Source organism: Leeuwenhoekiella sp. W20_SRS_FM14, from assembly GCF_052119605.1.
GTDB lineage: Bacteria > Bacteroidota > Bacteroidia > Flavobacteriales > Flavobacteriaceae > Leeuwenhoekiella.
The window spans coordinates 1-115,343 of sequence record NZ_JBGQOK010000004.1 but is presented as its reverse complement, the minus strand read 5'-3'; the positions used below and the strand labels follow the sequence as shown (position 1 = coordinate 115,343).

The window sequence follows — 115,343 nt, the reverse complement described above, 5'->3', positions numbered from 1 at the left end:
ATTTTTTTGAGATGAATTTATGATGTGTGGCTTCTGGCGAAAAAATATCTGATCCATCCCAAGTTTTATAATCTAAATTATATCCAGTGATAAAGCCTTTTGTGTAATCTCTAATCAGTTTGCCTGATCTTCCAATAGTCTGAATACCAAAATAATCTTCACTAACACCCTCTATACTTACCCTATAGGATTTCCAACCACATATTTTATTAAGCAAAAATAAGTCGTGGCACTTTGACGATATAATAAAATTAACTCCATCATTTAAAAATAAAAAGTCCATTAACTTTTTACCTTTCACTATTTTCATTGTTACTTCCTGGTTAATTTCAATCTTTCCAGAACTTATATCGAAAAAATTATAATTGTATTTTCCCTGCAACAACATAGCTCCATTTACTTGTTTATTTCTGAGGCTAAAAAACATTTTATATCAAATTAAACTGTTATTTACAACTCCACCCCTAAATTCTCCTTACTAAAATAGGCTTCCAATTCCTTAAGCGTTGCTTCAGAGGTTTTGATATCTTTAACCACACTTCCTTTTTCAAGAACAACAATACGCTCGCAAACTTCGGTTACGTGAATGAGGTCGTGACTAGAGACTAAAACGGTGATATCTGTATCTGCAGCCAGTTTTTTAATAATACCTTTCAGTCTAAATTGTGTAGTAGGGTCAAGGTTAGCAAAAGGTTCATCGAGGATGATTACATCTGGCGAACCTATCAAAGTTGCAACGATGCCTACTTTCTTTTGATTACCTTTAGAAAGATCGCGCAGATACTTGCGCTTGTTAAGGATCTCATCATTAAAAAAGTCGGCAAAACCAGCGAGTAATGCATCTACATCTGCTTTGTTTTGTCCACGCAATTCCCCAATAAAGTAGAAATATTCTTCCGCAGTTAAATAGCCTATTAGAAAACTTTCATCAATAAATGAAGCCGTGTGTGATTTCCAGGCTTCGCTTTCATTTACTTTACTTTCTCCATTTTGAATGTAGCCGGTAGTAGGTTGTATCAAATCAAGTAATGCGCTAAACAAGGTCGTTTTGCCGGCTCCGTTATTACCCACCAGGCCAAAAGCCTCTCCTTTAGGAATGCTGAGTTCGTCAATTTTTAATACGGTTACCCCGTTGTACGTTTTTGATAAATCGTGAATATGTATCATAATTCTAAAATTTCTTAGTTACTATAACATCACTCCCTTTGAGAGTAATTAAAAAAGATCTTAGTTTTTCTGCTTGTAAGCCGCTATGGTCTTGTATTTTTCGGCTTTATAAACCTCTTCTATTTTTCTAAACATATAATCTCTAAAAGCAAAACCGGCAAGACCGGCAAGTGCCACTAAAGCATAGCCAAAAACAGGTCCCAGTGTAAAATGACCTAGTGCATACAGCGCTATGGGAAGCAATAATTTTGGCATCGTAATTAATAATGTTTTTACGTTAAAAGACGAACTATCACCAAATGCTTTTTTAGTACTCGTTAAATCTATAGGCGTTTTTATATAAGCGCCTCCCAGTAAAACTACGTGACCGTTTACTCCCATATTAAAAATACCGCCCACGAGTATTGCTGCATACGCTTCCCAACCAAAATAGAGATAAAAAGCACCCAGTACAGTAGAAATTGCTGTAGCAATAACCACTAACATCCATTTTGACTTTAAATATTCCTGGTATTTTATATTCTGCGTCATCATTAAGGGATAATACGAACTATCCCAACTTGGTACAAACTGACCAAAACTGAACATAAACCCGCCGGAAACAAAAATTCCCGCAAAAATCTTCATAAAAGGGTTGTCATAACTCTCGATACCGCCAGAGAAAAACAACAGACCGTAGAACAGGAAAACAACACTCATAATTATCGTCATACGTGAGCGCTTGTTTCGCTTAATAAGTTTAATATCATTTTTAAGAAAAACTGCTGTTTTACCAAAACGGTCTAACCAGTCCAAATTTTCGGTAGAAGCTGCCTGTGCTTTTGTTGCCAAACCAGCATCTAGATATAAACGTTTTAGAAAATAATTATGGGCAAACCTATATAAGAGAAATGCCGAAAGTAGCGGGATAATAAATAACCACAAATACTCAAATAAACCTTGAAAAAAGATGCCGGTATAAGCAGTTATATCAAAAATCTCATAATACTGAAGCGCGCCAAAAGCAGCAATTACAGTTCCTAAACCCACAACGAGTGCAAGCGCATCATTGAGAAATACATTGATAAAATTATTTAAGTAAATCATCCCTAAAATTCCCAAATGCCAGGTAATCACGTGTAGCGGATCATACCCCTGTACCACTAAAACAATGCTAAAAGGAATAAAGAAAAATGCGTGAATTATATTAAAAAAGGAAAGCATGGTTTTACCCATCGCAAAATCTACAATCTTTGCCTTTTTAAAGGGAAGCAACAGCAGCGGTTTAATATTTACCACCGGCATTTTTTGTAGGAAATACTTGATCATGAGATCTACTACCACATAGTAAATCATAAAGCTATTGAGTGTTTCTAAAGGTTCAAAACCTGCCTTTTCTAATCCGAAATAAGCTCCTACACCCGCAAGTGTAAAGATCCCAATAAAATAAAGCGCACCCAACGCCATAAATATTTTCAGAATAATATTAGTCTGGAACGCTGCTGATCTAAAAAAGCTTTTCCATTCTAGATTTATAAAGTGTTTAATCATCACTATTCATTTTTTGGCTAGTAGTCATACCATTAGTGTGAAAATTATAAAAATGTTACGCCTCATAACCAACATGCTTTGTATTTTTGCCAAAATTTTTAAGCAATGAGCGATTTTCACGCACTTACTATACAAGATATTACTCGCGAAACAGCCCAGGCTGTTAGCATCACATTTGGAGTTCCAGATGCTTTAAAAAACGATTTTAGATTCAAAGCCGGGCAATATGTTACTTTAAAAACCAAAATTGACGGTAAAGAAGTACGCAGAGCCTACTCTTTGTGCTCTACACCACAAAGCGGTCTTCTTAAAATAGCTGTTAAAGAAGTTGAAGGCGGTACTTTTTCTGTACTTGCAAATAATAAATTAACCGTAGGCGAATCTCTAGAAGTACACCCTCCTGAAGGTAAATTTTTTGTTGAGCCTAACGGCGAAAACAGTAAAGACTATGCTGCTTTTGCTGCAGGAAGCGGAATCACCCCGGTGCTTTCTATCATTAAAACAGTTTTAGAAGAAGAGCCTAAAAGTAGATTTGTATTGCTTTATGGAAACAGGACTGTTGAAGAAACTATTTTTCACAAAGAGTTATTAGAATTACAGCTTCAATACCCGGAGCGTCTATTTATAGAATTTGTATACAGTCGCAAGCAAGAGACAGATTCCCACTTTGGCCGTATCGAAAAAGCTACCGTAAACTTTGTGCTGAAAAATAAGTTCAAATCTCATAATTTTGATCAGTACTTTTTATGTGGTCCTGAAGAAATGATTAAGGGAGTTAGTGCTGTTTTAGCTGAGAACAGTATTCCTGAAGACAAAATTAAGTTTGAATTATTTACAAGCTCCAGTGACGGTGAAGAGATTGCTGAAGCTCTAGACGGCATCACCCAACTTAAAATCGTAGTTGATGATGAAGAGTTTGAACTTACTATAAACCAGGACAAAGTAGTTCTTGACGCCGCATTAGAAAACGACATTGATGTACCTTACTCCTGTCAAGGAGGTATTTGCAGTAGTTGTATCGCACGAGTAACCGAGGGTACAGCTGTAATGCGTAAAAACCAGATTCTTACAGATGGTGAAGTGGCAGAAGGATTAATCTTAACCTGCCAGGCATTAGCTACTTCAGCAAACTTAACGGTAGATTACGATGATTTATAGATTCTAGATCTCTTAGAATAACTAAAAAGCCTCAAAGATTTTAAAATCTTTGAGGCTTTTTAGTTGATGATTAATTTTGAAAAATTAAATAAACCGCTTAATAATCTTCTTTAACGGTTCAATTGCTTTTGTATGCTCTATGGTTGGCCCAGCAACCCAGACAGTTTTATAGGTTGCCCCTGCAGCAGCTTTTGTCACCATATTCGTTCCTTTTAAGAAACGTAACATTTTTACATATTTCTTAAGCCATTTATTTTTATTGAGTAGACTCTCAATCCACGATTGCTCTGTACCTATTTCCTGCACGTAAGGCGTATTGATCACCGTACACGGCGTTCCGCTTATCTTTTGAGTCACGACTATATCTTTCTTGCCGTACATTACACAGGCCTCTTTATATTCATTAGAAACCCCGGCCTCTTCCGAAGCTATAAATGGGCTACCAATACTTACTCCTACTGCACCATAACTCAGTTTCTCATCGAGCTCTGCCTTATTACCCACGCCTCCTGCAGAAATTACAGGTATTTTTAATGCAGCATCTAACTCCTCTATTAATTGCTTAGGTGAAATGCTTCCTCTATGGCCGCCAGCTTCATTGTTTACCGCAATTACCGCGTCACAACCTAGACTTTCAACTTTTAAGGCCTGCTCAAGATTTACCACATCACAAAAAACGAGAATTCCTTTTTTATGAGATTCTTCTATAACCTGTTTTGGGTTACCCAAAGAAGTTATTATAAAATCAACACCCATCTCACAGCAAACTGCCAATTGATCTGGAAACTTAAGATTTGATTTGTTTACGATAAGATTAAAGCCAAAAGCGCCATTTTCTGTTTTTGAAGCTTTTAATTGTGTAATTGCTTCTCGTAATTCGGGTAGGGTACGGTAATTTAATGCCGGTATACAGCCTGCTATACCCGCTTGCATCGCTGCTGTTACCATCGCAACATTTGAGACTAAAAACATAGGAGCGATAATGATAGGGTGCTCAATAGCAAGCAACTGCTTTAGCGTTTTTTTCATAAGATTTTAGTCTAAAAGTGTATAAATGCGTTCTAAAACGTCACCTGGTAAAATGCTGTGCATGGCTTTATCGTATCCCTGAGGAACTTTATTACCATACACCGAGGTGGGTATTGCAGGAAATTGTTCCCGATCTGCGAGTAATTGATTTTCGGGCATTTGCCCGTAGGGAGCAAAACCTAAATGAGGATGGGTTACCCCCCAGATTGTGAGTGTAGGAACTCCAAAAAGTGCTGCTAAATGCCCATTACCGCTATCCATTGCAAGCATCGCATCTAAATGAGAGATTAGCGCCAATTCTTCAGCAAAGGTAAAACGACCGGCTATACTTACGTGGTTTTTATATTTTAATGCAAACGAATTTAGAAGCTGTTCTTCTTCTTTTCCACTGCCAAAAAGAATGATTTTATAAGGCTTTGTACTTAATTCAGACAAAACCTCATCAAGCAATTCTAAGGGATATTTTTTACCATCATGCGCAGCAAACGGTGCGATACCCAGCCATTTAAGAGGTTTGTTGCCTAATAAATCACGTATTTCTGGGTTTAAATTTTGTTTCGGTAAGAATTCAGAACCGTTTAGAACAACAGGATATCCTATTTTTTTGAAAACAGAAGCATAGCGCTCATGAGTCGTCTCAAGTGGCTCAAAATTTTTATTTGTAGGGCGCGTTAAGGCTTTTTTAGCTGTTCTGCCTTTATCTATCTGAGCTATATGATTTCCGCGGAAGCGAAAAAAAGATTTTAGCACGTTAGAACGTATGACGTTATGCAAATCTGCAATAGCTGTAAATCGTTCGGGATTGAGGTTTTTATAGAGCTTATACAGGCCTAAAGCTCCTTTATATGTATTCTTAACGTCTGCTTCAAAAAAATGAACTCGTTCTAAAGGCTTAAAAATGGGAGCAAAAAAAGGCTTTGACACCACTGTAATTTCCAGATTAGGATATGAGCGTGTCAAAGCGATTAGTACGGGAACCGTCATCGCCACATCACCCATCGCCGAGAAGCGGATGCATAATATATGTGGCGATTTAGTAGCCACTTAAATTGCTTTATTCTGATTACGCAATACCGGATTTAGCTCATCGTCGTTATACATTTTCATCTGTTTATAGACTTTCATGTATTTATCACCATTGCGAATATCTATGATAAGAGTATCTATTGCTGCACATAAATCTACACGTTGCTCTAATAAAATATCAAGCTTTTTCTGGCAGGCCGCTCTATGTTCGTCAGAAGCATCTTCGCGATTTGCTTCCTCTTCCATATGATAAATCTTAAGCGTAAGTATAGACAAGCGATCTATCGCCCACGCGGGACTTTCGGTATTAATGGTAGCACTGTCATTAGGCTCAATATCTTTATACTCTTTTAAAAAATAGCTGTCAATATATTCAACCATGTCTGTACGCTCCTGATTTGAAGAGTCTATTTGACGCTTTAGCTTTAAAGCAGCTACAGGATCTATTTGGGGGTCGCGTATGATATCTTCATAATGCCATTGTACGGTATCAATCCAGGCTTTACGATATAATAAATGCTCTAAAAAATCTACTTCTGTATCAAACGGATTTTTAAAAGGCTGATCAACATTGTTTTCTACGTGATAATCATCAACAGCGCGCTCAAATATGCGCTTTGCGGTATGTGTAATCATGTTATTTTATTTTTCTAATATGTGTAAATATTCGGTTGTTGTGGTTGCTTTATGATTACGGCTTTCTGTTTTATCTGCTTTAAAACGCTGGTATTCTTTAGTTACTAAATCATACCTTCCGTAGCGTTGCATAATAGATTTTACAGTCGCTGCAGGCATAAGACCCTCATTATTGTAACTTAAAAAAAGCGTTTTAAAGTTTGCCGATGCAATAAGGTTTTCAAATGTTTGAGCAACCTCAACCTTACTGCAAAATGCACTTTTTGAATAGGCGCGCAAACCTGTTTTTCCTTTAGGTACAAAGGTATCTTTTTTTGCAATAGTATTTAGCAAATGATAATTTGCACCATACTGCCTGGCGTTATAAGGCGGGTCTAAATACAGAATATCACCTTCAATCTTTTTAATTAAAGCGTTACTATCTTCATTAAAAACATCGTGATTTCCTGAAGTAATTTGAAATTCTGCCGGTTGCATCACCAGCGGTTTTTGAGCAGATTTTTTAATTTTTTTTAAATAAGCCCCGTAAACGGAAGCGGTATTCGCAACTTTATCTGCACTCTCCAGCAAGCTTGCCAGAAGGAAATAATAGAGGTCTTCTTCAATTTCTTTTTGAACATACCAGATTTCAATCTGATTTCTAATAGCATCAATTTTTTTACCGTTTTCTGCTGAAAAATAAAGACGGTTTGCTGCTCCAGAGGCACTATAGGTTTCAAAAATAAAACCTTTCTTAGGTTCTAAGGTATTTAAGCGGTTGATGTATTCTTCAGAATTTAAAGCCGTGTTGTTGCCTATGTAATTTCGGTTTAAAATATAACTGTAATATTCAAGATCATTTGCAATAACCCCTTTAACCAGAGGTTTAAACGTTCTGCCTACACTACCCGTCCCGGCAAAGAGATCGCAAAAAGTATGAGTCGACAAATCTTCTCCACAAACCGCTTTAATATTTGTGAGTAACCAGTCTGAAAGTTTATGTTTTGAGCCTATATAATTCATCGAATAGCCCAGATTATATCTGAGTAAGCAGGTTTAGTTTCGGTAATATGTGGTCTTTTTAAATTATCAGGATCAAAAGATGCAACATAATCTTCGATATGTGTTTTTAGCCAGCTTATTTCGGCTTTCAACTTATAATGATCCCCGTTTGTACTGTAAACAATAAGAAACAATCTGTTTTCTATATGGTAGCGTCTGCCGGTGCTTTGATTAAGATATAGCCACTTTATAAGTCTTTCCTGATGGGATTTTGCATAGTCTAAATTTCTACCAAAACCCTTTGGAAACTTAGACGTTTTTAAATCAAATTTGATGCCCTGTATACTAAAATCTACGAGCCTGTCTTTTTTGTTTTTTGCAGCATCTACACCCTCTAATTCAATAAATAATTGCTCTACAGCACAGGCGCTCCAGAAATTATACCAGCGGTTAACTGCATAATAAAAAAAGTGCTTTTTATTTAAATTATGGGTTTCTACGCTTTCTTTAATGCGTTCTAAAAGAACTTCAAACTCTTGAATCGTATAAATAAAATTACTGTATGTATCCCAGGTATTATTTTGCTTTCTAAACCAAATATCCCTGTAAGGCCAACGTTTTTTGAGCTCTTGCTCAAGTTTTACTAAATCTAACTGTGCCAAAACAATAAAAATATAGGAATGAGTAATGCAAGCCACAACAGCATTTCTTTAAACCAAAAACTCTTATGGTTTTCAATATAAGTAGCGCTAATAATTGCTAACGGGCCAAAGATAAAATACAATTCACTGCCATCACGTAAAGGCGCCAGAAAGAGAATAATTAACAGGGCTATCGCAGAACTAATAAGTATTATAAAGTAAGAAGATTTTAATTTTTGACGCGCATCAGAAATTTGAGATACGTAATAAATTCCACACCATAAATACAATGCTAAAAAGAAAGATGCCGGGAGCAACAACTTAATTGAGCTATATGCTGTAAAATCTAATGTGGGTAATTGCACATAATTTAAAGCAAATGCTAAAGCCCCATCTGTATACATTCCATAGGTTAATGCAATAATTAGAACTGCAAAAATGCCTGTAAAAGGAATTAACCAGTTTCTATAGTCAAGACGGCCGTAAAACAAGATTGCAAAATACAGCACTATTAAAAACAAGAAACTCCAGAAGAAAAATAAGGAAGCAATGGTAATCCAAAACGCAGCGTCAAATAATTTTTTATTAAAATCATTAGGCGATTTTAAGCTTATGATACGTCTTAAAGCAAGAAGTACAAATGCTCCCGAAAGTATGATGTTTGTATTAAAAAAAGTGGCAGGTACCGCAAATGTAAAGCATACAAAAAGGTAAACAATATAGGTGTTGCGCCTGCTAAGCGTATTGCGTTTAACCACAAAATTAAGAACACCCAAAGAAAATAAATAAACCAATAATATGAAAAATTGGTTTAGTATTGAGTAAGCAGTTAACCCGTTTGAATCTGACAACACATAGAAACTCGAAAAATAAAGAATCACTGCAATTACAATAATTGCAAAATTTATAGGTTTTGAAACGCTAAAAAAGCTTGTAAGCATCCTAGTTTTTTATATTTTTGCACCGCACAATAAGACATTGAACGTGCGACTTCGCTAATAACGATGTAAAAGTATACAATTATGGAATTGAAAGATTTATTTTACGGTATTCAAGATTTTTTTGTGAATGTTGCTTTAGCACCGTTAGATGCAATACGTGAGTTACAAGATAGCAGCTGGATTGCTGCAAATTTACTCAATTTTGTATTTATACTAATTGCTGCAACTGCATTTACTTATTGGACATTACAACTAAAAAAGTTTGATAAAGACGAGCATCACAATCTAAATAAATAAGCTCCTTTAATTATAGATTAAATAAAAAGCCTGCTACGAGCAGGCTTTTTGTTTGCTATACTAGAGATCAAAACCAATATCTGTTCTATAATTCATTTTATCAAATGAGATTTTCTTTATATTCTCATAAGAATTATCTAAGGCTTTTCTAAAATCCTCATGAAGCGAAGTTATTGCCATAACACGACCTCCTGCGGTAATGATTTCCCCATCTTTTAGTGATGTCCCCGCGTGAAATACAAGAGCATCTTCAATGGTTTCAGAACCTGTTAATTTCATCCCTTTTTTATAAGCCTCGGGATAACCGCCGCTAACAAGCATAACCGTTGCGGCAAACCTGGAATCTAAATCAAGCTCAACCTCATCTAGTTTCTGAGCCGCAACTTTTTCAAACATTGTGACCAGATCATTCTTAATACGTGGTAAAACAACCTCAGTTTCAGGATCGCCCATACGCACATTGTATTCAATTACTTTAGGCTCATCACCTACTTTAATTAAACCTATAAAAATAAATCCTTTGTACTCGATATCTTCTGTAGCTAGACCTGCAACCGTAGGTTTTACAATGCGGTGTTCTATCTTCTCCATTAGAGCAGCGTCTGCAAAAGGGACCGGTGATACAGCGCCCATTCCTCCTGTGTTTAACCCTTTATCTCCTTCACCTATGCGTTTGTAGTCTTTTGCAGTAGGTAAAGTGATGTAATTTTTACCATCTGTAAGTACAAAAACACTCAACTCTATACCGTCAAGAAATTCTTCGATAACTACTGTTTCACTTGCCGCACCAAACTTCTTATTGGTAAGCATGTCTTCTAATTCGGCTTTGGCTTCTTCAATATTCTGTAGAATTACAACTCCTTTTCCGGCAGCAAGGCCATCTGCTTTTAGCACATAGGGCGGCTTCAATTCTTCTAAAAATGACTTCCCGGCATCAAGACTTTCAACTGTAAAACTTTTATAAGCTGCTGTAGGAATGTTGTACATAGCCATAAATTCTTTAGCGCGTTCTTTACTTCCTTCTAATAAAGCTCCTCGCTTTGAGGGCCCTATGACAGCTATTTTTTCTAATGCTTTGTCATTTTTAAAAAAGTCATAAACCCCATTAACAAGCGGATCTTCTGGTCCCACGACAACCATTTCTATCTGTTCTGCTAAAACAAGTTTTTTAACAGCTTCAAAATCATTTACATTAAGGTCAACATTTGTCGCCAATTTTGCAGTTCCTGCATTTCCCGGGGCAACAAATAAGCGATCACATTTGGGACTTTGAGCAATTTTATAGGCGAAAGTATGTTCACGACCACCAGAACCTAGAATTAAAATATTCATCGTAGTTACTTGTAATTAGATTAAGCGTCAAAAATAAATGTTTGTAAATTGACCTACTAATTTTAGTCTTGTGAATTTAACAAACCTCAGTTTACGTTTTAATGGTTTTGATATCGCTTCCGCGAAAAGAAAACTTGAGGCTTTAAAACGCGAAGTTGCTACAGATAGTGCACAGTATTATATAAAAAGAAGATCTCAAATTTTAGAATTCCATTTAAAAAACAACTCCTTTTATAGAAACCTCGTAGCCGGAAACCCTACAGGCTGGGATTCGCTACCGGTATTAACAAAAGCAGATTTACAAAAACCCTTAGAAGAGCGTTTGTCTGAAGGTTTTTCTAAAAGAAATTCTCACGTACACAAGACCTCAGGATCTTCAGGAAATCCCTTTATTTTTGCAAAAGACAAATACTGCCACGCACTCACTTGGGCGTCTATTCAAAATCTATACTTACTTGCAGGAGTTAACCTCAACACCTCCTATGAGGCTCGGTTTTATGGTATTCCGCAAGGCGGAATGCCCTTTTATAAAGAGCGTTTAAAAGATGTTCTGAGCAACAGATATCGCTTTTCAATATTTGACGCTTCAGATCAAAATTTTGAGAAATTTATCAATAGGTTTAAGCATGTAAAATTTGGGCATTTAAATGGCTATACCAGCACTTTAGTGTTATTTGCGCACTATTTACGTTCTAAAAATCTCATTTTAAAACAAATTTGTCCCAGTTTAACACATTGTATTGTAACTGCAGAAATCCTACTCAAAGATGACAAATTACTTCTCGAACAGCAATTTGGCGTTCCTGTATTGAATGAATACGGCTCGTCTGAAACAGGAGTAATCGCCTTCGGAAAAGCAGAAAATCCTTTAAAAATTGATACTGCATTGCTCTATGTAGAGATTTTAGACGACCAAAATAAACCTGTTCCTAATGGTACGAGCGGTAAAATTGTGATCACTTCCCTGTTTAACAAGGCACATCCATTTATTCGGTATCAGATTGGAGATCTAGGCGTAATTAATCGAGATGAAGACAATAACACGATTCTTACCCATTTGGACGGAAGAATAGGAGATTTTGCCATTTTACCTAATGGAAAGAAAGTTCCTGCGCTGGCTTTTTATTATGTTACTAAGACCGTAATTGAAGATAGTGGCAACGTAAAAGAGTTTATCATAAACCAGAATAAGCCTAATAAATTCACCATAAAGTATGTAGCAGATATAGCTTTTAAAGAATTTCAACTTGCTAAAATTGAAAAAGCGCTAAAGACATATCTAAATCAGGAAATTGAATTTGATATTGTAAGGCAACCCTTTTTAGACCGAAGTAATCGAGGCAAATTGAGACAGTTTAAAAGAGATTTTTAAACTAAGACCTGTACTTTTTGTAGCCAAAATACGCCCAACATATCATATAATAAACCGATTTAATAAAAGAGATATTTTCTACTTTTCGATAGAAATCCCACTGGTGTTTTAGTAGATTTTTTTTATTCCGCGAAAGCGAATTCTCTCTAATTCTATATAGAGCCAAAGGCTTTTTAATACCAAAAGCATACTCTGTTTTTTTAAGGTACTGTAGCCACAATCCCATATCCTGACGCTTTTTAATGAGCGGCATATAGAGTTTTCCCAGCTTTTCTATATCTATAATGGCTGTAGAACAAATGATTGAATTACTCTTTAACACATCTGAATAAGATACTTTTTCAGGAACAATAAATGGGGATAAAATCGGTTTTAAATTCTCATCTACACGCAATGCTGAAGTAAATACGAAAGCTTTATTTCTGGCAATACAAGATTCTAAAAATAATGGGAGCCACACATCATCTGCATCTAAAAAAGCAAGGTATTTCCCTTTTGCATTTTCTATACCGAGGTTGCGTGCGTAAGCCGGTCCCCGGTTGTGATTATGTTTAAAATATTTTATCCGTGAGTCGAGCGTTTGGCACTCTTTTATAATTCGTTCTGTATGATCTGTAGAAGCATCGTTAATGAGTAACAACTCCCAGTCTGTTACCGTTTGATTTTGAACAGAGTTAATGGTGTCGAGAATATACTTTTGAGAATTAAAGCAGGGAGTAACTATAGAAACTAAGGGGTTTGCCTTTTTAATAGGCCTTATTGTCGCCATAAATCACTTTAATAAACGTTTTAGCGATAATACGTAGATCCATTAAAATAGACCAGTTTTCAACATAAAATATATCAAAACGCACTCTGTTTTTTATATCGCGCTTGGTTTCTATCTCTCCGCGGTAACCACTTACCTGAGCTAGGCCTGTAATACCGGGTTTTACCAGATGTCTAAGCATAAATTTATCTACCTGTGTTGCAAATGAATGCGTATGTGCAACCATATGCGGCCGCGGCCCCACCACAGACATGTCTCCCATTAAAACATTGTAAAATTGAGGCAACTCATCTAAACTTGTTTTACGTAAAAACCTACCTACTTTAGTTGTTCTAACATCGGTTTTACTTGCTTGGGTGGCATCTGCAGTCCCATTTACTTTCATAGATCTAAACTTAAAGCAGTAAAACTCATTACCACCTATCCCGTTACGTTTTTGTTTAAAGAATATAGGTCCTTTAGAATCACAAATAATGATAATTGCTATTAAAGGGGTTAACCATGATAATATACCTATAACCACAAATAGACTTACCGTAAGGTCAAGCAGGCGCTTTAAAAACAGATTAACAGGCGTATCTATAGGTAACGTACGAAGAGACAAAATGGGTGTTATGCCATAATACTGAAACTCCATTTTCTTTGTGAAAATTTTCTTGTTATCTGGTAAGAATTTTAAACTGATTAAATTATTGTCTGCAAAATGAATTAACGCTCTTATTTCTTTATTCTTAAGCTCTGCTATAGAGCAAAAAACCTGACTAATATTATTATTAAGAATGTACTCTTTTACAGAATCTATAGTTACATCAGGATCGAGTAAGTTGAAGTTTGCTATTAGTTGAAATCCGTATGCGGGATTATAATTAAAAAAGTTCTTTAATCGCTCTGTTTTAGGGTTGCATCCTATGATAATTACCCGTAACGTATCGCTACCCAGTTGTTGTCTAAATTTTTTTCGTACGTTAAAAATAGTAACTTTTAGGATGGCAATTATTCCCATACTCAAGCAGGCATATTCTAAAACTGCCCTTATAGAAATATTGATTTCGCTAAAAATTCCGAAGAAAGTAAAAGAGCAAAAAATTAAAAGGAAAAATTGTTTTCCAATAAGGGAAAGTATACGTACCAGTGGTGTAAATCTATAAACACTATAAAACCCGAAACTATACGTTGTTATCAACCAGCTAAAAAATGTATAAACCGAAAATAATAAATAGCTGTGCGAAGAGAAATCAAATAATTTCGCGAAACCAATTAAAATTAGAATATCTATACTTGCAATTAATGGTTGAAGTAGGTAATTATGTTTAGTGTCGTTTACAATCATAAAAAAACTAACGCTAACGAGGTTGTCAAAACTTGATAAAGTTAGTTAAAAGTAAATGAATGAAAACCAATAATACTCCTGTAAAATTGAATAATAACAAGTTATTAATGGTTAAAATTATACATGTGCTAATTTATTGTGTTTTCGTCAAGAAAAGTCTTTGCTATAAAATTGAAAAAAGTAGGTTTGAGGGCCCGTTTTTATGAATAAATTAAAGGTAGTTCATATCGTAGAGGCTTTAGGAGGTGGTGTTTATACCTATTTTATAAATCTAACCCATGTACTTGCTGCACATTCTAATATAGATCTCACCATAATCTACAGTGACAAAAGACAGGAAATAGACCCAAACAAAGTCGCTGAAGATTTTCACCCCAATACAACTCTGGTTAAAATACCCATGTTGAGAGAAATCTCTCCCAGGTATGATTTTATAGCCTTTAAACAATTACGATACGCATTAAAAAAGCTCAAACCCGATGTATTACATCTGCACTCTTCTAAGGCAGGAATTTTAGGAAGACTCGCATTTCTGGCCACTTATCGATTTAATACAAAACTCTATTATACACCACATGGGTATTCCTTTTTAAGAAAAGACATAAGCTCCTTTAAACGTTTTGTGTTTCTTACCATTGAGTTTTTAAGTCAGAAATTAACCGGAGGAACTATTATCGCCTGTGGGGATACAGAATTACATTATTCAAAAAAAATAGGTCCCTCGCTATTGGTTCGTAACGGAATAAATTTTGATTCTGCACCACAACAATTGCCACAAAGGTCTATTACCGTTAATAAAATAGGTATTCTTGGAAGAATCACCTATGCCCGAAACCCATCACTTTTTAACGATATTGCTTTACAAAATCCTAACCTCAATTTTATTTGGATTGGTGATGGTGAATTAAGAGCTCTCTTAACAGCTCCTAATATTGAAATTACAGGTTGGTTTAAAGATAGGTCTGAAGGTTTATGTGTTTTAGAGACTATAGATGTGTATTTGCAAACCTCTCTTTGGGAAGGTTTACCTATTGCACTTCTTGAAGCTGCTGCGCGTAAGCTACCCATAATTGCCACGGCGATTATTGGTAATAAAGACATCATCGCAAATGGAAAAAATGGTTTTCTTTTTAAAGATGCTTCTGAATTTTCTAATACTATAGCAAAACTAACAACCGCTCAAGATCGCGATCGTATAGGCAAAGCTAATTTTGAACGCTGTAAGCTACTATTTGATAGTTCGCGTAATTTTGCAAAGCTTATTTCAATTTATTTTGAGGATCATCCAAAGCATGTTTTGTGAATATACTTAGCCAAAGCGCGCTAAACACAATCCCATCAAAACGAATTAAAAAGTCATCTACAAAATTTGATGTAGCAAAAAGTATAAAGAAAAAAACACACAGTAGTTGCTTTGAAGTAAAGCCTATATAGGCGAATAATCCCACATAGATAAAGGCGATTAAAGCTCCTAAAACACCAAATTTTATCCAGAAATCTAGATATTGATTGTGTACCGGAAACTCATATTTAAACAGAAAATTTTGATGTGTTTCTTTAAAGTACTTAATAAGTTCTTTTTTGCCATCTGCAGCACCTACTCCTAAAACAGGATTTCTGGCCCCTAATTCTAAGCCTGATTTCCAGATACTCAGACGTGTTACTAAACCATTAAACGCCGTCTTTTCTGGGTTTTCAAGATCATCTAATTTTCCTACTTTATGAAGATTATTAAACGTGACACTTGTAAATTTTTCAATAGAATACGGGAACACTTTTACAAAGGCAATCGCAAGGGTAATAAATAATGCTAATCCCAAGACCAGTTTCTTATTTGCTTTAAATTCAGTAACACTTATTTTCTTATAAAACGTGATCAGCAAAATTCCTATAAAAGCATTTACAATAGCTAAACGGGTGTTTACATAGAATAGGATAATAATAGATGCCATAAAGATAATTACACGCCAGATTTGATACTTTTTTGAAACTTTGGTAAATCCTTCTTTTAAAAAATAAAAGTTAATCACAACGACAAAGGCTACATGTAAGTTAAGTGCGGGGGCATGCATATTTATTGAACTTGCAAACCTATACCCCATTTCCCAAAGGTCAACTCCGTTAAGATATTTTACCCATAATTCTGGAGAAATTACGGCAAACCGAATTAGACAAAAACTCAGGATTAAAGTGGTCAAAATAGCGTAGCAACGCACAATCAACGCTGAATTGAATCTGTGATTTTGAGTTAAAATAAAAAAAGGTAAAAGAAGCATACTTATGCGCTTTTCGGCATGTTTTAATCCTTCTTGCAAAAGCTCATTATTCCATAGAAAAATAAGGTCTAATAAAAATGGTGATGCTATTAAACCTATTAAAAGCAACCTCTTTTTGGTAAACTTGAGGTGTTTGTAAAAAAATAGGTTGTAGGCTACAAAAAGAATTAAAAGTAGGGTGGCTGGCAGTCTAAAAATGAGTGAAACCGCTAAAATAATAAGCCAGATATTGTAATTAAACCGGTATGTTCTTTCTGAAACAATCATAATACAAGGCAAAGTAAATTAGTGGCAATATCCCAATTTTATGTTTAACAGCAGAACCCAGATCGGGTTCAAAGACTCCCTGAACAATGAAGTAGGCAAAAACGAGGTAGAACGCCCAGATCTCATATTTATACCGGTTTCTATATCGAAGACAGTTTTTATATAAATAAAGCAGATATAGCATTAAAACAGTCTGCCATAAAACAAAAGCCAGTATCTGCGGTTTTAAAATATGTTTAAAGCCATTTAAAGGTACATTTACCGACACAAAACCATAAAAAACGCCCACTACCTCACCATACCAATTTTCTGTACTCACGGGCGATATAATTACTGAATTTGTAGCTTCTTCACCGGCACGTACTTCATTGAGTTCTTCGCGCGTACTTTGCGATAAATATTCTCCCTTCACAAAACCATAAGAGAGCGATAGGAAGATAACCAGAAGTAATCCTGAGAAAATACCCGCAAAAACCTTTCGTTTAAAGTTGACCAGGCTTGTACTATAAATCACTAATGCCACAACTGGAATTAAAATAAAATACGACCTAAACCAAATTCCAAATAAAATAATACCACAAAAAATAAGTAAGACCGTCGTAATTAATCTAAATCTTTTATTCTTCAGTAAAAAAGGAATAAAAGCAATAAAGAGAAAGGTGATAAACTCTTTTGAGGGCATTGATATAAAAAAGGCTAATAGCAATAAACAGACGTACACTAAAACGTTGCGAAGAGTGAAATTTGCAAACCTTGCAGGAATTCCTATGCGGTACAACACAACTAGTAACACAGGTAATTGAATTAATGCGACAACAGGAAATGGCATACGCCCCAGGCCAGTAGCTTCATAAAAAAGCATCGTAACAGGATAGCTTCGGAAAAATCCTTTCTCATTATAAAAATCTTCTGAAATAATAACGGCATCAAAAAAAAAGCGATCTGGCAGAATCCAATAAGAAATGATGCCAAGAGAAACTACACAAATGCTTAGAAGCAAATAAACAAAAGTTGATTTATGTAGTTTTTTACGCTGCATAATTAATGAATGAAGAGCACTATTTTGTCTTTTTTATAGACAATTAATATTGCACAAATATTCCATAAAACAACACTAAGAGCAGAAGCTATAGCCGCTCCTTTCATTCCCATTTTAGGAACCAATATATAATTAAGAAACACATTAAAAAGCACTGTAGCTATTAAAATGTATTGCAGCGTGACTTGTTTTTTAGTCATATTTAAATATACCGCTGTGATGCCGCAAAGAGTACTTAAAAAATGACCAATAATTAAAATTTGAAGCGACTCATTTGCTGCCGTGTACGATGCTCCAAACACATTGAGAATAAATTCTGAAAAACAAAATAAAACCACAGACAGTACCAGAGAAAAACCTGTTATAGCGCGTACACCATTTTTTAAAATTTGCTGCAGCTGCGTTTTATCGTTAACATACATATCTGCTATTTGAACCGCAAGAAAAGAGCTTATCGTACTTACAACTGTAGAAATTAGAAAAATAATTTTTACTGAGATTCCATAATATGCGAGTGTTTCAAAATCTGTATATATTTTAAGAAAAAGTACATCAACACTTATTAGCAAATAAAACCCCAGCGAACTCACAGCAATAGGTAGTGTTGATTTAAAAATTGTTTTAAAAGATACTTTAATGGGTACGCCTTTTTCGGTATTCAATTTTCGGTATATTTTAAAAATTTCTAAAGAAGAGATTAGGGCTAAAAGCACAAAACTTCCTAAGAATACCTCAACAACATAATTCTGATTTTTAAAAAATAGCAAGATTAAAAGACCTAACCCAAATGGAAGTTGTTTAAAAATACCGCGATATAATTCTGATTTTCCCTGAAGGGAGAAACCTCTGAAAAATTCGGTGTTTAAAAGTGTAATCGCATAAAAAAATAAACAGAAACTAACCTTAATGAGCAAATAGCCAGACGTGCTGTCATTAAAAACAACCTCATAAGCAGACTGCGGCACTAGGAGTGCTATAAACAAAATTAGTAACGATGCAACAAGCAGCATCTTTACCATTTTTAGATAAATACCAAATAATGCTCTAACCTGATCTTTTTTAGCAAATCTTCCCGAAAAAAATAAAATAGATTGATCTGTACCTAAAAGTACAAACCCGCCAATTAGAAATAATGAGGAGCGGGTAAACTCATAGGCTCCTACAGTTTTTGGATCATAATAATTAGTGAGAAAAAAGGTAATGCCAAACAGCAATAAAATACCGCAAATTCTTAGAAACATCACGCTAATAGCACCCTGCAAACTTGATGCTCGTTGAAGTTTATAAAATTGATTACTTAGTTTTTTAAACATAGGCTAAATGCAAAACACGTCTTATTTTTATTTCTGGTATTTTGAGCATTGCACAATTAGAAATAGACAATGATTTCAGAATGCTATAGGTCTGCTTTAAAACGCTTTTTAAACCTCAAGGTTGCGTGGTAAACTATGAAAAGAAGTATAAAGGCGAGCGGAAGTATAAACTTCAAATTGGTTTTCCAGGAATTTGTATTTAACCATTTTGAATACGAATGTACTTTGAAAACAGTCTTTAAATTTAAAAGCTGTTTTTTAATTTGAGCATTACGCCTTATCAATTCTAGTTTACTATTTAAAATCGAACTCAAATTTGAATCATCTGCAACAGCTATAACGGCAAGTGATTGGGTTCCGCTTTTTAAAGCCAGGTTTAAATTTACAAGTACACTATCTATTTGCTTTATCGTGTACTCGTTAGACTTCAATTCCTCTTTTAAATTCTGTGTTTCAGCCTTGAGTTTTGCCTGTAAATGCTCTTCCTTTTCGAGAAGACTCATAAACATTGCAGGATCTTCAAAATTTCCTGAAGCCGTTAATGTAATTCTATGCAGATTATAAACAGGTGTTAAAAGTGGTTTTTCAAAAAATGAAGATTCCGGAGTGTTGTTATCTAACAAATAAGCACTCAACTCATCATTAGATAATTGATTGTTTTCAAGCAAGTTTAGCACATCTTCAACGGGCTCAATAGTTACCTCAGCTAACCGTGTTTGCGGAAGAATAGTCTCAAATTCTGAAATTAAACTGGAGTCTGCACTTAAAATACCTCTGTTAAGTTGGTCAATTTTACTATATAAATACGTAGTACTTTCTACATTAGGACCTACAATAATTTCTGCAGTTTTTGACTGTTTAAAAAGTGTCGATATGCCGTAGCCCAGAGCAAAACCTAAGATGATTAGTCCAATTATAATTAGCGCATTTCTTAGCAGAAACCGCACAAAGCGATATAGATAAATAATTAGTTTTTTAAACTGCCTGCGAAGCCATTTAAAAGCGTCAAATAAATCTATATCCTGCGCGGTGTTTTCCATTAATCTTTAAAGATTTGCTCTAAGATTTGTTCGGTAATCAAGTAAGTAGGTTTTACTCCTGTTGTACCTAACCCTCCTGAAGCAAGCGTACTACCGGTTTCTAACGGATTATCTGATGCATAATAGGCATAACGCACTTTTACCTTATCACTTATGCTTCCGCGTAATTTAGCAGCCGCTTGTATCGCTTTTTGATAATGTGCCCCTTCCATCTCAAGCCCTATAACATTCCAAGTGCTTTCATAGAAAAAGCGTAGAATATCTCTATTTTGAAGTGAGGTACCTAATACTGAAATCATAGCTCCTTCAAAAACTGAAATCCCGTTACCCTCAAAGTGCTCTTTTTTGAGCTGATTATCAAACGGATAATTATCTGCAGTACCTTCAAAAAGATGGGCGCTAGGTATCATAATATCTCCTTTTCCGCCCTCAAGAATACCAGCTTTACCCATAATGGAAACTGACTTAACATCAAGATAGGTTAAGGTACCTTCCTTTTCATAAGGTTTTAAAAGCTCTTCCATCGTCTCATACGCCTGCTCACCAAACGCATAATCCATCACAATAATAACAGGCGCTTTGCCTTCTGGGTAGGAAGCTTTAGAACAAAAATTATTTTGATCAAGATCTAACTTTGCAGTATCAAATAGTTGAACATCTATATTCGTTCCACTTTGATCTGGCACTGAAATCATACCATTTTGAAGCGCTGTTTTTTCTACACGAGCTCTTAATTTACCGCTACCGGCATCACTTAAAGTCTCATAAATTTCTAGATTTTCCTTTTTTGCCATCTCTTTTGATAAAGCTACTGGCGCAAAAAGCGTGTTCATAACACTGTGCATGTTTGCACTTATAATGTGAATAGGCCTACTAAGAAGATCTCTGCTTTCTAATTCTTTTTTAATGGTATCTGCCCAGACTTCTCCGTGAATATGGTGTCCTAAACGCTCTCGTAAAACAGGTGAAAACGTCACGATACGTTTATCATGTTCTGAAATTTCTTCGATAGCCCGTTTACCTAGCCAATAGACCAAATTTAAAAAACGCTTCTCGTTTGTAGGTGCAGAAAATTTACCATAAATCACAGAAACTTCTTGAAAAGTTCTTCCTAAAATATTAGCCGTGTGTGTAAGTGCAATCTCACGCTCTTGCTGTGTTAATGGCTCTTCAGAAAGAACTGCTTTCTCAAGTTTGTTCCAGTCTCTGGTGGTATGCCCCTCTTCATTAATAACCACACGCTTCATTATTTTGTGTGATTCTACAAACAGAAAGGTTAAGTGCGTAAGAATATCATAAATTTCAGATCTACCACGCGTAATCTCAATATTCATCTGCTCCTCGTCTATACGGTAGCAATTACGACGTCTCTTAGGAGGAACGATAGGCTTAAAATGCGAATTTTTATAGCCTTCATCGCTTGTAAGGTTTATGTATCTGCACTCTTCTATTCCTTCGGGAAGACGGTCTATAACATAAAGTAAACCGTTAAGTTCTACTTTTTCTTCTGCAATGGTACCATATATTTCGGGGCGCAATATCAATAAAGCTTCTCGTAATGTATCTCCTGAAACACCCATAGGTTTATAAAAACCACGGTTAAAAAGGTGTCTCATTGTTATGTACATGCGCTCAATAGCTGCAGAGCTTTCCTGCGCACGTGTTCTGTTTTCTTGTTTTATTAAACTCATTAAATCAAATATACTTTTTTAAAAACCAAATTCATTTAGAGCATCTGCGATTTTACGATCATTAGCCAGTCTGGGAAGTTTGTTTTGACCTCCTAATTTGCCCTTAGATTTCATGTAGGTATTGAAACCTCCCTTAGGAACAACATTGATTTTTAATGTTTCTAATACTTTTCCTGTAATTAAATCTTTGTAATAACTATTTTGTTCTTGAAGTGCTAGATCAATTGCTTTAGCAAATGCCTTTACATCTTCAGGCTCCTTGTCAAACTCAATAAACCACTCGTGATAGGGTAAGCCCACTTCAGGATTTATTTGTGGCGCGACGGTAAATTCACTTACCTGAGCTTTAAATGAGGTTGCTGTGCTAGCTAAAGCTTCCTCAACCTCCTTTCCTATCACATGCTCCCCAAAGGCTGAAATAAAGTGCTTAATACGCCCTGAAACTATAACTCTATATGGTTTTGTAGATGTAAACATTACCGTATCTCCCACATTATAGCTCCAGAGACCTGCTGTTGTAGAAATTATCATCACATAATTTACGCCTGTTTTTACCTGACCTATAGTGAGTCTGTCGGGGTTTTCATCAAAAAATGACGTTGCCTCTATAAACTCATAAAAAATACCACTATCAAGTAATAGTAGCATTCCTTTCTCTTTTTGAGAATCCTGAAATGCAAAAAACCCTTCACTTGCAGGATACAGCTCAATACTGTCTACTCTTCTGCCTATTAAATTTTCAAACTTTTTACGATATGGCTCATAGTTTACACCACCATAAATAAACAAATTAAAGTTAGGAAACAGTTCTCCTACCTTCTTTCCGGTTTTTGCATTAAGTCGTTCAAAATACATTTGTACCCAAGACGGTATACCGCTTATAATACTCATGTCTTCTTTTATAGTCTCTTCAACAATAGCATCAACTTTTGTTTCCCAGTCGTCAATACAATTAGTTTCCCAGCTTGGCATTCTGTTTTTCTGAAGGTATCCGGGTACATAATGGGCGACAATACCTGATAATCTTCCGGTTTGAATACCGTTTTTCTCCTGAAGCTCAGGACTTCCCTGAAGAAAGATCATTTTTTTATCTACAAAACTTCGGTTTCCGGTCTCTGCTATATAATGTAAAATAGCATCTCTTGCCGCATTGGTATGCATAGGCATAGACTCTGCGGTAATTGGGATGTATTTCGCTCCTGAAGTAGTTCCAGATGTTTTTGCAAAATACTGTGGTTTACCGGGCCATAAAATATTAGGATTCCCGGCAACTACTTTATCTACATAAACTTTCAATTCTTCATAATCCCGCACCGGAACCTGCTTTGCATAGTCGCTGTAATTTTTAATACTTTCAAAATTATGATCCCTACCAAATTGAGTTTGAGAGGCCTTTTTAATTAAATATTTAAAAACCTTAAGTTGGGTAGCTTCTGGTTTAGCAGCCCATGCTTCGGTTTTTGAAACGATATGTTTTGCAAAAAGTTTTGCTCCAAAAGATTTTATAGACATTATTCGAATGCGATGTAATTAGTAGGATCTACGGGGTAACCATTATTCCAAAGTTCAAAATGTAAATGCGGACCAGTTGTGTATTCTCCTGTCGACCCGGCAATTGCAATAACTTCACCTGCTTTAACAAGATCTCCCTGATCTTTATTACGGGAAGCACAATGTTTATACACCGAAATCAAGTTATTTCCGTGATCGAGAATGAGAACATTTCCGGTTTCGGCTGTCCATTCAGAAAATATAACTGTAGCATCTGCCACGGCTTTTATGGGTTCGTTTTTAGGTACAACAACATCTACAGCATAATGCTTTCGATCTAAATTGTATTTTTCGGTAATGTTGCCTTTGACAGGTGGAAATAATGAAAAATTAACTTTTGTTGAAGCCGGTTCAAATAAATTATAGCGATCTTCATTAGCTACGCGCTCTCTTAAAATGCTATCTTCTTTAGAAATTTTAAAAGATAAACCTCCATTTTCACCAGGCTCTACAAGTAATAATGAGTCTTTATTAAAATTTACGCGATCGACATCGCCCGTAAGTACTTTTCTAATACTTGCGTAATATTGCTCATTTATAGCGAGTTGTCGCTTAAGAGAATCTGTCTCAAAAATTAATTCTGTAGCCTGTTTTTTGAGTCTTACAGAAGAATATCCCGGAATATATTCTCGTAACGGAGTATATGCGATTAGAAAGGTCGTTAACGCGATGAGTATAATGATCGAGAAGCCAACGACAATAAATACATTTAAACGGGTAAGCTTAAACGATACCCGTTCTTCAAAGGTGTCTTCGTTTAGAATTACCAGCCTGTATTTATGCAAAAGGCGTTTTCTAAACTTCTTTCTCTCTTTAGATTTAGCCATATATTTTTGTGCTTATGCAAATATAAAATTTAAAAGGCGTTTATCGCCTGCTAAAGTTTCTTAACGAAAGGTCTATTCTGATGAATTCTTTTTATATTTACGGTCTAAATTAGAATAATATGAATTTACTATCGATATTTTTAGGAATGGTTGGACCCTGGCAGATAGGTCTTATCGTCGTTGTGATACTTTTGCTTTTTGGAGGTAAAAAAATACCTGAAATGATGCGTGGTTTAGGAAGTGGTATTAAAGAATTTAAAGATGCTTCTAAAGATGATGACGCTCCTAGAAAATCTGACGAAACTATAGAAGAGAAGAAGTCTTAATTTTAGAAACTCTCTTTTATTAAAAAAGCCGCTTCAATTAATTGAAGCGGCTTTTTTTATGTTTGTAAATTAAACCTTAATCTACAAACTCTACAGAACGTAGAATAGATTCTAGTTCAAATATATTATCACGTTTGTTTGCAGAAGGTTTAAATACAAAACCTTCTAAAACCAGATAGCGGTTGTTTTCTTTATCATCTACTGTAAAGTTTACAAATGGTCCTGCCATAAAACGACCTTTTACCTCCCACATTCCCTTCATTTGATAAGCTGGTTTATCATCTATTGTAGTCTCGCTTAAATATGGTGCAAAGGCAGCTTCTGTAATAAAGCGCATACCCTCATTCACTACAATATTATCTCCTGCAATAGAATCTCTCATCGCTATTAATGAGCCTATTGTATTGCTATCTTTATCTATCAGATCGTAGGGTACCTCATAGATTGTTATATTCATATCTCCGTTAGGAATGTCTTTACGTATCCAAAAAAAGCCATCATCTGTTTTTGCATAGCGATACGCCGAAGGAAACTTCATAGATATTCCAAAAGCCTTTTTAATAGGATCATCTTCCTTGAGAGACAAACTTATACGGCGTATTTTTTCTTTAAACTCTGCCCCTTTGTATGTGTCAACAATTTTTGCACTGTCTTGTTTAATTAAATTAATTAGTGCTTCTTCTGTAGGACCTCTTAAAATTATACCGGTTTGTGGTCTTGCATATTCATCTGTAACAATTTCTAAGGATGGAGTATCTGCCTGTTCTACTTTTAAAAACGTACGTTGTTTGCGCATAAACCCAGAGAATGCTTCTAAAGGCATTTGATTTATTTCAAACATAGGTTCTACCTGTGGTAGTCCGTTTACAGGACCGGCTAATTTTTCTCTGATGCTTTCACCCACTGCGCCCGCCCACATATCATTAGGCATTACAATCGTTAGGTTATTAAGACCACCAGAAGAGGATGATAAAATTTTACCTTCAGGTTTATCATTACAGGCAATTAAGGCAAACAATACGAATGCTAAGAGTAGTTTTTGCATAATAAATTTTCTATTAAGGTTTAGTTGGCTATGACCAAAGTCATTCCCGGTTTTAATTTATTACCACTAATATCGTTCCACTTTTTCAAATTCTCTGGACTAACACCTGGAAATTTCTGAGCTATCTTCCACAAACTATCACCCTTGCGTACCACATACTTTTTAGAACTACTTCTACTAGAACTGCTTGATGCAGTTGAAGTAACGGCTTTAGTAGGGTGCAATGTGAGCCGCTGCCCAACGCGTAACGTGTTAGACCTCAAGTTATTCCATCGTTTTATTTCAGAAACACCCACCCCATATTTAGAAGCTATTTTACCCAGATAATCACCACTACGTACGCGATAGCTTACGCTGGTAGGGTTTTCTACATATTTAGGTAAGGTTGCTTCGTCGCGTTCTAATTCTTTTTTTGCAGTCGCATAAATTGCTTCTTCATTAGCAACAAAAGAACCTAAAGCTTCTACTGGTAGTCTCAAATAGTACTCTTCATCACTCACATAAGGAATAATATCTAGTTTATACGACGGGTTTAAGAATTGTACTTCATCAAATGATACACCTGTGTACGCAGCAACCTGCTGTAGCGACAAGGTCTGCTTAATCTTAACGGTGTCTGTGGTAAAGTAATTAATGTCTGGCTTAGCAGGATTGTAACCGTGTTCTTTTGCGTATTCAAATATGTACATGGTTGCAAGAAATGCTGGAACATATCCTGCGGTTTCACGTGGAAGATTGTGTCTGATATTCCAATAATTAGTGCTGCCTCCGCTGCGCCGTATAGCTTTACTTACATTACCGGGACCAGAATTATATGAAGCCAGAGCCAAATCCCAATCACCAAAAACATCATAAAGTTTTGAAAGATATTGCGCTGCAGCTTCAGTAGAAAGTATGGGATCCATACGCTCATCTACATATGAACTTATGTCAAGACCGTATAATTTGCCCGTGCTGTACATAAATTGCCACATCCCTGTAGCTCCTACCCGTGATTTTGCTCTGGGTCGTAATGCAGATTCTACAATTGCTAGATACTTTAATTCTAAAGGCATATTGTATTTATCAAAAGTCTCTTCAAAACCGGGAAAATAAAATTCTGAAAGTCCCATTAAACGTTCTAAAGTAGGCTTATGCCTCTTTAAATACGATTTGATAACATTTTCTAAAGAAGGGGTGTATTCTATATTAAAGGGTGTACGTGCATTTAAATCTGCCAGACGCTTTTTGAGTGTATCTGTAGAGAGTTCTGTATATACAACCTCACTATCGTAGTAACTCTCATCAATAATCGCTTCGATTGAATCGTACAGGGAACCTGCTGTGAGCTCTCTAAGCCATTTTCTGTCTACTTTAGCAGGATATTCCTGATCATTTAAGTTGTAGACTACCTTACCGCCTTTACGTTGCTTAAAAAGGAAGTTTTGCGACATCTCTTCCTGAAGCTGTTTTATTTCTAACGTGTCAACAACTGAAAGTGTATCTGATAAGATCTCGTCTTCTACAATTTCAGATTTTATAACTTTTTTCTGAGCAAATGAACCCCATGTGGTTATTAAAAAACAACCTATAATTAAACGTTTTCTCATATCTGTTTAGAACGATGCAAACGCTAAAGTCGTATATTTTAATCGAAATCGAAAATGCTCAGAAAAAAGTAAGTGCTATACTATTTTAGTCACGCATTGCTGCAATACCCGGAAGTTCTTTACCCTCAAGCATTTCTAGCATTGCACCACCTCCTGTTGAAACGTAAGATACTTTATTTTCAAAGCCAAATTGTTTTACAGCCGCAACACTATCACCACCTCCTACAAGAGAAAAAGCACCGTTTTTAGTTGCTTCTGCAATGGCATCTCCTAAAGCGATTGTTCCTTTTGCAAAAGGTTCCATTTCAAAAACGCCTAAAGGACCATTCCATAAAATAGTTTTGCTGTTAGCTACCACTTTAGCAAAGTTCTCGAGTGATTTTGGACCTGCATCAAGACCTTGCCAGCCGTCTGCGATTTCAAAAATGTTTTCAATTTGTGTGTTTGCAAATTCAGAAAAATCATCTGCTGCAATAACATCTACTGGTAAATGTACATTTACATTTTTCTCCTTTGCCTTTTTGAGTATTTCTAAAGCCAGTTCTTGCTTGTCGTCTTCACAAATAGAACTTCCTATATTACCTCCCTGAGCTTTAATAAAGGTATAAGCCATACCTCCACCTAAAATTAAATCGTCTACTTTATCAAGAACATTCTCAATAACGGTAATTTTTGAAGATACTTTTGCGCCACCTAGAATCGCTAAAACAGGACGCTCATTATCATTTAAAACTTTATCTATACTTTCAATTTCTTTAGCTAATAAGTAACCAAAGCATTTTTTTTCAGGAAAAAACTGAGCAATTATTGTTGTTGAAGCGTGTGCTCTATGTGCTGTGCCAAAAGCATCGTTAACATAAATATCACCAAGATTAGCTAATTTTTGAGCAAAATCAACATCTCCCTTTTCTTCTTCCGCGTGGTATCTTAGGTTTTCTAAAAGTAAAATTTCACCGGGCTCTAACTTTGCAGCCGCAGCTTCAGCAGTTTCACCTACACAGTTTTCTACAAATTTTACCTGTACACCTATAATTTCTGTAACAGCATCTGCAATGTGTTTTAATGAAAATTCTGGTTCATTATTTTTAGGTCTTCCCAAATGAGACATTAAAATTGCAGCTCCTCCATCTTCTAAAACTTTTAAAATTGTAGGTTTTGCAGCTTCAATACGAGTAGCATCAGTTACCTTATAATTTTCATCTAAAGGAACATTAAAATCTACGCGTATTAGCGCTTTTTTGTTTTCAAAATTAAAATCGTCGATGGTTTTCATGAATAGTTATTATTTACAGATTCAGTAATTAATTAGGTTGTATTTATTATAAGCAAACCTATAGTTAGCGGCAGCTTTAGCCAACAAATATAACAGATAAGGCACAAAATATACGTTACATTTCTGTTATATTTGGCGCATGTTATTTCAGAAAATATTAGGTCAAGAATTTATTAAGAAACACCTAACTACTAGTGTAGATGGTAAGCGTATTGCTCACGCTCAATTATTTGTGGGCAGCAGTGGTAGTGGTGTTCTTCCCTGTGCAATTGCCTATGCACAGTATTTAATTTGTAACAATAGTGAAGGAGAGAACACGGGCGGTAATGTTTCCTGTAATTTAAAATTTGATCATTTAGCACATCCAGATTTACATTTTGCGTATCCTGTAGCAACGACAGATGCTATTAAAAATCATCCTGTATCAGACAATTTTGCTAAAGAGTGGAGGTCTTTTGTAGACTCCAATCCCTACGGAAGCTTATATGACTGGCATCAACATATAGGAATTGAGAAAAAACAAGGTAAAATTGGAGTAGATGAAGCCCAGGATATCGTTAGAAAATTATCTCTGAAATCCTATGAAGGGGGTTATAAAGTTATGATTATCTGGATGGCCGATAAAATGAATAATGCGGCATCAAACAAATTGCTTAAATTAATTGAAGAACCTCCACAAAAAACTGTATTTCTTCTTATTGCTGAAAATGAAGACCACATAATTGACACCATAAAATCAAGGTGTCAGGTTCTTAATTTTCCTCCATTAGCGGCAGAATCATTAGAAAATGCCCTCATTACTTCGCATAACTGCAATGCTGCTGAGGCTAAAAAACTTGCAATAAAGGCACACGGAGATTACAATCTTGCTTTACATCTGCTGGAGAATAATGGTGATGAAGAAGAATTTGAAACGTGGTTTGTATCGTGGGTACGTACTGCTTTTAAAGCCAGGGGAAATAAAAAAGCAATCTTAGATCTTATCTCCTGGAGTGAACAAATTGCCGGTACAGGACGGGAAACCCAAAAAAACTTTCTTACTTACTGTGAAGATTTTTTTAGGCAAGCCATGCTTTTAAATTATGGCGCTAGAGAACTTGTTTATTTACAACCGCAAACAAAATTTGAACTCGCAAAATTTGCGCCTTTTATACATGGCAATAATATCAGTTATATTATCGAAGAGCTGCAAACGGCTTCCTATCACATAGAACGTAATGGTAATGCAAAAATCGTACTTACCGATTTATCTATAAAGCTTACGCGCTTACTACACACTAAAGCATAAAAAAAGCAGCCTGTTGGCTGCTTTTTTTTATCTTTTGAAATCTTTATTCTTCAGTTTCTGCTTCTGGAGCAGTCGTAGCTGCCGGTGTAGCAGTTGTACCCGGAGTATATTCTTTATTTAATGCCTCTAATACTTTATCTGTAATATCAAATTCTTTCTTACCAAATAAAACATTACCACTGTCATTTTTACCATAAATGAAGTCATAACCATTCTCAGCACCATAAGTATCAATAAATTTTCTCACTTTACTTACAACTGTATCAATCGCAGTTTGACTTTCTTGTTGAAGTTGACCTCCGCGAGCTTGCTGCTCTTGTTGAATTTGTTGTTGTAATGCTCCCAGCTCTTGTTCTTTAGATTGACGTTCTGCCGGGCTCATAGCCTGAACATTTTTTTGATAAAGATCTAACTTGATTTGAAACGCTTGAATCTTTGGTTCTAAATCTGCACGCACACTTTCGGTTAACTTTTCATATTTGTCCTGTACATCTGTCATTTCTGTATAACCCTCAAAAAGTTTTTGAGTATCTACATAAGCTGATTTTGATTTTGAACAACTTGCTAAGGTAATTGTAATTAAAAGCGCACTAAATATGTTTTTCATAATTTCTAAAAATTTGCTGCAAAAGTAACAAGTTGTACTATGCAAAAGTTAAAAAAGGAAAGATTTATTTATCATAAGTAAATTGAATAGGTAAATTATTTGAAATAGGTTTTTCTTATTAAATTTAGACCTATTAAATGCTCTCTAATGATTTTTTAAAAAGTTGCCAATACAGTACAAGGCAAAGGGATTAAAACGCTCTTAAATTGGCTTATTTTATGTTTTTTGCTTCTTGAAGATATATATAAGAGAAGAATATTCGCCAGAACGCCTCGCTTTCCAATTGGAGCTCAAACCTGATAAAAATGACATAACAAGATTTGATTTTCCTTTCATATATTTTTCAGAAAGAAGACTTACATAGAACGAATCAAAAATTAATGGTTTTTCTATAATAAGTTCAAACCCGAAATTTGAAAACAGTGTAGTAATACTTTTTCTAGAAAAGTGATGTATATGTCTGGGCACATCCCAGGCAGCCCAAAATTTTCCGTATTTTTTTGCATCATCAGAATTGAAATTAGGAACTGCAATTACTAGAATTCCATCTTCTGATAGATGTTTTTCAAGCCAATTAATTTGCTCTTGTAAATGAGGTACATGTTCTAAAACATGCCACATGGTTATTACATCAAATTTTCGAGTAGTAAGTTGAAAGGTGTTTTCTAATAGCCTAAGTTTTTTATTCAACGCATTTTTTCTTGCAACTAAACTTGGTTCAACACCGGTTACCTCCCACCCTCTTTTTTTTGCTTCAATTAAAAAATCTCCGGTTCCTGCACCTATATCTAGTAAAGATCCCACAGACTTAAATTTACTAATATGCTTTAGTTTTTGTTTTAGCATAAAGCTTTTCACAAATTGGTAAAGTGTTTCAGTAATTCCTTTTTTTGAATCTGTATGAGATATATAATTTTCACTTAAATAATAATCTTCTAAATTTTCAGGAATTGATGATGTTGTGTACATATCTAATTCAGAATCGTAGATCAAGTCAAATTCCTCATTAGAAACAGAGAAATCTTTAATCTGAATCGTTTGTTTTTTATCTAAAGAAGAATTCATAAAATGAAAAAATGGAGATATTGTTTCACGTGGAACTACAAATTAACGTCCCATATATACTAACATTACTGAAATATCGCTAGGAGAAACACCACTAACACGTGATGCTTGAGAAATGGTAGTTGGCTGAATTTTTGTCAATTTCTCACGAGCTTCAAAGGATAATGACTTAAGCTTAGTATAATCAAAACCATCTGGAATTTTAATATTTTCTAAACGCTGAAGTTTATCTGCATTTGCTTTTTCTTTAGCAATATACCCGGCATATTTAACACGGATTTCTGCCTGTTCTAAAACCTCAATATCCAGATTATTTGTCTCCACATAATTTTTAACATCAGCAAAACCCAACATATCTGTAAGCTCAATTTGAGGTCTACTGAATATTTTAACCATCTTATCTGATTGCTTCATAGGAGAAGTTCCTTTTTCAGCAAGAACAGGATTTGCCTCTTCTGGAGTAATACTTGTTATATTGAAAAAGTCAACAAGATTTTGCGCTTCTTGTTCTTTATGCTCTAAAGTGCGCATACGCTCATCACTTGCTAAACCTATTTTGTGCGCAAGCGGAGTAAGTCTACTATCTGCATTATCCTGTCTTAACAAGGTTCTATATTCTGCACGCGAAGTAAACATTCGATACGGTTCTTTAGTTCCCTTAGTTATAAGATCGTCAATTAAAACTCCAATATACGCCTCATCTCTTTTTAAAATTAAAGCGTCACGTTCCTGCACTTTCAAACTTGCATTTATACCTGCCATTAATCCTTGTGATGCGGCTTCTTCATAACCGGTAGTGCCATTAATTTGACCTGCAAAATATAATCCTGATACTACTTTAGTTTCTAAAGTGTGTTTTAATTGGGTAGGCGGAAAATAATCATATTCTATAGCATAACCCGGTCTAAAAAACTTTACATTTTCAAAACCTGCTACTTTACGCAATGATTTAAATTGAACTTCTTCAGGTAAAGACGTAGAAAAACCATTTACATAATATTCAATCGTATCCCAACCCTCGGGTTCAACAAATAACTGATGACGATCTTTATCTGCAAAGCGATTTATTTTATCCTCAATTGAAGGGCAATATCGAGGCCCGGTACTTTTTATACGCCCGTTAAACATAGGTGACCTATCAAAACCTTCCCGAAGTAAATCATGTACTTCAAGACTGGTATAACTCATTTGACAGGAGCGCTGTTTAGTAAGTGGTTTTGTGACGTTACTATAACTAAATTTCTGCGGATTTAGATCCCCAGGTTGTTCAATCATTTTCGAAAAATCAAGACTACGACCATCAACCCGAGGTGGTGTTCCGGTTTTCATTCTACCCGATTCAAAACCTAAATCTACAAGTTGTTCTGTAATTCCTTTTGAGTTACGCTCCCCTGCTCTACCACCTCCAAATTGTTTATCTCCTATATGTATTAAACCATTTAAAAAAGTACCGTTAGTAAGAACTACAGATTTTGCTTTAATCTCGATCCCCAAAGAAGTAACTACACCACCTATGCGATCACCATCCATTAAAAGACCACTTACCATTTCCTGATAAAAATCAAGATTAGGTGTGCGCTCTAACATTAGACGCCATTCATCTGCAAAGCGCATACGGTCGCTTTGTACTCTGGGACTCCACATTGCAGGACCTTTGCTCTTGTTTAGCATCTTAAACTGTATAGCAGTTTTATCTGAAACAATACCGCTATAACCTCCCATTGCGTCAATTTCACGCACAATCTGGCCCTTAGCGATACCACCCATTGCAGGGTTACACGACATTTGAGCAATAGTTTGCAAATTCATCGTCACTAGCAGCGTACTGCTTCCGGTATTTGCAGCGGCGGCAGCAGCCTCACAACCAGCGTGACCTCCACCTACTACAATTACATCATATATTTGATCAAAAAAACTCATTGTTCCACGTGAAACATTTAATTATACTTCCTTAAAAATGGGCGCAAAGATACTAAAAATTAAACGTCTAGCAGCAGCTATTCTGACGGCCAAAGGTTAAGGTAGAAATCCTCTTTAGCCCGCATAGTCTCTTTTTCCTCATCTGTCTTATCTCCGTAACCACACATATGTAAAAGACCATGTATCATTACACGTCTTAATTCAGTATTAAAACTAACTCCAAAGGTTTCGGCATTTTCTGCAACACGATCTGTACTTATATACATTTCACCATTTAAAAGCTTATTATCAGTATAGTCAAAAGTGACTATATCTGTAAAGGTATCGTGCTTTAAAAACTGCTCATTAATTTGTAACAAATACTCGTCAGAACAAAAAACATATCCCAACATTTCAATCCCGTAGGATTCTTTAAGGGCTGTAGCTTTAATCCAATTACGCGTTTGTTCTTCCAGATCTAAACTGAAATCATTCTGACTATCAAATTCAATCATTATCTTGTTTAAAATATTCTTTAACCTTGTTTTTATAGATCCCATTTAAGGGAAGTTGATCTCTATTCAGAAGCTCCTTCGTATTAAAATAATTTCGGCTTTCAGGGATAATACTATTAGCAGAATTAATAAATTCTTTAGTCGTACCCTCAGCTTCCCGCTTAGTATTTTTGTCTTGTTCCTGTTCAGCAATTTCTAACTTAAGAAACTGTTGAATGACATCACTCATTCTCTTTTTTGCCTGCGCTGAATTACCGTTTAATAAATCTGTCTCTACTTGCTCTATCGTTTTTAAAATACGTGTAGTTTCACTTTTGAGACCTTCTTTATTTATTAAATCCTGTAATCTGTTTCTAATTTCTTCCTGTTGTTTATAAATCTCATATTGTCGTGCAAGCTCGCCTTCACTTACAGATCTTGCATCATTTTCATTTTCTCCCTTCCCCCCATTTGAGCTTTTACCATTTTCACCTCCAGAGCCAGAACCTTCTCCACTACCAGCTTGCTTAGCATCACCTTCTCCATCAGACTTGCCATCATTACCATTGCCAGATTTACGTTTGTCGCCATCGCCTTTTTGACCAGGTTGTTCTCCCAATTTTTCAGAAAGCTCCTTCTGAGACATAATAATATCACTCAATTGCTTACCAGATCCCTGACCTCCAGGTTTAGGAATAGGCATCGGCATACCACTGGATCCCTGACCTAATGAAAGCGATAATTGCCCTTGCATATTATCTAAAATATTTGAAAGTAAATCAGCCAAAGTATTTGATGAACTTACAACATAGCGTTCACTTACAACGCCCATATTTACATTGTTATCTGATAAACGGTCAAGAGCCTGGTCAAGACTAAAAGTAATATTTGTAAGCTCTTTATTTATATCCTCTTCTAATAAAGGATTTCTAAGCGATAAAGCAAAAAGACTATCGTCGATATACTTAAAATTATCACGTAATACATTTTGTTTTACGAGATGTTTTGAGAAAGCAGGATTAGCATTATTAATCGCCTTAAATTTATACATCAAGTCTTCCTGATCAAAAGAAAAAACAACCAGATTATCTAGAATTTGCCTTAACATCTCAACATCTTCTTCAAGTTGTTGCGCACCACCTCCCCCAGCAGAAGAAAATCTATCTTGCAATTTACTGCCCAATTGCTTCATTTTTTTTCCTGCGCTCGTTTGTTTTTCTTTAGTAGTTTTTGAAGATTCTGCGCTAGCGGGTTTTTGCATTTGTTCAAGCGCTCCCTTTTGATCATTATCTATTTCCTTCTCAAGATTTTTATCATCTGGTATATCGAGCGGTTGTTTTAAAGCAGCATTTTCTTTCTTTAATTCCTCGAAAGATTTTTTGAATTCCTCAAATTCCTTATTTAATTTTTCTTGATTTTCCTTTAATGGCTCTTCAGCTTTTTGACCTTCTTTAATCTGCTCTTCTCCGGTTTCTTGAAGCTGTCTTGCGAGGCGTTCGCCTTTAGTTTGCACATAAAAACGCTTAGTCAGCTCTAAGAGCTGTTGCATACTTTTGCTAGAATTTTTACTATTCTTTGACATTTTATCTAACTTCTCTTTCAGTTCTTCATCCTTCATCAAATCTTGAAGCTTAGACAATTCTTCTAATAGCTTTTCCTGCTCCTTAAGTTGTTCTTCATTTTTCTCTATACGCTTTCTCAGAAGTTCGTTTTCCGGACTCGATTTCTCGTTTAATTTATCTAACTCATTAAGGCTATTCTTCAATTTTTCAGAATAATTTTTCATCATCTGCTCCTGTTCCTTTTGCCGTTCTAAAAAAGAGTTCAACTTACGTTTGTCATTAAAATCAAGTTTATTTTTTTCCTTTTGTAAATCTTGTAATTCTTTTAAATCTTTCTGCTGCTCCTCAATTTTTTGAATAGATTTATCTAAGCCCTGAATACTGTTTTGTTGAGATTCTAATTGCTTATTAATAGACTGAGTCCGCGTTAGTGATTGAAAATTTTGAATTTCAGATTGAGTTGCCTTGTAATTGTGAATGGCATCATTATCACGCACTTCGAAGTAATAATTATAGGTTACACCCTCTTCAAGATTTAATTTGCCGGGAAAAGAAACATAAAATTGATCTACCGTTGCTTTTGCTATCGAAATTGGGATTGACTTTTTATTAATACTTTGATTTTCAATATAATAAACTAATTTTAGGTCATATAAACCATTGTCATCAGATACAAAACCCTGATAATAAGTTTGATTACTACCCAAAGTATCTTTTTTTGATTTTAAAAGCAGATCTGGGTAAGCATCTTTAGTGACCTGAATGCTATAACTCAGTTCTTCATAATTCTTCAATTGCTTATTGCTCGTTGCAATTTTATATTCTATTGAATTAAAAATTGTTTTTGAAAATTTAAAAATATCATCCTGAAATTTAAAAGCGTTTATAAGCGTATCACTTATAAAATCTATTTGTGATGTATTATTAGCTTCTAGTAACCAATCGACCTGTGTACCTTCAGGAACTGTAATTGAACTTGTATTAGAAACTATCTGATTTTGCATTTTTAAATAACCCGGATACTTTAAACGCATATTAAAAGAACTGATTACTGGAATGTGCACCAGCGGAAATTTATAAGAGCCCGATGAAAACCCATTTCCTGAAAAAGATATATTTAAATCTTCTGAAGGTTGTTCTACCGTATATGCAAAAACCCCGCCTCCCCTATTTTTCATAAAATAAGTGACGTCGTTAATATTTATAGTTAATTCTTCAGGAATTTCTGACCCCTCAACTTTTGCTAAAATTTCAAAATTACGACCTTCAATAACGGTCTGTTCTTCATTAAGAATTATAAAATTAAATGGTGCCGGCGGAATATATTCAGTAGAATAATTTAAAACCCGCTTGGCACTACTCCCAAAAAAGTCTGAAGTTTTACTAAAACTAATGGCTAGAAATATAAGAACCGGTATTAAAGCATATTTAATATACTTAGCATTTGCTTTATAATTTATAGCAAGAGAAAATGGTATAGGCTCTAATTCCTTGCTTTTTTGAAGTATGCTTGCCTGCACTAAATCTGAATCATTTGCAGAAGATTTGAGCTGAAGGGTGTTTTTTAATTTATCACGAACTTCAGGAAAATGATTACCTATTAGTGTAGAAGCCCTGGTATAATCTATACCCTTAGAAAGTTTGAACAATCTAAAAACCGGTATGAGAATAAATCTGAAAATAAGCAGCAATTCGATACCTACAAAAGACCAAAATAAAAATCCCCTACCCCAGCGTCCTAACCATAACCAATATTCAATTGCCAATACAAGCAAAAGATAGGTAAGCCCTATTGCTATAAAAAACAAGAATCCTTTTAAAAGTTCGTTCTTGTAATATTTACTAATAAAATTTTCTATTTTTTTCTCTAAAGCTTCCACAACCTACCTCTTTTACTAGCTAATTTTCTAATAACTAAAACTACGCCATTATATTTTAGTTAATTGGGCTTAATTTAAAAGCTTTAGTAGTGTACTGCATCTTACTTTTTTCAGTTATAATTCTAAAAAAATCAACACACTAGCATACAACTTAAGGCCCAAAACCATTAGACAAGATATTAAAAAATCAATTTAATTAGAAAGCAACATCTTACAGATCTGGTGCTACACTTATTAAGATTGAGTACCTTTGCAGCCTAAATTTTTACTATGTCTAACAATGTACGTGTGCGTTTTGCACCAAGCCCTACGGGACCTCTACACATAGGAGGTGTGCGCACTGCACTTTATAATTATCTTTTTGCAAAAAAAAATAAAGGAACCTTCATTCTTCGCATTGAAGATACAGACCAAAACCGTTATGTAGAAGGCGCAGAAAACTATATAATCGAAGCTCTTAACTGGTGCGGTATTCCTTATGATGAAGGCCCAGGCAAAGAAGCAGGTTATGGCCCGTATAGACAAAGTGAACGCAAGGATAAATATTTTGCTTTTGCTGAAAAATTAATTGCTTCTGGTGATGCTTATTATGCATTTGATACTTCTGAAGCCCTTGATGAGCATCGTAAAAATCACGAAGAACAAGGTAAAACCTTTATCTACAACTGGCACAACCGCAATAAATTGGATAACTCTTTAAATCTTTCTTCAGAAGAAACACAAAAGCGAATAGATGCAGGTGAAGATTATGTTATTCGATTTAAATGTCCTGAAAGCGAGCTTTTAGAATTAGAAGATATCATTCGCGGTACTGTTGAAGTTAATACAAGTTTGCTAGACGATAAGGTATTGTTTAAGTCAGACGGAATGCCTACCTACCATTTAGCAAATATTGTTGATGATCACTTAATGGAAATTTCACACGTTATACGTGGTGAAGAGTGGTTACCCTCTATGGCGCTGCATGTATTACTATACCGCGCATTTGGATGGGATGCACCTCAATTTGCACATCTCCCCTTAATAATGAAACCAGTAGGAAAAGGTAAATTAAGCAAGCGTGATGGGGATAAAATGGGCTTTCCTGTATTTCCATTATTATGGAAAGATCCTAAAACAAATGATGTTTCGGCTGGTTATAGAGAAGATGGTTATTTGCCTGAAGCTGTAGTAAATATGCTGGCGTTTTTAGGATGGAATCCTGGTACTGAAAAAGAAATATACAAATTGGAAGAGCTAATACAGGATTTCGATTTAGAACGTGTACATAAATCAGGAGCAAAATTTGATCCTGAAAAAACAAAATGGTTTCAGCAGCAGCAATTACATATCGCTTCTGATGCTTCTCTGGTAGCTGGATTACAAAAAATTCTCGCTCAAAAAAATCTGGAGTTTAAAGATGATTATGTTGAACAAGTGATTCACCTGGTTAAAGAACGTGCAGTATTTGTTGCAGATTTATGGGAACAAGGAAATTTCTTTTTTGAGAGACCAGAAAATTATGACGAGAAAGCTGTTAAAAAAGCCTGGAAAGATGACACCGCAGAAATCATGACCACTGTTTCTAAAATCGTTAATGATACTGAAGATTTTACTGCTAAAAATTTATCAGCTAACATTAAAGAATGGATTCAAAATGAAGGTTTAGGTTTTGGTAAAGTAATGCAGCCTTTTAGAATTAGTTTAGTAGGATCTATGTCTGGACCAGATGTATTTATGATTGCCGAAACTATAGGTAAAGCGCGTACTTTAGAGCGAATACGTTTTGCAATTGAAAAATTATAAATAGAAAACTATCCCCGTAAGTATTAAATTAAAAAAAAGCTACGGGGATTTCTTTTTTAAAAACTCTTCATTTAACAATTAGCAGGATTTGTCAAATCTTATTAATATCTAAATTAGAAAGCGAAGCTGTAACCTGCAATTACTATTCTAATTGGTAAAATCTTTAGTAAGATATTCTCAGAAGTTTTATCCTCAAGCCTATTCTAATCTGGCATAGAATACCTATTCTGTAACACTCACCTACCTATTCTAAAAGTTCTATGGATATTCAGTAGAATTTTTTAGAGCTCTTAGAAATTAATTTCCTTATATATAAAATGGAAATTTCTATAGACTGCGCAGCATTTAACAATATTTAAATTCAGAAGTAATACTTCAAAGATTAAGTTTTATATAAAAATGTAAAATAGTGTTTTCAAAAGCGTTACAATTTTATCAAATACAAGACATATGTATTGTATTTTTAATAAGTCTCTCATTTTGAGAAATAACTAAAAAAATAACTATGACTTACTTTTTACCCGTTATCCTCTTTATAGGATTAATTATTTTAATTTCTGCGGTCTTTATGGTTAAACAGCAAACAGCTGCAGTTATAGAGCGCTTTGGCAAATTTACCAGTGTGCGTAACTCTGGAATTCAACTTAAAATACCGCTAATAGATAAAATAGCCGGTCGTATTAATTTGAAAATTCAGCAATTAGATGTTATTGTTGAGACAAAAACTAAGGATGATGTATTTGTTCGTTTAAAAATTTCAGTACAATTTCAAGTGGTAAAGACAAATGTTTATGATGCCTTCTACAAGTTAGAAGATCCTCAAAATCAAATCACTTCATACGTATTTGATGTTGTACGTTCTGAAGTTCCTAAAATGAAACTCGATGATGTTTTTGAACGTAAAGATGATATTGCTATTGCCGTAAAAAGTGAGTTGAATCAAGCGATGACAGATTATGGTTATGATATAATAAAAACACTTGTTACAGATATAGATCCAGATCAGCAGGTAAAAATTGCTATGAACCGTATTAATGCAGCAGAACGTGAGAAAGTTGCTGCAGAGTATGAGGCAGAAGCAGAACGTATTAAAATAGTTGCTAAGGCGCGCGCAGAGGCCGAAAGTAAGCGTTTACAGGGCCAAGGTATAGCAGACCAGCGTAGAGAGATTGCAAGAGGTTTAGAAGAGTCTGTAGAGGTTTTAAATAATGTAGGCATAAACTCGCAGGAAGCTTCTGCTCTAATAGTGGTAACCCAACATTATGATACGTTACAATCTGTAGGTGAGAATACAAATTCAAACTTAATTCTTATGCCTAATTCACCACAGGCAGGTAGTGAAATGTTGAATAATATGATTGCCAGTTTTGTAGCTTCAAACCAAATAGGTGAAGAAATGAAAAAGAAGAATGAAGCCAATGGTATTCTACCTAAGAAAAAGGTTAAAAAACCACGACCAGAATCTGGTTACGATTCTAATTTGGATAATGACGCGATTTAAAATTTGCTTTCATCAAGAAATATAAAAAAAGCCTCAGATACAAATATCTGAGGCTTTTCATTTTAAGACAAAATTTATCATTAATCTTCTCCCTCTATGTTTTTAACCTTAACACGTTTTACACCTAAAATTGAGTTAACTGCCTTAAGAACTAATGTTTTTTGTGCTATAGCTCCTACTGTACCCGCAATCATAGAAACAGGCGAAAATGAGGTCTTAACTTCGTTTAAGCTCAATTTTACCTGCTCACGGTCTATCTGATTCTGAAGTTTAAGTACTTTTAAATCATGTTCTATTTCTAAAAAAGATTTATAAACTTTCATGAGCCTCGCGTATTGGTTCTAAATTTTGATTGTATGTAGCAGGGGTTTCGGCTTGTTTAAACTGTTCACTTACCTGTATATCGTCATCATCGTGAAAAAAAATCTTAGAGTATTTTGTAAGAACAATTTTTGTGATGATGGGTTTTCCAAAGGTGCGATAAAGTAAAAAAACAAGTAGATAAAAACCACCCATTATAAAGTAACCATAACTAACGCTGCCTAACGACTCACCAATTATGATTGCTAATCCTACCGAAACGAAAAGGATAAAAATCATAAAAATGCTTCCCGTAACTAATAAATTTACTAGTGAAACGGCACCACTCATCGATTTTTTAAAAAGATCTAGCTTATAGAATTCTATACTACTATCTAGATACTTTTTAGCATCATCTGCAACTGTAGTTATATGTTTTGAAATGTTGAATATTGACATTACCGCTTATACTTTTGCGGTTGGAACATCTATATCTTTAACTTCATCAACCACTTTATTAGCTGTCTTAGCATTTTTAGATCTAAGCTCTTCTAATTTACGCTCCATCGTTACTAAAATATCATCTGCCTTAGTACTTGCTGTTTTTAGCGTATCTTCTAATTTAGCATCAAATGACTTTTTAGCTTGTTTTGCTGATGCAGTTAGATTTTCTGAAGTTTCATTAATCTGTTGCTCTAATTTCTTTTTAGCTTCCTTAGCATTTTTAGAAATTTTCTTTCTTGTTTTATCTCCACTTTCTGGTGCATATAATAAGCCTAATCCTGCTCCTATTGCTGCTCCTGTTATAAGTGCTAAAATGGTATTTCCTGTTTTTGACATGGTTATAGTTTTTTGTTATAATCAAAATTAGCATTGTTAAATACTAATCTCCGTTAATAACCGGTTAATAAATTGACTATGAACCTTAAAGTAATGCTAAAAAAAAGCACATATTTAGAATATGTGCTTTAAAGTTAGAGTTTCTCAACCGCTAGCTGCAGAAGATGATCACCAGAAGTTCTCATCTCTTCGAGATAAGCAGCTACATCAATTTGATTTATAGATACTTTTTCGGTTTTAATAAGTACTATTAAAGTTTCTAAAACAGCTAAACGGGTACCTATCTTTTTTGCTGAAGTATTAAACAACTCTTTTAATTCTTCAAACTCAACGCTTTTAGCTAATTCCTGTATTTGAGAAACACTTTTTAAACGCTTTTCATCAGGCAACTGACCTAATTTTTTACCTATTTTTTTAATTTCATTTAAAGCAGGAAGTTGTGGTATTTGCTTAACAGGTGCAGCTTTCTGTTGAGTAGTGTTTGCCACTTTAGATTCAGCTTTTGCCCACGTATCTCTTAATCCTACCGTTTTATTAAAAATGAGTTTTTCTGGAGTACTTTCTTTATCTACGTTAAAATATCCCATACGTTGAAATTGAAAGATATCTAAAGGCTTAACATCTTTAAGGCTTGGTTCTAAATAACCCGTTATAATTTCTAAAGATTCTGGATTTAAGTAATGCATAAAATCTACCTCTTTATCACCATCTGGAGACTCGTGATTAAATAAACGATCGTAAAGACGTATTTCTGCTTTAATGGCATGTTCTATTGAAACCCAATGCAATGTACCTTTAACCTTGCGTAAACTCGCTTCTGTACCACTTCCACTCTGTGAGTCTGGATCGTATGTACAGTGAATTTCTGTAATAGTACCAGAAGCATCTTTAACTACAGATTCTCCTTTAATGATATAGGCATTTTTCAATCTAACTTCTTTACCTAGACTGAGTCTAAAATATTTACTATTTGCAGACTCTTTAAAATCATCTCGTTCTATGTAAAGTTCTTTAGAAAAAGGTACTTTTCTAAAACCTGCGCTATCATCTTCCTGATTATTTTCGGCATCAAGCCATTCTACTTGATCGTCAGGATAATTATCTATTATAAGTTTAACAGGATCTAAAACAGCCATTACACGAGGAGCTGTTTTGTTAAGATCTTCCCGAATATTAAACTCAAGTAAAGAAACATCAATAACATTATCACGCTTTGCAACCCCTACAGTATCTATAAAGTTACGTATAGAAGCCGGTGTATAACCTCTTCTGCGCAAACCAGAAATTGTAGGCATTCTTGGATCATCCCAACCGCTTACAATACCTTCTTCAACAAGTTTGAGCAACTTACGCTTACTCATAATGGTGTAACTCAAGTTCAACCGTGCAAATTCGCGTTGTTTTGGCTTAACACCAGTTGTATAAATATTATCTACAAACCATTCGTAAAGTGGTCTGTGCGGCTTAAATTCTAGTGAACATAAACTGTGTGAAATTTGCTCCAGGTAATCACTCTCACCATGTGCCCAGTCGTACATAGGATAAATATTCCATGCAGTACCGGTACGGTGATGAGCTTTGTTAATAACACGATACATAATAGGATCCCTTAATAACATATTAGGAGATTTCATATCAATTTTTGCACGAAGTATATGTACACCTTCAGCAAAATCACCACGCTTCATTCCTTCAAAAAGCTCGAGATTTTCTGCTACCGAACGATCTCTATACGGACTGTTAGTACCAGGTTCTGTAGGCGTTCCTTTTTGCAAGGCCATTGCTTCACTAGACTGAGAATCTATGTATGCTTTACCCTCTTTGATTAGTTGTACTGCCCAATCATACAATTGCTGAAAGTAATCTGAAGAATAACAAACTTTATCCCAGGTATAGCCTAACCATTTAATATCTTCCTGAATAGCATCTACATATTCCTGCTCTTCCTTAGATGGGTTAGTATCATCAAATCTAAGATTTACAGGCGCTTTATACGTCTCTCCAAGACCAAAGCTTATACAGATGGCCTTACTGTGACCTATGTGTAAATAGCCATTAGGCTCTGGTGGAAATCTAAAACGCAGTTTTTCTTTTGAAAATCCATTATTAATATCCTCTTCTACTATTTGCTCTAAAAAATTGAGCGCTACATAATCTTCTGCCATTGTATAATCTGTGCTGTATGAAGGTGTAAAATTACTAAAAATACACGTCTAAGAACGTTTAAAGTATTCTATTTAAAGCAGCCTAATTCTAGCCTTTCAATTAATCAGAAATAATATCTTTACCACTGTATACAACGTTTTTAGATATAATAACTAGTATAATAATCTCAATAGGATTGATCTTTTTATACTAGATATTTAAAAAACGATTAAATAATTTAAGCCTTATGGGAATTATAAAACTGAATAAAGTAAAAGTATATGCCTATCACGGGTGCCTTATTGAAGAAGGCCAAATAGGTTCTGATTACTATGTAGATTTAAAAATAAAAACAGATTTAAAAACGCCTGCAAATACAGATAACCTTAGTGACACTGTAGATTATGTACATTTAAATAAAATAATTAAAGAGGAAATGGCAGAACGTTCAAAGCTTCTTGAACATGTGTGTCAACGTATTTTAGATCGCTCTTTTAAAGAAATTTCTGAACTTCAAAAAGCAACGGTAACCGTACGTAAAATCAACCCTCCCATAGGAGGAGATGTTGCTTCAGTAGGGGTTTCTATGACTAAAAAGCAATAATCGCTTTCATATCTAAAGAAAAACCTTAAATTTGCACACCAATTCAAAAAGGTGTCGTGGCCGAGTGGCTAGGCTCAGCTCTGCAAAAGCTGCTACAGCGGTTCGAATCCGCTCGACACCTCAGCAAAGACCCTTCATCGTGAAGGGTCTTTTTTTATGCTACAATTTATGAAAATGTTACAGCCTTAATCCCAATACTTCGGAATACATATAAAGTTAATTATAAGGTAATTGAGTCACCATTAATATTAAACTGACCCTCTGGAGCAATCTCTTCTATTCGCTTTTCAATTTGCTCAATCTTTGCAGGAAACATTCCCTTAGAAATTAATATTAATCCAAAAACAAACATCAAAACACTAATACATCTTTTAATAATAGAGATTCGTGTGGGTGTAAGCTTACTTCTTAATTTTTTTGCAAGAAGAATTTTAAAGACGTCAGTTAATAAATAAGTACCTAAAATACCTGCGAAAAATATAAGAAGACGATCTGAATTCATATCTAAAGCAGGACCGGCAGATATTAAAATCACTAACCAAAAACCGAGTACACCTATGTTTATAAAATTGAGTAAAAAACCTTTAACCATAAGGCCCAGATAATTACGTTTACTCATAACCACAGTAGGATGCTCGTCGTCCTCGAGTTTATTATTTTTTACTCTTAAAAAAGAAATAACACCATACATAGCCAGGAGCATACCTCCAAAAATAAAAAGTGCGGGATCATCTTTTAATTTTGCAAGAAGTTGATTTGTGCTAAAATAAGCAATGAGAATAAATGTAATATCTGCAACAACGACGCCTATATCAAAAATAAAAGCCGCTCTAAATCCCTTTAAAGCAGCTGTTTCTAGCAATACAAAAAATACCGGTCCTACGAGAAAGGCAAGTAAAAAACCGAGAGGTATGGCAGAGTAGAAATCTTGTAGCATTAGGATTTTAAAATCATTATGCTACAAAAGTAACTAAATTGACTTTAATCACTTCACCACGTCAATACGACCCCCTATAAACTTATCTTTTATAACTTCGGTAGGATTACCATAAACGGTAACATCGCCACCGGCACGAATCTTAATTTGAGCTGTTCTACGTGCAAATATATCTGCCTCTCCTCCTGCTTGTATACGTAAGGTTGTATCTGTAGTTTCTAAAGACTTTCCTTCAAATATACCACCTGTATTTATTTCTACATTTTGCTTTTCTGCAGAACCTTTAGCTGTAATAATACCACCGGTTACTGCACGCATTTCTGCAAATTCAACATCTAGACCTGCTTTAACTAGAGCACCTTCCTGTACGCGTATTTCAATTCTGCTCTGCTCTAATAGCTCATTAACTTCTACTTGTGCACCTTCATTTGCATCTATTACCCTTAGATTATTGTAATAAACTTCTACAAAGGTCTCATTACCGTCAAAAATCTTATCTAGGTTCATACGTACTTTTAAGACACCATCACTGTTAATAAGTTCAATATTTTCGGTATCCTTTCCTTTTAAAATGACCTTATTTTCTGAAGATTTTATAAGGTTAACCCGCATACGGTCAAAGACTTTAACCTCTGTAAAGTCACCTACATTTTTTACATTATCCTGTGCATTAATAGCACCCGCCGTTAGCAATACTAACAACACAATTAAATTTTTCATACTGTTTAAGTTTATAATCTAAAGACAAGCGCAACCATGAGTTGTTACACTATTAAAAGCTATTTAGCTTTACTTTCGTATTCGGCTTTTGTGCCAATTAATGTAAAATCAAGATGTTTCTTAACTAAATCTGCCTCTTTAACCTTAACATAAACTTCATCACCCAAAGTGATTGTTTGCTTTGATTTTCTGCCTACAATAGCATATTGCTCCTGGTCAAAATCATAGTGATCACCTTTAATATCACGCAAGCGTATCATACCCTCACATTTATTATCTATAATCTCTACGTAAATACCCCATTCTGTAACACCAGATATAACACCTAAGAATATCTCATCTTTATGATCTTGCATAAATTTAACCTGCATGTATTTAATAGAGTCACGCTCAGCACTTGTTGCAAGATATTCCATATCACTACTGTGCTTACACTTTTGCTCATACTCTTCTTCATTTGCAGATTTACCCTGATCCAGGTAATGCTGTAATAAACGATGTACCATTACATCGGGATATCTTCTTATAGGTGAAGTAAAATGCGAGTAATAGTCAAAAGCCAAACCGTAGTGACCTATGTTATCTGTACTATAAACCGCTTTGCTCATAGTACGTATCGTTAAGGTATCTATAAGATTTTGTTCTTTTTTACCGGCTACATCGCTTAGTAAATTATTTAAAGATGCTGTTGTACTCTTACGATCTTTATAATTCATTTTGTAACCAAATCTTCCTGCAATTGTTTGTAGCGCAGCCAGTTTTTCATCATTAGGTTCATCATGAATACGATAAACAAAGGTCTTTTTTGGAGATTGCTTACCTATAAACTCTGCAACTTTTTTATTTGCAAGTAGCATAAATTCTTCAATAAGCTTGTTAGCATCTTTAGAACTTTTAAAGAATACACCTACAGGCTCATTATCTTCATCTAAATTAAATTTTACTTCTACTTTATCAAATGAGATAGCGCCATTTTTCATACGCTGTTTACGCATAATTTTTGCCAATCTATCTAATTCTAAAGTGGCTTCTACAATAGAATCTGGCGAAGTATATTCTTTACCGGTGATAGAAACTTCAGCAGGTATTTTACCTTCCCGTGTTTCTATAATTTGTTGCGCCTCTTCATAAGCAAAACGTGCATCGCTATACGTTACAGTACGTCCAAACCATTGATTTAAGACTTTTCCTGAAGATTTATCTAATTCAAAAACTGCAGAAAAGGTGTACTTTTCTTCATTAGGTCGTAAAGAACAGGCATTATTTGATAAAATTTCAGGAAGCATAGGTACCACGCGATCTACCAGATAAACCGAAGTTGCACGCTCATAAGCCTCATCGTCTAAAATGGTACCGGGAACTACATAATGCGATACATCTGCAATATGAATTCCTACCTCATAATTACCATTTTCTAACTTTTGAAAGCTTAATGCATCATCAAAATCTTTTGCATCTTTAGGATCTATCGTAAACGTCAAAACATCACGCATATCGCGACGTTTTTTAATCTCTTCCTCTTTTATACTGGTATCAATATTATTTGCGTATTCTTCTACTTCTTTAGGAAAATCGTGAGGTAAACCATATTGAGCAAGAATAGAATGTATTTCGGTATTGTGCTCACCGGGCATTCCCAGAACTTGTATTACACGACCAAAAGGAGAATCTGCTTTTTCTGGCCAGTCTTCAATTTTCACAAGAACCTTCTCACCATCTTTAGCGTCCCCTATTTTGTTTTTAGGTACAAAAATATCGGTACGCATTTTTCCTTCTGCAGAGGTATTTACAAACGCAAAACTTTTTTGCATTTGTATCACGCCAACAAACTCATCTGTTTTACGCTCTATTACCTCTACTATTTCTCCTTCGTGTTTTTTACTTCTACGTTGTTTATAAACGTAAACTTTAACCGTATCGCCATTTAAGGCTTTATTCATATTATTTTTAGGAATGTAAATATCCTGTTCCATTCCTTCAACTATAACATAACCATCACCTTTTGAAGTACAATCAAGTTTACCGATATGGTAATGCGAGGAAGCGTTAAAACTGAATTTTCCGCGTTCTTTTTCTTCTACATGCTTTTTAGCTGTGAGTTGTGATAGTTCTTTTACAATCTCATTGCGACTGTTAGGATCATCTACCTGAAGCTTAGCAGCAATTTGTTTATGGTTGAATAGCTTACCAGGTTCTCTTTTTAGAATTTTAAGTATTTTCTGAGAAAGGTCAGCAATTTGTGTAGTGGGTCTTCTTCTTTTTTTATTTGGCATTCAATGCTTTGTATTTAATATTCGTAAAATTAGGGTTATTAGCTGAAACTAAAGGAGCTATTACGTGAACTTTAAGTTAATCTTAGTGGAATACGCTTCCTAAAATCCTTATTTAATCGTTTGGTAACCAATTCTTAATCTAAAATAGTTCCCAGTTGTTAAAATTAACTTAATTTTACATCTAATTGAATTCTTAGTAAACCTATGAAGATACTCAGTATCAAGAAGAACAAAATTCTAATCCTATTTCTAAGTATATTTATACTTGGCATAATAGTCGTATTTACGTACGTAAATTCACAATTCTAAATATCAATTTTTAAATTATAAGAAAAGAGCTCCATAATAGGAGCTCTTTTTTTTCTGAAATTTTAGATGTTAACAATATATATAATAATCATATTTCTTTTTTAAAATTTAAATAAAATCTGATTGTTATTATAGTTTGTTAATAGCGGTATAAGTTTAGGTATATTTTTCTTGTTTTATTAATTATGGGTAGTTGTAAACGTATTATGAATATCATTATACAACTTAAATCCTTTGATTATCAAGCTAATTTAAGTAGCTGTTAACAATTGTTGATAACCTTAATTAAATGAAGATTTTAGATAAGTTTTTACTAACATTTATTAAAAATAACCTTTTTGATTGCTCATAAAGTGAATACAAAAAATAGGAAGATTTACTTGCATGGTATTACCCATGTTCTGCTTTGTTTTTTTTTAATTAGAAAGCAATTTTCATTTTACTTTTTTGATGACAACTTATGAACAGTCATGTTAACTAAATGTTAACTCATTGAATATTAAGTATATTTAAAATTTTCTTCTTGTTAACGCGCACTATTTCAAAGTAATTTTATGGTAACACTATTAACAAATAATCTTTAATGATCCTATCAACTAATATTTAATTAAACAAAGAGATATTTTTCGGTATTTTCTAAATCAGAACCTATATAAACTTTTATACTCAACCTTAATTCTAATTGCTAGTTTCAAATTTTTTAATACCAAAAATAGAGGTACAACTATTTTAAAATTTGAAAATTGCACTATACTTAGGAAAATGATATAAACTATGGAAATTAAAATACTAGAATTTAATCAGCTTGACATACATATGCTTTACGAATTGTTGCAATTACGCTCTGCCGTTTTTGTAGTTGAGCAAGATTGTGTGTATCAGGATATAGATGATAAAGATCAAAAAGCTATTCACGTATTGGGTTATAAAAATAAAGAGTTAGTTGCCTATACGCGAATTTTTAACAAAGGAAACTATTTTGATGAGGCCAGTATAGGCCGTGTTCTTACAAAGCAGAACCAACGTAAATATGGGTATGGTAAGCTAATTATGCAAGCCTCTATAAAAGAGTTAGAAACACGTTTTGAAATAAACACTATTCAAATTTCTGCGCAAACGTATCTTAAGAAATTTTACAATGAACTTGGTTTTGTTGAAGTTGGTGAGGGCTATTTAGAAGATAACATTCCCCATATTAAAATGCTTAGAACTAAATAAAAAAACCGCCTTTTGGCGGTTTCTAGTTTTGTTATATATGGTGCAATTAAATCTTGACCGGTGTTTTATTTAAGCTAATACTGTCTAACATCTCGTCTGTAAATTTGTAATGTCCACGAGTTGTAAGAATTTTAAATTTAAAATTCTTCATATCGCTTAAAACGTCAAGAAAAAGCCATTTAGATTTTAAAAGTCTCGGTTTTTTAGATTTCAAGCTCAATTCAAAAATGTGTTTTTCACCATCGCGCTCTGCTACAATATCTGGTGTGATTGATACTTCGCTACCTCGTTTAATATATGATTTCGGACTCTCAAAGCCCTCTGTATCGGCCTTTATATTTTCAAATCCTCTATCTTCTAAATAGCTAATTGCAGTTCCTAAAATTTCTGTGTTCTTATCGGTATCCTTATCTATAGTTATCATAAACAGAAGATACTAAATGAAATTGTTAATAATCTTAAGATAGGGTTAAACCCTAATGTATTATTGTTAAAATACTGAATTTCAGTACTAATTATTTAATAATAGGGCCTTTTATTTATTTAAGATCTTAGAATAGCGCTTCGTATCTTTTAATATTGAAATTGCTTCTGCGATCTCTTCATTATGTTTAATTTGATATTCATACAAACCTTCTTTATAGAAATACCGTTTTACAAGTTCATCTATTATTAAATTAGAAATCTCTTTTTCTTTAGAATCTAGTTGTTGTTTTTTAGCAGTATCTATAGACTTCATAAGACCAGCATATTGAGTACTAATTTCTTTTTGAAGGTTATCTTTTTCTGCAGTAAGAAATGATTTTTCTAAATCTTTTTCAGTTTGCGTCTGGTATGTAAATCCTTTTTGTTCAAGAAAAGTTTTAAAAGCTGTATAGTCTGTACTGGTAAATTTAAAATCTTCTAAACTATCATAATTATGCTTGTAGAAATAGTCTGTAGCAAAATCAAAAATAGCCTGATCCATTAAAAGAGCTTCAGTAATCGCGCTTAATTTTGCAGATTCTACCTCAATATCGGGTAATATTCCACCACCATCATAAACTGTTCTTCCCCTTCTTGTTTTAAACTCATTATAATCTGCAACGTTTGTACGTATTGCATTACCCTGTTCATCCCGGTTCCAGTAATCAAGTGCCTGTATACAACGACCACTAGGTGTATAATATCTGGATATAGTAACTTTTAACTGCGTACCATAAGTAAGTTCTTTAGGACGCTGTACAAGACCTTTACCAAAGCTTCTAGCTCCTACAATAACACCACGATCGTAATCTTGTAAAGAACCCGAAACAATCTCGCTGGCAGATGCACTACGACCATTTATTAACACAGCAACAGGTATTTCAACATCTAGAGGATCATTAGGTGTGCGGTATTCCTGATTGTATTTCTCAATAACAGATTTTGTAGTGGTAATAATCTTTGCCTTAGGAATAAACAAGTTACTAACATTAATAGCTTCTGTTAATAAACCTCCGGGGTTTCCTCTTAAATCAAGAATTATAGAAGTGGCCCCTTCACTCTTTAGTTGCTTTATGGCATCTGCAGTTTCAGACGAGGCTTTTTTATTAAATTTAGATAAAACCACATAACCTATGCTACCATCAATTAAGGTGTAAAAGGGTACGGCTTTAATATCTATTTCTTCGCGTTTAAGAGTTGTTTGTTTTAAAGTACCCTGGCGTTTAAAAGAAATAGGAATCGAAGTTCCCGGTGCTCCTTGCAGTAAATCACCCGCATCAGCATTAAAATCTGCAATAGTAATATCTCCTATTTTAATAAGTTCGTCACCCGCTCTTAAACCGGCTTTATCTGCCGGATAGTCCTTATAAGCTTCCAGAATGATAATTTTTTTATCTTTTGAAATTACTGAAGCACCTATACCGGTATATTCTCCGGTGTTATTAATGCGGGCATCTTCAACCTCCTGCTCGGTCCAATACTTTGTATACGGGTCCAGTTCAGAAAGCATACCTTCTATGGCAGCGTCCATTAATTTTGACGGATTTACCTCATCAACATAATTCATGTTAAGCTCTTTAAACAAGGTGGTAAATATTTCAATCTGCTTAGCAATCTCAAAAAAATCACTCTTAAAACTAACTGTTGTAAATAAAATTACCACTGCTGTTACCGAAACCAGTATTCTCTTTCTCATAAATTCTATATTGATGAATTTCTCTTTTTAGCATTTCTTTTTTGCCATCTGCGTAATAAAAAAATAGCCACAATTAAAATAATAATAAACGGCCAAATATAAATAAGACCCAGTAAAAAGGTAGAAATACCTTGCCAACCGCCTTTTATTGCCTGTAAAATTTTAGAACCATACGATTTTGTAATTCCATTTTCGACTGAAATCTTGTAAAAATTAACAGTTAAAGTGCTGTACGAAACCTGTTTTGATAAGTAATTTAGACGACCCTGTTTAGACTCAATCTCTTCTCGTATTACTGAAAGTTCTCGTTCTATTTCTAAAATATCTTTTACCGAATTTGCTTTTTTCAATAAATCGAGATAACGCATTTCTAGTTCGCGTTTAGCTTTAAGACGGGCTTCTAGATCTATAAATTCTTCGGTTATATCGCGTCTTGAAATAGATTTTTCATCAAAAAAAGCTACACCATCGCTTATTAAATCTAGTGCTTTCTGAAAATTTTGAGTAGGAATACGCAGTTCTAACTCTTGAAAATTTCCAGAATAATCTTTACCCGAATTCTCATTTTGTACATACCCATTTGAAGCTTCTACAGCTTTCAAAACCTGAGTGCGTGTTTGTATCAGATCTTGCGTTTCAAAGCGTATTCTTCCCGTTTTAATGATTTTTTGTTCGATGTCAGCTACTTGCAAATTGGGAGCCGGTTGCTCATCTGCATATACATCATTTTCGATATGCATTGCTCCTATATTTTCAACCTCACTAGAAGGAGAACCGCACATATACATTAAACTCAGCAACGTAAAGCCTAGAATCTTCATAACCTATATTTTAGTTTATAATAACAAGTAGTTCAAATACTCTCAAAATTGCGGTTACTGGATCTACTAAGCTACATATTTTCTAAAGGTCGATTCTCTTTAGTATTAAATTTTGAGATCAACTTCAACATAGCCTTTTCAATTTCTGAGTAGGTCAATACTTCTCGTCCCGTGTAAATAAACATAAACGCAAATGTGCCCTCATTTGTTTGAAAATCAGTTTTATTTTTGCGATAAACTTCTCGCATCAATCGCTTTAAGCGATTACGGGTAACTGCTAATTTGTGATTACGCTTAGCAACAGAAACCCCAGCTTGTATGTTTATTCCTTCTTCAAAAAGTGGTGCTTTAGTATAAAAAAGCAACAAGGGATATGAACTCACTTTTTGACCTTCTTTAAAGAGAAGATCAATGAGTTTTTTACGTTTTAAATGTTCTTTTTTAGGGAAAGTTTGATTCATTTTTTTGCCATTCGGCGAAAGGATTTGAGGTGTAAATATAGCTAACTTATATACTACAGAGATATATTCTTAAGCTTTTGCTTTTTAGTTTTTTATGGTTTTATGCATCTTTTGCACACGGTCAAGATCATCTGTAGCTTGTAATAATTTGCTTTTTAAAACCGGATTTAAGTTAGGATGTGCAGCTAAAAATGCCTCGCGTATTTGGTATGCTTCAGCAGAAGAAAACTTTCCTATCGTTGCATTCAACCAATTTTTTGGAAAAAAAATATCTCCCGTTAATTGAATCTCTTCTAGCAATTCTAGCGAAGTTTCTAAATTTTTAAGTCCGTCTTCCTGACGTAATGGGTGGTTTATATAATGTAGTGCAGAAATCACCCAGGATTCTTTTTCTCTATTTTTTGAGTTTTTTAATCCTTCAAAAAATGCGTTGCGAGTTGTGGTATCTGCGGCCAATGCCGGTAGCAAAAACTTAAAACGTTCTTTTTTATCAGGATTTGTAATATCAGTTTCAGCTTTTTTTAAGATAGTTGCTCTATTCTCATGATTATATACTGCCAGGTTCATAGCCATTGCGGTATAATCATCCTCATTGAGTTTTAGATTTTTTATTTCAATCTTCTTATCCCAAATAGCATATAATCTTTCTTTTCCGGTTTTAGAATAAGCAATACTGCTAAACAAGCCAAATAAGGTCTTTTTAATATTTGCGGGTAAGTCTTGTTGGAGTTGGGTGTACACTAAATCTTCTAATTCTTTTTGATGAGCTTCCCGTTGTAAATCATCAAAATAGGTCCAATATAAACTTTCCATTTGACTCGTAATCTGACGCAGAATTAAGGCATTTGTTTCGGTTTTTATTCCTTCTTTAAAAAGTTCAAAAGCTGCAGATGGTGCAATACTTCCGTTAAGCAAATTTTCATAACTATTGATATAACTATAACCACGGGCAACAACATCTGTAATTTCAGGAATTTGTGTTAGCGCTTCTTCCGCTTGCGGAAAAATACCATAACCCATTCCGTCATAGTTATAAATGATTTGTAGTGGTTTTGGTAAACCTTGCGCAATCTTTAGATTAAGTTGTGCACCTGCAACTGTTGTCGTAATGCTATGCGTAGAATCTGCATAAACCAGTCCTATTTTAAAGGTCTGAGGCCATATTTTATCTGTGTTATCTTCGGCATGTTGTGAGAGTACAAATGATTTTATTTTGCCTTGTGCGTTATAAACTATACTATCTGTAAAAACCGGTCTACTACTTTGATTTACCCAGACGTCACTCCATTCTTTTAAATTAATTGTTGTTCTGGCATCGAGTATACCTACCAGATCGTCCCAAACAGCATTGTCATTTGCATAGGTTTTAATATACTCTTGTATTCCTTCACGAAACTTTTTTTCACTAACAGCAAGTTCTAACTGGCGCATCATAATAGGTGCTTTATGATAAATAATACCGCCATACAAAGAACCTGCATTTTTAAGATTATCTAGTTGCTGTCGTATGGGGTTTGCACCCTGTGTACGGTCTTCACTATAAGCACCGGGATAATGATTGAGCACAAAAAGTAAATCGTGATTTACATCGGGAAATGCAGGATTTACAATTTTATCTGCCATAAAATTTGCAAATACTTCTTTCATCCACACATCATCAAACCAGTTCATCGTTACTAAATCACCAAACCACATATGCGCAGTCTCGTGAGCAATAAGTTTTGCGCGTCCCAGTTTATCATTTTCAGTAGCTGTATGATCTAGAAACAATGAAGATTCTTTGTACTGAATAGCGCCTACATGCTCCATCCCACCATATTGAAAAATAGGAATTGATGCAAAATCTAATTTTTGAAACGGAAACTTTTGCGCAGTATAAGCTTCAAGAAAGTCTACAGCTCCTGCATGTAATTTGAAAATAGGATCTAAACTGTTTGCAATTTTAATGGAGTCTGTTTCCCGATACAGCATTTTCATGTTGAGCTCATCAACCTTCTGAGTTGCGGTGTTGAATTTACCCACTACAAAAGAAAAAAGATAGGTACTCATCTTATCAGATTTTCCAAATTGATGTGTAGTAAAATCGCCTGCTGTGCTAGTACTAATTTCGGGTGCACCACACAAGACTTCCCATTCTTTAGGCGCGGTTATTTTTAGAATGTAATTTGCTTTCAAATTAGGTTGATCAAAACACGGAAACAGCGTACTCGCACGATCGGGAACTAAAAGCGTGTACAAAAAATCTGAATTGCGGTTAAGTGATTGTTCACCGGCAATAAAGTCAATTGTAAATGTATTAGAGCCTTCCAGAAGGCTTTCTGAAGGAATAATTAAATGCTCATTTTTATGTAGAATAGAGACATCTGTTCCGTTTGCCACTACCCTATTTATAAGACCTTCATTTACATTAAAATCCAGATAAAGCGGTCTTGAAGCATCGTGAATTGTAACTTCTAATTCTAATTTGGCTGGTATTGAATCTTCAAGATTTTTAGGGATGCTAAAATCTAAATTGTAGGTGATATCACTTAATTGCGCTTTGCGAAAATTTGCCAGATCTTTTGAAATTCCGGGTTCAGGAAGGGTGTTTTCTTGATCTTTATTTTGACAGGAAACTGAAGTAATAACAAGTAACAGAAGTAAAGAGAAGCGTTTCATAAAGTACGATAGCATTGATAATTTTAAATATCGGAAAAATTGAAAAAAGACTTGGCAAACAATCCAAATATAAAAAGCCGTTTCCTGTGAAGAAAACGGCTTTTTAAGTTAAGTTATTAAATTTTATTTAGTCTGTGTCCAGCTGTTGTTTGACCTATCTATATCTGCCAATAATTGTTGTGCATCTATAGTCATTGCTTTAATTTCTGAAAGCGGTTTGTCTATCGTAAATGTATACGTAGGCATTGCCCATGGCCAGTCTTCCAGTTGCGTACGTTTCATTTCTGGAAATGGATTAGGTTTTTCTGCACGCATCATTCTTAACGGAATGTAATAGGCTTCATTGGTATCATCTGTAGTATTGATGTAAAAATCTATAGGCATTGGCATAAGGCCTTTACGCTCTAATGTTACCTGAGTTTTACCGTCTACTTCTTCTACATTTTTAATCGCATAGTCTATTGTATTTGTAGTTTGCGTCCAGTCTACAAGATACCAGTCTAACTGCATACCACTCACCTTCTCTGCCTCACGTTTAATATCGTTAGGCGTAGGATGTTTAAAATGCCAGTTTTTGTAATAGTTCTTAATGGTTTTATCAAGATTCTCTTTGCCTATAATATAACCTAATTGCGCCATAAACACAGCACCTTTAGAATATGCAGAAGCGCCGTATGCTGCATTTAAAGCATAACGGTCTGCATAGGTTGTCTGTGGCTGTTCAAAGCCGCTTGTAGCGAGTCTAAAATACGAATTGTAATTTCCTGCTTGCGGATTTGGTTTTTTCTCATTCATAACTACATTCATTGCTTCATCAGAGATGTAAGATGTAAAACCTTCATCCATCCACTCGTGTTTTTGCTCATTGGTAGCCATTAAAAACTGAAACCAGGTATGGGCAAACTCGTGTGCAGTAACCCCTATAAGGCTGCCTAAATTTCTTCCGCCCGTAATTAATGTACACATCGCATACTCCATACCACCATCACCACCTTGTATCACAGAATATTGATCATAAGGATAAGGACCTACATGCTCGTTATAGTACATTAATAAATCTGCTGTTTTAGGTTGTAGTTTTTTCCAGTTTTCTATGATTTCTTTATCGTCTTTAAAGAAAAAATGAAGTACTGTACCATCTTCTGCGGTTAATTTATCGTGTATATAATCAGGATCTGCTGCCCAAGCAAAATCGTGTACATTAGGAGCTACAAAATGCCAGGTGTATTTACCTTTTACAGGTTTAACCGCTTTTTGACCTGGCTCATTATAACCGTGACCTATTTCCGGGTTTTGTAAATTACCGGTACCACCTATAGTGTATTCTGAATCTATCGTTATTTTAACATCAAAATCTCCCCAAACGCCGTGAAATTCACGAGCGATATAGGGGTCTGCGTGCCAACCTTCAAAGTCATATTCTGCTAATTTAGGATACCACTGCGTCATAGACAGCGCTACACCTTCAGCATTATCGCGACCGCTTCTGCGTATCTGTACTGGCACCTGCCCGTTAAAATTCATATTAAAAGTGGTGCTTTCACCTGGTGCAATAGGTTTTGCCAGTCTAACTTCAAGAACAGTCCCTGCAACTTGATAGGTTAAGGGAGTTCCGTTTTGAGATAGTTTATCAACTTTTAAAAACCCTATCTCGTCTGGCTTTAATTTTGAAATACGGTCTTTAACCCTTCCGTCAGGATCTTTAATGTTTAAAGAGCGTACATCCATTTCACTTCCCGGTTGAAACGCATTAAAATAAAGATGATAAAAAACCTGACTTAATGTATCTGGAGAATTGTTTGTATATACCAATTCTTGTGTACCAGTATAAGTGTAGTTATCTACATTCATATCAACATTCATCTTATAGTCAACGTGTTGTTGCCAGTAAGATGTATTGTTTTGTGCCTGCGCGAAAGCAAAAACACTTAAAAATGAAAGACTTATTAAAGCTTTTAAATTCATATTCATTTAGATTTTACCAATTAGGAGGTATTAAACACTATCAGAATCAACCCCGAAAAATTGAAAGCTAACCTTTAATTTTTCGGGATTTTATTCAAATTATTTTGATAATTCGGCCATTTTAAAGGCGTTGTACATATTAACCATTTTACCTGTTTTAGATAACGCCGAAAATGGTTTAACCACTTCACCTTCCTCACCTGCAGAAACCTGAATATTAGTAGTTACACCACTCTGTAAAATAATCTGCTTTATTTGTGCAGCAGAAAATTGAGGGTAATATGATCTCAACATTGCAGCTACACCTGCAACTTCTGGTGAAGCCATAGAAGTTCCCTGTAAAAACTGGTATGAATTACCTGGTGTAGTTGACCAGATTTGAACACCGGGAGCAAAAACATCTACATTAGATTTTCCGAAGTTAGAAAAGCTTGCTACCAGTTTACCACCGTATTTATAATTTAAAGCACCTACAGTAATCACATTATCTGCAAACTCGGTAATATTATCTAATTGATCATTAGGATATACCGTATCACCCATATCAAGATCTATACTCTCATTACCTGCAGCATTTACGATAAGAACATCCTTTTTTGCAGCATATTTTATTGCATCGTAAACCCACTCCGGGTTTGTAGCAAAGTATTTACCAAAACTAGTATTGATTACTTTTGCTCCATTGTCAACAGCATATCGTAAAGCCAATGCGATATCCTTGTCGCGCTCATCACCGTCTGGCACAGCACGCACAGTCATAATTTTCACATTGTTTGCAACACCATTCATCCCTATCCCATTATCGCGTTGAGCAGCAATAATACCGGCAACGTGTGTACCGTGTAAAGCAGCATCAGGATCTGGTCCTGTTACATTATTATTACCATAAACAGCATCTTTAATATCATCAGGATTGTCACCTAAAACACTACGGTAATTACCCTCTAGATTGTAATTGTTATTAAGACGATCTGTCATGCTTTCTAGTTGCTCATTAAGCATTACTAAAAATTCTGGAATCGTATCTGCATACGTTAGCATTTGAGTAAGCACACCTTTATTGCGTTCCTCCATCGCTGTTGTTGCGGGTAATGTAGCAACATCTTCTGCAGTATAATCTTCTTTCCCAAATTTTTCTGTAGCAGCAGCATGAGCAGTTTTTACGGCTGCAAGTAAGCCATCGTATTGCGTTTTTTGCTGAATTAATTCATCACGCTCTGTTTCTACCTGTTTTTTAGCCTTGGTATAGGTTTTAAATAGCTCTTTTTGAGCAGCAGGTACTTGATCTAAAGTTTTGCCTTTAAACTGTGCATCGTATTTCTGTACGATTCTGCTTTTCTCTAATTGTTCCTGAACGATGTCTCCTAGAAAATTCCAGCCGTGCACGTCATCAATATATCCGTTTTTGTCATCGTCAATACCGTTACCGGCGATTTCCCCAGGATTTGTCCACAATACATTTTTAAGATCTTCATGCGTAATATCTATACCGCTATCGACGACACCCACAATTACAGAAGTCCCTTTGCCTTTAATAAGTTCGGCATAGGTTTTCTCAACACTCATACCCGGCACGGTGTCCATAGTGATATCCATCATCGGCCAATTCTTCAATTGGTCTTCGCTGAGGTCACTTATTTTTAAAGGAAGTTTATCTACATTTTCTTCCGGTATGGTAAGTAATGGTGCGGTACCGCAAGCATTTAGAAACAGTGCAGCACTAAATGCTGCAATAAAAATTCTTTTCATTTTATAGGAGTTGTTATTTAAATTTTTGTTTGAAGGTTTTCGCTTTTAACTTAAGTAAGAGGTCTGGTTTACAGGACGTCTTCGATTTTAAAACGTTCTTTAAGTCTAACCCCTTTATCTGTATGTTCTACTGTGATTATGGGATTGTGAGCATCATGCTCTAGCCATAAATAATAATTATTATCTGCGGCTTCTTTCAAAAACGTGTCTTTTTCACCTAAGGTGAGCAAGGGTCTTGTATCAAAACCCATTACATAAGGCAATGGTAAATGGCCTGCTGTAGGAAGCAAATCTGCCATAAAAACAAGGGTTTTATCTTTGTATTCTATATGCGGAATCATTTGCTTATCGGTATGACCATCTGCAAACAAAATACCAAAATTAAGTTCTGATGTTGCAGAAAAAGCGTTTTGAGGTTTATCAACAAACCGCAATTGGCCACTTTGTTTAATAGGTAGAATGTTTTCTTCTAAAAAAGAAGCTTTCTCACGAGCATTAGGTTTTGTTGCCCATTCCCAATGATCTTCGTTACTCCAGTAAATTGCATTCTTAAAAGTAGGTATCAGGGTTTTGCCGTCTTCAGCCCATTTAATGCATCCTCCACTGTGGTCAAAGTGCAAATGTGTAAGAAAAACATCTGTGATATCATCTGGGTGAAAACCTTTTTGCTTCAGTGATTTTTCTAAAGTAGCATCTCCCCAGGGATGATAATAACCAAAGAATTTATCACTTTGTTTATCTCCCATTCCCGTGTCTATAAGTATTAGGCGATTGCTGTGTTCAATAAGCAGACATCGTGCACCAATGTCTATCATATTATTTGCATCTGCGGGGTTTGTACGTGTCCATAATGTTTTAGGAACCACACCAAACATAGCACCACCGTCTAATTTAAAACTGCCGGCGTCAATTGCGTGTATTATCATATAGTTGCGTTCTGTATACCAGTTGATATGTGCTGAATTTTAAAAAATACCACATAGCATTATCACATATTTTTTTAAAAGGCACACCTCAATTATTAGGTAAAGTCTTGCAAAATACTAAAAGCACGTTAAATCAAATTTTTCTAGCCGTCTAATTAAGCTATATTTAACACGGAAACGGCTTTGTGCGCTTTAGAATCAATGCAGAAAAACGTATCATAGCAAAAAATTGAATTCATGTTAGAACTGGGAGGAATCATTATATTAGGAATACTAGCACAATGGGTTGCCTGGAAGTTTAAAATTCCGGCGATTTTACCGCTTATACTTATCGGGCTTTTTGTGGGACCTATCTCTACCCTATTTACTTATGACGGTTCAAAATGGATTGAACCTATATGGAATGGTGAAGTGGGTATTTTTCCCGGAGAGCGGCTATTTAATTTTGTGTCACTGGCAATTGGGATCATTCTTTTTGAGGGAGGCCTTACACTGCGTTTTAGTGAGATAAAAAATGTAGGCCCCGTGATTACAAAGTTAATTATTGTAGGATCTTTGGTTACGTTTTTTGGAGCGGGAGCTGCTGCCTATTATATTTTTGATTTAAGTTTACGTATATCGTTTTTATTCTCTGCATTAATAATAGTTACGGGACCCACCGTGATTACACCCATTCTTAGAAATATTCCGCTTAAAAAAGATATTTCGACAATCTTAAAATGGGAAGGTATTTTAATAGATCCTATAGGAGCTCTTGTTGCCGTATTAGTATTTGAGTTTATTAGTGTAGATGCCGGTAGCGAGTTTACATTAACCGCTCTTGAAGAGTTTGGTAAAATTGTACTTTTTGGTTTTACCTTCGGTTTTACTTTTGCACACGCATTGGCTTTATGTATCAAACGAAAAGTCATTCCGCATTACTTATTAAATGTATTTACACTCGCTTCTGTATTGGGCGTTTTTATACTTTCAGATTTATTTGCGCACGAGAGCGGTCTTCTTTCTGTAGTGGTGATGGGTATGGTAATGGGTAATATGAAATTACCCAACTTAAAAGAGCTTTTATACTTTAAAGAATCGCTAAGTGTACTTCTTATTTCGTTGCTGTTTATTCTACTTTCAGCAAACATAGAAATACAAGATTTATATCTCGTTTATACCTGGAAGGCGGTATTGTTATTTGCTATTGTTGTTTTTGTGTTGCGACCTATAGGGGTATTCTTAAGCTCAAAAGGATCTGGTCTCAAGTTTAATGAGAAACTGTTTGTAAGTTGGGTAGGCCCACGTGGTATTGTTGCTGCAGGTATTGCCTCACTCTTTGGATTAAAACTGGTAGATGAAGGTGTTGCCGGGGCAGAATATATCACGCCTCTTGTATTTATGATTGTGTTAGGAACGGTTTTATTAAACGCAACAACGGCACGTCTTTTTGCTAAAATTGTAGGTGTGTTTTTAACTGAATCTAAAGGTATCGTGATTATAGGTGCGTCTAAAGCTTCCCGAATTATTGCAGAATATTTGATGAAAGGTGGTCGTCACGTTGTACTTGTTGACAGTAACAGTGTGAATATCGAAAAAGCAAAAGAACGCGGTCTAGAAGCTATTGAAGACAGCATTTATTCGGATAGCTTAATGAATAATATAGAACTTAATGATGTAGGATATTTGATGGCACTAACCGGTAATGGTGATATAAATCAATATGCTATTAATAGATTTAAAGATATTTTTGGTGAAAATGGCGCATTTAGACTCATTACTCCAGATGAGATGAAAAATCCTCAAAGCAGTCCCGAAGGCGGATTATTTTCACCTACAGACGATTTTATTCGCCTAACCGAAGTGGCCCGCGCACATCCCACTATTCAGGAAGTTAATATAGATTCTAAAGAGATGTTTGAGAAATTGATAGAAAGCACCCGAGCAGATAAAAATAGTATTCCTATATTTTTGAAAAAGGAATCTGGCGAACTCGAAATTTTAAAATCTAATATAGACGATCTTGAGGTAGATTCATATGTAGATACTAAGTTGGTTTATTTAGGAAAACCATTTGATCCAGAAAAAATGCCGGTTAAAGAGAAACTGGTCATAGAAGAGCCAGAAGCATAATATTTAAGGGATTCAAATTGAGTCCCTTTTTTTATTGAATAATTTTAAGGATTCGTGCATTTTTTATTTTTATAGTAGCAACGTATATTAAAATTTTGCTAAGTGATTGCGGGTATGTGTTTTAATATCAAATTGTTCTGTAAATTTCTAAAAAATATAAAATGCAAAACAGACGTTCGTTTATTAAAAAATCTGGTCTCGCCGTTGCAGCCACTACGATTCCATTTCCTTACTTAGCGTGTTCAAAACCTAATAAGAAGCTTGGCATTGCACTTTTAGGTCTGGGTAGTTACGCTACAAACAATTTAGCTCCTGCGCTTCAGAAAACGCAGCATATAGAGTTGAGGGGTATTGTCACAGGAAGTCCTGAAAAAATTCCTACCTGGAAAGATAGATATGGGATTAAAGACAGTAATATTTATAATTATGAAAATCTGTCTTCAATAGTTGATAATAAAGATATTGATGTAGTGTACATTGTTACACCTACTTTTTTACATAAAAAATTCTGCATATTAGCCGCTGAAGCTGGTAAACATGTTTTTTGCGAAAAACCTATGGCAATGACTGTAGCAGAATGTCGGGAAATAATAGATGCTTGCGATAAAAACGGAGTAAAACTGGCAATAGGCTACCGTATGCAACATGAAGAAAACACAAAGACAATCATAGAATGGTCTAAAACACAACCCTACGGTGCTTTAGAGCAGGTACACACAGAAGCCGGTTTTAAAATTGGTGCTGATGCAGGCTGGCGATTAGATGGTGCAAAAGGAGGAGGTGCAATCTATGATATGGGTGTTTACCCTATAAATGCAATGCGTTATGCAACGGGTCTCGAACCAGTATCATTAACCGCAAAACACGTAACTCAACGCAAAACGCTGTTTACAAACGGAGCTGAAGAAATCACCTATTTTGACGTAGAATTTCCTGACGGGATAACAGCTAAAGGCCGGGTAACTTATGCTGACAATATAAATTTTTTAAAAGTAGCTTGTAAAGATGGAAACTATGAGCTGTCCCCTTTTCAGAGTTATACGGGAGTTCAGGGTAGTACCAGTGATGGGAAAAAGCTTGAACCTTGCAATTGCAATCAACAAACGCTGCAAATGGATGATGATGCGCTCTCTATCCTAGAAAATAAAGACATGACTGCCCCAGGGATTGAAGGTTTACGTGATATTCAAATTGTAGAAGCAGCTTTAGAATCTGGTAGAACTAATGGAGCAAAAATTTTACTTAAACAGTACTAATTCTTAAGAATTACTTCAAAAAAAGAGTCTTAACTAAGACTCTTTTTTTGAAGTAAAATATTCTGATAAGACCAGCAGCATTCCTGCCATTGCTCCTAGTGCCATAAGCCAGACCATAAGTTGATTTTCTTTAGCAGGCGTCCATTGACTTAACCCGCCGCAAACCACAATTAATCCCAGGCCTATGAGTTGTTTCTTTTGCATTAATCATTAAGTTTTAAAACAGCCATAAATGCTTCCTGTGGTATTTCAACGTTACCTACCTGACGCATACGTTTTTTACCTTTTTTCTGTTTTTCAAGAAGTTTACGCTTACGCGAAATATCACCACCATAACATTTTGCGGTAACGTCTTTACGTAAAGCCTTTACCGTTTCTCTTGCAATAACTTTAGCCCCTATTGCAGCTTGAATAGGTATATCAAACTGCTGACGTGGTATTAGCTCTTTTAATTTCTCACAAATTCGTTTGCCAATATCGTAGGCATTGTCACGGTGTAAAAGTGCAGATAGTGCATCTACTACATTCGCATTTAACAATACATCTACCTTAACCAGATGTGATGCACGCATACCTATAGGTGTATAATCAAAAGAAGCGTATCCTTTTGAAACCGTTTTAAGACGATCGTAGAAGTCAAAAACGATTTCAGCAAGCGGCATATCAAAAGACAATTCAACACGCTCTGGAGTTAAATAAGTTTGATTTGTGATCTGACCTCGCTTTTCAATACATAGAGACATTACAGGACCTACAAAATCTGCTTTAGTAATTATAGAAGCCTTTATAAATGGTTCTTCAACGCGATCTATCCCAGAAGGGTCTGGTAAATCTGAAGGGTTATTAACTAAGATAGGCGTATCTCTGTTTTTAATTGTGTACGCATGGTATGATACGTTAGGTACTGTAGTAATTACAGTCATATCAAACTCACGCTCTAAGCGTTCCTGTATGATTTCAAGATGCAACATTCCTAAAAACCCACATCTAAAACCAAAACCAAGAGCAGCAGAACTTTCCGGTACAAATACTAAAGAAGCATCATTTAGCTGCAGTTTTTCCATAGAAGAGCGCAAATCTTCATAATCTTCTGTATCTACAGGATAAATACCTGCAAATACCATAGGTTTTACATCTTCAAAACCTTCAATCATATTTGTAGTAGGCGTCTTTGCATCTGTGATAGTATCCCCTACCTTTACTTCTTTTGCTTCTTTAATACCGGTAATAAGGTAACCTACATCTCCTGTTTTAATTACTTTTTTAGGAGTTTGTTTAAGATTAAGCGTTCCTACTTCATCTGCAAAGTAAGTTTTACCGGTAGCCATAAACTTGATGTTTTGGCCTTTTTTAATTTCCCCGTTTAAAACTCTAAAATAGGTTTCAACCCCTCTAAAAGGATTGTAAACCGAATCAAAAATAAGTGCTTGTAACGGTTCGTCTACCACACCTTTAGGAGGAGGTATACGTTCAATAATTGCATTTAAAATTTCCTGAATTCCCAAACCTGTTTTTGCACTTGCAGGAATTACATCTTCATGTTTACAACCTAAAAGATCTACAATATCGTCTGTAACTTCCTCAGGGTTTGCACTGGGTAAATCAACTTTATTTAAAACAGGTATAATCTCAAGATCATTTTCTAAAGCCAGATATAGGTTAGAAATAGTTTGTGCCTGTATACTTTGAGCTGCATCAACAATTAGCAAAGCGCCTTCGCAGGCAGCAATACTACGAGAAACCTCATATGAGAAATCTACGTGACCGGGAGTGTCAATTAGGTTGAGTATATATGGCTCACCGTTATGTACATAATCCATCTGTATAGCGTGCGATTTAATGGTGATACCACGTTCACGCTCAAGATCCATATTATCTAAAAGTTGCTCTTGTTTTTCACGTGCTGTAACAGAACCCGTAGCGTCGAGTAAACGATCTGCAAGGGTACTTTTACCGTGATCAATGTGAGCTATAATGCAAAAATTGCGAATGTTCTTCATAGACTTTCTTCATCGTGCGACACTAAAGTCGCTTTAGCGCACAAATATACAGTTTAGAAAAGCCATTTTCTAATAAATCTATTTTAAGGGAATTAATATTCTTAAAGTTTAAAAAAAGGTCAAAATTCATTCAGCTTTAACATTAAAATTACATTAGATTTGATTTTCTATGCGGAACACAATATTATTCTACATATTTCTTGCTCCTTTGGCACTAATTGCACAGGAGTATGATATCTCTTCTAAAGTCATTGATTCTAAGAAGAAACCGGTCTCCTTTGCAAATGTCTTATTGCTTAAAGCAGCAGATTCTAGCTTTGTAAAAGGGACAGTAAGTGAAGATGATGGTTCTTTTAAATTCTCAGATTTAGAGATAGCCCGCTACTTAATAAAAGTAAGTTTTGTAGGCTATAAAGATTTTTACAGCACTCCTATTGATGTTAAAGACGCTAGTATTCTTCCTCCTTTTACATTAGAAGACAGTGCAGAATTTCTGGATGAAATTACCATTACAGCAAAAAGACCAGTAATACAACGCAAGATTGATCGTCTGGTGTTTGATGTAGAAAATACCGCGATTTCTTCGGGATCAACATACGATATTCTAAAGCGTACGCCCGGAGTTATTATAAATCAGGATCAGATTTTAGTGAAAAACAGGCCGGCACAGATTTATATAAATGACCGAAAAGTTTATTTAACAAGTCAAGAATTGCAGCAATTGCTTGAAGGTTTTGCCGGAGTCAATGTAAAATCTGTTGAAGTTATAACTACACCACCGGCAAAATACGATGCAGAAGGCGGTGCGATTTTAAATATCATTACTTCAAAAAATCTATCGATAGGATATAAAGGAAGTATTAATGCTTCAAACACCGTGGGTATTGTTCCTAAATATGCCGTAGGAACAAGCCAATACTATAAAACCGACTGGTTAAATGCATATGCCAGTTATACCTTTAATTCACGTTTTGATACCAAAACCGATGAGGGGTTTGTACAATTTTATAACCCCGATGGAAGCGAAAAAGCAACCTGGGAAGATTTATTTAAACGCGATACCCGTACATTTTCACATAGCCTAAATACTATTTTAGATTTCACGTTAAGTGAAACCGAATTACTAAGCTTTAGCGCTAATATCTTACATACGCCTAAAGCAGATTCAGATATTAGCGGTAGAACAGAAACATATAATCCCCAGGGACAGCTTGATTCTTTATATACCACACAAAGCCTACTTGAGAATGACCGTGATAATCTAATCTTTAGTTTAAACTACGATAAAGAACTGGGAGAAAATGGTGCGAAGCTAACTGCGATTGCAAACTATATTGATTACACAGATAATCAAATTCAATCTGTAAACACGCGTTATTTCTCTAACCAGGGAAACCTTTTAAATGCAAATGCGTTCAATACCATACCTACTCAAAATTCTCAAATTTATACAGGACAGTTAGATTATACCGGAAGCTTAGAAAATTGGGCAATTGAAACCGGAGTTAAATATTCAGTAATTAACTCTGAAAGTAGACAGGAATTTTTCAATACTGCCGGAAATGTGAGTGATTCTGACGCTATTTTAAATGATAATTTTGATTATACCGAAAATATATACGCTTCTTATTTCAGCTTTGTTAGAGATTGGGATAAATGGAGTTTTAAAGGCGGTTTACGAGGAGAATATACAGCTGCTAATGGCGACTCACGAACATTGGGAGTTGTAAACACACAAGAATATCTCGAGTTGTTTCCTACTGTTTACATTACTAACAACCCGTCTGAAAATCATTCTTTTAGCTTGACCTATAACCGAAGAATTGATCGGCCGCGTTTTCAGAGCTTGAATCCTTTTAGATATTTCTTAAATGAAAATAATTTTCAGGAAGGAGATCCTAATATTCAGCCTGCAATAGCTAATAGAATTCAATTTAATTATACGTTTAAAAATAAGTTGAGTTTTGATCTATATTGGGATCGTATAGATAATGCGATGAGCCGTTTACCTTTTCAGAATAATCAGGATTTGACCTTAAGAAGTGTGAATACTAATCTCAATTATGAGCGACAATTCAGCTTTGATATTACGTATTCTGAATTTGTTACCAATTGGATGTGGATGAGTGTCGAATCTTCCTTTTATAATATGGAAAACGAATTTAAAGCACTCGAAAGTCAGGTCGATAACGTGAAAAAGAATATTAATGGTGTTTATTTACGAACGCTGAATTATTTAATAATAGATCAATCGCTTACCGCAACAGTTACAAATTATTTTATGTCAAATATTCTGGCCGGTTCTTATGAATACGATCGACCGCAGTATGCTTTAAGTCTTGATCTACAGAAGACCTTTATGAATGGGAGGTTAACGGCGACTTTTAGTACTGAAGATATATTTAATACGATGAATATCCCGCTTACTTTAAAATATGGGAATCAAAACAATACGTTCTTCGCAATGCCAGAATCTCAAAAAATAAGAGTTGGATTACGCTATAAATTCGGAAACTTTAAGTTAAGCGACAACAGTAGAGATATTAATACTGAAGAAGAAAAGCGCTTAACAAAACAATAGTTAAAGCTACACTCTTTTTTTACGTATATAAACTACACACTTACTTAGCAAAACATTGCTTAATTTTGCAAAAAATTTATCGTTTTGTCAAAAATAGGAGATATTGATGTAGGAGACTTCCCGTTGCTTTTAGCACCTATGGAAGATGTAAGTGATCCACCTTTTCGCGCATTGTGTAAAGAGCAGGGTGCAGATGTGGTTTTTACTGAATTTATTTCGAGTGAAGGCCTTATTCGTGATGCTGCTAAAAGCGTGATGAAACTCGATATTTACGAGAAAGAACGACCCGTAGGCATTCAGATCTTTGGAGCAAATCTCGAATCGATGTTGCAAAGTGTAGAGATCGTTGAAGCTTCAAAGCCAGATATTATAGATATCAACTTCGGTTGTCCTGTAAAAAAAGTGGTTTCTAAGGGCGCCGGTGCCGGGATTCTAAAAGACATAGACCTTATGGTTTCCCTAACCGAAGCTATGGTTAAGCATACACACCTTCCTATTACCGTAAAAACCCGTTTGGGTTGGGATCACGATTCTATCAAAATTGTGGAGGTTGCAGAACGTTTACAGGATGTGGGCTGCAAGGCGATTTCCATACACGGAAGAACCCGTGCCCAAATGTATAAAGGTAGCGCCGACTGGAGACCTATTGCTGCAGTTAAAAACAATTCAAGAATGCATATTCCTGTTTTTGGGAATGGTGATGTAGACACGCCCGAAAAAGCTGCTTTAATGCGTGATGAATATGGTTTAGATGGCGCGATGATAGGCCGTGCTAGCATAGGCTACCCCTGGTTTTTTAAAGAAGTAAAGCATTATTTTAAAACTGGAGAACACTTACCACCTCCTACAATACAAGAGCGCATAGATGCTGCCCGTAGACATTTACAAATGGCAATAGATTGGAAAGGTGAAAAACTGGGTGTTTTTGAGACGCGTCGTCATTATACTAACTATTTCAAAGGGATTCCTGACTTTAAAGAATACCGAATGAAAATGGTGACCAGTGATGATTCTATAGATGTATTTGCAGCCTTCGATGAGGTTGAAGAGCGTTTTTCAGACTATGTCTTTGAACATTAGAAACTAAATTTTATTCTTTTTTCAACTGGAAAATTAGTCTTCAATAAGCTTGGGTCTGATGGTAGATGCTGCTAGATAAGAAGCCAATATTCCTAAAATGGAGATCGTTGCAAAAACGGTTATGAAATTTGTAAAGGTAAATTCCATAGGATAGGCAAGCGTAGCTGTAATCATTTTAAGCTTAAATTGAAGTTGAGCGCCTACAACTAATGCTCCCAGAATAATACCGGCAAGACCTCCAAAAATGGTCATCATTGCCCCTTGTAAAAAGAAGATATACCTAATTTCTTTAAGCGTAGAACCCAGGCTGTGTAAGGTTTTAATATTTTCTTTCTTATCGATAATGATCATTATAATGCTACCTACCAGATTAAAAAGAGCGATGATGAGCACTAAAGTGAAAATGAGATAAACCGCCAGATTTTCGGCATTAAGCATCTTGTATAATTTGTCATTGAGCTGAAAGCGGGTTTTTACTTCAACGTTTCCACCCAACATAGCTTCTACATTTTTTTTAACGGCTAGCGGGTCTGCCAGTGGGTCTAACTTAATCTCTAGAGCACTCAATGTGGTGCTGTCATATCGCAACAGATTGCGTACAAATTCAAGATTAGTAAAAATATACTTTTGATCTAGCTCTTCATTAACTTGAAAAATATCTGAAACTACTAACTGAGCACTATTAAAGGCTTGGGTAGGGTCTGAAATTTGGCCGTCACCGGGTCTGGGAACCATTACCCTTAGCAAATCTGTATAATTATTAACTCCCAGAGAAAGTAAACGAGAAATACCAAAGCCAATTGCAGCCACAGGTTCGTCTTCTGTAATCCAATTGCCATAAAGTAGCGTGCTGTCTATAGTATTAACACGCATATAGTTTGCATCAACCCCTTTAAGATATGCAATATGGTTTTTGCCTCTAAATTCTAGAAATGCACGTTCTTCGATAATTTTAGTGAAGTCTGCAACACCCGCTACAGCCGTCAAATCTGTTGCATTTTTATCTGTAAATTGAATTGTTTTTCCGCTTGCGGGAATCACTTTCAAATCAGGATCAAAAATTGAAGAGAAAGATAAACTAAAATCTTTAAGCCCGGAAAAACCGGACAATACGATAAACAGTGCAGCAGAACCTGCTACAATACTAATCGCAGAAATTAGTGTAATAATATTTATAGCATTGTTGCTGCTCTTTGTAAACAGGTAACGTTTTGCGATAAATACAGGAAATTTCAACGTAGGTTCTTCTTATGATTTTTTGCGTCGTGGCAATAAATCTGGATTTTCAATAGGATCTTCGGTACCTTTTAATGATTTATCAATACCGTCAATATATTCTAAAGAGTCATCAATAAAAAATTGTAATTCGGGCATACGGCGTAATTGATGACGCGTACGTTGTGCAATCTCGTGTTTTATAAACGGCTTAACCGCTTTTACCTCGCGCAACATTTCTGCTGCTTTATCGTGAGGAAAAACACTCATATATACTTTAGCTTGTGATAAATCTGTAGTAACACCTACTTTACTTACAGATACTATAATACCTGTAACACCTGTCTGTGCAAGTGCTTTTTGTATAACATCTACGAGGTCGCGCTGCAAAACGCCCCCTACTTTTTTCTGCCTGTTCGTTTCCATATTGCAAAAGTACGTTTTTTAGATACGAAGTAATTGTAAATAATGAGGAGGTGCTTTAGATTAAATTTCTTAATGGCATACCTCGTTTAGGATACATTTTAAATAGTTCTATTTTTATAATCTTATAATATTAGAAATACTATGAAAAAAATAGAACACATAGGAATTGCGGTAAAAAGTCTTGAGGCCTCAAATGTACTTTACGAGAAGTTGCTTGGCAAAGCACCTTATAAGACTGAAGAAGTAGCTTCAGAAGGAGTGAACACCTCTTTTTTTGAAATGGGAGAAAGTAAAATAGAACTGTTAGAAGCAACAAATGCAAATAGTCCTATAGCAAAATTTATAGCTAAACGAGGAGAAGGTGTACATCATATCGCTTATGCTGTAGAAGATATTAAGTCTGAAATGAATCGTTTAAAAAAAGAAGGTTTTGAATTATTAAATGAAACCCCAAAGCAGGGTGCTGATAATAAATGGGTTGCATTTTTGCATCCTAAGACTACGGGTGGTGTTTTAATAGAATTATGTCAGGATAGAGGTATTGAGTTGAAGGAGATCAATTAAATGTTTGCAGTAATAAAAAATTAATGTTATTTTTGCGCCCGCTTTGATGCTTTAAATAGTATTAATGCCGGTCCTATAGCTCAGTTGGTTAGAGCACCTGACTCATAATCAGGTGGTCCCTGGTTCGAGCCCAGGTGGGACCACAACTAAAGCCACTTTAAACTTTAAGTTTATAGTGGCTTTTTTAATATGTCGATTTTTTTGAAATTTTAATAGTTTGAATCGATTCTTCCCATCATAATTTTAATTATAGAGCTTACTATAATATTTTATCGCATTTAGATTGTCCTACATTTCAATTAAGTAAAGATCGTTAGTAATTTTCTTTCATTTTAATTTTGCACTAATAAAATTTAATATCTAATCTTATTTTGCTCAGATAGTATTTCCTCGAGTAATTAACTAGTCTTTTCGATTATAAATGCGACTTTAATTAGTATTTTATTATTGCTTCTCATTAAATTTTAAGCATTTTAACGATATATATTGTTTTTAAACGATAACTGTCTTATATTTACTTCATAACAAAACCTTAAAGCTTTTCTTAAGTCCCCCCAACTTAATATTAGCGTCTTCAACCCCCAATTTTATGAAGACTATATATTTTGAATTTTATGCTAATCTAAAGACTTATTCCTGGTGCTTTAGTCAAGTCGATATATCATTATTTCATAATGATAATCGTTTTATGAATTCCGCTTTTTTCACAAATATCTTTCTGGCAAATATTCTGTTTAATCAATTACATAGATTATTAACTAATAGTCGAAGTATAATTTTAATTATATGATACAGTGTTATGTTGTTTTATTAAATTAAATAAAACAACATAAAAAAAATTGAGGAAGAAAAAGATTACATTATTTAAAATCTATAAATCTAAAAGGTAAAAAATTACGTTTATAAACTGCTTTAGGTTAGATTTTAAAATTTATAATAATAAATTAATACACAAAGTGTTAATTTTAAGTATTTTACGACTAAATGCAAGAATAGTCTTTTAAAGTAATAGGGATTATTTAGTTTTGCGAAAATTTGTTAGATTATTTGGTTTAACGGAATATGAATAAAAAATTCAACACATTAATTTTAATCCTCTTTTTCTTGGGGTTTTCTTTGTTGGGTTATTCTCAGGTTCCACCAGCGCCTCCTCCACCTCCTCCTGTAGGTTTACAGGTTCCTATAGACGATTATATTCCTTTCTTTATAATCTTTGCCTTGATTATTGGAGTTATATGTGTATATAATAAGGAGCGTTTTAAGATTTTAACTCCATAAGGCGTTTTACATACTTTCCTATTACGTCAAATTCTAAATTAACTACTGTTCCTTTTTCAAAAGATTTGAAAGTAGTGTGCTCGTAGGTATAAGGTATTATGGCGACACTAAACTCATTTAATTTAGAATTTACTACAGTTAGGCTTACTCCATTTACAGTAATAGATCCTTTTTCTATAGTTACATTGTTAAGAGTAGGGTCATAATCAAAGGTAAATACCCAACTGCCATCTTTTATAGCTACTTCTTTGCAAACAGCTGTTTGATCTACGTGACCCTGAACAATGTGACCGTCTAAACGTGACCCTAATATCATGGCGCGCTCAAGATTTACAAAATCTCCTTGTTTTAAATCTCCCAGATTTGTTTTAGATAGTGTTTCTTCGATTGCAGTTACCGTATAGCTCGTATCGTCTAAATTAACTACGGTTAAACAAACCCCATTATGAGCGACACTTTGATCAATTTTTAATTCTGGTGAAAGAGAACTACTAACCGTAATGTGGAGATTTTCTCTATCTCTTTCTAATTGTTTAATAGTGCCTAAATCTTCAATAATACCTGTAAACATGATTGCGTTTTAATTGAGTACTTTTACATTTCAATTTACAAAAGAAAGCCAAAGGGGTTTAGCATGAAAGAACAAAATATAAAATTAGGGATCAGTATCGGAGACCTAAATGGTATTGGAGGTGAAATCATTTTAAAAACGTTTGAAGATGTAAGAATGCTTGAGTTTTGTACTCCTGTTATATTTGCTTCAGCTAAGACAATTACATTTCTTTTAAAACACTTTAAACTGGATATAAATTTTCAGGGAGTAAAATCTGTAAATTCGATTATTGAAGGAAAAATTAATGTGGTTAATGTGTGGCAAGATAACCCACAGATTACTTTTGGTGAAGAAAACCTTACAGGAGGAAGCTATGCTATTAAATCGTTAAAAGCCGCAGTTGAAGCTTTAAAGAATAATAGTATAGATGCGCTGGTTACTGCTCCTATACATAAGGCAAATATTCAATCTGAAGATTTTAGTTTCCCTGGTCATACAGATTACCTTAATCAAGAACTTGAAGGTAACAGCCTTATGTTTATGATTACTGAAAAACTTAAAGTTGGGCTACTTACAGATCACGTCGCCGTTCGTAGCGTTTCAGATAAGATAGATGCACCTTTAATTATTCAAAAGTTTAAAACAATACAACATTCGTTAATTCAGGATTTTGGAATTAGTAAACCTAAAATTGCATTTTTGGGAATAAATCCACACGTTGGAGATAATGGGGTTATAGGGAAAGAAGATGATGATATATTAATACCTACTCTTAAACAATTAAGAGAAAAAGGAGATTTAACATATGGTCCTTATGCAGCAGACAGTTTTTTTGGTAGTGGAAATTATAAAAACTTCGATGCGATCATTGCTGCCTATCATGATCAGGGCTTAATTCCGTTTAAAACCCTTTCTTTTGGTAAAGGAGTAAATTATACTGCCGGATTGAATAAGGTGCGTACTTCTCCTGACCATGGTACAGCTTTTGAAATCGCAGGGAAAGGTCTTGCGAGTAATAGTTCTTTTAAAGAAGCTGTATATGCTGCATTAGAGATTTACAAGAGACGCTCTGAGTATGCTGAATTAACCGCAAATGTTTTACAAAAACAGCCGCGTAAAAAACAATTTTCGGGTAGATCACGTAGTAATTAAACCTTTTTAAAAAATTTATCCACACTTAATTAACAGCTAAATAAAAATTTATATCTTTGCACCCGCCTTTTGCGGAAAGATTAGATTAGGAAAGAGAAAGGTAATGAAGCATTTGAAAACGTATACAATTCCATTTGTTGGTTTAAAACAGGGAGAACACGATTTTGAATATACGATTAACGACGCGTTCTTTGAGCATTTTGAATATGATGATTTTAATTCTATTAATATAGATTTAAAAATAGTCCTGAATAAAATGTCTACGTTGATGGAGTTTTATTTTGATGCGCAGGGTAGTGTAAACGTTAATTGCGATATTACAAATGAACCCTACGATCAGCCCATTGATGCCACCTATAAGTTGGTGGTAAAATTTGGTCAGGAATTTAATGATGAGGTTGAAGATATTTTAATTCTTCCTTATGGAGAATATGAGGTAAATATTGCACACTATATATATGAGCTTATAGTTTTAGCAATGCCTGCAAAACGTATTCATCCGGGAGTTGAAGATGGTACTTTAAAATCAGACATATTAGATAAACTCGAAGAGTTAAGTATAAAGAGTAACGAAGAACAGGATAAAAATTCTCCTGAACAAAAAGAAATTGATCCCCGTTGGGATAAATTAAAAGATTTTTTAACAGATAATAAATAATAAACGGTAATGGCACATCCTAAAAGAAAAATCTCCAAAACAAGAAGAGATAAGAGAAGAACACATTACAAAGCTGCAATGCCAAAAATAGGTGTAGACGCTACTACTGGCGAGGCACACCTTTATCACCGTGCTCACTGGCATGAAGGTAAACTCTACTATAGAGGGCAGGTTGTAATTGATGCTACTTCTAGCGAAGAAGCTGCTTAGTAAAAGCATATACTTATAGTAAAACTCCCATTATTTGGGAGTTTTTTTTATTTTTCAGGATGGGCAAAAAAAGTTAATTTTCGAGCCAGTTTGTTCGAATTTTAGTACTTTTCCTTCCATTTTTAAGCGAATAAGACAATTTTTCGCAGAAACCAGATTTATATGAGTAAAATCACTGCTGCCATAACAGCTGTTGGTGCCTATGTGCCAGAATATGTGCTTACCAATGAAATTTTGGAAACAATGGTTGAGACCAACGATGAGTGGATCACTTCCAGAACAGGAATTAAAGAGCGTAGAATATTAAAAGATCCCAATAAAGGAACTTCTTATTTAGCTATTCAGGCTGCTCAAAATTTGATTTCTAAAAGCGGTATCGATCCTTTAGAAATCGATATGGTAATTGTAGCGACCGCCACACCAGATTTGCCTGTTGCTTCTACCGCAGCCTATGTCGCTACTCAAATAGGAGCAACAAATGCATTTTCTTATGATCTTCAAGCGGCGTGTTCTAGCTTTCTTTATGGCATGTCAACGGCCTCTGCATATATAGCTTCAGAAAAGTATAAAAAAGTATTATTGATAGGAGCAGATAAAATGTCTTCAATCATAGATTATACAGACCGTACAACGTGCATCATTTTTGGTGATGGCGCGGGCGCGGCACTTTTTGAACCTAATGAAGAAGGGTTAGGATTACAGGATGAGTATTTACGCTCAGACGGTATAGGCCGTAACTTTTTGAAAATAGAAGCCGGAGGATCTTTATTACCATCTTCTGCAGAAACGGTTGCTAACAATCAACATTACGTATATCAAGACGGTAAAACTGTATTTAAGTTTGCAGTATCTAATATGGCAGATGTTAGTGAACTTATAATGAAACGTAACAATCTTGCAAATGATGATGTAAGTTGGCTTGTAGCACACCAGGCTAACAAACGTATTATTGACGCAACTGCGAGACGTATGCAACTTGACGACAGCAAGGTGCTTATGAATATTCAGCGTTATGGTAATACAACATCTGCAACATTACCTTTATTACTTAGTGATTTTGAAACTAAGTTTAAAAAAGGAGATAATTTAATATTTGCCGCTTTTGGAGGCGGATTTACTTGGGGGTCTATTTATCTTAAATGGGCTTACAACTCTTAATATAAACTAACTAACGTTATCAATTATGGATTTAAAAGAAATTCAGAATCTTATCAAGTTTGTGGCTAAATCAGGTGCAAGCGAAGTAAAGCTTGAGATGGATGATTTTAAAATCACCATTAAAACTGGTGAAGAGGGTAAAGGAGAAACTACTATTCTTCAGCAAGTACCTATGATGGGCAATACGATGCAACAGCCCGCTATGCAACAGCCTGTTGCTCAGCAAGTGCCTGTTCAGGAAGCAGAGAAGCCAAAAGCAGATATAAGTGATAATTACATTACTGTAAAATCTCCTATTATTGGTACATTTTACCGCAAGCCTGCTCCAGACAAACCTACGTTTGTTGAAGTAGGTGCAGACATTAAAGCAGGTGACGTTTTATGTGTTATCGAAGCGATGAAATTATTCAACGAGATTGAAAGCGAAGTGAGCGGTAAAATCGTTAAAGTACTTGTTGACGATTCTTCTCCTGTAGAATTTGATCAGCCACTATTTTTGGTTGACCCTTCTTAATCTATAGAAGAAAATAACGTCAAATAGTTCGTTTAAAGTTTTCTAAACTTTAAACTTTAATGCAAAACAGATATGTTTAAAAAAATATTAATAGCAAACAGAGGAGAGATAGCCTTAAGGGTAATCAGAACCTGTAAAGAAATGGGCATTAAGACTGTAGCTGTTTATTCTACCGCAGATGCCGAAAGTTTACATGTACGCTTTGCTGATGAGGCAGTTTGTATAGGTCCCGCACCTAGTAGCGAATCTTATTTGAAAATTTCAAATATAATGGCTGCTGCAGAAATCACAAATGCAGATGCTATTCACCCTGGTTATGGGTTTTTATCTGAAAATGCTCGTTTCTCAAAAATATGTGAAGAACACGGTATAAAGTTTATCGGCGCTTCACCAGATATGATTGCAAAAATGGGAGATAAGGCAACTGCAAAAGCTACTATGAAGGCTGCAGGTGTACCTTGTGTACCTGGAAGTGATGGTATTATTAAAGATTTTGAAGACTGTGAGCGTATAGCCGATGAAACCGGTTATCCTGTAATGCTTAAAGCAACTGCAGGAGGTGGTGGTAAAGGTATGCGTGCTGTCTGGAAAAAAGAAGAATTGCGTAAAGCTTGGGATTCTGCTCGTCAGGAAGCTTCAGCCTCTTTTGGTAACGATGGTATGTATATGGAAAAGCTTATTGAAGAGCCACGCCATATCGAGATTCAAGTTGTAGGAGATAGTAATGGTAAAGCATGCCATTTATCAGAACGTGATTGCTCTATACAACGCCGTCATCAAAAACTTACCGAAGAAACTCCGTCTCCATTTATGACAGACGAGCTTCGTGAAAAAATGGGTGATGCTGCTGTACGAGCCGCAGAATTCATAAAATATGAAGGCGCAGGTACGGTAGAATTCCTGGTAGATAAACACCGCAATTTCTACTTTATGGAAATGAATACCCGTATCCAGGTAGAGCACCCTATTACAGAGCAAGTTGTTGATTACGATTTAATACGTGAGCAAATACTTGTAGCTGCTGGTGTAGCAATCTCCGGTAAAAATTACTATCCGCAATTGCATTCTATAGAGTGTCGTATTAATGCAGAAGATCCTTATAATAACTTTAGACCTTCGCCAGGCAAAATTACAAACCTTCACGCACCGGGCGGGCATGGAGTACGCATAGATACACACGTTTATAGCGGTTACTCTATCGTTCCTAATTACGATTCTATGATTGCAAAATTGGTAACTACAGCTCAGACAAGAGAAGAAGCTATCAATAAAATGAAACGCGCATTAGATGAGTTTGTGATTGAAGGTATTAAAACAACAATTCCTTTTCACCGTCAATTAATGGATGACCCTCGCTATCTAGAAGGCAATTACACCACAGCATTTATGAATGACTTTGTCATGAATGCACCAGAAGAAGAATAAAACTTCTTAATTATACAATGAAAACCCTGAGCATTACTATATGTTCGGGGTTTTTCTTTTGTGGGCGTTTCCCTACGCAAAGGCTCCGGGCCGGGCTTTCACGGCTCGCTTTCTACCTAAGAAAGGCAGAAGAGCTCAAACAAACCCTTCAATCCCTAACGCTTTAGTTCTATATTTAGAATTAATTTACTAAAAGCAAAACAACAATGACTACAAGGGAGCTGTCTTATTGGGAATATAAATCATGGCTAACTAATATAGATTTTACCATAGTAGGGAGTGGCATCACCGGTTTAAGTTGCGCTTTACAACTACGAAAGCTCTACCCGAAATCTGAAATTTTAATTTTGGAACGCGGTAGCCTTCCGCAGGGAGCGAGTACGAAGAATGCAGGTTTTGCGTGTTTTGGGAGTCTTTCTGAGCTTATTTCAGATTTGAACACACATACCCAAGACGAACTATTAAACCTCGTGCAAATGCGGGTAAAAGGCCTCGCTCTTTTAAGGCAATCATTAGGTGATGCTGCAATAGGTTATGAAAAAAATGGTGGTTATGAGCTTTTTTTTGATGAACAGGATAAGCTTTATGCGAACTGTTTAGAAAAACTAAAAACTATAAACAACTTATTACAGTCTGTATTTAAAGAATCTATTTTTAGTGAGATTTCTAATTCATTTAATTTTCAAAAGATTAAACCCAGAGTTATTTTTAATAAAGCCGAAGGTCAACTTGATACCGGTAAAATGATATACAGTCTTCTTAAAAAGGTTAGAGATCAAGATATTAATATACTTAATAATTGGGTAGTAGATTCTTTTGAAGAAAGTGATACTGGAGTTCTCGTGCATTGCAACGAAATTTCATTTAAAACCCAGAAACTCTTTATTGCTACAAATGGTTTTGCATCACAGTTAGGCATAGATCGGGTTATTCCGGCACGTAACCAGGTTTTGGTAACCAAACCGATTAAAGACTTAAAAATTAAGGGGACTTTTCATTTAGATGAAGGCTATATCTATTTTAGAAATATTGATGATAGAATTCTTTTGGGAGGCGGCCGAAATCTTAACCCTAAAGGGGAACAAACAGATCTTTTGGGCACTACACAGCAAATTCAACAGTATCTTGAACGATTACTCTCAGAAACTATTTTACCAAATACACCTTTTGAAATCGAACACCGTTGGAGCGGAATATTAGGTGTAGGCCATCAGAAAAAACCGATTGTAAAGCAACTTTCAAATAATGTGTTTTGTGGCGTGAGAATGGGAGGGATGGGTGTTGCTATAGGTAGCCTTGTTGGTAAGGAGCTTGCTGAATTATTGACTTAGTTTTAAAAAGACCTCCTGCGTTGTTTTAAGCAACTTAGAAGAATTAAAATAAATTTTTTGACCTTCATATAATCCTTCAATGAGATAGTAACTTCCTTTAAAATAGCTTTTTAAAACAGTTACTTTTAAAGGTGTTTTTGATTCAGAAACACTAAGTTGATGCGGCATTATCAAGTTCTTTGTTCCATTAATAATCAACTCGTTTATATCTCCAAAAAAAGAAGCTACATAGGCATTTTTCGGATTTTTAAATACTTCTTCTGGTGTCGCAGTTTGTATAAAAGAACCATTACGCATCATTTTAATTATGTCAGAAAAGGACAAAGCTTCTTCGCTATCGTGGGTGGCTGTAATACAGGTGATATTTTCTTTCTTTAAATATGCATAGAGATTTCGCCTTAAAGCATTCCTTCTAAAGTTATCTATGTGACTAAAGGGTTCGTCAAGTAATAAAAGCTCGGGTTCTTTAGCAATTGCACGCGCTAAAGCTACTCGTTGTTTTTGGCCGCCACTTAACAGTTTTACGTGAACGTCTGCAAAATCGGTCATATCAACTACTTCAAGAAGTTCATCTATACGCTCCTGGCGCTGCTCCATAAATCTTCTGGAAAGATGTTTTCCTATATTTTCTGAAACAGAAATAAAAGGCATCAGATCAAAATCCTGAGCCAAATATTTTATAAATGGCTCTCCGGGAACCAGATTAAAATCAGGTCCCATCAGTTGTTGTTCACCCCAGAAAATCTGACCATTTTCTAATTGAAGTAAACCATAAATTATTTTGAGCAAGGTGCTTTTACCGCAACCGCTTTCGCCCAAAATTGAAATATGTGTTCCTTTTTCAACTTTAAAATCAAGATTTTTTAAAACCGTTTCTTCAGCGTAGGCGAAGCTTCTAATAGTTACGTTGAGCATAATTTAATATAGTAAGACCCTACAGGTTTTCAAAACGAGTAGGGTCTTATTAAGAACTTAAAGAGTTATCTTATTTACAGATGTGCTTTCCGCAATTAACCCTTTACTTTTTTCTGAATTTTTAAAGGAAGTTCGTCAAATCCCATATTATAGAGTGTAAAAGCATATATATCTGCGGTCTGTTCTATTTGTTTGCTTACGGGAGTTCCCGCTCCGTGACCCGCATCAGTCTCAATACGTATTAACACCGGTGCATCACCTGCTTGCTTTTCCTGCAATTCTGCAGCAAATTTAAAACTGTGAGCGGGAACAACTCGATCATCGTGATCTCCAGTTGTCACCAATGTGGCAGGGTATTTAGTTCCGGCTTTTACATTATGAACGGGTGAATAGCCTTTAATATATTCAAACATTTCTTTACTGTCTTCGGAAGTGCCATAATCGTACGCCCAGCCGGCACCGGCGGTGAAGGTGTGGTAGCGTAACATATCCATAACCCCAACTGCGGGTAGCGCCACTTTCATTAAATCTGGACGCTGCGTCATGGTCGCCCCTACGAGCAAACCGCCATTAGAACCACCGCGAATGGCTAAATAATCACTCGAAGTATAGTTTTCTGCAGTCAAATATTCTGCGGCAGCGATAAAATCGTCAAATACATTTTGTTTCTGCATTTTAGTTCCTGCATCGTGCCATTCTTTCCCATACTCGCCACCTCCACGAAGGTTAGGTACAGCGTAAACACCGCCCATTTCCATCCAGATTGCATTGGTGATGCTGAATGATGGCGTGAGCGAAATATTAAATCCGCCATAGGCATAAAGGATTGTTGGATTCTTACCGTTGAGTTCTAATCCTTTTTTATAAGTGATAATCATTGGTACCTTAGTACCATCTTTTGAAGTATAAAAAACTTGCTTACTCTCGTAATTTTCAGGATTGAAATCAATAGCAGGCTTGCGGAATAATTCTGATTTACCGGAAGCGATGTCGTATTTGTAAATGCTTCCGGGAGTGGTGTAATTGGTAAAGCTGTAATACAATTCGGTTTCTTCTTTTTTAGCACCAAAACCTCCTGCGCTACCAATACCCGGTAATTCTACTTCGCGCACTAATCTGCCATCATAGTCATACTGCTTAATTTGTGAAACAGCGTCCACCATATATTCGGTGAAGAAGTAGCCCCCGGCAGTAGAAGGCGACAGTACATTTGTAGTTTCCGGAATAAAATCTACCCAGTTTTCAGGAGTGGGATTTGAGGCGTCAACCGTAACAATTTTCTTGTTAGGCGCATCTTTATCGGTTACTAAAAAAAGTTTTGAACCTACATTTTCAATAATCGAGGTATTGGTGTCCTCATTGTCTAAAATCGTGATGAAAGAACTTCCCGGTTTAAAAAGATCTTTAATAAATAACTTGTTACCTGAAGTCGCATTACTCGCACTTACTATGAGATACTTGTTATCTTCTGTAGTAGCCGCACCAATATAGCGGTGTTTTTGCTCTGGTGTACCGCCAAATATTAATTCATCAGTTTTTTGAGCGGTATTTAATTTATGGTAATATACTTTATGCTGATCTGTTTTTGCTGAAAGTTCGCTTCCTTCAGGCTTGTCGTAACTCGAATAATAAAACCCGTCATTCTCTTTCCAGGAAATTCCACTAAATTTTATATCGACCAGAGTGTCTTCGGTTATTTCTTTAGTTTCAGCATTCATTACTAAAACCTTACGCCAGTCGCTACCTCCTTCAGAGATACTGTATGCAGCCAGAGAACCATCTTCAGAAAAGCTTAAACCACCTAAGGAAACGGTACCATCTTCAGAAAAGTTATTAGGATCTAAAAATACTTCTGCGGTTGAAGGATCTGCATCGGTTTTATAGCGGTAAATCACATACTGATTTTGAAGTCCGTCATTTTTATAAAAATAGGTATAGTTGCCTTCTTTAAAGGGAGCGCCAATTTTTTCGTAATTCCAGATTTTCTCCAGTTTTTTCTTTATTTCTTCCTTAAATGGAATTTTGTCTAAATATCCAAAAGTGGTTTTGTTTTCTGCTTTAACCCAGGCTTCAGTTTCTGCACTGCGGTCATCCTCTAACCATCGATACGGGTCAGGAACCTGAGTGCCAAAATAGGTGTCAATAGTATCAACTTTTTTAGTTTCGGGGTAAATCATTTTAGAGGATTTTTCTCGTATGGTTTGCGCTTGAAGAATCGTTCCGAAGGAAGCGAAACAGAACATGAGAGTTAATTTTTTCATAGCATTTTAATTGATTTCTCTCAAATATACCTATAAAAAAACCTCCTAAACACAGTGGTTAGAAGGTTTTAACTATTTGTTAGGAAATTGATTTTAGACCAAACCCTGAGCGGTTAAATATTCTGCAATCTGTACCGCGTTTGTTGCTGCACCTTTACGCAGGTTATCTGCAACCACCCACAAATTTAAGGTGTTTTCCTGTGAAAAATCACGACGGATACGACCTACAAATACATCATCTTTACCGTGTGCATAGATAGGCATAGGGTAGGTGTTTGTGTCTGGATTATCCTGTACGGTAACGCCGTCTTGAGCTTGCAGGAGCTGACGAACTTCAGAAAGATCAAAATCATTTTCAAACTGAACGTTTATTGCTTCAGAATGACCACCCACAACCGGAATACGTACTGCTGTTGCAGTAACTGCAATACTGCGATCACCTAAAATTTTCTGAGTCTCGTTAACGAGTTTCATTTCTTCTTTAGTGTATCCGTTTTCTGTAAATACGTCACAGGCAGGAATTGCATTACGGTGAATAGGGTAATTGTAGGCCATCTCGCCTTTTTCCCCATTGTACTCATTTTCTAGTTGCTGCACTGCTTTAACACCAGTACCCGTAATAGATTGGTATGTTGAGATTACTAAACGTTTAATCTTATATTTTTTATGCAAAGGAGCCAGAGCCAATACCATTTGAATGGTAGAACAGTTAGGGTTTGCAATAATCTTGTCTGAAGCCGTTAATTCACCTGCATTGATCTCAGGAACGATTAATTTTTTATCGGCATCCATTCTCCAGGCAGAAGAATTATCGACCACAACTGTACCAACCTCAGCAAATTTAGGAGCAAATTCTAAAGAGGTATTACCACCTGCAGAAAAGATTGCGATATCCGGGCGTGCCGCAATAGCATCATTCATAGAGCTTATGGTGTAGTCTTTGCCTCTATAAGAAACAGTTTTACCTACAGAGCGTTCACTCGCTACAGGAATTAATTCGGTTATTGGGAAGTTGCGTTCAGCTAATACTTGCAACATCACGTGGCCTACCATCCCGGTAGCGCCTACAACAGCTACTTTCATAAATTTTAATTTAGCGTATAAATAATCTCAGCTTTTTAAGTGTTGAGATTTGTATTTTTAATCAAACAAACAGGGGTAAAATACTGTTTGGTTTGAGAGAGGCCAAAAGTAATAACTCCTTCTAAAAAAGGAGACTATCTTTTTAAAAATGTACACATTTGTTTTAAAAGTGACATTTTGTATAATTTCAACCAATTTTGTTAGATATATAACAAAAAAGAACCCCCGGTAGATGCCGAGGGTTTAGTTAAAAAAAATCTGCAGTGCAGCGGTTCGTGCTCAAAGCACGTTTATCGTAAATTATTTCTTTCTTAATTCGTCGCGAATTTCAATAAGTAATTCTTCTTGAGTAGGACCTGCAGGCGCGGCTGGTGCAGCTGCCTCTTCTTTCTTCTTGGTTTTCTCATAACCTTTAAGCAACCAGAAAATTACAAAGCCAATGATAATAAAATCAATCACTGCCTGTAAAAAGTTTCCGTAGGTCATAATAGCACCTCCGGCTTCTACCGCAGCCTCAACAGTTTCATAATTGCCACCGTCTAGTGAGAAAAATAGATTGTTGACGTTTTTTCCGCCCATGAGCACACCTATTACAGGCATGATAACATCTGCTACTAACGAGCCAACAATTTTATTAAAGGCTCCGCCTACAATTACAGCTGTAGCAAGAGCTACAATGTCACCTTTCATTAAAAAGGCTTTAAAATCTTTTAAAAATGCCATATTCAATTATTTAAGTTAGTGTTAAAGAAATGCTAATATAGTTAAAAATAGATTTGTTCGTAAAAATAATTAATCGATTTACTCAATAATACGACGTTCAACCCGCTGAGAAATTGCTGTTATAAGTTCGTACGGGATACTTTTTATACGTGCAGATAATGCTACTGCAGAAGCTTCTTTTCCAAAGACAATGACTTCATCACCTTCTTCGCAATCAATTTTAGTAACATTTACCATAATCATATCCATACAGACATTGCCTATTATGGGTGCTTTTTTTCCGTGTATCATCACATAACCTCGGCCTTTACCATAAGCTCTTGAGATACCGTCTGCGTGACCAAGGGGCAGGGTCGCAGTACGTTCTTTTTTAGCTGCTGTATGAGCCCGATTGTATCCTACAGTCTCACCAATTGAAATCTCGTGAATTTGAGAAATTACCGTTTTTAATGTGGCTACCGGTTTTAGTTTTAAATCTTCTTCCTGAGTATTACCATAACCATATAGACCTATACCCGTGCGCACCATATCAAATTGTGCCTGCGGGTAATTGATAATCGCAGAAGTATTGCTTTGATGCAATATGGGGGAATAGCCCAGGCCATTAATGATATTTTTAGAATTCTTAGTGAAGGTTTCAATCTGATGTATGGTGAATGTTTTTTCATTCATATCCTCACTTGCCACGAGGTGTGAAAACAAGGATTTAATTTTGATAGCACTCGTGGCATTTACCTGTTCTAAAATGTCTTTTTCATTTACATCTTTAAAACCTAAGCGGTTGAGTCCTGTATTAAATTTAATATGTACAGGATAATCTGTTATTTTTTTTTCTTCCGCGGTAGCGATAAATGCTTTTAAAACTCGAAAACTATAAATACTAGGCTCTAAACAATGCTCTATTATTTTTTCAAAATTCTCAATTTGCGGGTGAAGCACAAGTATAGGCGTGTTGATACCAGCTTCACGTAATGCGATTCCTTCTGAGGTATATGCAACGGCAAAATAATCGATGCCTTTTACTTCTAGTTTTTTAGCAATAGCAACAGATTCACTGCCATATCCGTAAGCCTTTACAACCGCCAGCATTTTTACACCTGGGTTCAGTTTAGATTTAAAGTAATCATAATTATGACTTAAAGCGTTGAGGTCTATTTCAAGAACAGTATGTGGCATTTACTCTGTTTTTTTAGGATTTTTAAGTACCTCGGGGTCCTTAACATCTATTGTTTTGAGACGTTCACGTAACATGGCTTTATAGTAGGCGCCTCTGCTTAGCGGTTCGTATTCTTCAGTTTCTCCCAATAATACAAGATCATCACTAGCTGCCTTTCGATAGCTATACTGGGCAAGATTGCCGGTACGAGTACAAACTGCATGAACTTTAGTAACGTATTCTGCAGTAGCCATAAGAGCCGGCATTGGGCCAAAAGGATTTCCTTTAAAATCCATATCAAGACCGGCGACAATTACACGTACACCTCTATTTGCAAGATCGTTACATACTTTTACAATTTCATCATCAAAAAACTGCGCTTCATCTATACCCACAACATCACAGCCATCTGCAAGAATAGGTATGTTTGCAGCAGCAGGAACTGGGGTCGATCTAATTTTGTTGGCATCGTGAGAGATAACTAATTCTTCATCATAGCGTGTGTCAACAGAGGGTTTGAAAATTTCAACCTTCTGTTTTGCAAACTGGGCGCGCTTTAATCTTCTAATTAACTCTTCTGTTTTTCCAGAAAACATAGAGCCACAGATGACTTCTATCCACCCAAATTGCTCCTTGTGATTTACAGTATTTTCGAGAAACATTTTGTATTTTTCAACCTCTTAAAGGGCAACAGTGCTATTTTTTGAGGGCTGAGCAAATTTATTAAAAAGACCAGCAATAAACAGAGCAAACAAAAAACTTATGAAGAAGAAATTAAAATCTGACTTGGTTAGCCTGGCGCATAAGATTTTAAAAATAGATTCCGATAGTGATTATGAGACTTTAAAACACGAAGCTCTTAAAATTTATGAGGCTTTATCTATCATGGCTTATGTTGAATCGCATTTTGAGGGCTCAAAACCTACAATAGGAAAGCGGGAGATTATTGAAGCTTTAGAACAAGAAGATACAGATACTCTAGAAGAAATTATACAGGAAGTACAGGAAACGCAACAAGCACCTCAGCTAAATTTTGAAACTACAAAAGAAGAAACAGACCTCGAGCGTATTGCACGAATAGCAGCATCTAATACAGAACTATTTGAGCGGTTAAGAAAGCCCGAAGAACCAACTGTTGCTCCACAAGTTTCAAATTACAGAGAAGATAAAACTGAAGAAAAAATTAATCAGGCGTCTCTTTACGAGCCTGTGATGGAAAAAATAAAAGACATTGTTGCGCAAATGCCTTCTGAAGCTGATGCCATTGACGAGATGTTTCAAAAAATAACGCAGGAGCCTAATTATCTTAAAAATGACCGAGATGAGATAGGTGAATATGGCCGTCTTCCTGAGTTTGAAGAAAAAGAAACAGCTAAAGAAGAACTAAAACCAAAAAAGTTAAATGATCGTGTGACCAGAGGATTGTCTTTTGGTCTTAATGATCGTATCGCATTTATAAAGCATCTGTTTAACGGCAGTGCTTCAGACTACAACAGAGTACTTTCTCAATTAAATACCGCACGCACAAAAGAGGAAGCTTATAATCTAATAAATACAATGATCAAACCAGATTATAATATGTGGGAAGGAAAAGAGGTTTATGAAAATCGCTTTATGGAATTGGTAGGTCGTAAATTTGATTAGAACAGGCACTATGGCCAAACTTTTTCTGGTTCCCACCCCAATAGGTAATCTTGACGATATGACCTTTAGAGCTATTAAAGTTTTGCAGGAGGCAGATCTTATTTTAGCCGAAGACACCCGCACAAGTGGGAAACTTCTCAAACATTTTGAGATCACAACCCAGATGCACTCGCATCATATGCACAATGAGCATAAAACTGTAGAAAACTTAGTGTCACGTATACAAGGAGGTCAAACCATTGCTCTTATTAGTGATGCAGGGACACCTGCAATTTCAGACCCTGGCTTTTTATTAACTCGTGCTTGTGTAGATGCAGGTATCGAGGTAGATTGTTTACCAGGCGCTACCGCTTTTATACCGGCTCTTGTAAATAGTGGCTTACCTAATGATAGGTTTGTATTTGAGGGCTTTTTACCCGTTAAAAAAGGAAGGCAGACGCGTTTCAAAATTCTGGCAGAAGAAGAGCGTACCATTATTCTTTATGAAAGTCCGCATAAGCTGGTTAAGACTCTTGCTCATATGGTAGAATATTTTGGCGCAGATCGGAAAATTTCCGTTTCACGCGAAATTTCAAAACTTCATGAAGAGACCGTACGGGGTTCTGCAGAAGAAGTTTTAAAGCACTTTGAAGCGAAGCCTCCTAAGGGCGAACTTGTAGTCGTAGTAGCAGGAAAGCCGAAAGATTAAACAGGTTCTATAGTTCTTGTTTTTTGAGGTTGTAATAAATCTATAAGCATGTTTACATCTTCTTTACTATACGTAGATACATCTATTTTAATTGATTTTTTCTTGCTTTTCCATAAGATTAAATGATTCTCAAAAGCTTCGAGATATTTTATTTGAGAATAGCGAAAAGCCTTAGTACTTCCTGTATTAAGTTTAAAATTGATTCCATTTTTAGAATAACGCACTACATTTCTAAACTTAAAAGGAATTAAATAGGGAAGAAAAAGAAGTAACATTCCTAAAGGTTGTATGAGTCTACCTATTGTTAAATTCTCTAAAAAGAAATGACCTGTAATTAATAAAACTGCACCTGTTGCCGGCACCAGAATGCGCCAGAGATGAGATTGATTTATAAAGGTGAGTTTGATTTTTGACGTTTTCATCATCTTTTTTAATTGGAGTTTTCTTCAGAAATTTAAGTAAAAAATACGAAAGCTAAAATAATCTGTAAAACCACACGAATTTGTAACTTCGGCAATCCCCTAATTTTCCTAAGTAATAATCTACTCAACAAAACGGCTATGTGCTTAATAATACGAATATTATGTTTATTTTTTGCTGTTTCAGGTTTTAGCCAGGGTGTTTCTTTTCAGCGGGTTAATGAATATTACCTGCACGGTGACAGTAGGGTAATTGGTAATAATATATTGAGTAGCGACTCAAGAGATGCCTATGATAGGCCCCGAGGTATAAACGACCAGACTGAAATGGTTTATGTAAATATAGATGACGACTCAGACACCTACAGCTCTAGCAGTGCAGATTTAAAAATACCGGCAAATACTAAAATCGTATATGCCGGCTTATACTGGGCTGCGACATACCCTGGTGCAGTAGGCAAACAAAAAGTGCGAGGTGGTCGTATTGTTTATGATTTAAAGAAAAAGAGAGATCGTCCTTTTGATCTGGTTCAATTAAAACTCCCAAATAAAAATGAATATATTCAAGTACAGGGAGAACTGGTTTATGATGGGATGGTAGATGGTAATACCGATTTAAAAAATGCCGCTCCCTATGTTTGTTACAGCGATATAACCCAAACACTTGTTGCTAATGCTGCGGGTTCAGGAACCTATACTCTAGCAAATGTAGCAGCATTAGAAGGGGAGATGTACGGGGGAAGTTCTGCCGGGTGGATGTTATATATTGTCTATGAAGATGCAAAGGCACCTTTACAATACTTTACAAGTTATCAGGGTTTTAGATACATAAGTACAGAGAAACCAGAGGAGTTAGTCTTTAAAAATTTCAGAGCGGTTTCTAAGGGAGATGTAAAAACCTCTGTGATATTAGCCGGTCTTGAAGGAGATCTTGCACTTGCTAAAGATGTGGTTTCGATTTATAGTAATAAACAGAAAAAGTACATACCGCTAAAAAGTAAAGTGCGCTTTGAAAATAACTTTTTTAACAGCAGCATTACGATAAATGACCTTAAATATTTAGAGCGATTTCCTTCTAGTAGTAACACATTAGGTTTTGATTTAGCCCAGATTAAAATACCAAACGTAAAAAACGAAGTCATAAGCAATGATGCCACCAGCGTGAAGCTTCAATTTAAAACAGAAGAAGACCGGCTGTTTGTATTTTTTAATGCCTTTCAGACCGAAATAAGTAGTGATTATTATCAAAATGTTATCGTAGAAGGTAAACCAGATAGTATTGTTGCACAACCCACAGAGCAAATATCAGAAACAAAGGAGTTCTTAGAAGAAAAAGAACGTGTTTCAGAACCGGTTTTGGCAGTAAATCAACCAGAAAATGCAGTACAGGAACGAAGTGAAGACCTATTAGAAATGATCAATGCAAATTCTGTTGAGGTCCCTGGGCTTGTAAGTGGTTATTATGTTGTAAACCACGTTTTTTCTAGTGCTAAAAATGCAGATAACTGGGCTAAAAAAATGGTAGATGCAGGTTTTTCGCCAAAGCAATTTGTGAGACCTTCAAACGGATTTCATTATGTATATATTGATTTTAGTCAAGACCCCGATGCATTATATAATCGTGTTAAAGGCTACCGAAAGATGAAAGATTTAACCAAATGCTGGATGCTTAAAATAAATTTAGAGTAATGCGCTGGACGTTAAAACCCACTCCTAATAAAGTAATTACTGAAGCTTTAGCTCTTGAATTAAAAGTGCCCGAAAAGATTGCGGTGCTACTGGTGCAGCGCGGTATAGACACCTATGAAAAAGCAAAGAAATTCTTTAGACCTTCGCTAGATGAATTACACGATCCGTTCTTGATGAAAGATATGGATAAAGCTGTTGCCCGAATCAATAGAGCTTTTAAACAGGAGGAAAATATTTTAGTCTATGGTGATTATGACGTAGATGGAACGACAAGTGTCGCTTTAATGAGTAGTTATTTATTAAGCCATTATCCTCAGGTTGCCACCTATATTCCCGATCGTTATACAGAGGGCTATGGTGTTTCCTATACGAGTATAGATTATGCCCACGATAATGATATTACCTTAATCATTGCATTAGACTGTGGTGTTAAAGCAGTAGATAAGATTGCTTATGCAAAAAAACTGGGAATAGATTTTATCGTCTGCGATCATCACAGACCGGGCCCGGTTTTACCAGATGCTGTTGCGGTACTAGACCCTAAACGAGAAGATTGCACCTATCCTTACGATGAATTGTGCGGCTGTGGGGTAGGGTTTAAATTAATACAGGCTTTAGAGCAGGAGAAAGGTTTGCCTGCTAAGACGCTAATTCCTTATTTAGATCTTGTGGCGACTGCAATAGGCGCAGATATAGTACCTATAACCGGGGAAAATAGGGTGCTGGCGTATTATGGTCTTCAGGTTATAAATACCTTACCTCGCACAGGTATACGAGCATTAATTGAAAATGTAAAAAAAGACACCCTTACCATAACCGATGTTGTTTTTATAATTGCACCGCGCATAAATGCGGCGGGCCGTATTAAACACGGACTACACGCTGTAGAATTACTCACTGAGCAAGATGAGGCAATTGCACAGGAAATGGCTGTGAATATTGAAAATTATAACGCAGAGCGAAAAGATCTGGACAAACTAATAACAGTAGAAGCTTTAGAGCAGATTACCACAAATAAAGAAGAAGGCTTAAAAACTTCTGTTGTGTATCAAGAAAACTGGCATAAGGGTGTTATAGGTATAGTGGCCTCACGCCTCATTGAAACCTATTATCGTCCTACGCTGGTTTTTACAAAAAGTGGAGATAAACTAGCTGCCAGTGCTCGTTCTGTTAAAGGATTTGATGTGTATGAAGCCCTTGAAGCTTGTAGTGAACATATAGAACAATTTGGTGGGCATAAATATGCTGCTGGCCTCACACTAAGTGAAGCTCAATACCCTGGTTTTAAAGCAAAATTTGAAGAAGTTGTATCGGGTAGTATAGATGAGCGTTTGCTTATTCCTGAAATAACTATTGATGCTTGTCTTGAACTACACGAAATTACCGCAAAATTCTATAGAATTTTAAGGCAGTTTGCACCCTTTGGGCCGGGAAATATGTCTCCTGTTTTTATGAGTAAAAATCTAATAGATACGGGCTATGGTAAATGTGTAGGGGCAGATGAAGATCATTTAAAATGTACAGTTACCCAAAGCAATAGTGCAATTCAAATAGGAGCTATAGGATTTAATCTGGGAGCGAAATGCAATCTTATAACTAACAAAAAACCATTTAAAGCTGCTTATTCTCTTGACCTTAATGAATGGAATGGTAATGTAAGTATTCAACTAAAACTGAGAGATATTCAGGAATAATTCAATTCTATTTAGATTAATTCTAAACAAGGTTTTATATTTGTGTAAAATCGGGTTTATGAAACATATTAAGATCATCTATCGCAACGAGTCTGGAATTTCTTTTTATTGGAAGACAGCTAACGTCAATATTCTTAAAGCGCAGGTAGTTTTTAGGGATATAGGTTTTTATTTTACGGTAGATCAACTTAAATTATTTGCTTTTCAAACGCAAGCAGCAAAGAGTCAGCACAAATGTAAAGATTGTTTAAATCCTAAAGAGTGTAGATCATTACTTCTAAAAACACCTTCAGACTGCATAGATCTTGCGGTAAATAAGCAGGATTTAGAAGATATACAGGATCTTTTAGATCAAACTATTTTGAGAATGGAAGCTCAGGCGTATATGCAAACAGCCCTTAATTAGGGTTAAATTCTTTGAGTTCAAAAGAGGTGCCATCGTATACGCCGTAGGTGTAATGAACGATCCAATCTCCTAGATTGTGGTAGGAAGAGTTTGAACCAACCTCAATTTTCATAGGTAAATGCCTGTGCCCAAATACAAAATAATCATAATGGTTAGTTTCCAACTTTCGCTTTGCATAAGCAGCAAGCCATTCATTTTCTTCACCTAAAAAAAGGTGGTCATCATCACCACTTATAAGCTTGTTTTTTACTGAAAGATACTGCGCAACGCGTACGCCGATATCAGGATGTACCCATCTAAAAAGCCATTGAAAAACGCTCGATTTAAAAACCTTTTTCATTCGTTTATATCCCTTATCCCCAGGGCCTAATCCATCGCCGTGACCTATAAAAAAACGTTTGTCATTAAACTGAAAAACCTGTGGGTTGTGATACACTGGTATGTTTAATTCGGTTTCGAAATAATCGTGCATCCATAAATCGTGATTGCCTACAAAAAAGTAGATAGCGATACCCTTATCACGCAAATCTGCAAGTTTACCTAGAACTCTTACAAAACCTTTAGGAACAACTGTCTTATACTCAAACCAAAAGTCAAAAAGATCTCCCAATAGAAAAATAGCAGCAGCATCTTTTTCAATTTCATTAAGCCAGGCTACAAATTTTAATTCACGCGGTTTACTGGCTTCTGCAGTAGGAGCACCCAGATGATTGTCACTAGAAAAGTAGATTTTTTTTCCTTCGGGTATTTTGGCTTGCAAAATGGGTTGCTTCATACCGTAAATTTAGGATAAAGTTGAGATGAATTTAACGAAGCTTAATTGTCTGAGGCATACCATTCTGCAAAACTACTGTCTGTTTCCTGCAGTTTTAAAGAGAATAGGCTAATGTTTTCAGGAAGGTATCTCTTGATTTTTTCTGCAAAGTCAATCACCATCATTTCACTGGTAGGCTGGTAATCTACAAGAAGAACATTGTGCCCACGGTCTGATAATTCTTTAGCAAGTTCAACGTGCGGTGTGTTTTTGTTGAAAACCGTAGCGTGATCAAACACATCAACAATTTCTGTTTTTACAATTTTTTTGAGGTCTCCAAAATCGATTACCATACCAAATTTGACATTGTCACTTTGCGAAATAGGGGTGCCTATTACAGTTACCGAAAGTTTGTAACTGTGCCCGTGTACATTGCGACATTTACCGTCGTAGCCGTATAATGCGTGACCGGTTTCAAATGAAAATTGCTTGGTGATGCGTATGTTACTCATACTTATTTTTTAAATTTTCTTATAAGTACCACTACAATTAATGCGATGGCAAAAATAACATAGATTCCGGTACCACTTATAAATTCTAAAAACTCCATTTTAATTCTAATTAAGAGTGTAAAAGTAGTAAAGTATATGCCCCAAGCCTAAAAATTAATGTCAAGAAAAAAGTTTGTGTTTTTCTATTGTTTTTTGCACGTAATTTGCGGCCATGGAAACACAACTTTTTGAACAGCTTAATTTTACAGAAAATCCTGTTTATGAGCTGGTTATATCAGATATTTTAGATAGGGGTTATAGTATCGTAGATGATTTTTTTGACACTTCTGAGATCGAAGAATTACGACAGTCTTTAAAAGATGTATATGAAGCAGATTGCTTCAAAAAAGCTGCCATAGGAAATAGGCTTAATGAAGAGATTGATAAATCTATACGAGGGGACTTTATTTTGTGGATTAATGAAGCCGAAGGTCGCGCCGTTGAGCGTAGATTTTTTGCTAAAATTAATGATCTCGTTGCTTATTTAAATCGCACGTGCTTTTTAGGGATCTTGCAGAAAGAATTTCATTATGCTGTCTATCCCACAGGAACTTTTTACAAAAGACACCTAGATACTTTTCAGAATGATGACCGTCGTAAATTGTCTATGGTGTGCTATTTAAATGACGATTCCTGGATTGCCAGTAATGGCGGCGAGCTCACCCTGTATTTACCTTCTGAAACTGGCGAGACAGCTTTAGATATCATTCCCAGACCTGGGCGTATGGTCATTTTTGAAAGTCAGGTTTTAGAGCATGAGGTTAAACCGGTATTGGCATCAGAGCGTTTGAGTATAACAGGTTGGTTGAAGACACGATAGGTTTTGAGGCTCTAGCTGTCAATTTTTGGTTTAAAGCGTTTTCTAAATTTTAAGATTAAAGCAGCACTGCGCACAACCATCCATACCGTAAAAGCAATCCATACCGCATAGAGTTTTAAATCAAAATAATCTGCGATAAATATAGCGGGTACAAAGCCAAAAAAAGTTGCAGCCATTAATACGTTGCGCAGGTATTTCATCTCACCCATACCTTTAAAAATTCCATCAAAAATAAAAGCAAGTGCATTTAACGGCTGCATCAGGATCACAATAAAAAAGATTGCGGTAAAACGAGCGATAACCTCAGGTTCTTTGCTAAAAATCAAACCCAGCTGTTCATAGAAAATTACAGCAATAAGCATTAATCCACCAGAAATAATCAAACTGTATTTTGTGAGCTTTTTACTAAGATCCCAAAGGCTCTTATAGTCATTAGCTCCCAGAAAACGACCGGCCAGAATATTACCTGCTGCGGCATACCCATCTATAAAAAAGGCCGAAAATAACCAGATATTTATTAAAATGGTTTGTGCTGCGATATAGGAGGCACCATAGCCGGTAGCAAATGAGTTTGCCAGATACAGCGCCAAATTAAGCGCAATGGTGCGCACAAAAAGGTTAAGTGCCATACCTAGGAGTCGCCAAAGTTCTGGGTGAACCGGAAGTTTTAATTTGAGACTCACCTTAGTTTTTGACAGCACTAAAATAAGTGATAGAATAGCCATAACTCCCTGTGCAATTAAACTTGCATAGGCAGCACCTTCAAGTTGCAATGCCGGGATGTAACCTTCAATACCATAGACAAGCGCAAAATCGAGTAGTATATTTAGCCCGGCTCCTATGAGGGCGACCACCATAGGCCAAAATGTATTTTGAAGTCCTCTAAAGATGCCAAATACGGCAAAAGTGAATAATGTTAATGGAAAGCCCCAAACCCGAATCGAATAGTATTGTACACAATATTCTAATATGAGACCCGATGCGTTATATAATGAAAAAATACCTTCTATAAACGGAAGAGTACTTACTAAAATAACAACGCTTAGTAGGATATTAAAATAGATTGCCTGTGCCGGTAATGTGCTAATCTCATCTATTTTATTTGCCCCATAATATTGTGCGATAATAGCTTGCAGGGCGCTACGAGTCTGGCCTAAAACCCATATTAAAGCTGATAAGAATGAACCTACGATACCTACAGCTGCAAGTACTTCGGTGGCATTAACGGGAACGTTACCTACTACGGCTGCATCTGTAGCAGAAAGTATAGGCTCTGCTATTCCCGCAAGAAGAGCCGGAATGGCAAGGCGGTTAATGTTTTTAAAAGAGAGGGTATTTGTTTTTGACATAAAGCATAGCTTATTGCGAAAATACCACTTCTTAGTTGCAATACTTAAAATACAAGTTCGTAGCAGTAAAACGGAAACTCGCTTTGCTTCGGAAAATAAATTTCCTGAAGCTTATGATAGCCGCGTTTTGTGTAAAATATATTGTTTCGGGGGTTTTTACTAAAGGTGTCTAGCCGTACTGAAACATAATTATTCTCTTTAGCAAAACTTTCAGCAAAATTCATAAGTTGCTGCGCAATGCCCTGACCTTGTGAATCAGGATGCACAGCGAGTCTATGAATATAAATAGAATCAGCGTCTCTGGGAGTAAGCCAGTTAACCTGCTCATAGATTTCATCTTTTAAAGTAGAAATCACAATGGTACCTGTTATTTTTTCTCCTTGAGCAAAAACAAAGAGCTCGTCACGTTTTATGTCTTCTTCAAAGGCCTGATGAGACGGGTAATGATCATTCCATTGATATATGTTGTTCTCAATCATAGCCATTGCACACGCACGGGTAAGATTAAGAATTGATTCTATTTCTGAGAGTTTTGCCTTGCGTATCATAGATAAGCGTTAATTTTACTCAAAATTGAGATAAAGCTTGTAAAGATGAAAACTATTTTCCTTCCACTTGGTAATCAAACTCTTTCAAAAACCAATGTCAAGTATATTCTTGAACTGGCACGTGTGCTTAAAGCAACGCTTTATATATCTAAATTGTACAAAGAGCCGGCGCGATCTGGGGGTTTACCTAAAACGCTTAACGTTTCTCAAATTACAGCTCAGGAAATAGAAGAGCAGTTGAGCGCTTTTAATACGGAAGGTATAAAAGTAAGGGTAAAACCGCTTGAAGGAGATGACTGGGTAGAGGCAGTGGGGAAATTTCATCAAAAAACAAACCTTGATTTAATAGTGCTCACACCGAAACATCACAACGTAAATCAAGCAAACTTTTTAGGTAAAACTGCAGGTAGTTTGCTTAGAAATACTGAGACTGCCGTATTAGTCATTCCAGTTGATTATGAGTATAAACCCATAAGTCGTATTCTTATGGCTGTAAAGTCTGGTATTGTTCACGATAAACGCACATTAGATCCTTTACGTACAATTAAAAAACGCTATAAGGCAGATGTTAGGCTTTTACAAATTAAGACCCCTAATTACTTACCAGAAGATTCTGAATTTGATGCAAACTTAGGCGAACTCGTCGACACTTATAAATCTACAGAGAATGCTACTGTTTTTCAGGGTTTGCTAGAGCATCTTAATGAAAATAAACCTGATATGATTTGTGTTTTTAAACGCAAACGTGGCTTTTTTGAAAAGCTTTGGGACGATGACTCTGTAAAAAAGGCCGACTTTGAAAGTCGGACACCACTACTGGTCTTAAAAGAACAGCAGTAAGAATATTGTAAGCGCATTTATAGTATATTTGCGCCAGTAAAGGGGATGTAGCTCAGTTGGCTAGAGTGCTTGACTGGCAGTCAAGAGGTCGTGGGTTCGAATCCCATCTTCTCCACAGAAAACCCTGTTATCTCAATGATAACGGGGTTTTTGCTTATAATCGGGCTGCAATCGTATTCTTGATGAGTATTAAAGTCGCTAATTTTAAAATATCTTTTTCCGCATTTAGAAAGGCTTTTATTTTTTCTGTAAGTTCTATCGAATGCGGATGCTTAAACAATTTGTTTTCACTGATTTACTAAGATATTTTTCTGTTTTCTAAATGACCTTTCGTAATATTAAAATGTAGAGTCTGCTGTAAACCTGAAGTTTTTGCTTCTTTAAAATTAGATTCTTAAGGTGACAAGCTTGTCAATTCATTTTACGCTTTTCAGAAATTTCAGATAAATGTGCGCCCTTTTCATCATCAAACGTTTTGGTTTTAGGACTTCCTATTATTTGAGAAGCGTATACTCCCGAGTGTCCTGAAAATAGATAAGCGGTGCTACACGCTAAGGCGATAAAAACTCCAGATTCTATCCCAAATAACTCAATACCCATAACAGTACAGGCGATAGGTGTGTTTGTAGCTCCTGCAAATACGGCTACAAATCCCATTCCTGCCAGCAAATCTATAGGCAACGGCACAAACCAAATTAGGGCATTACCCAAGGTTGCTCCTATATAAAATAAGGGTGTTACTTCCCCACCTTTAAAGCCTGCCCCGAGCGTGAATGATGTAAATAATATTTTAATTAAAAAGTCGTACGAGTTCATTGACATCGTAAATGAATCTACAATGGTAGGGATTCCTAAACCAATGTATTTTGTTGTACCTAGGGCATATACCGCTATTGCAATTATTGCGCCGCCTACAAATGGTCTAAGCGGAGGATATTTTATATATCTTTTAAATAAAGCACTCCAAAAGTGTGTAGATTTTGAAAAAAGCATGCTTACCAGTCCAAAAATGATTCCGGCTAGTAATGCCCATATTAAATTCTGGGGATTCATAACTGTGATAGAATCTATATGATACTGGGTGTGTGTGACATTCCATAGGGTACAAAAATAATCGGCAAGTACTGCTGCTAAAAAACTGGGAACAATAGCATCAAGACGTATTCTCCCCAATATAAGTACTTCTAAAGCAAATATCCCTCCAGCTAATGGAGTTCCAAAAACGGAAGCAAAACCGGCACTAATACCTGCAATAAGTAAAATTTTGCGATCACGGTTTGAGAGGTTAAAGATTTTTGTAAACTGGTCTGCAACTGCCCCTCCTATTTGTACCGCAGTACCTTCTCGTCCTGCAGAACCTCCAAACAAATGAGTCGCTAGAGTGCCAAAAAGAACCAAAGGCGCCATTTTAAATGGAATAATTTTTTTGGGGTTGTGAAACTCTTCAAGCAGTAAATTATTCCCTTTTACAACACTATTTCCAAATAAATGGTAAGATAGGCCCACTATAAATCCACCTAGAGGGAGTAAAGCAATAATCCAAAGGTGAGCCTCTCTATAATTTGTCACCCAATCGAGACTAATTAGAAAGAATGCCGATATGCTTCCTGCAATAGCACCTATTAGTGTACAGATAAAGAGCCATTTTAAAAGATAAAACAGGGCAGGAAGTTGCTCTATCGAAGAAAATGCGGTTTTTAATTTTGATACATTCATACTGCCGTATATATACTATTCTACATTAGCTGTAAGCCATTTTGAAGCAGAATGCATAGCTATTCACAAAGTCATAGAAGGTAAACCTTGCGATTTATTTAAGCCGTAAATATACTAGAAATCGTAAGCAATAGATCCGTTTAGTTCTTCGGAATGGAAATTTGGTAAATTTTAAACTTAATTGTTTTGATCAAAAAGCATTTTTATATGTGGCTTATTAATTTCGATAATAGTAAACACGCCAAGAATAATTCCTAAAATACCCGATAGACAATTGAGAATGGCAATTACAAGTACAAATGTATAATTGCGGGTTTGCCCTATATATTTTGCGGCCATTAAGGTTAGAATACCTACTATTAAACAAAGGATAAAACCAATGCTCATTACGATATTTAAGACGCTCATTACATCAATATTTGCATCAGGCATTGTCGTAGATTCATTAATAAAAATATTTAAAAAGGCTAAATAACCCACAAAAAACAAAGCAGCTAATAAGCTTAAAACACCGTTAACTATGTACAGGACTCTAAAGGTGTTGAGGTTGTTTGATACTACTTGCATAATTGAATGATTTATTTATTGGTAGTTACTCGTAGGCTATTGTTACAATTACTTCTGTAAAAAGAGAAACCCCAACAGAATAAACTGTTGAGGTTTCTCAAATAATTTAATTGGGTGTTTTAAAAATTATTTTTGAGCTGCTTTCCAAAAATCGTTTTCAAAATTGATATCTGTGATGATTTTATCAGGATCAAGTTCAACTTTATTTACTGTTTTAGTAGTTTCTAATAAGTAGTTCCAGGTATTGCCACGTTGCCAGATTTCTACAGGAAGCGCTATTCGTTCTGTTGTATTGTCATCAAATGTAACTTCCATTTTTACAGGCATAGGTACTTCTCCTTTATTTGAAATACTAATGATATAATTACCTTCAGTCTGTTTTACAGTGTCTATAGCGATATCAATATTACCGGTGCCGTAGAACCATCCTTTCCAGAACCAGGCAAGATTTTCGCCGGCCACATTTTCTATATGGTTGAAAAAATCTTTAGGCTGGGGATGCTTGTACGCCCAGTGTTTTATATAAGATTTAAATGCATTATCAAATCGTTCTGGTCCTAAAATATACTCACGCAACATAAATAAACCTTGTGCAGGTTTGTAATAAGCGGTCATACCTAAGTTTCTTAAATTAGTAGCATCTGGGTAGGTATCTATACCCTCGCGGTTAGGACTGTTAAACCAGCCTACAGTATTGCGTACTTTACTAAGATTTGCAGGATACTCACCATTATTAAATTTTAAAGTACTGTAATGGTTTATAAAGGTGTTGAAACCTTCATCCATCCACGCATAACGACGTTCGTTTGAGCCTACAATCATAGGAAACCAGTTGTGACCAAACTCGTGATCTGTAACTCCCCATAAGCTTTCGCCTTTAGATTTCCAGCTGCAAAAACTCAAACCGGGATATTCCATACCGCCTATTTCTGCGGCTACATTAACAGCAGTAGGGTATGGGTATTCAAACCACATGTTAGAATAGTTTTCAATCGCATTTTTTGTGTATTCGGTAGAGCGAGACCATGCATCCTGACCAGAACTTTCAATAGGATATACAGACTGTGCAACTGCTTTTTTTCCGCCGGGTAAATTTATTTTAGCAGCATCCCAAATAAAGGCTTTTGAAGAGGCAAAGGCCACATCACGCGTGTTCTCCATTTTAAAATGCCAGGTTAATGTGCCGCTTTGTTTTGCACGCAATGACATATCATTGAGTTCTTCAGGATTTATAATATAAATCGTTTTATCGCTATTTTTAGCTTGATCCATGCGATCACGCATTTTTGAAGACATTACGTCTTTTGCATTTTGTAATTCGCCTGAAGCCACTACGATATGATTATAAGGTGCTGTAATTTTAAAGTCATAATCCCCATAATCCAGATAAAATTCACCTGCACCTAGATATGGCTCAATATTCCACCCCTCAATATCATCAAGTACTGCAGCTCTGGGAAACCATTGTGCTAAAGCGAAAATAGTTCCGTTTTTTGTATCAACCCGTCCCATACGGTCCATTCCATCTTTAGGTATTTTGTATGTAAAATTCATTGATACCGTCGCTTCACCACCTTTTGCAGGAATGGGCTCGTCAAAAAACACTTGCATGCGGGTATCTGTAATAATGTGTTTTGAAGAAGTGCTGCGTTTTACTTTAGCAGCGAGATTTGTTATGGTATACCCACCGTTTACATCACCATTATAGCGATTGCCAGAGATAGGAGTGGTAAGCGTACCTCTAGATGTTTCTGTAAAACGGTTTTGCTCCAGATGCATCCAGATAAAATCTAGGTCTTGTGGGCTGTTGTTTGTATAAGTAAGGGTGACTTTTCCGCTAATAGATTGAGCCTGCTCGTTTAATGTAGCTTCAATAACATAATCGGTTTCATTTTGCCAGTAATGTTCACCAGGCTGGCCGGTTGCAGTGCGAAATTCATTACCACTGTGCTCTAGAAACTCGCTAAAAAGAGGCTGGTTATTAATTTTGGTTTCTTGTGCCTGAATACCTGATATGGTACCAATAACTAAGGTTGCAAAAGCAATTTTTTTGCTTAAATAATTCATTTACTAAATAGATTAGATTGAGCCTTAAATGTAAAAGTTCTATTCCTATTTCAGTAAAATATAATTGAACAAAAAATGTTAATCCTGAACAAATTTTATACCTGCTGTAATGATGTTTGAGCTCAATCCAGTATTGCGCTTGTAGTTGTAATACTTAAGATCTATACTTTTTAAACCAAATTGAAAGATGTGGAATTTTGTAAAGATATCTGTATAGTTTGCACCGAAGCCAAACTGATTTGCATCATACGCAGAGAGGTCAAAATCTGAGGTGTAAAACTCATCTGTAGAAGCGTGTTGCTCATAACCTGCAAATTGATCTGCGGCGGTTTGCGTATAATATCTGTAAGATGGATACAGCGTAAATTTATCTATAATTTTTATCGGAATTTCTAAACTTGCTGTATGTGAAGTAATCCCCCAGTCGTCTGCATAAAAACGGTAATAAGAGCGTAGCACCACTCTTGAATTTAAGTAACAATTTAATCTTCCGCCGGCGGCTATTTTTGATCGCGTATCAGGTAATCGCTCGATATCATCTGCAAGCTGAAAATCTTCAACCATAACATCTGGTTTATCGCTAAAATAAACACGTTGAAACGGGGTTGAAAGTAAACCACTTTGCTGAACTAAATCTAATGCTAACGATGCCTGTAATTTTTTAGATAGTATTTGAGAGAACCCAAAACCTACAGCATAAGAGTTTCTATTTGTATTGTCAAAAGGTATAAATTGCGGATTGTAATTTGCATCTCCGTAAACGCTTCCTGGGCGTAATTCAATAGGATAAATCGCTTTCCAGGAATCTAGGTAGATATTACCATTTACACTTAATTCTGTGTTTTTCTCATTAAATAACCAGGTGTAGCTTCCGCCAAAACCTACTGAGAAGTAATCATATTCTGAAGAGACAGATGCTTTTGCTGTCCATATTTTATTGCGATCATCACTGCTATGGCTGTAAATACCGTTTATGTTAGACCATATATCACTGCTAGAAGCGCCAGATGAAGCCTGAAAAGCATTTGCAGCATTGCTACCATCAAACGGATTGATGTTACTGGAGGAAGCAGATGTGTATGCAGAAACCCCCGCATCTATAGTTAACACATCATCGTCGTTTAGCGGTATTGAAATTACAATCGTACCCGTAGCATCAGTAAGTTCTTCTGTACCTAAACCTCCCGTTACAGCAGCGTTAGCGCCATCCTGAGCATAATAGCTACTTAAAAAATCAACTTCAGTAGTTTCTAAAACTCTTTTTTTATATGCTTCTTGATTTTCTTCCTGTGCATGTACTGCAGTGAATGAAAGTACTAATAAAGCCCCAAAACTTATTTTAAATAATTGCATATGCTTATATAAATACTCATTAATTACAACCGCAGCCACCACCGGTTTTACCTCCATTAGCACCTACCGCCGCTTCTCTATAGGAATGAAAGGTAGAAACATTGCGATCTGCCGGCTTATCTGAAAGAACCATATCAGGATCATTTATTGCTACTTTCTCGTACTCTTTTACCGCAACACAACTGGTGAAGTACAAGCTAAGAGAGCTCAACAGAAGAATTTTTTTAATCATGATCTTTAATTTCTATATGGTCTGATTTATATATTTTACCGGTATCGTCAATTATAATACACTCAATATTAGGCAATTGATTAATCCTGTTAAGTCCCACCTCAATCCCCATAACAAATACAGAAGTTGCTAATGCGTCTGCTAATTCAGCCTTTGGAGCAAACACAGTAGCACTTATAATTCCGGAAGCAGGATACCCTGTTCGCGGGTCTATAATGTGACTATATCTTGTATCATTAAAAGATACGAACTTTTCATAGTTGCCAGATGTTACAACAGCACTATTTATTAAAGGGAGTAACGCAAAAACCTTATTTTTATTCATAGGGTTTGTAATCGCAACTTTCCATGTGCTTCCATCAGGTTGCTTTCCCCAGGTATTCATATCTCCTGATGCATTTATAATACCTGCAGAAACACCTTTAGAAATCAATAGCGCTTTAGCTTTATCTGCAGCATAGCCTTTGCCTATTGCGCCAAAGCCAATTTTCATTCCCGTATCTGGCAAAAAAACGGTGTGTGAGGAAGCATCTAATTGTATTTTATTAAAACCTACGCGATCTACAGAAGCGGTTATCGTTGCTGCATCTGGCATTTGGGTCATACTTCCATCAAACTTCCATATTTTATCCATCGAGGCGTAGCTAATGTCAAAAGCACCATCTGTAAGTTTAGAAATAGAAATTGCTCGTGTGATGAGGTCAAATAATTCTACATCTACTGCAACGGCTTTAATACCGGCATTTTTATTTATTGCTGAAGTTTGAGAATTAGCATCCCATGAAGAAATTAGTTTTTCAATACGTGTAATTTCGGCTATAGCCAGATTTATAGAAGCATCTGCCTTCTCCTGATTTTGAGCAACAACCGTTATATCAAAACGGCTTCCCATTAGCTTTAAAGTTCGCTTAAATGTTTGTTGTGCATTTAAGTTAAAACTTAAGAGCAGAATTAAAATAGGGAGTGTGTGTTTCAAAATTTTACTTTGTGAAAGCCTCAAGTTTTTTAATGTAAGCCTCTGGAGTTGTCTTCTCATAACCGGCTTGTCCAAGAACTTTACCAGCATGATCTAAAACTACCACAAACGGAAAATACCCATTTTTGTTATAGGTTTCGGCAAGTTTATTGTTACGTGCTTGTTGATCTTCAGGTAATGCATTTTTAGTTTTTCTAGGAAAATCTGCTTGAAGCATTACAAAATGATCTTTAGCATATTTTTTAAATGCTTCTGTTGACCATATTTCTTTATCTAACTTAATGCACGGCGCACACCAGTCTGAGCCTTGAAAAACGAGTATAATAGGTTGATCTAGCTTAGCCGCTTCCTTTTTTGCTTCAGAAAAATTGGTTTTCCATTCCTGAGCATTTGTGCTAAACACGATTAGCGTTGCGAATAGCGTGAAAAAAATGAACTTTTTCATAGGGATTTTTATTTTTAATTGAATATTTAAAAGTAGTCCTAACTACCTCAATTTGTTAGTTAATTTCAAAAGCTATGCCGCGTTTGCAAGTGTAGATTTTAAACCTCTTTTTCTACAAAAGCAGTATTTATATCTAGTATTTCATTAATTAACTTAAGAAGATAACTTTCAAAAGTTTCCAGAAGCTCTGTGGTTACTGAAGCGTTTTGGTCTTTATTAAGTTTTAAAAATCCGGCATTTAAGTTTTTAAATGAAATTATACCAGCTTCGGTGAATTCTGGAAGACCTTCACTTTTATAAAGCATCAAAGCATAACACAAAACCTGAAAAGCTTTAGACTGTTTGTCGTAATCTGTAATTAGATCTTCCCATTCTTTAATTACGAGATGGTATTTGTCTACTTTACCTGTTTTGTAATCAAGAATGCGCAAAACATCGTTTACCCGGTCTATTCGGTCAACCGTACCTTTTAGTACAATGCCTTCCCCAATAGGCACACTGTATTTCGATTCAAGTGCTTTTATTATGATTTCATTTCCGTCGCTAACATCACGCCGCTCTTGCATTAAAAAATTACGAACAAATTGTTTAGCGACATTAAAAATAATCAGGTTTTTACCAGTATCTATATGGACTGCATTATACCAGATGTCAAATTGTTTGCGCACTTCTTTATCTACTGAAGACATCATTTTTTTTAAAATATCTGCAGTAAGTATCGTATTTATATAGGGCTCATAAAGTTTTTCTAGCGTTTCATGAACAACGGTTCCTAATGTGTTGTGCGCAATAATATCTTCTACTTCATCTAATTCTTGTATTCCTAAAACGTATTTATAATAAAAATCTACAGGATTTCTTATATAGGTGGTTAATGCAGAAGGGGAAAGGCCAGATTGCGCATGTTTTTTAATAGCTTCTATTATCTGAGGCGTTTTCTCAATATGCTTGAGTTTTTTTGGTTTTAAACTTACAGAAGCGCTTGCGGTTTGTTCGCTGTAGGTATACTTAACCTCTGGGTCTGTAGCAAGTTGAAGTAGAAATCTGCTTTTTTCACCACTATTTAAACCGCCTGCTTCATTATTGAATAAAAGGTTTATTTTTTCTGAACGCTGAAGCAATCTAAAGAAGTGATATGCATAAATGGCATCTTTCTCTCTGTAAGTGGGCAGTTTATATTCAATTTTTAAATCAAAAGGAATAAAACTATTTTGACTCTTACCAGAAGGGAATGTCCCTTCATTGAGCGATGTAATGATTATATTTTTAAAATCAAGTACCCGAGATTCAAGAACTCCCATTATTTGAAGTCCAGAATAAGGATCACCCCTAAAATCGAGCGTCTCTTTACTTAAAAGCTCTCTATAAAACTGTTTAAGGGTTTTTATATCTCCCAGATACGTGTAGCTGTCGTTAAGATTTTTAAGTTGCGTAAAGAGCTCTAAAAAGGCGTGTAAAAATTCTAATTGCAACCAGTTTTTCTGCGGAAGCAAAATTTCTTTCAACATCTGGATTGTTCCTAAGATTGAAGTAAGTGCGTTCTCGCTATTATTGAGCCACGAATTGAAAATTAATTTTAAAGCTGCTGCATGCACTGCATCATTTTCTAATCGCAGCGGATTTATATAAACCAGATTTTTTTGAGTGATTTCTTTTTTAATCTTTAATCGTGCGTCACCTAAGAGTAGAATGGCATATTGCTGATCGAGTATAGAAAGAACATCTTTATAATAATACCCGCTTTCCTGTCTGTTGAGTTGTAACTGAAACCAATTTTCAAAAAATGCAGCCTGTGCAACTTGTTGTAAGGGTAACCCCATGGTTACATTGAGCGCTAAAACATTTGAGGGCAATGAGTTTAACAGCGGAAGCAATAGTGCTTCGTCTCCTAATATCACGGCGGTATTTTCTAGTTCTTCCTGAGAGAGTTTTGAAAGTAGCTGTCCAGTATATTTAATCTGTCCTATGTTTTGAGAGATCCCGGTTGCACATATCGTTTTTTCTGAATTGTAATAGGAGACCTTTTGAGGAATTATAGAATTTGTAGCATTTAATTCTTTCCAGTTTTTGAGGTATCCTTTTATAAAAGTGCTGGCAACGTGATTCTCATCCTTTAAAAAGTAAGGATCTATATCCCAGTAAATTTTTGTGGTAGGTCGTTCTAAGAATTTTTTTATGATGGTTTGTTCTGCATTGTTAAGTGCGTTAAAGCCGCAAAAAAGATAATTCTGAGTATTCTCTTTTAGGTAACTGTCAATAGTTTCTACCGCTTTTCTATAAAGCATTCCCTGATAACCGAGACCAAGATTTTCTAAGTGTGTTTTATAGTTGTTATAATACAGTTCAATAGATTTCCAGAATATGAGATAATTTGAGACTAGAGTAGAAGTTGTATCTGTTGACCAGTGATTGAGTTCTTTAATTGCACTTAGGTAGTCAAAAAATGATTTTGTAGAAATGAGGTATCGGTCTATTTCATTAAAATCTCCCAATAAGGTTTGTCCCCAACCTAAAAAGTTTAAAAAGGGTTCGGGTTCACCTTGATTAAATTGTTTTCTATAAATGTGATAGAGCTCTACTTGAAGTTGAGTTTGAGAAGCAGGTACGAGCCCTGAGATATCTTCTACAAGTTCTTCTATGCTCAAAGTTTTTGGTAAAAAGCATATCTCGTCTTTGAGCTTCTTTTTTAAATTTTTAGTAAAAAAACTTCCTGCTCTTTTAGATGGAAGTACAATCACTGTTTGAGAAAGGGGTATTTCTGAATTTAACAGGTCTTGTATAATCTCGTCGATGAATGTTGTCATATGCTAAAAATAAAAAACGCCCCGAATAAACGGGGCGTTTTAAAAATATATTGTAATCAGATTTAAATCTGAATGTATCTTACTTTAAAGTAAGTTTTACACGTCTGTTAAGTTGCATACCAGCAGCTGTAGTGTTAGGAGCGATTGGCTTCTCTTCACCATAAGCGTGAATCATTAGATTATCTGCATTAGCACCTTTAGAGATTAAGTAATCTACAACAGATTGAGCTCTTCTTTCAGAAAGACTCATGTTGTATGCGTTACTTGCACGGCTATCAGCGTGACCTTCTACTTCAAACTTAGCGCTAGGGTATTCTTTAACAATTGCAGCAATTCTGTCTACAGTTGCAAGAGAGCTCTTACGGATAGTAGCTTTATCTGTATCAAATAAGATACGACCAGCTTCACCGTTTAATTCTTCTAATACAGCAGCGTCAACTTCTGGACAACCATTGTTAGATGCAGGACCAGCTACGTTAGGACATTTATCATCTTTGTCAGCAACACCGTCACCGTCAGTATCTACAAAAGGACAACCGTTGTTAGATGCAGGACCAGCTTCGTTAGGACATTTGTCTTCAGCATCGATAACACCGTCACCGTCAGCATCAGGACATCCATTAGTTGCAGCAGGACCAGCTACGTTAGGACATTTATCTTCGTTGTCAGCGATACCATCACCGTCAGAATCAGGACATCCGTTAAATTCTGGTAAACCAGCAACCTCAGGACAAGCATCTTCAGAATCTTTTATACCATCACCGTCTGTATCAGGACATCCGTTGAATTCTTTAAGACCTGGAGTTTCAGGACACTCATCATCTTTGTCATATACACCATCACCATCAGTATCTTTTCCGCCAAAAACGAAACCTACACCAACAACGTGTTGCATATGTCTTGTGTAATAAGTACCAGGCATCATTGCGTGCTTGTAAGTAGAAGATAAGTCAAGGTTGATGTTGTCGCTTAACCAAACTTTTAAACCTACAGTACCGTTTAAAGTTCCGTGACTTGGCTTATCACCAATAAACACGTAACCACCACCACCACCTAGGTAAGGGTCAAACCAACCGCCTTCTCCAAAAAGAGCATCACGGAAGCTATATGAGAACATACCATCAACTGCGTAATATGCTAAATCGTCAACAGGTAAATCACCCATCTTGTCGATTTTGTTGATAGATCCACGTACACCCAAAGCAAAACCAGCACCAATGTAACGACCTACATATAATGTAGAAACTGAAGGAAGAATATTCCAGTGATCAGAAACATTATAAAATTCATCAGGAAAACCTCCTGTTAATGGTCTGTTATCTGGTGGATATACAGGGTAGGTATCTACCGCGTTTACACCAATACTAACCCCCCAAGGGTTATTCTTGTCTTGAGCATTTGCCTGGCTCATACCTATAAAGGTAAGGGCTGCAAATAAAAATAATTTAGTAAGATTTTTCATGTTAAGTAAGTAAAATTTAAGTGTGTTAATTGAAGCAAATGTAATTTGTTAAAAACTAGCAACAAAATCAAATCTAAGAAAAATCAAATAATTGCTTATTTAGTATAAATCTTCAAATTGATTTGTTGCTAATCAGTAACATTTAAGTTTAATCTATAAGTGAAATTTCAACTCTACGGTTTTGTTGTCTACCAGCAGCAGTTGCATTATTTGCAACAGGCTTAGTTTCACCAAATCCTTCTGAAGAAAGTCTTGAAGCAGGTAATCCTTTTTCAATTAAATAGTTTTTAACTGAAGCTGCACGTTCGTCAGAAAGCTTAAGGTTGTATGCGTCACTTCCTTGACTATCTGTATGACCCTCTATTAAAAATCTTGTATTAGGATATTCCATCATTGTACCCGCTACAGTATTTAAAGTTTCAAGTGACTCTTTACGAATTGTAGCTTTATTTAAATCAAATAGTACAGTTCTAACCTGAACATTAATTTCTTCTAACACCTCAACAGTTACTTCTGGGCAACCATTGTTTGCTACTGTACCAGGAACTGTAGGACACTCATCATCCTTGTCTAATACACCATCATTATCTTTATCCTGATAAGGGCAACCATCATTAGCTGCAGGACCAGCTTCATTAGGACATTTATCTTCAGCATCAGTTACTCCATCACCGTCAGCATCAGGGCAACCATTTAAAGCAGGTAAACCAGCTACATTAGGACATTTATCATCTGGATCTGCAATGCCATCACCATCTGTATCAGGGCAACCATTAAATTCTGGTAAACCGGCAACTTCAGGACAAGAATCTTCAGAGTCTTTTATACCATCACCATCTGTATCAGGACATCCATTAAATTCTGGTAAACCAGGAACATCTGGACACTCGTCATTTTTGTCAAAAATACCATCACCATCAGTATCGGTACCTCCAAAAGCAAAACCAATACCGGCAGTATGTTGCATATGCTTAGTATAGTTATCTTCAAATGCATGCTTGTAGGTTGTAGATAAGTCTAAACTTATAGACTCTCCTAACCATATTTTTAAACCTACAGTACCGTTAGCAGTACCGTGGCTTGATAAATCACCTACAAATACATAACCACCACCTACTCCTAAGTATGGGTCAAACCAGCCACCTTCACCAAAAAGAGCATCTCGGAAACTGTAAGAGAACATACCATCTACTGCATAATATGCAAGATCATTAGCTGGCACATCACCAAATTTCTCTATTTTATTAAGAGAACCTCGTACACCAAATGCTAAACCACTACCAATGTAACGGCCTACATAAAGAGTAGAGATAGATGGTAGAATATTCCAATGGTCATCTACATTATACATTTCATTAAGAAATCCTCCTGTTAGAGGTCTGTTATCTTCATTTACGGGATAAGTGTCAACAGCGTTAACTCCTACACTTATATACCAAGGGTTATTTGCATCCTGAGCAAATACAGAGTTTACTCCTATAAATACTGCAAAAAACAAAAACAATATACTAGTACTTTTTTTCATATTTCTAATTGATAAGTTATTCAATACGGGGGTAAAAGTAGTTTGTTAAAATTTAGATACAAAACGGCAATTGATAAAGTTTTATTAAACCTTTATTAAGAATTATACAAAACCAAGAAAATTTATTAACTTAAATATTTAGCAGAGCAAAGGTTAAAGATCATAAAATCAAATAGTTGTATTGAAATCTGTTGTTGTTGTTAATAAGTGTGATTAGATAAATTTTATATTTTAATTAAGGTGTGAATAATTGAATTTCATCATTTAGATATACTATTAATTGCTTCTTGATTGTATATCCCATTGCTATGAGTGCCTGGGCATAAGAATTTATTTGTTTACTATGTGCCTCATTTTTTAATCCGGTTTTATAATCTAATAGCCAGGCTTCATTCTTGTCATTAAGTTCCAAACGGTCTGGTCTAATAGTTTTACCTTTTAAGTTTATATCTCGTTCATTTAAAATAAAATGGGCACGATTAAAGAATCCCTCGGGTTTCAACTTAGCTATGAGTTCTTTTAAATTATTGTTTAACTTTTGGTAATTAGCTGTATCAATTAATCCTAAAGTTAAAGCTCGTTTAATAGCTAAATCAACATCCTCTTCTACTTCAATATTTTCCATAAGTTCGTGGATGACATTACCGAGATTTATAGCTTCAACAAGTTCTGTGTTCCATAGAGAATCTGCCTGGGTAACCATAATTAAATTGTGTTCTTCTTTAGAAGTACTCATTAATTCTAAATTTTCTGAAGATTGAATTAGATCTTTTGGCGTTGAAGTTCGTTTTTCATTGCCTATGGAATAATAGGGAGTATCTTCAGTAAAGTTGGGATCCTGATTTACGAAGTTCATAAATAGATCAGAAAATGTTTTTGGCTCTGCTTTGCTAAGCGCCCCTTTATTAGTAATAATGTGTAGTTGTTCAACACTACGCGTTAAGGCAACATAAAGAATATTAATATTATCCAGTTGTTGTAAACTTCTTTTTACGTGGTAAAGTGCCTCTGTCTGCTCATTGAATTGGGTGAGCTCATTTTTTTGACCTATTAATAAGGCCTTAAAATCTAAGAATTCACCAGCGTTGGGTAAATACCAATTATAAGAATCAGAATTTCTAGGATACAAATCGCTATCTGCAAACGGATAAATAACAACCGGAAATTCTAAGCCCTTCGCTTTGTGAACCGTCATTATTTGTACTGCCTTTGAGGCGGGAGGTGTACTTATGCTTAGCTTATCTTGTTTGCGCTCCCACCAGGTAATAAATTCAGGAACACCGCCAGAATTTTTTTGTGTAAAGTCATAAATAGCGTCTAAAAAGAATTGAAGGTACGCTCCTCCGCTTTTTTGAAGGTTAAAACTTCTTACAATGTATTCTACAGCTTCGTAAAGAGGTAATGTAGCGCATTGTGTAAAATCAAATTGAGAATGAATACCTAACGCATTTTTTAATAGCTCTGAACCATTAAAAACTAAATTGTTTTTATAAAAGGCATGGCGATTTTCAATATTTAGAAATTCTTCAGCAAGATATTCTAATAGTTTTATGCTTATAGCTGTAGATTCATTTTCAATTGTATAATGCAGAAGATTTACTATAAACTGCACTTGAGAAGATTGTTTTAAAAGTAAACTCTCACTGGATATTACCGGTATATTTTGTTCCTGTAAGCGTTGGGCTATAGCTACACCTTCAGAATTTTTTCTAACCAGTATACAAAGCTCATTAAGTGTAAAACCATTTTCCAGGCACGAATAAATAGTCTTGACCACCTCGTCTAGATACAAAGACACAGCTTCCTCTTTATTTACAGCATCTATAAATGAAATAGCAACATAACCACCTTGCTTTGTATTTACGCGTTGTGCGTTCCCTTCGGTATATATTTTTTTATAGTCTACATTTTCAAAAACATCTGCAAGTTTGCTAAAAAATGTATTGTTAAATGTTATAATCTCGTCATAACTTCTATAATTAAAGGGAAGATTTATAACGTCTTTATTTTCATTCTGAAACGGATTTTTACCGTTAGATAACTCTATAAATTGAGCTGCCTCGCCACCACGCCATCTATATATTGCCTGTTTAGGGTCGCCTACGAGCATCAGACTATTTGATAAATCTTCAGTTTGATTAACACTAACCGCATTGTCTATTAAGGGCACGAGATTTTCCCACTGTAAGCGCGAAGTATCTTGAAATTCATCTATAAAGTAATTTTCATAACGCTCACCCAGTCGCTCGTAGATAAAAGGGGTAGGTTGATTTGCTATATTTTTATTAATAAGTTCATTAAAGTCTGAAATTAAAATGAGGTTATTTTCGGCTTTAATTTTATCTACTTCCTCCTGTATTGCTTGTAAAACAGATAACGGAGTGATTTTTTTATACAGTTCTTCCTGAAAACTCAAATTTAATATGTCGTGTTTTATCACATTAAACTGAAGAGCGATTTCTGGTGCAATCTGGTCTAAAATGTCTTTTACAGGCTGCTTTTGAGTTTTAGTATACATAGGTTCCTCACCCAAATTTGCAACCCAGGCCGAAGCAGTATTAATAGCAAAAATGCCTTCACTAATTTTTGTTACTGCTTTGGGCAAATATTTTCCTTTAAAATGGCCTTCTTCGAGTCCGTTTGAGGCAATAAAACCAAGCAATGATTTCGCTTTTTCTAATATTCCTTTTTCAAGCTGTGAAGAGCTTTTTTTTATAAACTCTTTTAAGTCTGCAAAATCCTTCAATGATTTACCCTCCAGCATTTTTAAATAGGCTCTGTCATTTTCGCTTAAAAGCAGTCTACTAATCTCATAAAAGTCTCTTGATATATCCCAGCTTCGGTCACTGTCAATTTTTTCTAAGGCATAATCAAGAAGCACTTGTGTTACTAAATCATCTTTACCCGCTTTGTCAATTAATTTATCTACAGCCTGCTCTAAAACATCTTGAGTATTAAGTTCAACTTCAAAATTTTGTGGAATTTTTAAATCGTGCGCAAACGTACGAATCACCCGATGGGTAAAATTATCTATAGTTACCACATCAAATGATGCAAAATCCTGAACGATATTCTTTAAGAGGCGCTTTGATTTTTGCTGAATTTCGGTTCGTTTTAAACCGGTCTCTTCTTCAATTGAAAGCAGCATTGGACCCGGATTATCAAAAATAGCATCTTGAGTAAACGCCTGTAGGTTGTCTACAATACGCAACTTCATTTCGGCGACCGCTTTATTTGTAAATGTTATGGCGAGAATGCGGCGGTATTTAAATTCATTTTTACTTTTAAAAAGAATTAGAAGATAATTTTTAACTAGAGCAAAAGTTTTTCCTGCGCCAGCTGAAGCATTGTATATAGAGATAGTAGGTAGATCTTGCATAGATTCAAGATGGTAAAAATGTTAATACTAATTATATGAGAGTGTTATAAGCGATTAGTATTTAAACCTTAAGACTTTTATAACACGTGTTGTTTTTAATACGGGTGCTGAATTGCTATCTTTGGGGAACAACTATTATATTAACGAAAAAAATAAATAAAAATGTCATTTCAACTTCCAAGTTTAAAATATGCCAAAGATGCATTAGAACCTAGTATAGATGCACAAACCATGGAAATTCACCACGGTAAACATCACGCAGGTTACACCAGTAAATTAAATGCAGCTATTGAAGGTACAGACCTTGAAGGTAAAACTATAGAGAATATCTTAATAAATCTAGATATGTCTAATAGTGCTGTACGTAACAATGGTGGTGGTTTTTATAATCACAGTCTCTTTTGGGACATAATGTCTCCAGATGGAGGTGGCGAGCCTACAGGAGAGTTAGCTGAAGCTATAAATGCTGCATATGGTTCTTTTGAAGCATTTAAAGATAAATTTAGTAGCGCAGCAGGAAGCCAATTCGGTTCAGGTTGGGCTTGGCTTTGTGTTCACGTAGGCGGTAAAGTAGAGGTTTGTTCTACACCTAATCAGGATAACCCGTTGATGCCAGAAGTAGGCTGCGGTGGAACTCCAATTTTAGGTTTAGATGTGTGGGAACATGCTTATTATCTAAAATACCAAAATAAGCGTCCAGATTATATTGATGCATTTTTTAATGTGATCAATTGGAAAGAGGTATCTAGCCGATACGCTCAAAATAAATAAGAAACATTAATTTGTTTTATTAACCCGGAATGCTATTCCGGGTTTTTTTATGTTCAATTTTATGAGTTTTTATAAGTTGGAGGATATGGGTTGTGAAATGTTATTACCGAAGCAAACATGTAACTGAATCAAATTAGATATATGCACAGACTTGTCTCCCATTAAGATTTGGTTTTCAAAAAGGTGGAATAATCTGAAAGGTGAGTACGGCTCGCTGTGAGTTATTGACTTTTAAAGCTACAGGGTTTTACCGGACAATTGGTATTCAAGGAGATTTTTAGGAAGCTCGCCACCCCAATTTAGGTCAAATAAAAAAGGTGGAATAATCTGAAAGGTGAGTACGGCTCGCTGTGAGTTATCGACTTTTAAAGCTACAGGG

The 115,343-nt window shown here is 35.5% G+C and carries 99 protein-coding genes and 3 tRNA genes (1 of these 102 running past the window's edge); 33 read left to right on the top strand and 69 right to left on the bottom strand.

Annotation, left to right across the window (positions count from 1 at the left end; all coding sequences use genetic code 11):
• The 3 genes in view from ACEN25_RS08755 to ACEN25_RS08745 are tightly spaced (at most 60 nt apart) and all read right to left on the bottom strand, a layout consistent with a single transcriptional unit that may run on beyond the window.
• Positions 1 to 427, bottom strand: the 5' portion of a protein-coding gene (locus ACEN25_RS08755) for a hypothetical protein (protein WP_441802578.1). Its footprint begins 92 nt before the window's first position; the window shows 427 of its 519 coding nt (coding positions 1-427); its start codon is at positions 425 to 427; its stop codon lies beyond the left edge, outside the window.
• 23 nt (positions 428 to 450) lie between these two features.
• Complete coding sequence (locus tag ACEN25_RS08750) at positions 451 to 1,167, bottom strand: ABC transporter ATP-binding protein (protein ID WP_441802577.1); 717 nt, start codon at positions 1,165 to 1,167, stop codon at positions 451 to 453.
• A 60-nt stretch (positions 1,168 to 1,227) separates the two neighbouring features.
• Positions 1,228 to 2,697 (bottom strand): DUF5687 family protein, encoded by a 1,470-nt coding sequence (locus ACEN25_RS08745; protein ID WP_441802576.1) that lies wholly within the window; start codon positions 2,695 to 2,697, stop codon positions 1,228 to 1,230.
• Positions 2,698 to 2,802: 105 nt separating this feature from the next.
• On the opposite strand from ACEN25_RS08745, the gene ACEN25_RS08740 reads away from it, so the two are divergent.
• Entirely contained in the window at positions 2,803 to 3,855 is a 1,053-nt protein-coding gene (locus tag ACEN25_RS08740; protein ID WP_441802575.1) for a 2Fe-2S iron-sulfur cluster-binding protein, read from the top strand.
• A gap of 84 nt (positions 3,856 to 3,939) precedes the next feature.
• Here ACEN25_RS08740 and ACEN25_RS08735 read toward each other — a convergent pair whose 3' ends face one another.
• Genes ACEN25_RS08735 through ACEN25_RS08710 form a run of 6 tightly spaced genes read right to left on the bottom strand, consistent with a single transcriptional unit; the run spans position 3,940 to position 9,109 of the window.
• Positions 3,940 to 4,884 carry an NAD(P)H-dependent flavin oxidoreductase gene (locus ACEN25_RS08735; RefSeq protein ID WP_441802574.1) on the bottom strand — a complete coding sequence of 315 codons (945 nt, stop codon included), beginning with the start codon at positions 4,882 to 4,884 and terminating at the stop codon, positions 3,940 to 3,942.
• Between the two features lie 6 nt (positions 4,885 to 4,890).
• The gene (locus ACEN25_RS08730) at positions 4,891 to 5,928 is read right to left on the bottom strand and encodes a glycosyltransferase family 9 protein (protein WP_441802573.1); all 1,038 of its coding nucleotides are present in this window, start codon (positions 5,926 to 5,928) and stop codon (positions 4,891 to 4,893) included.
• Positions 5,929 to 6,546: a DUF4254 domain-containing protein gene (locus ACEN25_RS08725; RefSeq protein ID WP_441802572.1), complete on the bottom strand. Its 618-nt coding sequence runs from the start codon at positions 6,544 to 6,546 to the stop codon at positions 5,929 to 5,931.
• 6 nt (positions 6,547 to 6,552) lie between these two features.
• On the bottom strand, positions 6,553 to 7,548 hold the full coding sequence (locus ACEN25_RS08720) for a DNA adenine methylase (protein ID WP_441802571.1): 996 nt from the start codon (positions 7,546 to 7,548) through the stop codon (positions 6,553 to 6,555).
• The gene (locus ACEN25_RS08715; protein ID WP_441802570.1) at positions 7,545 to 8,189 is read right to left on the bottom strand and encodes a hypothetical protein; all 645 of its coding nucleotides are present in this window, start codon (positions 8,187 to 8,189) and stop codon (positions 7,545 to 7,547) included. Before ACEN25_RS08715 ends, ACEN25_RS08720 begins: the two co-directional genes overlap by 4 nt.
• Positions 8,177 to 9,109 carry a DUF6427 family protein gene (locus ACEN25_RS08710; protein ID WP_028377115.1) on the bottom strand — a complete coding sequence of 311 codons (933 nt, stop codon included), beginning with the start codon at positions 9,107 to 9,109 and terminating at the stop codon, positions 8,177 to 8,179. The genes ACEN25_RS08715 and ACEN25_RS08710 overlap by 13 nt, the downstream gene beginning before the upstream one ends.
• Positions 9,110 to 9,190: 81 nt before the next feature.
• Between ACEN25_RS08710 and ACEN25_RS08705 the strand changes: the two genes are divergently transcribed.
• Complete coding sequence (locus ACEN25_RS08705; RefSeq protein ID WP_028377114.1) at positions 9,191 to 9,406, top strand: DUF6341 family protein; 216 nt, start codon at positions 9,191 to 9,193, stop codon at positions 9,404 to 9,406.
• Positions 9,407 to 9,466: 60 nt separating this feature from the next.
• Here the strand turns inward: ACEN25_RS08705 and purD are convergent, their stop codons facing one another.
• The gene (gene purD, locus ACEN25_RS08700; RefSeq protein ID WP_441802569.1) at positions 9,467 to 10,738 is read right to left on the bottom strand and encodes a phosphoribosylamine--glycine ligase; all 1,272 of its coding nucleotides are present in this window, start codon (positions 10,736 to 10,738) and stop codon (positions 9,467 to 9,469) included.
• Between the two features lie 70 nt (positions 10,739 to 10,808).
• Here purD and ACEN25_RS08695 point away from each other — a divergent pair, with 70 nt between their 5' ends.
• Complete coding sequence (locus ACEN25_RS08695; protein WP_441802568.1) at positions 10,809 to 12,110, top strand: phenylacetate--CoA ligase family protein; 1,302 nt, start codon at positions 10,809 to 10,811, stop codon at positions 12,108 to 12,110.
• Position 12,111: 1 nt separating this feature from the next.
• Here ACEN25_RS08695 and ACEN25_RS08690 read toward each other — a convergent pair whose 3' ends face one another.
• Positions 12,112 to 12,879, bottom strand: coding sequence for a glycosyltransferase family 2 protein (locus tag ACEN25_RS08690; protein ID WP_441802567.1), 768 nt, complete (start codon positions 12,877 to 12,879; stop codon positions 12,112 to 12,114).
• Positions 12,857 to 14,137: an exopolysaccharide biosynthesis polyprenyl glycosylphosphotransferase gene (locus ACEN25_RS08685; RefSeq protein ID WP_441802755.1), complete on the bottom strand. Its 1,281-nt coding sequence runs from the start codon at positions 14,135 to 14,137 to the stop codon at positions 12,857 to 12,859. Before ACEN25_RS08685 ends, ACEN25_RS08690 begins: the two co-directional genes overlap by 23 nt.
• A 274-nt stretch (positions 14,138 to 14,411) precedes the next feature.
• Between ACEN25_RS08685 and ACEN25_RS08680 the strand changes: the two genes are divergently transcribed.
• Positions 14,412 to 15,512: a glycosyltransferase gene (locus ACEN25_RS08680; RefSeq protein ID WP_441802566.1), complete on the top strand. Its 1,101-nt coding sequence runs from the start codon at positions 14,412 to 14,414 to the stop codon at positions 15,510 to 15,512.
• On the opposite strand, the gene ACEN25_RS08675 is transcribed toward ACEN25_RS08680, so the two are convergent.
• The 7 genes from ACEN25_RS08675 to ACEN25_RS08645 all read right to left on the bottom strand — a co-directional run bounded on the left by ACEN25_RS08675 (position 15,469) and on the right by ACEN25_RS08645 (position 24,213).
• On the bottom strand, positions 15,469 to 16,752 hold the full coding sequence (locus ACEN25_RS08675; RefSeq protein ID WP_441802565.1) for an O-antigen ligase family protein: 1,284 nt from the start codon (positions 16,750 to 16,752) through the stop codon (positions 15,469 to 15,471). The genes ACEN25_RS08680 and ACEN25_RS08675 overlap by 44 nt on opposite strands.
• Positions 16,721 to 17,791, bottom strand: coding sequence for a hypothetical protein (locus tag ACEN25_RS08670; RefSeq protein ID WP_441802564.1), 1,071 nt, complete (start codon positions 17,789 to 17,791; stop codon positions 16,721 to 16,723). Before ACEN25_RS08670 ends, ACEN25_RS08675 begins: the two co-directional genes overlap by 32 nt.
• 2 nt (positions 17,792 to 17,793) lie before the next feature.
• Positions 17,794 to 19,104 (bottom strand): MATE family efflux transporter, encoded by a 1,311-nt coding sequence (locus tag ACEN25_RS08665; RefSeq protein WP_441802563.1) that lies wholly within the window; start codon positions 19,102 to 19,104, stop codon positions 17,794 to 17,796.
• An 83-nt stretch (positions 19,105 to 19,187) separates the two neighbouring features.
• Positions 19,188 to 20,144 (bottom strand): hypothetical protein, encoded by a 957-nt coding sequence (locus ACEN25_RS08660; protein WP_441802562.1) that lies wholly within the window; start codon positions 20,142 to 20,144, stop codon positions 19,188 to 19,190.
• The gene (locus ACEN25_RS08655; RefSeq protein ID WP_441802561.1) at positions 20,144 to 21,835 is read right to left on the bottom strand and encodes a DUF6909 family protein; all 1,692 of its coding nucleotides are present in this window, start codon (positions 21,833 to 21,835) and stop codon (positions 20,144 to 20,146) included. Before ACEN25_RS08655 ends, ACEN25_RS08660 begins: the two co-directional genes overlap by 1 nt.
• An 18-nt stretch (positions 21,836 to 21,853) precedes the next feature.
• Positions 21,854 to 23,347, bottom strand: coding sequence for a GH3 auxin-responsive promoter family protein (locus ACEN25_RS08650; RefSeq protein WP_441802560.1), 1,494 nt, complete (start codon positions 23,345 to 23,347; stop codon positions 21,854 to 21,856).
• Positions 23,347 to 24,213 (bottom strand): M23 family metallopeptidase, encoded by an 867-nt coding sequence (locus tag ACEN25_RS08645; RefSeq protein WP_441802559.1) that lies wholly within the window; start codon positions 24,211 to 24,213, stop codon positions 23,347 to 23,349. Before ACEN25_RS08645 ends, ACEN25_RS08650 begins: the two co-directional genes overlap by 1 nt.
• A gap of 119 nt (positions 24,214 to 24,332) precedes the next feature.
• On the opposite strand from ACEN25_RS08645, the gene tatA reads away from it, so the two are divergent.
• Positions 24,333 to 24,539: a twin-arginine translocase TatA/TatE family subunit gene (gene tatA, locus ACEN25_RS08640; protein ID WP_028377101.1), complete on the top strand. Its 207-nt coding sequence runs from the start codon at positions 24,333 to 24,335 to the stop codon at positions 24,537 to 24,539.
• 76 nt (positions 24,540 to 24,615) lie between these two features.
• On the opposite strand, the gene ACEN25_RS08635 is transcribed toward tatA, so the two are convergent.
• From ACEN25_RS08635 to ACEN25_RS08625, 3 genes are all read right to left on the bottom strand, one after another.
• Entirely contained in the window at positions 24,616 to 25,584 is a 969-nt protein-coding gene (locus ACEN25_RS08635) for a DUF4837 family protein (RefSeq protein WP_441802558.1), read from the bottom strand.
• Between the two features lie 20 nt (positions 25,585 to 25,604).
• Entirely contained in the window at positions 25,605 to 27,173 is a 1,569-nt protein-coding gene (locus ACEN25_RS08630) for a LysM peptidoglycan-binding domain-containing protein (RefSeq protein ID WP_441802557.1), read from the bottom strand.
• An 85-nt stretch (positions 27,174 to 27,258) separates the two neighbouring features.
• Positions 27,259 to 28,446 (bottom strand): phosphoglycerate kinase, encoded by a 1,188-nt coding sequence (locus ACEN25_RS08625; RefSeq protein ID WP_441802556.1) that lies wholly within the window; start codon positions 28,444 to 28,446, stop codon positions 27,259 to 27,261.
• Between the two features lie 139 nt (positions 28,447 to 28,585).
• On the opposite strand from ACEN25_RS08625, the gene ACEN25_RS08620 reads away from it, so the two are divergent.
• Complete coding sequence (locus ACEN25_RS08620) at positions 28,586 to 29,734, top strand: DNA polymerase III subunit (protein ID WP_441802555.1); 1,149 nt, start codon at positions 28,586 to 28,588, stop codon at positions 29,732 to 29,734.
• 43 nt (positions 29,735 to 29,777) lie between these two features.
• Here the strand turns inward: ACEN25_RS08620 and ACEN25_RS08615 are convergent, their stop codons facing one another.
• The 5 genes from ACEN25_RS08615 to ACEN25_RS08595 form a co-directional block, all read right to left on the bottom strand.
• Positions 29,778 to 30,341 carry an OmpH family outer membrane protein gene (locus ACEN25_RS08615; protein ID WP_441802554.1) on the bottom strand — a complete coding sequence of 188 codons (564 nt, stop codon included), beginning with the start codon at positions 30,339 to 30,341 and terminating at the stop codon, positions 29,778 to 29,780.
• A 216-nt stretch (positions 30,342 to 30,557) separates the two neighbouring features.
• Positions 30,558 to 31,406 (bottom strand): class I SAM-dependent methyltransferase, encoded by an 849-nt coding sequence (locus ACEN25_RS08610; RefSeq protein WP_441802553.1) that lies wholly within the window; start codon positions 31,404 to 31,406, stop codon positions 30,558 to 30,560.
• A 42-nt stretch (positions 31,407 to 31,448) separates the two neighbouring features.
• Positions 31,449 to 33,326, bottom strand: a complete 1,878-nt coding sequence (mnmG, locus tag ACEN25_RS08605) for a tRNA uridine-5-carboxymethylaminomethyl(34) synthesis enzyme MnmG (RefSeq protein ID WP_441802552.1) — start codon at positions 33,324 to 33,326, stop codon at positions 31,449 to 31,451.
• Between the two features lie 77 nt (positions 33,327 to 33,403).
• Entirely contained in the window at positions 33,404 to 33,820 is a 417-nt protein-coding gene (gene ybeY / locus ACEN25_RS08600; protein WP_441802551.1) for an rRNA maturation RNase YbeY, read from the bottom strand.
• Positions 33,813 to 37,241: a hypothetical protein gene (locus ACEN25_RS08595; protein WP_441802550.1), complete on the bottom strand. Its 3,429-nt coding sequence runs from the start codon at positions 37,239 to 37,241 to the stop codon at positions 33,813 to 33,815. Before ACEN25_RS08595 ends, ybeY begins: the two co-directional genes overlap by 8 nt.
• A gap of 270 nt (positions 37,242 to 37,511) precedes the next feature.
• Here ACEN25_RS08595 and gltX point away from each other — a divergent pair, with 270 nt between their 5' ends.
• Both gltX and ACEN25_RS08585 read left to right on the top strand, forming a co-directional pair.
• The gene (gene gltX, locus ACEN25_RS08590; RefSeq protein ID WP_441802549.1) at positions 37,512 to 39,026 is read left to right on the top strand and encodes a glutamate--tRNA ligase; all 1,515 of its coding nucleotides are present in this window, start codon (positions 37,512 to 37,514) and stop codon (positions 39,024 to 39,026) included.
• A 505-nt stretch (positions 39,027 to 39,531) separates the two neighbouring features.
• Positions 39,532 to 40,527: an SPFH domain-containing protein gene (locus ACEN25_RS08585; RefSeq protein WP_441802548.1), complete on the top strand. Its 996-nt coding sequence runs from the start codon at positions 39,532 to 39,534 to the stop codon at positions 40,525 to 40,527.
• 80 nt (positions 40,528 to 40,607) lie between these two features.
• Here ACEN25_RS08585 and ACEN25_RS08580 read toward each other — a convergent pair whose 3' ends face one another.
• From ACEN25_RS08580 to ACEN25_RS08565, 4 genes are all read right to left on the bottom strand, one after another.
• Complete coding sequence (locus ACEN25_RS08580; RefSeq protein WP_441802547.1) at positions 40,608 to 40,850, bottom strand: DUF6327 family protein; 243 nt, start codon at positions 40,848 to 40,850, stop codon at positions 40,608 to 40,610.
• Complete coding sequence (locus ACEN25_RS08575; RefSeq protein WP_441802546.1) at positions 40,837 to 41,286, bottom strand: phage holin family protein; 450 nt, start codon at positions 41,284 to 41,286, stop codon at positions 40,837 to 40,839. Before ACEN25_RS08575 ends, ACEN25_RS08580 begins: the two co-directional genes overlap by 14 nt.
• 6 nt (positions 41,287 to 41,292) lie before the next feature.
• Positions 41,293 to 41,667 (bottom strand): YtxH domain-containing protein, encoded by a 375-nt coding sequence (locus ACEN25_RS08570; protein ID WP_028377088.1) that lies wholly within the window; start codon positions 41,665 to 41,667, stop codon positions 41,293 to 41,295.
• Between the two features lie 134 nt (positions 41,668 to 41,801).
• Positions 41,802 to 43,832 (bottom strand): glutamine--tRNA ligase/YqeY domain fusion protein, encoded by a 2,031-nt coding sequence (locus ACEN25_RS08565; protein WP_441802545.1) that lies wholly within the window; start codon positions 43,830 to 43,832, stop codon positions 41,802 to 41,804.
• Between the two features lie 227 nt (positions 43,833 to 44,059).
• On the opposite strand from ACEN25_RS08565, the gene folB reads away from it, so the two are divergent.
• Both folB and ACEN25_RS08555 read left to right on the top strand, forming a co-directional pair.
• Positions 44,060 to 44,416, top strand: a complete 357-nt coding sequence (gene folB / locus ACEN25_RS08560) for a dihydroneopterin aldolase (RefSeq protein WP_441802544.1) — start codon at positions 44,060 to 44,062, stop codon at positions 44,414 to 44,416.
• Between the two features lie 50 nt (positions 44,417 to 44,466).
• Positions 44,467 to 44,537: transfer RNA gene (locus ACEN25_RS08555), tRNA-Cys, on the top strand.
• A 99-nt stretch (positions 44,538 to 44,636) separates the two neighbouring features.
• Here the strand turns inward: ACEN25_RS08555 and ACEN25_RS08550 are convergent.
• From ACEN25_RS08550 to rnr, 3 genes are read right to left on the bottom strand one after another with little or no spacing between them, the layout of a single operon-like run.
• Positions 44,637 to 45,353 (bottom strand): LysE family translocator, encoded by a 717-nt coding sequence (locus tag ACEN25_RS08550; RefSeq protein ID WP_441802543.1) that lies wholly within the window; start codon positions 45,351 to 45,353, stop codon positions 44,637 to 44,639.
• Between the two features lie 48 nt (positions 45,354 to 45,401).
• Entirely contained in the window at positions 45,402 to 46,073 is a 672-nt protein-coding gene (locus tag ACEN25_RS08545; protein WP_441802542.1) for a head GIN domain-containing protein, read from the bottom strand.
• 59 nt (positions 46,074 to 46,132) lie between these two features.
• Positions 46,133 to 48,346 carry a ribonuclease R gene (gene rnr, locus ACEN25_RS08540; RefSeq protein WP_441802541.1) on the bottom strand — a complete coding sequence of 738 codons (2,214 nt, stop codon included), beginning with the start codon at positions 48,344 to 48,346 and terminating at the stop codon, positions 46,133 to 46,135.
• 1,083 nt (positions 48,347 to 49,429) lie between these two features.
• On the opposite strand from rnr, the gene ACEN25_RS08535 reads away from it, so the two are divergent.
• On the top strand, positions 49,430 to 49,873 hold the full coding sequence (locus ACEN25_RS08535; RefSeq protein WP_441802540.1) for a GNAT family N-acetyltransferase: 444 nt from the start codon (positions 49,430 to 49,432) through the stop codon (positions 49,871 to 49,873).
• 46 nt (positions 49,874 to 49,919) lie between these two features.
• Here ACEN25_RS08535 and ACEN25_RS08530 read toward each other — a convergent pair whose 3' ends face one another.
• The 8 genes from ACEN25_RS08530 to ACEN25_RS08495 form a co-directional block, all read right to left on the bottom strand.
• Positions 49,920 to 50,297, bottom strand: coding sequence for a hypothetical protein (locus tag ACEN25_RS08530; protein ID WP_396510087.1), 378 nt, complete (start codon positions 50,295 to 50,297; stop codon positions 49,920 to 49,922).
• 111 nt (positions 50,298 to 50,408) lie between these two features.
• Positions 50,409 to 52,034: a S41 family peptidase gene (locus ACEN25_RS08525; protein ID WP_441802539.1), complete on the bottom strand. Its 1,626-nt coding sequence runs from the start codon at positions 52,032 to 52,034 to the stop codon at positions 50,409 to 50,411.
• Positions 52,035 to 52,039: 5 nt separating this feature from the next.
• Positions 52,040 to 52,855 carry a DUF4349 domain-containing protein gene (locus ACEN25_RS08520; protein ID WP_441802538.1) on the bottom strand — a complete coding sequence of 272 codons (816 nt, stop codon included), beginning with the start codon at positions 52,853 to 52,855 and terminating at the stop codon, positions 52,040 to 52,042.
• A gap of 71 nt (positions 52,856 to 52,926) precedes the next feature.
• Positions 52,927 to 53,316, bottom strand: a complete 390-nt coding sequence (rnpA, locus tag ACEN25_RS08515) for a ribonuclease P protein component (RefSeq protein WP_441802537.1) — start codon at positions 53,314 to 53,316, stop codon at positions 52,927 to 52,929.
• Positions 53,317 to 53,400: 84 nt separating this feature from the next.
• Positions 53,401 to 55,974 (bottom strand): M1 family metallopeptidase, encoded by a 2,574-nt coding sequence (locus ACEN25_RS08510; RefSeq protein ID WP_441802536.1) that lies wholly within the window; start codon positions 55,972 to 55,974, stop codon positions 53,401 to 53,403.
• A gap of 123 nt (positions 55,975 to 56,097) precedes the next feature.
• On the bottom strand, positions 56,098 to 57,939 hold the full coding sequence (locus tag ACEN25_RS08505) for a M1 family metallopeptidase (RefSeq protein WP_441802535.1): 1,842 nt from the start codon (positions 57,937 to 57,939) through the stop codon (positions 56,098 to 56,100).
• Between the two features lie 99 nt (positions 57,940 to 58,038).
• Positions 58,039 to 59,688, bottom strand: a complete 1,650-nt coding sequence (locus ACEN25_RS08500; protein ID WP_441802534.1) for a S8 family peptidase — start codon at positions 59,686 to 59,688, stop codon at positions 58,039 to 58,041.
• A 68-nt stretch (positions 59,689 to 59,756) separates the two neighbouring features.
• Entirely contained in the window at positions 59,757 to 60,614 is an 858-nt protein-coding gene (locus ACEN25_RS08495) for an MBL fold metallo-hydrolase (RefSeq protein WP_441802533.1), read from the bottom strand.
• 237 nt (positions 60,615 to 60,851) lie between these two features.
• Between ACEN25_RS08495 and ACEN25_RS08490 the strand changes: the two genes are divergently transcribed.
• Positions 60,852 to 62,726 carry a cation:proton antiporter gene (locus ACEN25_RS08490; protein ID WP_441802532.1) on the top strand — a complete coding sequence of 625 codons (1,875 nt, stop codon included), beginning with the start codon at positions 60,852 to 60,854 and terminating at the stop codon, positions 62,724 to 62,726.
• Between the two features lie 161 nt (positions 62,727 to 62,887).
• Positions 62,888 to 63,982 (top strand): Gfo/Idh/MocA family protein, encoded by a 1,095-nt coding sequence (locus tag ACEN25_RS08485; protein ID WP_441802531.1) that lies wholly within the window; start codon positions 62,888 to 62,890, stop codon positions 63,980 to 63,982.
• Positions 63,983 to 64,015: 33 nt separating this feature from the next.
• Here the strand turns inward: ACEN25_RS08485 and ACEN25_RS08480 are convergent, their stop codons facing one another.
• Both ACEN25_RS08480 and lepA read right to left on the bottom strand, forming a co-directional pair.
• Positions 64,016 to 64,186 carry a hypothetical protein gene (locus tag ACEN25_RS08480; protein WP_159106033.1) on the bottom strand — a complete coding sequence of 57 codons (171 nt, stop codon included), beginning with the start codon at positions 64,184 to 64,186 and terminating at the stop codon, positions 64,016 to 64,018.
• On the bottom strand, positions 64,186 to 65,982 hold the full coding sequence (gene lepA / locus ACEN25_RS08475) for a translation elongation factor 4 (protein WP_441802530.1): 1,797 nt from the start codon (positions 65,980 to 65,982) through the stop codon (positions 64,186 to 64,188). Before lepA ends, ACEN25_RS08480 begins: the two co-directional genes overlap by 1 nt.
• Before the next feature lie 169 nt (positions 65,983 to 66,151).
• Here lepA and ACEN25_RS08470 point away from each other — a divergent pair, with 169 nt between their 5' ends.
• Positions 66,152 to 68,563, top strand: a complete 2,412-nt coding sequence (locus ACEN25_RS08470; RefSeq protein WP_441802529.1) for an outer membrane beta-barrel protein — start codon at positions 66,152 to 66,154, stop codon at positions 68,561 to 68,563.
• A gap of 84 nt (positions 68,564 to 68,647) precedes the next feature.
• Positions 68,648 to 69,643 (top strand): tRNA dihydrouridine synthase DusB, encoded by a 996-nt coding sequence (gene dusB, locus ACEN25_RS08465; RefSeq protein ID WP_441802528.1) that lies wholly within the window; start codon positions 68,648 to 68,650, stop codon positions 69,641 to 69,643.
• Between the two features lie 33 nt (positions 69,644 to 69,676).
• On the opposite strand, the gene ACEN25_RS08460 is transcribed toward dusB, so the two are convergent.
• Positions 69,677 to 70,879, bottom strand: a complete 1,203-nt coding sequence (locus ACEN25_RS08460; RefSeq protein WP_441802527.1) for an ABC transporter permease — start codon at positions 70,877 to 70,879, stop codon at positions 69,677 to 69,679.
• A 12-nt stretch (positions 70,880 to 70,891) separates the two neighbouring features.
• Positions 70,892 to 71,284, bottom strand: a complete 393-nt coding sequence (gene rbfA, locus ACEN25_RS08455) for a 30S ribosome-binding factor RbfA (protein ID WP_441802526.1) — start codon at positions 71,282 to 71,284, stop codon at positions 70,892 to 70,894.
• A 141-nt stretch (positions 71,285 to 71,425) separates the two neighbouring features.
• On the opposite strand from rbfA, the gene mce reads away from it, so the two are divergent.
• Positions 71,426 to 71,848, top strand: a complete 423-nt coding sequence (gene mce / locus ACEN25_RS08450; RefSeq protein ID WP_441802525.1) for a methylmalonyl-CoA epimerase — start codon at positions 71,426 to 71,428, stop codon at positions 71,846 to 71,848.
• A gap of 69 nt (positions 71,849 to 71,917) precedes the next feature.
• Positions 71,918 to 71,991, top strand: a tRNA-Ile gene (locus tag ACEN25_RS08445).
• A gap of 1,115 nt (positions 71,992 to 73,106) precedes the next feature.
• Here the strand turns inward: ACEN25_RS08445 and ACEN25_RS08440 are convergent.
• On the bottom strand, positions 73,107 to 73,697 hold the full coding sequence (locus ACEN25_RS08440) for a riboflavin synthase (protein WP_441802524.1): 591 nt from the start codon (positions 73,695 to 73,697) through the stop codon (positions 73,107 to 73,109).
• 63 nt (positions 73,698 to 73,760) lie between these two features.
• Here ACEN25_RS08440 and pdxA point away from each other — a divergent pair, with 63 nt between their 5' ends.
• The 7 genes from pdxA to ACEN25_RS08405 all read left to right on the top strand — a co-directional run bounded on the left by pdxA (position 73,761) and on the right by ACEN25_RS08405 (position 80,127).
• A complete protein-coding gene (gene pdxA / locus ACEN25_RS08435) occupies positions 73,761 to 74,831 on the top strand; it encodes a 4-hydroxythreonine-4-phosphate dehydrogenase PdxA (RefSeq protein ID WP_441802523.1) in 1,071 nt (356 codons plus the stop codon).
• Between the two features lie 103 nt (positions 74,832 to 74,934).
• The gene (locus ACEN25_RS08430) at positions 74,935 to 75,489 is read left to right on the top strand and encodes a YceD family protein (RefSeq protein WP_441802522.1); all 555 of its coding nucleotides are present in this window, start codon (positions 74,935 to 74,937) and stop codon (positions 75,487 to 75,489) included.
• A gap of 9 nt (positions 75,490 to 75,498) precedes the next feature.
• Positions 75,499 to 75,699, top strand: coding sequence for a 50S ribosomal protein L32 (gene rpmF / locus ACEN25_RS08425; RefSeq protein ID WP_028377051.1), 201 nt, complete (start codon positions 75,499 to 75,501; stop codon positions 75,697 to 75,699).
• A gap of 162 nt (positions 75,700 to 75,861) precedes the next feature.
• Complete coding sequence (locus ACEN25_RS08420; protein ID WP_441802521.1) at positions 75,862 to 76,857, top strand: beta-ketoacyl-ACP synthase III; 996 nt, start codon at positions 75,862 to 75,864, stop codon at positions 76,855 to 76,857.
• A gap of 25 nt (positions 76,858 to 76,882) precedes the next feature.
• Entirely contained in the window at positions 76,883 to 77,371 is a 489-nt protein-coding gene (gene accB, locus ACEN25_RS08415; protein WP_441802520.1) for an acetyl-CoA carboxylase biotin carboxyl carrier protein, read from the top strand.
• Positions 77,372 to 77,443: 72 nt separating this feature from the next.
• Positions 77,444 to 78,796: an acetyl-CoA carboxylase biotin carboxylase subunit gene (gene accC / locus ACEN25_RS08410; RefSeq protein WP_441802519.1), complete on the top strand. Its 1,353-nt coding sequence runs from the start codon at positions 77,444 to 77,446 to the stop codon at positions 78,794 to 78,796.
• 206 nt (positions 78,797 to 79,002) lie between these two features.
• Positions 79,003 to 80,127 carry an NAD(P)/FAD-dependent oxidoreductase gene (locus tag ACEN25_RS08405; RefSeq protein WP_441802518.1) on the top strand — a complete coding sequence of 375 codons (1,125 nt, stop codon included), beginning with the start codon at positions 79,003 to 79,005 and terminating at the stop codon, positions 80,125 to 80,127.
• Here ACEN25_RS08405 and ACEN25_RS08400 read toward each other — a convergent pair.
• From ACEN25_RS08400 to ACEN25_RS08375, 6 genes are all read right to left on the bottom strand, one after another.
• Complete coding sequence (locus tag ACEN25_RS08400; RefSeq protein WP_441802517.1) at positions 80,116 to 81,042, bottom strand: ABC transporter ATP-binding protein; 927 nt, start codon at positions 81,040 to 81,042, stop codon at positions 80,116 to 80,118. The two genes, ACEN25_RS08405 and ACEN25_RS08400, sit on opposite strands and share 12 nt — an antisense overlap.
• A gap of 95 nt (positions 81,043 to 81,137) precedes the next feature.
• Positions 81,138 to 83,303, bottom strand: coding sequence for a prolyl oligopeptidase family serine peptidase (locus ACEN25_RS08395; protein ID WP_441802516.1), 2,166 nt, complete (start codon positions 83,301 to 83,303; stop codon positions 81,138 to 81,140).
• Positions 83,304 to 83,396: 93 nt separating this feature from the next.
• Positions 83,397 to 84,386, bottom strand: coding sequence for an aspartate-semialdehyde dehydrogenase (locus tag ACEN25_RS08390; RefSeq protein WP_028377044.1), 990 nt, complete (start codon positions 84,384 to 84,386; stop codon positions 83,397 to 83,399).
• Positions 84,387 to 84,686: 300 nt separating this feature from the next.
• A complete protein-coding gene (mscL, locus tag ACEN25_RS08385; protein ID WP_441802515.1) occupies positions 84,687 to 85,109 on the bottom strand; it encodes a large conductance mechanosensitive channel protein MscL in 423 nt (140 codons plus the stop codon).
• 78 nt (positions 85,110 to 85,187) lie between these two features.
• Positions 85,188 to 86,285, bottom strand: coding sequence for an alanine racemase (gene alr, locus ACEN25_RS08380; protein ID WP_441802514.1), 1,098 nt, complete (start codon positions 86,283 to 86,285; stop codon positions 85,188 to 85,190).
• Positions 86,286 to 86,927 (bottom strand): thymidine kinase, encoded by a 642-nt coding sequence (locus ACEN25_RS08375; protein WP_028377041.1) that lies wholly within the window; start codon positions 86,925 to 86,927, stop codon positions 86,286 to 86,288.
• A gap of 100 nt (positions 86,928 to 87,027) precedes the next feature.
• On the opposite strand from ACEN25_RS08375, the gene ACEN25_RS08370 reads away from it, so the two are divergent.
• Together ACEN25_RS08370 and rsmI are read left to right on the top strand one after the other, a co-directional pair.
• Positions 87,028 to 87,909: a hypothetical protein gene (locus ACEN25_RS08370; RefSeq protein WP_441802513.1), complete on the top strand. Its 882-nt coding sequence runs from the start codon at positions 87,028 to 87,030 to the stop codon at positions 87,907 to 87,909.
• A gap of 10 nt (positions 87,910 to 87,919) precedes the next feature.
• Positions 87,920 to 88,597 carry a 16S rRNA (cytidine(1402)-2'-O)-methyltransferase gene (gene rsmI / locus ACEN25_RS08365; protein ID WP_441802512.1) on the top strand — a complete coding sequence of 226 codons (678 nt, stop codon included), beginning with the start codon at positions 87,920 to 87,922 and terminating at the stop codon, positions 88,595 to 88,597.
• Here rsmI and ACEN25_RS08360 read toward each other — a convergent pair.
• Complete coding sequence (locus tag ACEN25_RS08360) at positions 88,594 to 89,022, bottom strand: hypothetical protein (RefSeq protein WP_441802511.1); 429 nt, start codon at positions 89,020 to 89,022, stop codon at positions 88,594 to 88,596. The two genes, rsmI and ACEN25_RS08360, sit on opposite strands and share 4 nt — an antisense overlap.
• Before the next feature lie 135 nt (positions 89,023 to 89,157).
• On the opposite strand from ACEN25_RS08360, the gene ACEN25_RS08355 reads away from it, so the two are divergent.
• Genes ACEN25_RS08355 through ACEN25_RS08345 form a run of 3 tightly spaced genes read left to right on the top strand, consistent with a single transcriptional unit; the run spans position 89,158 to position 92,805 of the window.
• Positions 89,158 to 90,705: an SPOR domain-containing protein gene (locus tag ACEN25_RS08355; protein WP_441802510.1), complete on the top strand. Its 1,548-nt coding sequence runs from the start codon at positions 89,158 to 89,160 to the stop codon at positions 90,703 to 90,705.
• Positions 90,705 to 92,399, top strand: a complete 1,695-nt coding sequence (recJ, locus tag ACEN25_RS08350) for a single-stranded-DNA-specific exonuclease RecJ (protein ID WP_441802509.1) — start codon at positions 90,705 to 90,707, stop codon at positions 92,397 to 92,399. Before ACEN25_RS08355 ends, recJ begins: the two co-directional genes overlap by 1 nt.
• A gap of 58 nt (positions 92,400 to 92,457) precedes the next feature.
• Positions 92,458 to 92,805 carry a hypothetical protein gene (locus tag ACEN25_RS08345; protein WP_441802508.1) on the top strand — a complete coding sequence of 116 codons (348 nt, stop codon included), beginning with the start codon at positions 92,458 to 92,460 and terminating at the stop codon, positions 92,803 to 92,805.
• On the opposite strand, the gene ACEN25_RS08340 is transcribed toward ACEN25_RS08345, so the two are convergent.
• Both ACEN25_RS08340 and ACEN25_RS08335 read right to left on the bottom strand, forming a co-directional pair.
• Complete coding sequence (locus ACEN25_RS08340; protein WP_441802507.1) at positions 92,798 to 93,580, bottom strand: UDP-2,3-diacylglucosamine diphosphatase; 783 nt, start codon at positions 93,578 to 93,580, stop codon at positions 92,798 to 92,800. The genes ACEN25_RS08345 and ACEN25_RS08340 overlap by 8 nt on opposite strands.
• Positions 93,581 to 93,621: 41 nt before the next feature.
• Positions 93,622 to 94,071, bottom strand: coding sequence for a 6-pyruvoyl trahydropterin synthase family protein (locus ACEN25_RS08335; protein WP_441802506.1), 450 nt, complete (start codon positions 94,069 to 94,071; stop codon positions 93,622 to 93,624).
• Positions 94,072 to 94,282: 211 nt separating this feature from the next.
• Between ACEN25_RS08335 and ACEN25_RS08330 the strand changes: the two genes are divergently transcribed.
• A complete protein-coding gene (locus ACEN25_RS08330; protein WP_441802505.1) occupies positions 94,283 to 94,930 on the top strand; it encodes a 2OG-Fe(II) oxygenase in 648 nt (215 codons plus the stop codon).
• 11 nt (positions 94,931 to 94,941) lie between these two features.
• On the opposite strand, the gene ACEN25_RS08325 is transcribed toward ACEN25_RS08330, so the two are convergent.
• Both ACEN25_RS08325 and ACEN25_RS08320 read right to left on the bottom strand, forming a co-directional pair.
• Entirely contained in the window at positions 94,942 to 96,279 is a 1,338-nt protein-coding gene (locus ACEN25_RS08325) for an MATE family efflux transporter (protein ID WP_441802504.1), read from the bottom strand.
• Between the two features lie 44 nt (positions 96,280 to 96,323).
• Positions 96,324 to 96,827 (bottom strand): GNAT family N-acetyltransferase, encoded by a 504-nt coding sequence (locus ACEN25_RS08320; RefSeq protein WP_441802503.1) that lies wholly within the window; start codon positions 96,825 to 96,827, stop codon positions 96,324 to 96,326.
• Between the two features lie 45 nt (positions 96,828 to 96,872).
• On the opposite strand from ACEN25_RS08320, the gene ACEN25_RS08315 reads away from it, so the two are divergent.
• Together ACEN25_RS08315 and ACEN25_RS08310 are read left to right on the top strand one after the other, a co-directional pair.
• The gene (locus ACEN25_RS08315) at positions 96,873 to 97,667 is read left to right on the top strand and encodes a universal stress protein (RefSeq protein WP_441802502.1); all 795 of its coding nucleotides are present in this window, start codon (positions 96,873 to 96,875) and stop codon (positions 97,665 to 97,667) included.
• Positions 97,668 to 97,708: 41 nt separating this feature from the next.
• Positions 97,709 to 97,782: transfer RNA gene (locus ACEN25_RS08310), tRNA-Ala, on the top strand.
• A 296-nt stretch (positions 97,783 to 98,078) separates the two neighbouring features.
• On the opposite strand, the gene ACEN25_RS08305 is transcribed toward ACEN25_RS08310, so the two are convergent.
• The 11 genes from ACEN25_RS08305 to ACEN25_RS08255 form a co-directional block, all read right to left on the bottom strand.
• Entirely contained in the window at positions 98,079 to 99,383 is a 1,305-nt protein-coding gene (locus tag ACEN25_RS08305) for a voltage-gated chloride channel family protein (protein WP_441802501.1), read from the bottom strand.
• Between the two features lie 177 nt (positions 99,384 to 99,560).
• A complete protein-coding gene (locus ACEN25_RS08300; protein ID WP_441802500.1) occupies positions 99,561 to 99,950 on the bottom strand; it encodes a hypothetical protein in 390 nt (129 codons plus the stop codon).
• 126 nt (positions 99,951 to 100,076) lie between these two features.
• A complete protein-coding gene (locus ACEN25_RS08295; protein ID WP_441802499.1) occupies positions 100,077 to 102,017 on the bottom strand; it encodes a M1 family metallopeptidase in 1,941 nt (646 codons plus the stop codon).
• Between the two features lie 78 nt (positions 102,018 to 102,095).
• On the bottom strand, positions 102,096 to 103,370 hold the full coding sequence (locus ACEN25_RS08290) for a DUF3570 domain-containing protein (protein WP_441802754.1): 1,275 nt from the start codon (positions 103,368 to 103,370) through the stop codon (positions 102,096 to 102,098).
• Positions 103,371 to 103,389: 19 nt separating this feature from the next.
• Positions 103,390 to 103,602, bottom strand: a complete 213-nt coding sequence (locus tag ACEN25_RS08285) for a DUF4266 domain-containing protein (RefSeq protein WP_028377025.1) — start codon at positions 103,600 to 103,602, stop codon at positions 103,390 to 103,392.
• Positions 103,595 to 104,578 carry an FAD:protein FMN transferase gene (locus tag ACEN25_RS08280; RefSeq protein ID WP_441802498.1) on the bottom strand — a complete coding sequence of 328 codons (984 nt, stop codon included), beginning with the start codon at positions 104,576 to 104,578 and terminating at the stop codon, positions 103,595 to 103,597. Before ACEN25_RS08280 ends, ACEN25_RS08285 begins: the two co-directional genes overlap by 8 nt.
• A gap of 4 nt (positions 104,579 to 104,582) precedes the next feature.
• Positions 104,583 to 105,023, bottom strand: coding sequence for a thioredoxin family protein (locus ACEN25_RS08275; RefSeq protein ID WP_441802497.1), 441 nt, complete (start codon positions 105,021 to 105,023; stop codon positions 104,583 to 104,585).
• A 98-nt stretch (positions 105,024 to 105,121) separates the two neighbouring features.
• A complete protein-coding gene (locus ACEN25_RS08270) occupies positions 105,122 to 107,827 on the bottom strand; it encodes a PD-(D/E)XK nuclease family protein (protein ID WP_441802496.1) in 2,706 nt (901 codons plus the stop codon).
• A gap of 79 nt (positions 107,828 to 107,906) precedes the next feature.
• On the bottom strand, positions 107,907 to 109,289 hold the full coding sequence (locus ACEN25_RS08265; RefSeq protein WP_441802495.1) for an OmpA family protein: 1,383 nt from the start codon (positions 109,287 to 109,289) through the stop codon (positions 107,907 to 107,909).
• Positions 109,290 to 109,437: 148 nt separating this feature from the next.
• Complete coding sequence (locus tag ACEN25_RS08260; RefSeq protein WP_441802494.1) at positions 109,438 to 110,814, bottom strand: OmpA family protein; 1,377 nt, start codon at positions 110,812 to 110,814, stop codon at positions 109,438 to 109,440.
• A 235-nt stretch (positions 110,815 to 111,049) separates the two neighbouring features.
• On the bottom strand, positions 111,050 to 114,193 hold the full coding sequence (locus ACEN25_RS08255; protein ID WP_441802493.1) for a UvrD-helicase domain-containing protein: 3,144 nt from the start codon (positions 114,191 to 114,193) through the stop codon (positions 111,050 to 111,052).
• A 162-nt stretch (positions 114,194 to 114,355) separates the two neighbouring features.
• Here ACEN25_RS08255 and ACEN25_RS08250 point away from each other — a divergent pair, with 162 nt between their 5' ends.
• Complete coding sequence (locus ACEN25_RS08250; RefSeq protein ID WP_441802492.1) at positions 114,356 to 114,964, top strand: superoxide dismutase; 609 nt, start codon at positions 114,356 to 114,358, stop codon at positions 114,962 to 114,964.
• Positions 114,965 to 115,343 lie beyond the last annotated feature (379 nt).

Coding starts and splice junctions, on each gene's coding strand:
- ACEN25_RS08530 (WP_396510087.1), bottom strand. CDS start 50,297: ATGATAACTATAGATAAGGATACCGATAAGAACACAGAAATTTTAGGA.
- ACEN25_RS08745 (WP_441802576.1), bottom strand. CDS start 2,697: ATGATTAAACACTTTATAAATCTAGAATGGAAAAGCTTTTTTAGATCA.
- gltX (WP_441802549.1), top strand. CDS start 37,512: ATGTCTAACAATGTACGTGTGCGTTTTGCACCAAGCCCTACGGGACCT.
- ACEN25_RS08690 (WP_441802567.1), bottom strand. CDS start 12,879: ATGGCGACAATAAGGCCTATTAAAAAGGCAAACCCCTTAGTTTCTATA.
- mscL (WP_441802515.1), bottom strand. CDS start 85,109: ATGGCATTTTTAAAAGATTTTAAAGCCTTTTTAATGAAAGGTGACATT.
- ACEN25_RS08740 (WP_441802575.1), top strand. CDS start 2,803: ATGAGCGATTTTCACGCACTTACTATACAAGATATTACTCGCGAAACA.
- ACEN25_RS08360 (WP_441802511.1), bottom strand. CDS start 89,022: ATGATGAAAACGTCAAAAATCAAACTCACCTTTATAAATCAATCTCAT.
- ACEN25_RS08615 (WP_441802554.1), bottom strand. CDS start 30,341: ATGAAAAACATATTTAGTGCGCTTTTAATTACAATTACCTTAGCAAGT.
- ACEN25_RS08330 (WP_441802505.1), top strand. CDS start 94,283: ATGGAAACACAACTTTTTGAACAGCTTAATTTTACAGAAAATCCTGTT.
- purD (WP_441802569.1), bottom strand. CDS start 10,738: ATGAATATTTTAATTCTAGGTTCTGGTGGTCGTGAACATACTTTCGCC.
- ACEN25_RS08400 (WP_441802517.1), bottom strand. CDS start 81,042: ATGCTCAACGTAACTATTAGAAGCTTCGCCTACGCTGAAGAAACGGTT.
- ACEN25_RS08290 (WP_441802754.1), bottom strand. CDS start 103,370: ATGCAATTATTTAAAATAAGTTTTGGGGCTTTATTAGTACTTTCATTC.
- rnr (WP_441802541.1), bottom strand. CDS start 48,346: ATGCCAAATAAAAAAAGAAGAAGACCCACTACACAAATTGCTGACCTT.
- ACEN25_RS08485 (WP_441802531.1), top strand. CDS start 62,888: ATGCAAAACAGACGTTCGTTTATTAAAAAATCTGGTCTCGCCGTTGCA.
- ACEN25_RS08665 (WP_441802563.1), bottom strand. CDS start 19,104: ATGTTTAAAAAACTAAGTAATCAATTTTATAAACTTCAACGAGCATCA.
- pdxA (WP_441802523.1), top strand. CDS start 73,761: ATGAAAGAACAAAATATAAAATTAGGGATCAGTATCGGAGACCTAAAT.
- ACEN25_RS08620 (WP_441802555.1), top strand. CDS start 28,586: ATGTTATTTCAGAAAATATTAGGTCAAGAATTTATTAAGAAACACCTA.
- ACEN25_RS08750 (WP_441802577.1), bottom strand. CDS start 1,167: ATGATACATATTCACGATTTATCAAAAACGTACAACGGGGTAACCGTA.
- ACEN25_RS08355 (WP_441802510.1), top strand. CDS start 89,158: ATGTGCTTAATAATACGAATATTATGTTTATTTTTTGCTGTTTCAGGT.
- rsmI (WP_441802512.1), top strand. CDS start 87,920: ATGGCCAAACTTTTTCTGGTTCCCACCCCAATAGGTAATCTTGACGAT.
- ACEN25_RS08405 (WP_441802518.1), top strand. CDS start 79,003: ATGACTACAAGGGAGCTGTCTTATTGGGAATATAAATCATGGCTAACT.
- ACEN25_RS08680 (WP_441802566.1), top strand. CDS start 14,412: ATGAATAAATTAAAGGTAGTTCATATCGTAGAGGCTTTAGGAGGTGGT.
- rpmF (WP_028377051.1), top strand. CDS start 75,499: ATGGCACATCCTAAAAGAAAAATCTCCAAAACAAGAAGAGATAAGAGA.
- ACEN25_RS08320 (WP_441802503.1), bottom strand. CDS start 96,827: ATGATACGCAAGGCAAAACTCTCAGAAATAGAATCAATTCTTAATCTT.
- ACEN25_RS08300 (WP_441802500.1), bottom strand. CDS start 99,950: ATGCAAGTAGTATCAAACAACCTCAACACCTTTAGAGTCCTGTACATA.
- recJ (WP_441802509.1), top strand. CDS start 90,705: ATGCGCTGGACGTTAAAACCCACTCCTAATAAAGTAATTACTGAAGCT.
- mnmG (WP_441802552.1), bottom strand. CDS start 33,326: ATGAGTTTTTTTGATCAAATATATGATGTAATTGTAGTAGGTGGAGGT.
- ACEN25_RS08575 (WP_441802546.1), bottom strand. CDS start 41,286: ATGTCAATATTCAACATTTCAAAACATATAACTACAGTTGCAGATGAT.
- rnpA (WP_441802537.1), bottom strand. CDS start 53,316: ATGAATCAAACTTTCCCTAAAAAAGAACATTTAAAACGTAAAAAACTC.
- ACEN25_RS08725 (WP_441802572.1), bottom strand. CDS start 6,546: ATGATTACACATACCGCAAAGCGCATATTTGAGCGCGCTGTTGATGAT.
- ACEN25_RS08710 (WP_028377115.1), bottom strand. CDS start 9,109: ATGCTTACAAGCTTTTTTAGCGTTTCAAAACCTATAAATTTTGCAATT.
- ACEN25_RS08505 (WP_441802535.1), bottom strand. CDS start 57,939: ATGAATTTAAAAGCTTTAATAAGTCTTTCATTTTTAAGTGTTTTTGCT.
- ACEN25_RS08565 (WP_441802545.1), bottom strand. CDS start 43,832: ATGGCAGAAGATTATGTAGCGCTCAATTTTTTAGAGCAAATAGTAGAA.
- ACEN25_RS08660 (WP_441802562.1), bottom strand. CDS start 20,144: ATGGAAAACACCGCGCAGGATATAGATTTATTTGACGCTTTTAAATGG.
- ACEN25_RS08570 (WP_028377088.1), bottom strand. CDS start 41,667: ATGTCAAAAACAGGAAATACCATTTTAGCACTTATAACAGGAGCAGCA.
- ACEN25_RS08635 (WP_441802558.1), bottom strand. CDS start 25,584: ATGCAAAAACTACTCTTAGCATTCGTATTGTTTGCCTTAATTGCCTGT.
- ACEN25_RS08315 (WP_441802502.1), top strand. CDS start 96,873: ATGAAAACTATTTTCCTTCCACTTGGTAATCAAACTCTTTCAAAAACC.
- ACEN25_RS08285 (WP_028377025.1), bottom strand. CDS start 103,602: ATGATTAAAAAAATTCTTCTGTTGAGCTCTCTTAGCTTGTACTTCACC.
- alr (WP_441802514.1), bottom strand. CDS start 86,285: ATGCCACATACTGTTCTTGAAATAGACCTCAACGCTTTAAGTCATAAT.
- ACEN25_RS08430 (WP_441802522.1), top strand. CDS start 74,935: ATGAAGCATTTGAAAACGTATACAATTCCATTTGTTGGTTTAAAACAG.
- ACEN25_RS08625 (WP_441802556.1), bottom strand. CDS start 28,446: ATGAAAACCATCGACGATTTTAATTTTGAAAACAAAAAAGCGCTAATA.
- ACEN25_RS08670 (WP_441802564.1), bottom strand. CDS start 17,791: ATGCAGCGTAAAAAACTACATAAATCAACTTTTGTTTATTTGCTTCTA.
- ACEN25_RS08375 (WP_028377041.1), bottom strand. CDS start 86,927: ATGTTTCTCGAAAATACTGTAAATCACAAGGAGCAATTTGGGTGGATA.
- mce (WP_441802525.1), top strand. CDS start 71,426: ATGAAAAAAATAGAACACATAGGAATTGCGGTAAAAAGTCTTGAGGCC.
- ACEN25_RS08520 (WP_441802538.1), bottom strand. CDS start 52,855: ATGAAGATTCTAGGCTTTACGTTGCTGAGTTTAATGTATATGTGCGGT.
- ACEN25_RS08630 (WP_441802557.1), bottom strand. CDS start 27,173: ATGAGAAAACGTTTAATTATAGGTTGTTTTTTAATAACCACATGGGGT.
- ACEN25_RS08390 (WP_028377044.1), bottom strand. CDS start 84,386: ATGAAAGTAGCTGTTGTAGGCGCTACCGGGATGGTAGGCCACGTGATG.
- ACEN25_RS08675 (WP_441802565.1), bottom strand. CDS start 16,752: ATGATTGTTTCAGAAAGAACATACCGGTTTAATTACAATATCTGGCTT.
- ACEN25_RS08525 (WP_441802539.1), bottom strand. CDS start 52,034: ATGAGAAAGAGAATACTGGTTTCGGTAACAGCAGTGGTAATTTTATTT.
- ACEN25_RS08265 (WP_441802495.1), bottom strand. CDS start 109,289: ATGAAAAATCTTACTAAATTATTTTTATTTGCAGCCCTTACCTTTATA.
- ACEN25_RS08470 (WP_441802529.1), top strand. CDS start 66,152: ATGCGGAACACAATATTATTCTACATATTTCTTGCTCCTTTGGCACTA.
- ACEN25_RS08550 (WP_441802543.1), bottom strand. CDS start 45,353: ATGCTACAAGATTTCTACTCTGCCATACCTCTCGGTTTTTTACTTGCC.
- ACEN25_RS08440 (WP_441802524.1), bottom strand. CDS start 73,697: ATGTTTACAGGTATTATTGAAGATTTAGGCACTATTAAACAATTAGAA.
- accB (WP_441802520.1), top strand. CDS start 76,883: ATGGATTTAAAAGAAATTCAGAATCTTATCAAGTTTGTGGCTAAATCA.
- rbfA (WP_441802526.1), bottom strand. CDS start 71,284: ATGGAAACGAACAGGCAGAAAAAAGTAGGGGGCGTTTTGCAGCGCGAC.
- tatA (WP_028377101.1), top strand. CDS start 24,333: ATGAATTTACTATCGATATTTTTAGGAATGGTTGGACCCTGGCAGATA.
- ACEN25_RS08720 (WP_441802571.1), bottom strand. CDS start 7,548: ATGAATTATATAGGCTCAAAACATAAACTTTCAGACTGGTTACTCACA.
- ACEN25_RS08260 (WP_441802494.1), bottom strand. CDS start 110,814: ATGAAAAAAAGTACTAGTATATTGTTTTTGTTTTTTGCAGTATTTATA.
- ACEN25_RS08335 (WP_441802506.1), bottom strand. CDS start 94,071: ATGAGTAACATACGCATCACCAAGCAATTTTCATTTGAAACCGGTCAC.
- ACEN25_RS08480 (WP_159106033.1), bottom strand. CDS start 64,186: ATGCAAAAGAAACAACTCATAGGCCTGGGATTAATTGTGGTTTGCGGC.
- ACEN25_RS08490 (WP_441802532.1), top strand. CDS start 60,852: ATGTTAGAACTGGGAGGAATCATTATATTAGGAATACTAGCACAATGG.
- ACEN25_RS08255 (WP_441802493.1), bottom strand. CDS start 114,193: ATGCAAGATCTACCTACTATCTCTATATACAATGCTTCAGCTGGCGCA.
- lepA (WP_441802530.1), bottom strand. CDS start 65,982: ATGAAGAACATTCGCAATTTTTGCATTATAGCTCACATTGATCACGGT.
- ACEN25_RS08305 (WP_441802501.1), bottom strand. CDS start 99,383: ATGAATGTATCAAAATTAAAAACCGCATTTTCTTCGATAGAGCAACTT.
- ACEN25_RS08735 (WP_441802574.1), bottom strand. CDS start 4,884: ATGAAAAAAACGCTAAAGCAGTTGCTTGCTATTGAGCACCCTATCATT.
- accC (WP_441802519.1), top strand. CDS start 77,444: ATGTTTAAAAAAATATTAATAGCAAACAGAGGAGAGATAGCCTTAAGG.
- ACEN25_RS08705 (WP_028377114.1), top strand. CDS start 9,191: ATGGAATTGAAAGATTTATTTTACGGTATTCAAGATTTTTTTGTGAAT.
- ACEN25_RS08545 (WP_441802542.1), bottom strand. CDS start 46,073: ATGAAAAATTTAATTGTGTTGTTAGTATTGCTAACGGCGGGTGCTATT.
- ACEN25_RS08585 (WP_441802548.1), top strand. CDS start 39,532: ATGACTTACTTTTTACCCGTTATCCTCTTTATAGGATTAATTATTTTA.
- ACEN25_RS08580 (WP_441802547.1), bottom strand. CDS start 40,850: ATGAAAGTTTATAAATCTTTTTTAGAAATAGAACATGATTTAAAAGTA.
- ACEN25_RS08610 (WP_441802553.1), bottom strand. CDS start 31,406: ATGAATTCTTCTTTAGATAAAAAACAAACGATTCAGATTAAAGATTTC.
- ACEN25_RS08340 (WP_441802507.1), bottom strand. CDS start 93,580: ATGAAGCAACCCATTTTGCAAGCCAAAATACCCGAAGGAAAAAAAATC.
- ACEN25_RS08495 (WP_441802533.1), bottom strand. CDS start 60,614: ATGATAATACACGCAATTGACGCCGGCAGTTTTAAATTAGACGGTGGT.
- folB (WP_441802544.1), top strand. CDS start 44,060: ATGGGAATTATAAAACTGAATAAAGTAAAAGTATATGCCTATCACGGG.
- ACEN25_RS08345 (WP_441802508.1), top strand. CDS start 92,458: ATGAAACATATTAAGATCATCTATCGCAACGAGTCTGGAATTTCTTTT.
- ACEN25_RS08270 (WP_441802496.1), bottom strand. CDS start 107,827: ATGACAACATTCATCGACGAGATTATACAAGACCTGTTAAATTCAGAA.
- ACEN25_RS08655 (WP_441802561.1), bottom strand. CDS start 21,835: ATGAGTTTAATAAAACAAGAAAACAGAACACGTGCGCAGGAAAGCTCT.
- ybeY (WP_441802551.1), bottom strand. CDS start 33,820: ATGATTGAATTTGATAGTCAGAATGATTTCAGTTTAGATCTGGAAGAA.
- ACEN25_RS08650 (WP_441802560.1), bottom strand. CDS start 23,347: ATGTCTATAAAATCTTTTGGAGCAAAACTTTTTGCAAAACATATCGTT.
- ACEN25_RS08395 (WP_441802516.1), bottom strand. CDS start 83,303: ATGAAAAAATTAACTCTCATGTTCTGTTTCGCTTCCTTCGGAACGATT.
- ACEN25_RS08325 (WP_441802504.1), bottom strand. CDS start 96,279: ATGTCAAAAACAAATACCCTCTCTTTTAAAAACATTAACCGCCTTGCC.
- ACEN25_RS08295 (WP_441802499.1), bottom strand. CDS start 102,017: ATGAATTATTTAAGCAAAAAAATTGCTTTTGCAACCTTAGTTATTGGT.
- ACEN25_RS08500 (WP_441802534.1), bottom strand. CDS start 59,688: ATGAAAAGAATTTTTATTGCAGCATTTAGTGCTGCACTGTTTCTAAAT.
- ACEN25_RS08420 (WP_441802521.1), top strand. CDS start 75,862: ATGAGTAAAATCACTGCTGCCATAACAGCTGTTGGTGCCTATGTGCCA.
- ACEN25_RS08645 (WP_441802559.1), bottom strand. CDS start 24,213: ATGGCTAAATCTAAAGAGAGAAAGAAGTTTAGAAAACGCCTTTTGCAT.
- ACEN25_RS08250 (WP_441802492.1), top strand. CDS start 114,356: ATGTCATTTCAACTTCCAAGTTTAAAATATGCCAAAGATGCATTAGAA.
- ACEN25_RS08370 (WP_441802513.1), top strand. CDS start 87,028: ATGAAGAAGAAATTAAAATCTGACTTGGTTAGCCTGGCGCATAAGATT.
- ACEN25_RS08510 (WP_441802536.1), bottom strand. CDS start 55,974: ATGAAACGCTTCTCTTTACTTCTGTTACTTGTTATTACTTCAGTTTCC.
- ACEN25_RS08535 (WP_441802540.1), top strand. CDS start 49,430: ATGGAAATTAAAATACTAGAATTTAATCAGCTTGACATACATATGCTT.
- ACEN25_RS08275 (WP_441802497.1), bottom strand. CDS start 105,023: ATGAAAAAGTTCATTTTTTTCACGCTATTCGCAACGCTAATCGTGTTT.